This window comes from Bradyrhizobium sp. USDA 376, from assembly GCF_054063675.1.
Genome location: NZ_JBSSGN010000001.1, coordinates 3,385,522 through 3,496,722, shown reverse-complemented (window position 1 = coordinate 3,496,722; position 111,201 = coordinate 3,385,522). Strand labels below are relative to the sequence as shown.

The following is a 111,201-nucleotide window of genomic DNA, read 5'->3' as shown; positions in this document are numbered from 1 at the left end:
ACAGCACAAGCGAACGCGGACGCGTTCATGAAGCTTGCACCGGACTTTTACGGGTTCGTGCCAACCCCTTGGCTATGGAACCGATGTGCGAACCAAAGTGGTTCCCACGCAGTGTTTTACGTTATCCCGACTAAGACAGAGAATGCGTCAGCAACATGACTTAACGAGCGGCCTATTCCGCCGCCGCTTTCACTGGGGCGACATTGATCGCGAGCTTGCCGTAGCGATCCGTAAAAGCCTCGGTGTCGATCTCCTCGAGCTTGATCTCTCCGCTCATCACGCCTTGCTTCCAGGCAGCTTGTGCCGGATCGTTCTGAAACTCCGGCATCACCTCGCGACCGAACAGCTCCAGCGATTCGCAGATGTGCTCGTGGCTGTTCTTGCCAGCCTGGTTGAGCAGGATAACTTGATCGATATGCGAAGACTGGAAGCGCTTCAGCTTCTTTCGGATGGTCTCGGGCGAGCCGATCAGGCCGCCGCGCAGCGCGGCCTCCTGCGCTTCCGGGTTGTCGCGCTTCCACTTGTTGTACTCGTCCCACATGTTGACGGTGTAGGGCGCGGGACGCTGACGGTTCTGCGAGGCGCCGTAGAAGCGCAGCGCGAACTGAAAGAAGGTGGCGCCGTCGGCGCGCGCTCGCGCTTCTTCATCCGTCTTCGCGCACATGAAGAACGACACCAGCGCCATGTTCGGGTTGATCTCGTAGTCGGCCAATTTGTGCAGCCGCTTGGTCATTGCATTGTAGTAAGCGTGCACCCAGGCGTGCGCAGCATCGGCGCTGACGAACTGGAAGCCGAGTGCGCCAAAGCCATGACGGCCGGCGCGCTCGATGGTCGGCAGCTGCGAGCAGGCCATCCACAGCGGCGGATGCGGTTTCTGCACCGGCTTGGGCACGACGTTGCGCAAGGGGATGTCGAAATACTTGCCGTGATGCTCGGAGCCTGCATCCCTGAACATCGGGAAGATCGCGGCAACGGCCTCCTCGAACACCTCCTTCTTGGTCTCCATGTCGCGCCCGAACGGCGTGAGCTCGGTGATCGAAGCGCTCTCGCCCATGCCGAACTCGCAGCGGCCGTTACTGAGCAGATCGAGCACCGCGACGCGCTCGGCGACGCGCGCCGGGTGATTGGTGGTGAGCTGGAGGATGCCGTGGCCGAGCCTGATGTTCTTGGTGCGCTGGCTGGCGGCGGCGAGGAAGGATTCCGGCGAGGGCGAGTGCGAGTATTCCTCGAGGAAGTGATGCTCGACCACCCAGGCGTGGTCGTAGCCGAGCCTGTCGGCGAGTTCCATCTGCGAGAGGGCATTCTGGTAGAGGGCGAGCTCGTCACCGGCCACCCAGGGCCGCGGCAGCTGCAGCTCGTAGAAGATGCCGAACTTCATGACGCCTCTCCCGCTTATTTTTGTTGAGTTCATCTTAAAGTGTGAGGCGGAGCTGTCTACGGAGCGGCAATTCCGCCGTGCGGGAGAATGATTCCGAGCCTCTGGGTCGTCCCGGCGAAGGGAGCTTGATCCAGATCAAGGCCGTACCGGCCCAAATGCAGCAAAAGTGCTGCAAGGCAACGGCCCGGATGCCGTCCCGATGATTCCCATACCATCCCGAAGAGACCGAATATGTCGGCCCCTGACGACACGACTTCGCGCGTGCGCCGTAAGCGCATGGAGATTTTTGCGTTCCTGTTCCTGACCGCGGTCGTGATGCCCGTCCTCGCGGTCGGAACGGTCGGCTCCTACGGGCTCGGCGTCTGGATCTACCAGATGTTCGCCGGCCCTCCCGGTCCGCCAACCTCCGCGCATTGATCGTTCGAAAAGCGAAAGACAGCCATCATGGCCTCACTGAACAAAGCAACGCTCAACCGCCGCGCACTGATCACCGGCCGCGTGCTCAGCGCCGACCGCATCGTGCCGCCGCCGGGCGCCGAGATCGCCAGCGTCATCGTGCAGGCGCGCCCCGAGCGGCTCGCCGAGGTCGAAGCCGAGATCAAGGCGCTGCCCGGCTGCGAGATCCACGGCCGCGACCCGCGCGGCAAGCTCATCGTGGTCACCGAAGCGCCCGATGCCGGCAGCCTCGGCACCATGCTCAACACCATCCAGTCGCTGCGACACGTCTATTCCGCGGCGCTGGTCTTCCACGCCATCGAAACCGCCTGAGTCAGGAAGAGCCATCATGACATCGCCGAAGCTCGACCGCCGCCAGATGCTGAAGCTCGAGGCTGCCGCGATCGCCGCGGCCGCCGCCGGCCTTCCGGCGCCGGCGCTCGCCGCCAACCTCGCCGCCGAGCGCGAGGTGAGCGAAATGAAATGGGACAAGGCCGCCTGCCGCTTCTGCGGCACCGGCTGCTCCGTGATGGTCGCGACCAAGGACAACCGCGTCGTCGCCACGCACGGCGACATCAAGGCCGAGGTCAATCGCGGCCTCAACTGCGTCAAGGGCTACTTCCTTTCCAAGATCATGTACGGCCACGACCGCCTGACGCAGCCGATGCTGCGCAAGACGGGCGGCAAATACGACAAGAACGGCGACTTCACGCCTGTGTCCTGGACCGAAGCCTTCGACATCATGGAGTTGAAGTGGAAGGAGGCGATCAGGAAGCGCGGGCCGAACGGCGTCGCCATGTTCGGCTCCGGCCAGTGGACGATCTGGGAGGGCTATGCGGCGTCAAAGCTGTTCAAGGCCGGCTTCCGCACCAACAACATCGACCCCAATGCGCGGCACTGCATGGCCTCGGCCGTCGCCGGCATGATGCGCACCTTCGGCATCGACGAGCCGGCCGGCTGCTACGACGACATCGAGGCCACCGACGCCTTCGTGCTGTGGGGCTCCAACATGGCGGAGATGCACCCCATCCTGTGGACGCGCATCGCCGACCGCCGGCTGTCCGCGCCGCATGTCCGCGTCGCCGTGCTCTCGACGTTCGAGCACCGCTCGTTCGACCTTGCCGATATCGGCATGGTGTTTGTGCCGCAGACCGACCTCTACATCCTCAACGCCATCGCCAACCACATCATCAAGACCGGCCGCGTCAACAAGGATTTCGTTGCCGCGCATACCGTGTTCAAGCGTGGCCAGACTGACATCGGCTATGGCCTGCGGCCGGAGCACCCGCTGCAGAAGAAGGCGACGGGCGCTGCGAAAGCCAACGACTCCACCGACATGAGCTACGACGAATTCGTCAAGTTCGTCTCGGAGTACACGCTGGAGAAGGCGGCTCAGATGTCCGGCGTGCCGCTCAATCGCCTGGAAGCGCTCGCCGAGCTCTATGCCGATCCCAAGACCAAGGTGATCTCGTTCTGGACCATGGGCTTCAACCAGCACACCCGCGGCGTCTGGTGCAACAACCTCGTCTACAACATCCACCTCTTGACCGGAAAGATCTCCTCGCCCGGCAACAGCCCGTTCTCGCTGACGGGCCAACCGTCGGCCTGCGGCACCGCGCGCGAGGTCGGCACCTTCTCGCATCGCCTGCCCGCCGACATGGTCGTGACCAACAAGGCGCATCGCGACCACGCCGAGCACATCTGGCAGCTGCCCGAGGGCACCATTCCCGACAAGAACGGCGCGCACGCCGTGCTGCAGAGCCGGATGCTGAAGGACGGCCTGATCAACGCCTATTGGGTGCAGGTCAACAACAACCTGCAGGCCGGCCCCAACGTCAACGAGGAGACCTATCCGGGCTTCCGCAACCCCGACAATTTCATCGTGGTGTCGGATGCCTATCCGACCGTGACGGCGCTCGCCGCCGATCTGATCCTGCCGACCGCGATGTGGGTCGAGAAGGAAGGCGCTTACGGCAATGCCGAGCGGCGCACGCAGTTCTGGCACCAACTCGTCACCGCGCCAGGCGAGGCCAGGTCCGACCTCTGGCAGCTCATGGAGTTCTCCAAGCGCTTCAAGATCGAAGAGGTCTGGCCCGAGGAGCTGATCGCCAAGAAGCCGGAATATCGCGGCAAGACGCTGTTCGACGTGCTCTACAAGAACGGCCAGGTCGACAAATTTCCTGTTACGGAGATCGAGCAAGGCTATGGCAACGAGGAAGCCAAGGCGTTCGGCTTCTACGTTCAGAAGGGCCTGTTCGAGGAATATGCCCAGTTCGGCCGCGGCCATGGCCACGACCTCGCGCCGTTCGACACCTATCACAGGGAGCGCGGCCTGCGCTGGCCTGTCGTCAACGGCCAGGAGACGAAGTGGCGCTTCCGCGAGGGCAGCGACCCCTACGTCAAGCAGGGCACCGACGTGCAGTTCTACGGCTATCCCGACGGCAAGGCGCGCATCTTCGCGCTGCCCTTCGAGCCGGCGGCGGAATCGCCCGACAACGAATATCCCTACTGGCTCTCGACCGGCCGCGTGCTGGAGCACTGGCATTCCGGCACCATGACGCGCCGCGTGCCCGAACTCTACAAGGCGTTCCCCGAGGCCGTCTGCTTCATGCATCCGGACGACGCGCAGGACATGAAGCTGCGGCGCGGCGATGAGGTGAAAGTGGTCTCGCGCCGCGGCTTCATCCGCGCTCGCGTCGAGACGCGCGGCCGCGACCGGCCGCCGCGCGGCCTGGTGTTCGTGCCGTGGTTCGACGAATCCAAGCTGATCAACAAGGTGACGCTGGACGCCACCGATCCGATCTCGCTGCAGACCGATTTCAAGAAATGCGCCGTGCGCATCGAGCGGGTGAGCCTGTCATGATGAAACGATTTGGTATCGCCCTGCTCGCGGTCGCGATTGCCGCCGGCGCGAGCTCGCTGACCGCGCAGACGGTGACCTCGGGCCTGCGCGGTGCGGCGCCGCTCAATGACGAGGGCCCGGCACCGCCGATGCTGCCCAACCGCAACACGTCCGAGAAGGAGGTGCGCAACTATCCGGAGCAGCCGCCCGTCATCCCGCACACGATCGACGGCTATCAGATCGATCTCAACGGCAACAAATGCCTGTCCTGCCACGCGCGGGCGCGGACCGCGGAATCGCAGGCGCCGATGGTGTCGATCACGCATTTCATGGACCGTGACGGCCAGTTCCTGGCCTCCATCTCGCCGCGCCGCTTCTTCTGCACCGAATGCCACGTGCCGCAGAACACGGCCAATCCGCCCGTCAGCAACGACTTCACCGACATCGACACGCTGCTGTCGCGCGCAAGCCCCGGTGGCCGCCGATGACGACGACTGCTGACGAGCCAAAGGAGAAGCTGGAATCCAAGCGCGGCTTCATCGCGCGAAGCTGGGATTTTGCGCTCGAGCTCTGGGGCGTGCTGACCCGGCCGAGCTCGGTGTTCGCGCTCGGCACGCTGGTGCTGGCGGGCTTCGTGGCCGGCGTGATCTTCTGGGGCGGCTTCAACACCGCGCTGGAAATCACCAACACCGAAAAATTCTGCACCGGCTGCCACGAGATGAAGGACAACGTCTTCGCCGAGCTGAAGTCGACCATCCACTTCACCAACCGCTCCGGCGTGCGCGCGACCTGCCCGGACTGTCACGTGCCGCACAACTGGACCGACAAGATCGCGCGCAAGATGCAGGCCTCCAAGGAGGTCTGGGGCAAGATTTTTGGCACGATCGACACGCGCGAGAAATTCCTCGATCACCGGCTCGAGCTCGCCGCGCATGAATGGGCGCGTTTCAAGGCCAACGACTCCCTGGAATGCCGCAACTGCCACAGCGCCGATTCCATGGACATCACCAAGCAGTCGCCGCGGGCCTCGGTCGCGCACCAGCGCTTCCTGTTCACCAAGGAAAAGACCTGCATCGACTGCCACAAGGGCATCGCCCACCAGCTGCCCGACATGCGCGGCGTTCCCGGCTGGCAGTAGGGTTTGGCGAGGCCTGAGCAAGCGCCTCGTCCTTCGAGACGACCGCTTTGCGGTCTCCTCAGGATGAGGCTGAGCGGCATCTTCGCCTGCCGAAACTGCTGCCACACACTCCGCCCTCATCCTGAGGGCCCGCCAAAGGCGGGCGTCTCGAAGGATGGGCCGCAGGGATACGGCCTCCCCGCGCTTGAACCGGCGGGGCGAATGGTTAGTTTTGGGGGACGGCGAATCGCTTCGTTTCGCCCCTCCTCAAGACAGACATGGCCACCTTCACCCCGCATCAGGATGCCGCGCTAAAAGCCGTCGGCGACTGGCTCAAAGCAAAACCGGGACGGGGCGGCACGCCGCCCGTCTTCCGCCTGTTCGGCTTTGCCGGCACCGGCAAGACCACGCTGGCGCGGCATATCGCCGAGGGCGTCGACGGCGAGGTGAAATTCGCCGCCTTCACCGGCAAGGCGGCCCTCGTCATGCGCAACAAGGGCTGCGACGAGGCCTCCACCATCCATTCGCTGATCTACCGCGCCCGCGAATCCGGCGAGGAGCAGCCGAGCTTCGAATTGTGGGACGACGCGCCGGCCTCAAAAGCCAAGCTGATCGTGATCGACGAATGCTCGATGGTCGATGCCGAACTCGGCCGCGACCTTATGTCGTTCGATTGTCCGCTGCTGGTCTTGGGCGACCCCGCGCAGCTGCCGCCGATCCAGGGCGGCGGCTTCTTCACCAATTCCGAGCCCGACGCGATGCTGACCGAGGTGCATCGCCAGGCGCAGGACGATCCGATCGTGCGGATGTCGATGGACGTGCGCGAGGGCCGCGAGCTCGACATCGGCCGCTACGGCGAGAGCGAGGTGGTCTCGCGCAAGGAGCTCGATCCCGACCGTGTCATGGGCGCCGACCAGGTCCTGGTCGGGCGCAACAACACGCGACGCGCATACAACATGCGGGTGCGTCAGCGCCAGAACATCGAGGACCAGTTTCCGGTCGCCGGCGACAAGCTGGTGTGCCTGCGCAACAACCGCAAGAAGGGCCTGTTCAACGGCGGCCTGTGGCGCGTGAAGTCGCGCAACACCTCGCGCTCGAAATCGCGCATCCTCTCCATGCGGCTGTCGCCGGATGAGGATTTTGGACACAAGGTGACCAAGGTGTCCGTGCGCGCCGACTGTTTCGAGGGCGGCATCGAGCAGATCGCCTGGGAGCAGCGCAAGCCCTACGACGAGTTCGACTATGGCTACGTGCTGACCGTGCACAAGTCGCAGGGCTCGCAATGGGACGACGTCGTGCTGTTCGACGAGAGCTTTGCGTTTGGGGATAGCCGGGCGCGGTGGCTGTACACGGGGATTACGCGGGCGGCGAAGAGGTTGAGTATCGTCGTTTAAAACTCCGCTGCCGTAGGGTGGGCAAAGGCGCAGCGCGCCGTGCCCACGATCTCTCTCCATAACCAACAAAACGCGTGGGCACGCTTCGCTTTGCCCACCCTACGGCACCGTGAATGAGGCGCGGGTGTCGCGTCCCACAGTACCCCGTCATTCCGGGGCGGCTCGAAGAGCCGAACCCGGAATCTCGAGATTCTCAGGTGCGCAATTGCGCACCATAGTTCGATGCTTCGCATCGCCCCGGAATGACGAATTGGGTTGCTCCGCAACCCAATTCGTCACTTCCCCGCAACGAAATAGAAATCCTCGCGGCCCGGCGGCGAGCCGTAGGTGAAGGGCTGCTGCTCGTGCTTGGTCGCGGCCCAGACGTCGTCGCGGACGATGTCGAACAGCTTTCTGATCTCGACCTTCGGCTCCTTGATCTCGCGGGCGAGCGCGGTAGCGAACGGGCTGTTGGCGCTGCCGTCGCCGTCCATTGCGGTCTCGCCGTGCTTGGCGGCATAGACCACCATGAAACCGGCACCGGGCTCGATGTTGGAAAAGCCCTTGTCGACCAGCTTCAGCGACAATGTGCGCTGCATGGTCGGCGCGAACGGATTGTCACGGCAGGCATCGAGGACCACGAGACGCATCTTTCGCGCGGCGCCGACTGCGGCGATGACCTGCTCCAGCGCGACCGCTTGCGTTTCGGCGTCCCTGTCGGCGGCAAGCTTGGCATCGACGGGGACGAGATAGTTGACCCCGCCGATCTCGAAGCCGTGGCCTGCATAATAGACCACGGCCCAGTCGGCCTTCTCCGCCTCCTCCGCGAAGGCCTTCAGCGCGTCGAAGAACTTGTCGCGGGTGAGATCGCTGACGGATATCACGGTCTGGAAGCCGACATCGCGCAGCACGTTTGCGATTAATTTCGAGTCGCGCGGCGGATTGGGCAAGGCGTGCACGTTCGTGTAGGCGCCGTTGCCGATCACCAGCGCGACGCGGCGCCCGCCGGGCGCGCCCGCCGGCGCTTGCGGCGTCAGCGCGGCGAGCCGCTCCTGCGCGATCGCGCGGGCACGCGCGACGTCGATCTCGTCGAACCTCGTCAGCGAGTAGGCCGCCGCGCGATAGTCGGCTCTAGCCTGGGCGAGATCCTTCTTCCGCTCGTAGATCTGGCCGCGGCCTGAATGTGCCCGGACATTGTTCGGGTTGATCTGGATCGCCGTGTTGTAGTCCTTCAGCGCGGCATCGAGATCGCCCTTCATCATGCTGACGTCGGCGCGATTGTTGATCGCGTACACGTTCTTCGGCTGCCTCTCGATCAGGCCGTTGCAGTCGGCAAAGGCCTGCTCATACTTGCCCATCATGCCCCAGGTGATGCAGCGGTTGCTGGCGATCTGCGGCGCGGCCGGATCGATCTTCTCGGCCTCCGCAAAATCGGCGATCGCGCCATTGAAATCTTTCATCAGCGTGCGCACGCGGGCACGATTGGTCCAGCCGAGCAGGAATTTCGGCGTGTATTTGATCGACAGGTTGAAATCGTCGAGCGCGCTTTGCAGCGCGCCCCTGCGCAGCTGGATGACGCCGCGATTGTTGTAGGGGACACCGTAGGTCGGCCGCTTCTGGAGCGCGAGGTTGTAGTCGGCCATCGCGAGGTCGTCCTTGCCCGTGCGCTCATAGGCGAGGCCGCGCAGGTTGAGCGCAATGGCATAGTCCGGATCGAGGTCGACGGCCATGGACAGGGTCTCGATGGCTCGGACGTAGTCGCGCTTGTTGATCAGCGTGTTGCCACGCACCGACAGCGCGACGGCCTTGTCCTTGCCGGTCAGGCGATCGGCGTTGAGCAGATTGTCGCAGGCCGGTGCGCGGGCCTGCATGTCGGCCTGGCGGTCGCGGCAGATGGCGAGATCGTCGCTGACTTGATCTGCATAGGCGATCGCGACACAGGCAATCAGGGTGAGGAGGGTCAGGGAAACGACGCGCAGCATGTTGTCAGGTCAGCTCCAGCCACCACTTTTCCAGGTCGATCGTCGATGGCGCGGGTTCAGCGGAAAACCGCCTCACACTTTGCGCTAACGCGGCCCTTCGGATCAGGATCATGCTCTTAGCGCGGAGTTCCTCATCCCGCCAAGCCGGCTGTCTCAGGCCGCTTCTTTCACAGACTCGTGTCCGTATCGGCGTAACAATCGATCCCTGTCCCCGTATCTCCAGTGACTGAAATGCGGCCGGGCAGGCTGTTCGCCCGGTGCCAACCGACCTAGACTGTCCCCCCTTCCGAAAAGAGGCTCCGCCATGCGCCGTCCTGCCCTCCTGACCCTGCTCGCCGCCACCGCTGCCGCGACACTGGCCTTTGCCGTGCCGTCCCGGGCCGCCGAGGACGCGGTCGTGATCCCGGCCCCGGCCGTGGACGCAGCGCCCGCGAGCGACATCCAGACCGCCGTGGTCGCCGGCGGCTGCTTCTGGGGCGTGCAGGGCGTATTCCAGCACACCGCCGGCGTCGTCAACGCGGTCTCCGGCTATGCCGGCGGCACCAAGGCGACCGCCGACTACCAGACCGTCTCGAGCGGCCGGACCGGCCACGCGGAATCGGTCGAGATCAAGTACGACCCGAAGAAGATCTCTTACGGAAAGATCCTCCAGATCTACTTCTCGGTGGTGCACGACCCGACCCAGCTCAACCGCCAGGGCCCCGACGTCGGCACGCAATATCGCTCGGCGATCTTCACCACCTCCGACGAGCAGAAGAAGGTGGCGGAGGCCTATATCGCCCAGCTCAACGGCGCCAAGGTGTTCGGCAAGCCGATCGTGACCAAGGTCGGCGCGCTGGAGGCGTTCTATCCGGCGGAGGCCTACCACCAGGACTATCTGACCCTGCACCCGAACCAGCCCTACATCGCCTATAACGACCTGCCCAAGGTCGAGAACCTGAAAAAGCTGTTCGCGGATAATTACATCGAGAAGCCGACGCTGGTGAATGCCAGCAAGGCCACCAACTGATCGCGAGATCATCGAAAGCAAGATCACCGAAGAAACGGGAGACCCATGCCCGACATCAAGGCGAAAACCACCGACGACAAGATCATCAAGAGCGAAGAGCAGTGGCGGCGCGAGTTGACGCCGATGCAGTACGCGGTGCTGCGCGAGAAGGCGACCGAGCGTCCCTTCTCCGGCGAATATGAGCACGACCATCGCGCCGGCACCTATGTCTGCGCCGGCTGCGGCAATTTGCTGTTCGAGTCCGACGCCAAGTTCGATTCCGGCTGCGGCTGGCCGAGCTTCACCGCGCCTGCGGTCGAGAGCCATATCGACGAGGAGCGGGATGTCAGCCACGGCATGATCCGCACCGAGGTGCTCTGCTCCAAGTGCAGCGGCCATCTCGGCCACGTCTTCCCCGACGGCCCCGGCCCGACCGGCCTACGCTACTGCATCAACTCCGCGGCGCTGAAGCTCGAGCCCAAATAACCCAGCGCGCGCCCGGGTTCCCCCGTGGAACCCGGCGGCGCGATGTGCTTTTCTTCCCTGGCGGTGCGGCCGATGATCGCATTTCGGCGGCCGCCAGGGGAGGATGCCATGACGCTTGGGACCATCCTGATCATCCTGGTGATCATCTATCTCGTCGGCGGCCTGTCGGGCCGGTTCGGCGGCTACGGCTATGGCCTCGGCCATTCCGGCATGGGCATCGGCGGGGTCGTGCTGGCGGTGCTGATCGTGCTGCTGCTTCTTGGCAAAGTGTAAACCATATAAGCCATTGAAATAACTGAAATTATTGCGTCTGCGGGGCTGCCATGCATGGATTCATCATCTCGCATCGCGGGGGTCGCATTTTTGTCAAAACGGCCTATATTAGTGGACGAAAATGACATGTGCGGCGGGCCCGCTCGATCACGGCCGCTGCCCTCCCAAACCCCACGCGCTTAAAGCCCCAGAGAGATCACGAGGTCTTTGACCATGCGTCCACTGCGTCCGTTCAACTTCAACACTTCCGCCGAACTCTTCCCCGCTGCGATCCGCAAGAAGAAGCGCGCCGGCTTCACCTATCGCCGGTTCGGCACCGCGGCCGAAGCCGTGCAGTTCGCGATGGAGCAGTTGCCGACGGATTCGCTGAACGGCGCCTATCTCCAGGTCGAGGAAGCGCGCTTCGACCAGAACGGCATCCGCTCGCTCTATGAGAGCGAAGCCTTCCCGCTGCCGCGCCGCCCTAGGCCGGCCCCGGCCGCCGAGACCGACGCCGACGCGGCGTAAGTTTTCGCCAAGCCCCGATGTGCGCTGAAAGCGCGATGGCCGAAGGGTCGTCGCGCTTTTTGCGTTTCCTGCCTCTCGCGCTTTCTCTCTTTCCCCTCTCCCCATTCTTACGGCAGGGCAATCGCATACGACTTTTAGCAACGCCGCACCGCACGCCTCGTCCTTCGGAGACGACCGCTCCGCGGTCTCCTCAGGATGAGGCTAAGCAGCATTGGCGCCCGTTGAAATTGGTGCCGCGCACTCCGCCCTCATCCTGAGGGCCCGCCGCCGGCGGGCGTCTCGAAGGATGGGCTACGGGCGAGCTGGTCGCCACGCTTCTTGGTATGCGATAGCCCAGCCGCAAGCGGGGAGAGGCGAAGAAGCGCTAGATCCGTGGCTGCTTGTCGAGCCAGCGGCGCAAGAGGCGGACATTGCGCATGTTGGCGCGGAACATGACGTCGAAGGCATCGCCCGCGAACGGGACCATGCCGACCACGCCATCGACCGCGACATTGCCGAGCATGCGCGCGGTGATGTACCAGGGCGCGCCCAGCGCCCTCGCTTCGCGCACCAGCCACAGCGAGATCGCGGTCGTGATGATGTCGCCGACCACGGGGATCAGCCCGATCAGCCCGTCGATGCCGTAGCGGATGTTGGTGCCGGGCAGAATGAAGGCGACGTCAAGCAGCTTGGCGATGGCCTCGAGCCGCGCGATGCGTTGCTCGCGCGTGAGATTGCCGAACGGGTTGTCCTTGCCGAATTCAAAGCGAAACTCGCGAAAGCCCTGGTCGAGCGTCTCCGGGCGGATCTCATGCCCTTCCTGGTCGATGATCGGTCCGCGCGCTTCACTGCCCGTGCGCGAACGGCTTCCGGAACGGGACTTGCGGGGCACAAGAATGTCGTCGTCGGACATGGTCATAACCTGAGCGAAACGCGCCAACGCGGCGGAGGTTGCTGCACCGTGCCTGAACGCCGCGCGTTCAGGTCGGTGCCGCCGCGGATTGCGGCTCCTCGACATATCTATGCACGAGCCAGGAGGAAAACACCGACGGCACGAAGCCGACCATGCCGTACAGGATGAACTGCACCACGCCCGAATCCGGCCCGCGCGAGCTGTAGGTCAGCGAGGCCAGCACGAAGGCGAACAAGCCGACAAGGAGCATCCGCAAGACGGGGCCGATCCGGCGGATGTGGATTAGGATGTCGTCGACCGCGCCGATCATCAGCGAGGGCAGGAAGCCGAACAGATAGCTGTATTGCAGGGTCTTGAAGAACACCGCGAACAGCTTGCCGACCTCACCGAGACTGGTCTGGGTCCAATAGCCGGACTGATAGGTCGTGGTCAGCAGCAGCAGGAACCCGCCGACGAACGGTCCAACCAGCGCAAACACCAGATAGCGTTTCATCAAATTCCCTCACACATCGGCCCGTTATAGCAGCGCCGCGGGAACCTTGAACAGCGGGGCGGCGTCCGCCTCGAGGGGAACAAGTTGGCGAGGCGACAGTTCAGACAGGACCTAAATCATCCCTGTCGGACAGGAGCCGCCGATGTCCCGTAAATTTCTTCTGGCGACGATCACGCTGGTCGCCCTGAGCGGCCTGCCGGGCGCGCCCGCTTTCGCCCAAGGCCACATGGGCACGCCGCAGGAACAGAACGCCTGCTCGCGCGATGCGTCGCGGCTGTGCCGCAAGGAACTCGGCAATGACAGCGCAGTGCAGAGCTGTCTGCAGGCCAATCGGGCCAAGCTGTCGAGATCATGCAGCAAGGTGTTCGCCAGCCACGGCATGTGAGGATCGGAAACAGCCCTGTGAACGGAGAGTGAAGCCATGCTGCGCGACGAACAACTCTCGATCCTCAGGGACATCAGCCAGTCCGTTGCCTTCGCCGACGACCGCCAGGGCAAGATCGGCGAGCTGATCGCCGATGGCTATGTGATGAAGGACGGCGATCTGTTCGAGCTCACGGCGAAGGGCGTCACGGCGGTGGAGGAACATGCCGCTTCGCTCGGTGCTGATGATGCGGAACAGGCGAGCGCATCATCCGACCGGCTGATCTGATCGCGCCATCTCGCGTGCTGCGTGACGTGCGTGCAACAATTGCGAATTCATTTGCGATGACCATTGCAGGCCCGTGACAATGGCGCATACTTCGCTCGGGCGGCGCAGCACTTTCGATTCGACATCAAGTAATCGAGCGACCACATGCGGGATCAAGATCCCGGCGTGAAGGCTGTGACGTGCGGCAGATCAAGCCGCGTGCGGCGCCCCAAAACCAAGCGGCTCAAGCCCAGGGAACTCGGGGACCCATCCATCATGACACGCTATCAGACCATCGCTTCGCTGTTCGCCTTCTCCGCTGCCATCGCACTCCAGACATCGCCCGGCCTCGCCTTCTCCTCCGAAGCGCAGCAGATGTGCTCGGCCGATGCGATGCGGCTGTGCTCCAGTGAAATCCCTGATATCCCGCGCATCACCGCCTGCATGGTCAGGAACAAGGCCCAGGTCAGCCCCGGCTGCCGCGCCGTGATGGACCGCGAGCACGCCGCCGCCGCGGCAGCCCGCAAGCGGGAAGCTGCGGCGAAGTAGCTGGAGGTCATTCCGGGGCGCGCGAAGCGCGAGCCCGGAATCCATTCCTCTACGTCACGTGCTGCGCAATGGATTCCGGGCTCGTGCTTCGCACGCCCCGGAATGACAGCAGCAGCTTAGTCGCCCCACTGCGCGAAGGCGTCGTTGAAGGCGCGCTCGCCGGGGGCGCCCTTCTCGATGGCGATGATGGCGCGGCGCTGGTTGGCGTAGACCAGGGGCACGTCGAACCAGGAACGCTCCTTCAGGAGCTGCACGTTGCGGGCGCGGTCGGCGTCGACATTGGAGAGGCCGACCAGGAAGAAGCCGTCGGTGACCTTGACCGCGAGGCCCGCGAGCGGCGTGCCGCGCGCCTGCTCGTTCGACTTCATCAGGATGCCCGGCACGTTGGAGACGCTGCCGCCCGGAAAATCCGGCGGCAGGATGAAGGTCAGCTCCGCGGTGTGGCTCGCCGGCAGCGAGGAGTCGGTATTGCGGCGGAACGACATCGTCATCTTGAACTTGCGGTCGGGAATCTCGATCTCGGCGCGCACGGCGACGTCGGCCTTCTGGTTGCCCGACGCCTTGATCGGCTCGAGCCGCCACACCACCGAGCCGACATATTGCTTGCCCTTCGGATCGGACGGATCCTCGTCATAGAGCACGACCTTCTGCGCCACCGGCGCAACCGGCTGGTCGCTGGCCGAGGGCTGGCCGACGCGGTCGGGGATCTTCGGCTTGCTCTGCGGCTGCGACGGATCCTTCGGCGCTTCCACCACCTGGGTCGGCGAGGACTTGAACAGGTTGGTGGCGATCTGGAGCAGCGGCTTGCCCCAGAGGATGCCGGCGCCGATCAGGATCAGCACGATACCGACGGCGATCGCGCTCTTGAACGGGAACGCGGAGCCGCGGCGCTTGGGCTTCTTGGCGTCGCGGTCGAGGACGGGGATGTGCGGGCGCGGCGAAGGCGGCTGCGGCGTGTAGCGCTCGGCCTCCTCGATCGACTCGTCATAGGAATAGGGCGCGTCCTGCTCGCCGGCGCGGTTCTCCAGGCTCGGCTCGAGCCGGTCGAATTCCGGCGAGGGCGAGGGCACGTTGGCATAGGTGCGGCGCGCAGCGCGGTTGGCCTGTGCGGCCGCGCCGCCGAGATCGTTGGCGTCGGCCGTGATGTCGCGGAAGCCGCGCACGCCCGGGGCCGGCGGCAGCGCCGGCGGGGGACCGATATCAGGCGGACGGCGCCCACCGGCACGATCGCGGCCGGCCGGTGGCGGTGCCGGCGGCTCCGGCATCGGCGGCGGCGCGGAGGGACCCGGCTGGCGCGGCGCGTCGAAACGCGGCGCGCGCGGCGGACGCTGGGCGTCGCCCTGGTCATCGACGTTGAAGGACGGGCGGTCGGCCCGCGGCGGCGTCGGGGCCGGACGGGTGCGCGGCTGGGGTGGGGGCGGGCTCGCCTCGGTGGCACGGGTGCTGGCGCGGCGGAAGGCATCGCCGCTGCCGCTGCCGCCGGTGCGGCCGCCGCCGCCACCGGGGCGCGAGGCGTCGCGGGCGCGCTGGGCCGCCTCCGATTCGACCTTGCGGACGGCCTCTTCCAGCGACAGCCGTTCGCGGGTGATCTCGGATTCGGAGAGCGGCGGCTGCACGCTGCGCAGCTGCGCGATCAGCGCCGTGCGCGCCCGCTCATAGAGCGCGCGACGGCTTTCGCCGGGAGCGTTGGGGTCCAGGGCGGCAATAGCGCGGGCGATCAGCGGATAGTAATCAGCCATTTCTACTCAACTATGCGCGCGTCCCGGTAAGATATCGTTAAGCCTCAAACGGATTTTGCACCAGGATAGTATCCTCGCGTTCGGGGCTGGTGGAAAGCAGCGCGACCGGGCACCCCACCAATTCCTCGATCCGGCGGACATATTTGATGGCCTGGGCCGGCAGTTGGGCCCAAGACCGTGCATTGGCGGTCGGCTCCTTCCAGCCCTCGATGGTCTCGTAGATCGGCTCGACCCGGGCCTGGGCGCCCTCGCCGGCCGGGAAATGGTCGATCTCCACGCCGTCGAGCCTGTAGCCGGTGCAGACCTCGATCGAATCGAAGCCGTCGAGGATGTCGAGCTTGGTCAGCGCGAGGCCATTGATGCCGCAGGTGCGGACCGCCTGGCGGACCAGCACGGCGTCGAACCAGCCGCAGCGGCGGGGCCGCCCGGTGTTGGTGCCGAACTCGCGGCCGCGCTCGCCGATCTTGCGACCGATCTCGTTGTCCTGCTCGGTCGGGAACGGGCCCTGGCCGACGCGGGTCGTGTAGGCCTTGCACAGGCCGAGCACGTAGCCGACCGCGCCCGGCCCGAGGCCGGCGCCGGTCGCGGCCTGCGCCGCCACCGTGTTGGACGAGGTGACGTAGGGATAGGTGCCGTGGTCGACGTCGAGCAGCGCGCCCTGCGCGCCCTCGAACAGCATGCGCTTGCCGGCGCGCCGCTCGATGTCGAGCAGGCGCCACACCGTCTCGGCATAGGGCAGCAGCTGCGGCGCCATCGCCATCAGCTCTTTCAGGATCACCGCACTGTCGAATTCCGGCAGGTTGAGGCCGCGGCGCAGCGCGTTGTGGTGCGCCAGCAGGCGGTCGATCTTGTGCGGCAGCGTCTGATGATCGGCAAGATCCATCAGGCGGATGGCGCGGCGGCCGACCTTGTCCTCATAGGCCGGTCCAATGCCGCGGCGGGTGGTGCCGATCGCGGTCGCGGCGCTCGCGGATTCGCGGTGCGCATCGAGCTCGCGGTGCAGCGGCAGGATCAGCGTGACGTTTTCGGCGACGCGCAGGTTGTCGGGACTGACATCGACGCCCTGCGCCCTGAGCTTGGTGACCTCGTCGAGGAAGGCAGCGGGGTCGAACACCACGCCGTTGCCGATCACCGACAGCTTGCCCTCGCGCAGCACGCCGGAGGGCAGCAGCGCCAGCTTGTAGGTCTTGCCGTTGATGACCAGCGTATGGCCGGCGTTATGGCCGCCCTGGAAGCGGACGACGATGTCCGCCTGCTCCGACAACCAGTCGACGATCTTGCCCTTCCCTTCGTCGCCCCACTGGGCGCCGACGACGACAACGTTGGCCATTCGCGGGTAATCCCTGTTCAATCTGTCTCAAGGAGGCATGATCCTCGCGGAAAACCGGTGCCCACTTTTCCGGGATCATGCCTGATGCCCAGCCAATCCGCGGCCCAGGACCGCTCGCACGCAAGGCAGCCAACCGGATAAAGGAAGCGGCCCCTCTAGGCAAGCAAGAACGGGGCTTTTTCGAGGTCCAAAGGCCGGTCCAAGCCTTTGATATCCCCTTAAAATCTCGCAACCTTTGGGGCCGGCGCCAGGGCTTCGACCAAAGCCTGAGAAGCCGCCTTCGCCGCTGCATGGTCGCGATGCATCCGCCCCCCGTTGATGCAACCGCGATTTCCGTGTCTTTGAGCCAAGCCGGGCGATTGAAGCCGGCCCGGATATCGCCGGGCCGGGGTCCCGGCGCATGACGCGGGGCCATAACAACCACAATGTCCGCCACCGGCCAGACCACGAGCGCCGACGCATCCGGTCACAACTGGGTCGCCAACCAGCCTTATCTGCTGCTCAGCATCACCGCGCTGTGCTGGGCCGGCAACGCCATCGTCGGGCGGCTTGCCGCGGGCCATATCCCGCCGGTGACGCTGTCGTTCCTGCGCTGGCTGTTCGCCTTCCTGCTGGTGCTGCCGTTTGCCTGGAAGCATCTGGTGCAGGACTGGCCCGCGATCCGTGGGCGGCTCGGCCTGATGGTCACGCTCTCGATCACCGGCATCGGCGCCTTCAACACGCTGCAATATTGGGCGCTCGAGCACACGCAGGCGCTCAACACGCTGCTGCTGCAGTCGGCCGCGCCGCTGCTGGTGGCGCTGTGGTCGCTGGTCATTCTCGGCATCCGCCTCACCGCGGCGCAGGCCTTCGGCGTGCTGCTGTCGATGTGCGGCGTGCTGACCATCCTCCTGCATGGCGACTTCACCACGCTGTCGAACATCGAGTTCAACAAGGGCGATCTCATCTTCCTGCTCGCGCTGTTGATCTTCGCGCTCTATTCGGTGCTGAGCCTGAAGCGGCCGGCGATGCACGGCCTGTCGTTCCTCGCCTTCACCTTCGGTGCCGGCGCCGCATGCCTCATCCCGCTGGAGATCTGGGAGCTCTCCGCGCGTCCGGTGATGAAGCTGGATGCGCCGAACCTGCTCACTTTGTTCTATGTCGCGGTGTTCCCCTCGACCCTCGCCTATCTCTGCTTCAATCGCGGCGTGCGCCTGATCGGCGCCAACCGCGCCGCGCCGTTCTTCCATGTCGTGCCGGTGTTCGGCTCGATCATGGCGATGGCGTTTTTGGGCGAGCACCCGCAGGCCTTCCACTTCATCGGCTTCGCGCTGGTGCTGTCGGGTGTGTTCGCGGCGTCGAGGAAGCAGGCGGGCTAGTTCATTCCCTCTGCCCGCGGGAACGGCGAAGCACGCGCTGCATCACGAACGCGTCCAACATATTAGCCGCCGACGCCGCTCCTCGGCTCACGCGCGCATTGTAGCATTGCGGCCGCGTGGCTTGTGCCGCTACCGCAATCCGGCGCAAGCTCGTATCCGACACCCATGACGATTGCTTCGCCCGCGCCACCGGCCGCCAATCCGGCCAGCTGGCTCAACAACCAGCCTTATCTGCTGCTCAGCCTGAGCTCGCTGTTCTGGGCCGGCAACATCGTGCTCGCGCGCCATGTCGGCGCGCATGTGCCGCCGCTGACGATGACCACGATCCGCTGGTTCGGCGTGTTCCTGATCCTGTTGCCGTTCGCCTGGCCGCATCTGAAGCGCGACTGGCCCGCCTTGCGCAGGAGCCTGCCGCTGATGCTGTTCCTGTCGCTGGTGGGCTTCGCCTTCAACAACGCGATCTCGTACTGGGCGATGCAATACACCGAGGCGCTGAATGCGCTGCTGATCCAGTCGGCAGGTCCCCTGTTCGTGGCGCTGTGGTCGCTGGTGCTGTTCGGCGTGCGGCTGACCGGCGGGCAGCTCGCCGGCATCGCGATATCGCTGCTCGGCGTGCTGATCATCATCCTGCGCGGCGATCTCGCGGCGCTTGCAGGCATCAGCTTCAACCGGGGCGATCTCATGTTCGCCTACTCGCTGATCGCGTTCGGCCTCTACTCCGCCTACATCCCGCGCCGGCCCAAGGTCCACCAGCTGTCCTTTCTGTCCTTCACCACCTGCTGCGGCGCGATGATGCTGCTGCCCACCGCGATCTGGGAGGCAATGAGCGGCAACGTCATGCATTTCGATGCGCTGACGCTGGCGACGCTGGGCTACATCCTGATCTTCCCGTCGACGCTGGCTTATCTCTTCTTCAACCGCGGCGTCGCGCTGATCGGCCCGAACCGGGCCGCGCCGTTCTTCCATCTGGTGCCGGTGTTCGGCTCGGCGATGGCGATCCTGCTGCTCGGCGAGAAGCTGCAGCCGTTTCACCTGATCGGCTACGCCCTGGTGCTCGCCGGCGTCGTAATCGCCTCACGCCAGGGCGCGGCGGCGAAGTAATTCCGCGCGACGGACGTCGGCACTGTCGTATCCCGGACAAGATGCAGCGCGCAAGCGGTGCATCGCAGATGCCGGGACCCAGTTTGCCGCAACATGGGCCCCGGTTCAGCAGCGCATCACGCCGCGAAGGGCGGCGCGCTGCACTGCGCCCGGGGCACGAGCGCGAGATGACTCCTGTCTTCCGATTTTTGCGAGGACAAGCTAGGTTCCCCGCCAACGAAAAAGAGGGAACGACCAGACATGCTTTCAGCGTTGATTCGAAACCTGCGCATCATCGGCACGGCCACGCTCTGCCTCGCCGCCGCGACCGCCGCCCAGGCCGACAATTACCCCAGCCGCAACATCACGCTGGTGCTGCCGTTCGCAGCCGGCAGCGGCACCGACACCACGACGCGGCTGATCTCGCAGCATCTGTCGCAGGCGCTCGGCGTCGGCATCGTGATCGAGAACAAGGCCGGCGCCAACGGCATGATCGCGGCGACCTATGTCGCGCGCGCCGCACCGGACGGCTACACGCTGCTGGTGACGACCAACACCACGCATTCGGCCAATCCCTATCTGCTCAAGAGCCTCACTTACGATCCGGTCAAGGATTTCACCCCGATCGCCCGCACCGGCGACCTGCCCTTCATGCTGGTCGTTCACCCCGAGGTCCCCGCCAAGACCGTCGGTGAGCTGGTCGCCTACGGCAAGGCCAATCCGGGCAAGCTGAGCTACGCCTCGGGCTCGTCCTCGGCGATCGTGTCGGGTGCGACCTTCGCGCACAATGCCGGGCTCGACCTCTTGCACGTGCCCTACAAGAGCTCGCCGCCGGCGCTCAACGACGTCATGGGCGGCCGCGTCTCGATGATGTTCGTGGATATCCTGACCGGCCTGCCGCACGTCAACGGCAACGCGTTGCGCGCGCTCGCCGTCACCACCAAGGACCGCACCCCGCTGGTGCCGAACCTGCCCTCGATGCAGGAGGCCGGCGTGCCCGATTTCGACATCTCGTCGTGGCAGGGCTATTTCGGCCCCGCCGGCATGCCCAAGGAGATCGTGACGCGGCTCAACGCCGAGATCCGCAAGATCGTCGAGAAGCCGGAGATCAAGGCCCAGCTTGCGACGCTCGGCATGGACGCCTTCTCCGGCACGCCGGAGCAGCTCGGCACGTTCGTGAACGAGCAGCTGGTGCTGTGGGAGAAGCTGATCACCAACGCGAAGATCGAGAAGCAGTGAAAGCAGGATGGAAAGCTCTTGAGGCGACGCGCAAGCGCCTCATATGGCGTCACTCCGCTCGCTTGGCCACATGCCCTTGCGCACCCGCGACGCAGGGGTCGGGCCAGGCGTCGAGAAGATCTGCTCGACTTCGCGGCGCATCGTATCGTGGCATTCGCAGGCCGCGGCCGCGAGCCGCAGCCGGTCGACCTCGATTTGACCCCGTCGCTCGGATCTAATCGCTCCGGACGCACGCAGATTGCGCATCAGCAGCGTCACCGTCGTACGTCGGACACCGAGTATCTGCGACAATGCCTCCTGCGTGAGGGGGAGAACGTCATGATCGAGGCGGTCGCGAAGGTGGAGCAGCCAACGCACCATGCGGGCCTGGACCGGATGCAGCGCATTGCAGGCCAGCCCGAACTGAAACTGGACCAGCATCGCCTTAACGTGAGTCTGGACCGCGTGGCGGATCGCGGGGCTCTGATTGAAGGCGGCGTGAAAGCGTGTCGCGGGCATCCGCGAGGCGGTGCCCGCCGCGCGAACGACGGCGGTAATCGCCGAAGGCGACGATCCCAGCACGGAGAGACTCCCCACAGCCCCCTCGCGCCCGACCGCTGCGGTGGCAACCGTCTGCCCGTTCGCCATATCGATCATCAACGAGATGGCCCCGCTATGGGGGAAGATGACGTGGTCGACCCGATCACCCGCTCGCGACAGCACCGCGTCCTGATCGAGCGTGACCACCTCAAGCTCGGGCGCGAGTAGATCAAAGTCCGCCGGCGGCAGTGAGACCAAAAGGCGATTGCGAACTGCGCCGGAATGAATCACTGCGGCCGACTCGCTGGGAGGCATGCAGCGCCTTCGCCATTCGAGGCAGCGTGGAACGGCGGCCCTATCATTTGCTTGAAACTACCTTCTGTACGCACAACAACATGCAATTCACCCAGAGTCGCTTTTGCCCTCATCGTCGGCCTCGCGATACGCGCGCGAGCAATGCCGAACTCGATTTGGATGCAAGCGCGCGCGACAAGAAACAACTGCAAAATGCGTATGGGTAACACCGTAGTGCGGCGCAGAAGTTCCAATTTCCAGCATGCGGCAAAAGCTGCTGTCATCCCGAAAGGGAGTCGAATTGGCGCGCGGCACACATCGTAATCGTTCGACAATGCACGCAAGCGGGCATCGAAAAGCAGTGAGAGTCACAGGACGCAGTCATCGCCCGCCTTGTGCGCAATAGCGCGCTGGGGCGGGCGATCCAGTATTCCAGAGACAGCGAGGCTAGAGCCGAAAGGCCGCGGCGTACTGGATGCCCCGCCCCCCGTGCGCAATTGCGCGCCAGGCGGGGCATGACTGACGACAAACTCAGATAAACTCAAAAGAAAAAGGTGGGCACGACGCTTTCGCGTCTTTGCCCACCCTACGAATTCAGCAAGAATTTACGCCGCACGCACCTTGGCGAGAAAGCCGTCCACCGCGTTGCGCAACGCGCCGGACTGACTGTCCAGCTCGCGGGCGTTGGTGAGCACGTCGCCGGCGGCAGTGCCGGTCGCTTCCGCGGCCGAGGTGACGCTGCCGATATTGGCGTTGATCTCGCTCGAGCCGGCCGCGACCGACTGGATGTTGCGGGCGATCTCGCGGGTCGCTTCGCCCTGCTGCTCGATCGAGGCGGAAATGCCCGCGGTGATCTCGCTCATCTCGGCGATGGTCTGGGTGATGCCGCCGATCGCCGCGACCGCATCGCTGGTCGAGGTCTGCATCGCCGCGACCTGGGCCGAGATTTCCTCGGTCGCCTTGGCGGTCTGGTTGGCGAGCGCCTTGACCTCGGAGGCGACGACAGCGAAGCCGCGGCCGGACTCGCCGGCACGCGCCGCCTCGATGGTGGCGTTGAGCGCCAGGAGATTGGTCTGCGCCGCGATCGAGTGGATGAGCTTGACCACCTCGCCGATCTTCTCGGCGCCGGTGGAGAGCTCCTGCACCGTGGCGTTGGTACGCTCGGCATCGCTGACAGCGCGGCTCGCAACTTCCGTCGAGCGTGTCACCTGGCGGGAGATTTCCGCAACCGAGCTCGACAGCTCTTCGGCCGCCGCGGCAACCGTGCCGACGTTGCCGGAGGCCTTCGACGAAGCCGCGCCGACCGTTGCCGCACGCGAGGAGGCGTCGCTCGCGGTCGCGGTCATCGATTGCGCGGTGGTCTGCATGCCGGCTGCGGCCGAGGAGACCGAGCGGACGATGCCGTTGACGCTGCGCTCGAAGTCGCTGGCGATCTCTTCCATCGCGCTGCGACGTTCCGCCGCGGCGCGTTCCTTGGCATCGGCCTCAGTCTTCTCGAGGTCGCGGATGCGGACCGCGTTGTCCTTGAAGATCTGGACTGTCGCGGCCATCGCGCCGACCTCGTCGCCGCGGCCGACGCCGGGAATGTCGCCCTCGAGCTTGCCGTCGGCGAGGTCCTTCATGCGCATGCCGAGCAGCGCCAGCGGACGGCTGATGCTGCGACCGATCAACCAGGCGACGCTGCCGGCAACGATGACGATGCCGAGCATGGCAAGGCCGAGCAGCCAGTAGACCGGGCCCATCTTGGCATCGATATCTTCGAGATAGGCGCCGGTGCCGAGATACATGTCGAAACCGGGGACGGCGACCGCATAGCCGAGCTTGCGGATCGGCTTCTCCTGACCGGGCTTCATGTATTCATAGAAGAGAAGGATATCGCCATTGGCCTTGACGCCGTCCATGATCTCGCGAGACAGCTTGCGGCCGTTCGTCTCCACATCCATGCGGTTCTGGCCGATCACCTTCGGATCGGGCGCAAGCTGCGTGATGCCGTCATATGTGGTGCCGAACAGATAGCCGGAGCCCTTGTCGTAAGTCATCGCGTTGCCGTAGCGGCGCAGTTCCGCAAACGCGGCGTCCTTGGTCATCTCGCCGGCATTCACCCGCTTCATCAGCGTCGCGGCATAGTTGCGTGCCAGCTCGACGATCGCCTTGGTCTGGTCGATGCGCGCATTCACCATCTCGCGCTTCATCAGATAGCCGGCGAGAACTCCGGAGATGCAAAGGCCGAACAAGGTGACGCCGACAAGGATGCCAAGCTTGGGGGCGATCTTCAGGTTGCTCAACTTCACGGGATAGCTCCGGCAAAAAAGGGATACGGGCACGCGAGTGAATCGATCGAAATTGAATCAACTTTTAGGGAGGGACCCTTAGCAAGTTACTTACGCGCCTCCGTAGAAGCCCCGACAATGCCGGCAAAACTGGCAATATTCATCGCTCCGGACAACCGGCAATTGTACGCACCCGGCTCGATTTCGCGTAAAAGACGCAAAGGCCCGGGAGAAGGCCGGGTCACAACAAGAAACAAAATCGGGAGCAGGAAATGCCGAAATATAGGGTGGTGACGCCGAAGGGCGCGAGCTTCACGGTCGCGGGCAGCGATTATTCCTTTGAGCGCGAGGCGCTCGATCCGATCGATGCCGAGATCGTCGAAGCTCCCGCCAACGAGGCCGAGTTCATCGCCGCCGCGAAGGATGCCGACGCCATCTATGCCAAGGGCATCCCGATCACCAAGACCATCATCGACAGCCTGCAGAGCTGCAAGGTCATCACGCTCGGCTCGGTCGGCGTCGACAGCGTCGACGTGAAGGCCGCCACCGCCCGCGGCATTCCCGTCACCAACATTCCCGACACCTTCATCGAGGAGGTCGCCGACCACGCCATGATGCTGCTGCTCGCCGGCTTCCGCCGCCTGGTCGAGCAGGACCGCATGGTGCGTGAGGGCCGCTGGGCCGAGGGCCGGCCGGCCCTGCTCAAGATCCCGAGGCTGATGGGCCAGACGCTCGGCTTCATCTCGTTCGGCCGCGTCGCGCGTGCGGTTGCGAAACGCGCCGCGCCGTTCGGCCTGCGCATGATGGCCTACGATCCCTTCATCCAGGAGACGCTGATGTACGACCACGGCGTCATCCCCGCGACGCTGAACGAGGTGCTGTCGCAATCCGACTTCGTCTCGATGCATGCACCCGCGCGGCCCGAGGTGCATCACATGCTGACCGAGAAGCACTTCCGGCAGATGAAGAAGGGCTCGATCTTCATCAACACCGGTCGCGGCGCCACGGTGGACGAGGAGAGCCTGATCAAGGCGCTGCAGGAAGGCTGGATCGCGCACGCCGCCCTCGACGTGCTGGAGAAGGAGCCGCCCTCGCACAACAATCCTCTGCTCGGCATGGAGAACGTGACCCTAACCGCCCATGTCGCCTCGGCCTCGGCACGGTTCGACGAGGCGCGCAAGCGCCGCGTGGGCTACGAATTGTCACTGGTGCTTCAGGGCATGTGGCCGGTAAGCTGCGTCAATCCGTCGGTGCTGCAGAACACCGCGCTCCGCCGCTGGCAGCCCGTCAGCATGGATCGCGGGCCGAACAGCTAGGCGGCCGGCGCGACAAGCGCCGGAACCGGAAGACCCTTCACCGGCGATCAACGCCGGGAAGGGAACATATAGGGAGGTACTGATGAGGAACGACATCACACGTCGTGATGCCTTGGCGCTGGGCCTGTCCGCTGCAACGCTCGTGGCCACCGGTGCTGCAGCGCAAACATCCAATATCAAAGCTGCCGACGTTTCGGCACCCAAGCTCGAGATCGAGAAGGGCGCATCGCTGCGCATGCTGCGCCCGGTGCGCTTCGTCCAGGCCGACGAGGACGTGTTCCGCGCCAACGCGGCGAAGTTCACCAAGGACACCGGGGTCGAGGTCAAGGTCGACTTCGTCGGCTGGGAAGACATCAACCAGCAGACCGCGGTGACCTCGAACTCCGGCGCCGGCCCCGACATCATCATCGGCTTCTCCGACGCGCCTCATATCTACATCGACAAGCTGATCGAGCTCACCGACGTCGCCGACTATCTCGGCAAAAAATACGGCGGCTGGCAGAACCTTGCGAAGGCCTATGGCAAGAAGGCCAAGAGCGACACCTGGATCGGGCTCCCGTTCGGGGCTACTGCCGGTCCCCTGATCTACCGCAAATCGATCCTCAAATCCGTCGGGTTCGACATGGTGCCGGAAGACCATGCCGGGTTCCTGGACCTCTGCAAGAAGCTGCACCAGGCCGGCAAGCCCGCGGGCTTTGCGCTGGGCAACGCCGTAGGCGACGGCAACGGCTTCGCGGACTGGATGATGTGGTCGCACAATGCCGCACTGCTGGATGAGGAAGGCAATGTCACCATCAACAGCAAGGAAACCATCGCTGCGCTGAAATACGTCAAGGAGCTCTATCCGACCTTCATCGCCGGCACGCCGTCCTGGAACGACGTCAGCAACAACCGCGCCTATTCCTCGCAGGAAATCTCGCTGACGGCCAACGGCGTCTCGCTCTACTTCTCGCTGAAGAACGATCCGGCGACTGCTTCCATCGCCGAAGACTCCGAGCATCAGTTGCTGCCGAAGGGTCTTGCGCCGAGGTCGCCGATGTCGGGGCTGACGCTGAACGCCATGGTGTTCAAGCACAGCCCCTATCCCAACGCGGCCAAAGCCTTCCTGCAATTCATGCTGGAGAAGGACCAGTACGAGCCGTGGCTCAACGCCAACAGCGGTTACTGGTCGCAATCGCTCGCGGCCTATGCCGATGCAGCGGTGTGGAAGGGCGATCCCAAGGTTGCGATCTTCAAGAACACGATGAACAACATCTATTACGCCGGCTACAAGGGGCCAATCTCGACTGCCACCGGCGCTGTTCGCGCGGACTATGTGACGGTGCAAATGTTCGCCTCGGTCGCCACCGGCGCGGCCACGCCGGAAGCCGCGGCCGCGGAAGCCGAGCAGCGCTGCAAGCGGTACTTCCGGCGGCAGGGCCGGTGAGAAGCAAGCACGTCGGACGTCATTGTGCCGAGCAATGACAAGCCGTCATTCCGGGATGGTGCGCAAGCACCAGACCCGGAATCTCGAGATTCCGGGTTCGATGCTGCGCATCGCCCCGGAATGACCTTGGAGCCCTGAAAAGACAAAGAGTCCGATGTCCGTAACCACTCTTTCAACGCACAGCGTCGTGGCCCGGCAGCCGAACTGGATCGTGCGGCTGTTCGACTACAAGCCGTTCCTGATCGTGATGTGCCTTGCGCCGGCGCTCGGGCTGCTCGCGGTGTTCCTGACCTATCCGCTTGGCCTCGGCATCTGGCTCGCCTTCACCGACACCACGATCGGACGGCGCGGCATCTTCGTCGGCCTCGAGAATTTCCAGTATCTGCTCACCGACCCCTTGTGGTGGAACGCGGTGTTCTACAGCGTGTTCTACACGGGGATCGCGACCTTCGGGAAGTTCGCGCTCGGCTTCTGGCTCGCGCTGCTGCTCAACAACCATTTCCCGTTCAAGAGCCTGCTGCGCGCCATCGTGCTGCTGCCCTGGATCGTGCCGACGGTGCTCTCGGCGCTGGCGTTCTGGTGGATCTACGATCCGCAATTCTCGATCATCTCGTACCTCCTGGTCGACGTGCTGCACTGGAGGTCGAGCAATATCGACTTCCTCGGCTCGCCCTGGCCGGCGCGCTTCTCGCTGATCGCCGCCAATATCTGGCGCGGCATCCCCTTCGTCGCGATCTCGCTGCTGGCGGGCCTGCAGACCATCTCGCCCTCGCTCTACGAGGCCGCGATGCTCGACGGCGCCAGCGCCTGGCAGCGCTTCCGCTACATCACCTTCCCGATGATGATGCCGATCCTCGCCATCGTCATGACGTTCTCGATCATCTTCACCTTCACCGACTTCCAGCTCGTCTACGCCATCACCCGCGGCGGCCCCGTGAACTCGACCCACCTGCTCGCAACGCTGGCCTTCCAGCGCGGCATCGCCGGCGGCGAGCTCGGCGAAGGCGCCGCGATCGCAGTGTCGATGATCCCGTTCCTGGTGTTCGCGACGCTGTTCTCCTATTTCGGCCTGGCGCGCCGCAAATGGCAGCAGGGAGAGGCCAATGACTGACTCCTTCGCGCAACAGAGCACTGTCGCCAACGCGAAAGCGGCGCCCGACACCATGGCCTGGGATTCCGGGCTGCGGCGGCTGATGATGATCTATCTGCCGCTCGGCTGCTTCGTGCTGATCCTGCTGTTCCCGTTCTACTGGATGGCGATCACCTCGTTCAAGCCGAACGCGGAGCTGATGAACTTCCGGGATAACAACCCGTTCTGGATCTCCTCGCCGACGCTCGCCCACATCAAGCATCTTCTGTTCAACACCGCCTATCCGCACTGGCTGAAAACGACGATGCTGGTTGCGATCGGCTCGACCACGCTGTCGCTTATCGCGAGCACGCTGGCGGCCTATGCGATCGAACGCCTGCGCTTCCGCGGCAGTCCCTATGTCGGCCTCGGCATCTATCTCGCCTATCTCGTGCCGCCGTCGATCCTGTTCATTCCGCTCGCCACCGTCGTGGTGCAGTTCGGCCTGTTCGACTCGCCGATTGCCCTGATCCTGGTCTATCCGACCTTCCTGGTGCCGTTCTGCACCTGGCTCCTGATCGGCTACTTCAAGTCGATCCCCTACGAGCTCGAGGAATGTGCGCTGGTCGATGGCGCGACGCGGCTCCAGATCCTGCGCCGGATCACGCTGCCGCTGGCCGTGCCCGGCCTGATCTCGGCCGGCATCTTCTCCTTCACGCTGTCCTGGAACGAGTTCATCTACGCGCTCGCCTTCATCCAGAGCGGCGCCAACAAGACCGTGCCGGTCGCGATCCTGACCGAGCTCGTCACTGGCGACGTCTACCAATGGGGCGCGCTGATGGCGGGCTCGCTGCTCGGCTCGCTGCCGGTCGCGATCTTTTACTCGTTGTTCGTGGATTACTACGTGTCGTCACTGACAGGTGCGGTAAAGGAGTAGATCGCGACTGCGGCCTTTCGCCCGGTTTCACAAAACTGCAATATGCGATCCGCATAAGGCGTCGTCCGCTAACAGGAGACGCACATGCGCGCGACTTTTCTCAGCACCGTCGCAACGATCATTCTCACCGCGAGCACCGCGCTCGCCCAGAACGAGGGCGAATTTCCGGCCAAGCTCGCCGGGCACGTGGTGATGCCGGCTGCCACCTTCATCGACGCACCGGCCGATGCGCCCGCCGATCTCAAGACCTCGGGCAAGTACACCACCGGCAAGCGCGTCGACGCGCTCGGCACCGTCATGGGCAAGTCCTATGAGCGTCCGACCGGCGTGTCGCTGCCGTTCAAGGGCCAGCCGCTGCAGGGCCATTCCGGCATCAAGACCATGCCCGACGGCAGCTATTGGGTGATCACCGACAACGGCATGGGCGCGCGCGCCAACTCGCCGGATTCGATGCTGTACCTCAACCGCTACAAGATGGACTGGGCGAACGGCAAGATCGAGCGCCTGGAGACCATCTTCCTGCATGATCCCGACAGACGCGTGCCGTTCCGCATCGTGCATGAGGACACCCAGAAGCGTTACCTCACCGGCTCGGACTTCGACACCGAAGGCTTCCAGATCATCGGCGAGAATTTCTGGATTGGCGACGAGTTCGGCCCCTACATCCTGAAGGCCGACAAGACCGGAAAAATCCTCGGCGTGTTCGAGACGGTTGCCGACGGCAAGCCGGTGCGCTCGCCGGACAACTGGGCCGTCGCGACGCCGGGCGCGCCTGGCGCGACCTATACCAACGTCAACCTCCGCCGCTCCAAGGGCTATGAGGGCTTCGCCTCGTCGAAGGACGGCAAGTTCATCTACGGCCTGCTCGAGGGGCCGCTGTGGGATGCCGACAAGAAGGACTGGGAGAAAGTCGACGGCAAGGAAGCTTCCCGCATCCTCGAATTCGACGTCGCTGCGGAGAAGTTCACCGGCCGCTACTGGCAATATGTGTTCGAGCAGAACGGCAACGCCATCGGCGACTTCAACATGATCGACCAGACCTCCGGCCTCATCATCGAGCGCGACAATGGCGAAGGCACCGCCGACAAGGCCTGCCCGCAAGGCCAGCGCGGCGAGAACTGCTTCCCCGACATCGCCAAGTTCAAACGCGTCTACAAGATCGAGCTCTCCGACGCCAATGTCGGCAAGCCCGTGCGCAAGATCGGCTACATCGACCTGATGAAGATCCAGGACCCCGACAAGAAGGCGAAGAAGCCGCTCAATGACGGCGTCTACACCTTCCCGTTCTTCACCATCGAGAACGTCGATCGCGTCGACGACACCCACATCATCGTCGGCAACGACAACAATCTGCCGTTCTCCTCCAGCCGCGATCCCAACAAGGCCGATGACGACGAGTTCATGCTGCTCGAAGTCGCGGACTTCCTGAAGGCGAAGTAGTCTCTTCAGTCGCGACACACTCCGCCGTCGTCCCGGCGAAAGCCGGGACCCATAACCCCGAACCGGAGTCGTGGCGCGAGATGGTGATGACGAATCTTCGTCAAACCCGACCCTGTGGTTATGGGTCCCGGATCAGCGCTCCGCTTCGCTGCGCTTGTCCGGGACGACGGCTGGGTTTGTGGGGACGGCGGGCTACCGCACGATAAAGTCCACGGGAATCGTAAAGCCCATCGAGCTGTTCTTGATCTCCGGCGGGATCGGCGGGAATGGCGCGGCCTGGTGGATCATCGACTGTGCCTTCGCATCGAACGCGGCAACGCCGGACGGGCTGATGCGGCTGGACATGACCTGGCCGTTGCGGCCAATCGTGAAACTCACCCGGACCAGCCCGCGCTGACCGTTACCGCCGGGCGGATAGGCGTGAAAGCGCATCAGATGCGCGCGGACGCGCTGATTGTAGGTCGCAACCAGCGTCGCAACCTCGCCTGAGCTCATGGCGGATGCCATCGGCGCCTCGCGCTCGGCGCGCGGCGGCGCGCTGGTGCGCGGCGCGGGCGGCGCGTCCGACGGCTTCTTCGCCTCGCGGCGAACCACCTTGGGCTTCTCAGGCGCCGGCTTTTCGACCGGCACGATCTTCGCCGGTTCGGGCTTGGCAGGTGTCGGCTCAAGCTTCTGCTCCGGCGGCGCGACCACCTCCGGCTTTTCCTGCGGCGGCGTCGGCGCGATGGTCTCCTCGACGGCCTGCTGCTGCACCGGCTCCGGCGGCGAGGCGTCAGCCTCCTGCATCACCGGCCCCGGCGCGACCTCTTCCGGCGTCGCCTGCGGCGCCGAGGTCACCGGCGACATGTCGACCATGATGGCCGGCAGGCTGACGCCCTGCTCCGGTGGCGACTTGGTCCAGCTCATCGCCAGCGACGCGGCGGCCACATGCAACGCCACGATCACCGCGCCCGATACGCCCCAGCGCGCGGTTTCGCGCTCGCCAAGCGGCTCGTGCAGGGCAAAGGCGTTCGCGGCCATCAGCTGCGTCCGTCGAGGCCGACCAGAGCGACCTTGAGATAGCCGGCATTGCGGAGGGTGTTCATCACTTCCATCAGGTCGCCGTAGCTCACGGCCTTGTCGGCGCGCAGATAGATGCGCTCGTCCTTGCGGCCCTTGGTGGCGGCCTCAAGTGCCGTGGCGAGACTCTCACGGCCCATCGCGTCCTCGCCGACGGCAACGGTGAGATCCGGCTTCACCGTGACGAAGACCGGCTTGTCCGGTCGCGGCGCCGGCTCGGCTGCGGTCGCCGGAAGATCGACGCCGATGTCGACGGTGGCGAGTGGGGCTGCGACCATGAAGATGATCAGCAGCACCAGCATCACGTCGATGAACGGCGTGACGTTGATCTCGTGGGTGACGTCGAGATCGCCGGGGTCACCGCGCTTGAGCGGCGAACGTGCGCCGAGCTTCACAGCCATGGCCTACTCCGCCGCCCGAGCCAGGCGGAACTCCCTGTGGTCGCGTTGCCGGCTGACCAGCAGCATCAGCTGTGCCGAGACGTCGCCGAGCAGCGCGCGATAATTGGCGATGCCGCGGACAAGATGATTGTAGATCACGACCGCCGGAATCGCAGCGACGAGGCCGAGCGCGGTCGCAAGCAGCGCCTCCGCGATGCCGGGCGCGACCACCGCGAGGCTGGTGGTGTGGCTCTCGGAGATGCCGATGAACGAGTTCATGATGCCCCAGACGGTGCCGAACAGGCCGACGAAGGGCGCGGTGGCGCCGATGGTCGCGAGCACGCCGGTGCCGCGCGCGATCTGCCGCGACATCGCCGCCTCGACGCGCTCCAGCCGCAGCGCCACGCGCTCCTGAAGGCCGTCATCGATGATGCCGCCGGAGAGCTCCGCCTCCTTCGCGCAGGACTGGATGAGCTGGGCGACGGCATCGTGCGCATCGCCGGTCCGCTCCGCCGCCTCCGCCAGCTTCATTCGGCCTTCGAGCGCGCGCGTGCGCGCTACGACGAGCGCGCTCTTGCGGCGCAGCTCAATGCTCTTGGCGAGCCACACCGTCCACGTCACCAGCGAGGCAATGGCGAGCCCGACCATGACCGTCTTCACGACGATGTCGGCACCGAGAAACATGCCCCAGGGCGACAGATTGCGCGGCAACAGCGCCTCATCGATCGCGAAGGCCGGCGCGGGCGCAAGCGCCAGCGCGGTTGTTAGGATCACGTGCCGAAGCCTGGACTTGCTTTGCATCCTGATCTCCCGACAGAAAAGAAGCTACGCCACGATCCGGTTCGCGAGCTGCCGGAACCGCTCCAGCTGGTCGCTGCGCAGCGCGCGGGTCTCGTCGCGGCCGACGAACACCTTGAACATGATGCCGCCGTCGGCATTGACGAAGGCGATGAAGGCCGAGCTCTTGCCCATGAAGGGCCGCTCGACGAAGGCAACGGCCGCGCAACGCTCGTGGCGGAGATGGCCGTGCAGGCCCTTCGGCTGCATCAGGTTGAAATAGCCGCGGCCGATCTCGCCCGCGGGCACGGCCCCGGTGAACTCGAAGATCGCATCATCGGTGTGGACGATCAGCGTGACCTCGCCCCATTCCGCGATGTCCTGCATGGCGGCGGCGAAATGCTCGCCGCTGCCGATGCGCAGCATGGACGACGGCAGCGCCTCGATCACCGCGCGCGGCGTGACCTTGCGCTCGCGCGCGACGTCCTCGATTACCGCGCCGGGATTGTCGGCCATGTACGCCTTGAGATCGGCGAGATCGGTGTTCAGCATGTCCGGCTCCCTTTCGTGGTCAGCCGCGGTCTTAAGCGGCCGCGCTCGCCTTGCGCTCGGTCATGATGACCTCGAACCCCTCGAACCTGGGGTGGCCGAGATAGAGACTTTCGCCGGTCTTGTTGTCGGCACGCGCATGCGCGCGGCGGAATTCCTCCGAACGCGTCCAGGCCTCGAAGGCCGCCTTGTCGACCCACACCGTATGCGAGGAGTACAGCGTGTGGTCCTCGGCGACCGGTCCCTTGAGCAGATGGAATTCGACGAAACCGGCCATGCTGCCGAGACAGGATTCGCGGGTGCGCCAGACGGTCTCGAACGCGGCTTCCGAGCCGAGCTTCACCTGGAAACGATTCATGGCGATGAACATAAAGGTCTCTCCTTGTTATCAAGACGAATTGTTATCAAGACGAAAACGCGCCGAAGCCGCGCTGGAGCATCAGCGCGGCCCGGCGGAAGTTTATGGTGTTGCGGCGCCTTCCGGCTTACGCACCTCCGAAGTGGATCTTCATGCCGGCCTTGTAGACCCGGCCCGGTCCCGGGCTGGTCCACAGCACGTCGTTCTGCGACGTGCCGTCGGTCGAGCTGCCGGGAATGGCGTAAGGCCGGTAGTACTGGTTCAGGAGATTGTCGATCGAGGCCGAGAACACGATGTCCCTGGTCGCGTTGTAGGTCAGGTAGAGGTTGACCAGATCGTAGCCGGTCGACGGGATGTAGTTTGCGGGCACATCGTTGTTCGGACCGTACGAAGCCCACTGCGCCGACAGGATCAGGGTGCGATCGAGCAGGCGGACACCGCCGGTCGTGACGACCTTGGTCGGGGTGATGGTCGCGAGCCCGATATTGGTCTGGACGTTCTTGCCCTTGATGTAGTGACCAGCAACGCCGATGAACCAGTCGCCGGCATCGTACATGGTCTCCGCCTCGAAGCCCTCGATGCGGGCATTGGCGATGTTCTGGTACTGGTAGAACTGGCTGAACGAGCCGAAGCCGGTCGGGACCGGTGTCGAGGCGACGAGGTCGATGTAGTCGGAGACGTCGTTGCGGAAGAGATTGATCTTGCCGCGGAACGAGTCGTTTGCGCTGAAGATGTTGTCGTACTTCAGATTGAACCCGACTTCCTTGTTCTTGCCGACTTCGGGACGAAGGTTCGGATTGGGCAGGAAGCAGAACAGGCCGACGGTACCGTCTGGGCAAGGGAAGAAGGCCGGTCCGCCACCGGTCGCATGCGCGCCGGAGATGACGGTTTCAGTGATCGACGGAGCGCGGTAGCCTTCGGCATAGCTGACATAAGGCTGGAATCCGGCGACGGGCGTGACACCCAGGGTGATCTTGGGCGAGAAGCGATCTCCACCCGCGCTGGTCTTACCGGAGTCCAGATCATAGCGGTCATAACGGAGCGCGCTCACCGCCTCGAACCAGGTGTTGTAATTCTGCTTCAACTGAATGAAGCCGCCCGACACGGTGCGGATGCCGCTCGGCGTGGTGATGTTGGAGTTGCCGCGGCTATCGGTCGTGATCACGTCGTCCTGGAAGGCGTCGACACCCCAGGTGACGGCATTGCGCCAGTCGCCGACATTGAAGCGCGTGGTGTTGTTGACGTCGATGCCGTAGGTGTTGAGGACATAGCCGCGCTTGTCGCCGACGCAGCCGGAGATGTTGTTGCCGAAATTTCCCGTACCACAAAGGGCCGCGCCCGCGGTCGAATAGTGATAGGTCTTGGTCTGGTCGTTATCGACGCGATTGCCGTAGACCGACATGTGCCAGTCGAACAGGTTGTCGCTCGGCAGCGCATAGTTCCAGGTGATGGTGCCGGTGTAGTTCTTCGCATCGGAGGCGTAGACGGATGAGCCCTGATAGAGCGCACGCTGTGCCGCGGTTGCCACCGGACCGCGATTGAGCTGGCCGATGTCGTATTGATAGTCCTGGAACACCGCGCCGAACTTGACCTCGTGACCGAGAGCCGGCCGCACGGTGAGCTTCATCAGCCCGGCCTCGACCTGGTTGCCGGTGTTGCCGACCTCGGTGCCGTTGCCGTCCTTGTAATTGCCTTGCGTGCGGTAGACCGCGCCGCCGAAGATATCGACATCGGGCGTGGCGCGGACGCCGCCGAACACCGAGCCGAGGCCACGATTGTTGTTGGTGCCGTAGGAGCCGGAGAGATCGACGCCCCAGCGCTCGCCGGGACGCAGCACGTCGTTGATGTCCTTGGTGCGGAACGAGACCAGGCCGCCGATCGCGCCGGAGCCGTAGATGTTGGCGGTCGGGCCGCGCACCACGTCGACGCCGCCGATCAATTCAGGATCGAGGAAGAAGGAGCCGTTGGCGTTGTGGCCGGTGCGCTGGTAGTTCTGCCGCGCGCCGTCGACGACGACCGCGACGCGTCCGAAATCCTGCAGGCCGCGAATGTTGATGACCGTCGCGGGATCGTCGCCGCGCTCCTGGAACGACACGCCGGGCACCGCATAGAAGATACCCGACAACCGGTTCGGCTGAATCCCCTGGATCTGGTCGAGCGAAATGGAGCTGACGGGCGCAAGCGAGTCGATCGCGCGCTCCTTGGTCTTCGTGGCGGCAGCCGTGATCGTATCGAGCGCCTGGACGCCGACAACGACCTGCGCGCGCGCATCCCGCACGCCGGCGCTGGCCTGTTGCTGATCGGCTTGCGGCTTGGCCGGCTTGCGGCTGGCCCGTTTCGAGGACGCGTTTTCGGCCTGCGGCGATGCAGTCTGCGCGAGACCACTCTCCGTCATCACTGCCGCAATTGAAACCACCGACGCGCCCAAAATCAGGGCGCGCGAATACCTAGCCCCGTCAGCCATATCAGCCCCAGCCTGCACTTCACTTCAGTTTTGTTGTCTTCTGGCTGGCGTGCGCCGCACGACGCGGCGACTGGCTGGCTGATTTTCTCAAGAGGCGGACATGCCGTCCGCTGCCATATTTGGTTACGTGGCAACACTCTGACGGTCAATGACGCCAGGTTGCAGTTTATATCAATTGTAAATTGCTGCCGTTGGAATGCGCCTGATGCCGCCTATACAAGCAGGCGGCATCTGAATTTACGAAGGCGCATCACACCCAATATGTCGGCAACATCAGGAGATAACAGCGGCGACGCGGCAGGGCCGACACAAAGCCCTTCTGTAACAAGGAGAACTCTCACCATGCGGGGAAGCCGGATCGACAGCCGCGAGCTGTTCGCGCATGAGCGCGAGATCATCATCGCGCATGGCGAGGACAGCTATCGCCTCCGCCTGACCTCGCAAAACAAGCTGATCCTGACGAAGTGAACAGTCATGACATTTTGTCGCACCCTCGCAAACCTCCTGCTATCAGGCACGATCGCGTTCGCGTCCACCGCGCATGCCGCCGGCATCACGGTGCATGATGCGCGCAATCGCGACGTCACTGTTGCCGATTACGCGCGCACGGTCTCGATCGGCGGCGCGATCACCGAGATCCTCTATGCGCTCGGGCTGGAAAGCCGGCTGGTCGGCGTCGATACCACCAGCCTTTATCCGGCGGCGGCGCTGCATGACAAACCCAATGTCGGCTACATGCGGCAGATCTCGGCCGAAGGCGTGCTCGGCCTCAACCCGACGCTGATCCTGGCGATCCAGGGCTCCGGCCCGCGCGAGACCATGGACATCCTGGAGACGGCGAAGGTGCCGCTGGTGCTGGTGCCCGAGACCTTCTCCGAGGACGGATTGATCGAGAAGATCAAGCTCGTCGGTCACGCCATGGGCGTCGATTCCCGCGCCGAGTGTCTCAGCGCCGCGGTCGGCGCCGATCTCGCCCAGCTTCGCGCACTGCGTGCCAAGGTGACGAAGCCCGTGCGCGTGATGTTCGTGATGTCGCTCCAGAATGGACGTGCGATGGTCGCCGGCCACAAGACCGCCGCCGACGAGATCATCCAGCTCGCCGGCGCCGCCAACGCGGTCGACGATTACGACGGCTACAAGATCATCGGCGACGAGGCGATCGTGGCCGCAAAGCCCGAATTCGTGCTCTCGATCGAGCGTGGCAAGGATTCGCTGCAGGCTGACGCGGTCTACACGCATCCCGGCTTTGCGCTGACGCCGGTCGCGGCCAACAAGAGCTTCATCACCATGGACGGGCTTTATCTGCTCGGCTTCGGGCCGCGGACGGCGGCGGCGGCGCGCGATCTCTCGGTCAAGCTCTATCCGGCGCTGGCCGAGCGCGGCGCATTCACGTCGGCTCTGTCGGCGGCGAATTGCCGACAATGAGCGTGGCGGTCGGGACCGAGGCACGGAGCCTGCGGCGACATGCAGGACGACGGTCCGCATCGTTCGCGATTCCCCTTCTGCTTGCGGTGCTGTTCGCCACCGCCATCGTCGCCCTGACGGTCGGCGCCGCCGGCATCCCCCTCTCCCGGCTGCCTGCCGCACTCGGCTTCACCAGCAACACCACCGCCGATGCCATGACGGCGCGCGACCAGCTCGTGCTGTGGTCGATCCGCATCCCCCGCATCGTGGCGACGGCGATGGTCGGCGGCTTGCTCGCCGCGGCCGGCGCGATCATGCAGGGACTGTTCCGCAATCCGCTCGCCGATCCGGCCCTCGTCGGCGTCTCCAGCGGCGGCGCGCTCGCAGCAGCGAGCGCGATCGTCTTCACGGATTCACGCTTTGGCGAGGCGCTGCGCTTCCTCCAGACCGAGCTGTTGCCGCTCGCCGCCTTCGCGGGCTCGCTGGCGACGACCGCCATTCTCTACGGCATCTCCAGCCGCTCGGGACGGACCTCGATTGCGATCTTCCTGCTTGCCGGCGTCGCCATCACCGCAATCGCCAACGCGGGCATCGGGCTTCTCGTGTTCATCGCCGACGACCGCCAGCTGCGCGACATCACGTTCTGGCTGCTCGGCTCGATGAGCGGCGCGACCTGGACCAAGGCCGCCGTGCTCGCGCCAGTCCTTGTTATCGGACTCGCAACTTGCGCCTTCATCGCCCGCGGCCTCGATTTGCTGGTGCTCGGCGAGGCCGACGCGTTTCACGGCGGGGTCGATGTCGAGCGTCTCAAACGGGTCTCGATCGTCATGGTCTCGGCCATGACCGGCGTCGCCGTGTCGATCAGCGGCGTCATCGGCTTCGTGGGCATCGTGGTGCCGCATCTGCTCCGCCTTGTCATTGGACCGGCGCATCGGCTGCTGCTGCCCGCCTCGGTGCTGCTCGGCGCGATCCTGATGGTCGGCGCCGACACGCTGGCGCGCACCATCGTCGCGCCCGCGGAGATGCCGATCGGCATCCTGACCGCGGCGGTCGGCGCGCCTGTCTTCCTCGGCATCCTGCTGCGCCAGCGCGGGCTCGCCGCGCTATGAGCGCCGTGATCGAGGCACGCGGCCTGGTCAGGCGCGCCGGCCGCGCCACGCTGCTCGACGGCGTCGGCCTGACAGTTGAAGCCGGCGAAATGGTCGCCATCATCGGCCCGAACGGCGCCGGCAAGTCGACGCTGCTGCGGCTGCTCTCCGGCGATCTCCGTCCGAGCCAGGGCGAAGTACGGCTGAAGCAGCGCGACATCGGCAGCTACACCCCGCGCGAGCTTGCCGCGCGACGCGCCATGCTGTCCCAGCACATCAACGTCACTTTCCCCTTCACCGTCGCGGAGATAGTGCTGATGGGCGCCGGCGAGCGCAGCTTGCGTGAGGCCGGCCCGCTCGTCGACGCAGCGCTCGACGAGGTTGGGCTATCGCATTTCGGCGAGCGGCAATTGCCGACGCTGTCGGGTGGCGAGCAGCAGCGCGCCCATTTCGCCCGCGTGCTGGTGCAGCTCGCCTGCGGCGAGGCCGAGCATGGGCCGGGGCTTCTGCTGCTGGACGAGCCGACCTCGAGCCTCGACCTGCGCCACCAGATCGACCTCGTCGAAGCGGCGCGCCGCCGCGCTGGCAGCGGCACCGCCGTGATCGCGATCCTGCATGACCTCAATCTCGCGATCCGCTTCGCCGACCGGCTGATCGTGCTGAGCGGCGGCAAGCTCGCCGCCGACGGCCCGCGCGCAGAGGTCGTCACGCGCGAGAGGATCCGCGACATCTTTGAGATCGACGCCGTCGTCCACCAGGCCGACGGCGTGCCGTACGTGCTGCCGCAGTCGATGCGGGCGGCGCTGCCGCCGCGATGAAGGTGCGCTCCCTCCCCCGCTTGCGGGGGAGGGCTGGGGAGAGGGTGTCTCAACAACGAAGGCTCCCCCAGAGGAAAGAGCCCTCACCCCAACCCTCTCCCGCAAGCGGGAGAGGGGCGCACCTCCTTCGAGGCGACCTACCCCGCCGGCACGATCACCATGCCCTTGTCCTTCGGCCAGCGAATGCGCCAGGCGAAGTTGATGTCCTTGACTTCACCGGGCTTGGCGTCGAACGACCATTCCAGCACGCCGCGCTTGTCGCGGATGTTGCTTGCGGTCGGCGAGGTGGTGGAGGGTAACATCTCGACGACGATGTCCTCGTTCTCGCTGACCGGCAGCTGATCCTCGATCGCAACCTTGATCGGGAAGTCGTGACCGTTGCGAACGGTGGTCTTGAACGAACGCTCGTCGGTCTTCGACGTCGTGACCAAGAGGCCCGCCGAGCCTTCGTTGCGCTTCAGCACCGCGCGCTCGATCTTGACCTTGTCGTCGGCCCCGAAACCGAGCCGCACGATGTCGTCCTTGGCCGAGGCAGCGAGCTTGCCGCGGCCGACAAAGACGCCGTCGCGATAGATCGCGACCTTGCCCGGCAGCAGAGTGGTGTCGTCGGTCTGCTTGAAGCTGGCTTCGAGGAAGGCGGTGGGATCCATCACCGGCGCAGCGCGCACCGCAAGATCAGCCGGCACGCTCATCGACGCGATGCGCAGGCTCTTGGCCCCTTCGGCGGCGCCGAGGCTGACGCGGCCGGGAATCTTGAAGGTGGCCTGGAAGTCACCGATCTCGGCAACGGCCTGCTGCTCGTCCGCGCGCTCGCGCGACTCGGCCGCCTCGGCGACCTTGGCCATCGCCGGCGATTGCGCCTGGCGCGTCATCGGCGCGGGCCGCGCCAGATCGGAGGCCGCTCCGAGCGCCATCGGCTTCGGCACCTGCGGATATTGTGCGACCAGCGAGTTCAGCTCCGGCGCGCTGCCACCTCGGCTGATGCGGACCGTGGAGACGCCGAGCGTCACGTTCGACCAGTCCTCGCCGGTCGATTGCGTGATCTCGGCGCGGCGGACCAGCTCCAGCTGCGGCTTGCGATCCTTGGCGCCGGTGTCGAGCCGGGCATCGTAGAGCGGCAGCCAGCGCGCATTGCGCACATTGTAAGTGACCCGCAACGTCGCCTTGGTCGCGGCTGTCGCGGCAATGTCCATGCGGACCTCGAGCTTGCTCGGCGGCTTGGCCTTGCGCTCGACGTCGAGCTGGGCGATCTGTCGGTCGATCTCACGCATCTTGCGCGTAGCGTCACGGACGGCAGTATCGGCGCTCGCAATTTCGTCGCCGACTGCGGTAAAGGCCGTACGCCATTCGGCGATCGGCCGCGCCTCGCCCTTCTCGCCGATGCCGACGGGGGCGGCTTCCGCAAAATGCTCCGCAAACTTGCGCCGTGCGTTGGCCGAGTCGATCGCGCCCTGCAGATCGGCGCGCTGGTCGTTCAGCGCCTCGATACGCTTGTCCAGCTCGGGCAGATTGACCGGCGCAGCGCGCGGCGGGCGCGCATCGATTGTGCCGATGGTGAGCTTTGCGCCGCCCTCACCCTCGACCCGGATGGAGGAGCTATCGAGACCGAGCGGGAAGTCCTTGGCAACGAGCGTCGAGTCACCAGACGGCAAATCGACCGTGATGACGCGGGTGACGGTGGCTCCATCCGGGTAAACCGTGACGGTGTCGATCGCCGAACTGGCGTCCAGATCGGCCGCCCATGACGGCAACGCGAATGCCGCGGTCACCAGAACCAGGCTCGTCGTTGCCAAACATCTTGCGGTGATGCGCATAAAGTCCCTCCTGCCATATCGCCGCGCCGCCAGCCGGACGCGCGATCAAATGCCTCGCCAACATGGTTGGACGCGGCAGCGAAGGAACTGGTTCGATTGGGGTTTCCGTGGGGCGCCGCTGCGGCGGCACGATGGCCGCGGAACGCCCCGGAGGCCTCAGGCCTGAGTGGGCGCGCCCTGGCCGAAGATGCGGCGGAGCAGATCGGTCACGTTCTTGGCGCCGGCCTTCTTCAGGATGCTGGCGCGGTAACCTTCCACTGTCCGGGCGCTCAGATGCATGCGGCGGGCGATCTCCTTGTTGGTGAGGCCGGCGGCAAGATGCTCGAGCACGTCGCCTTCGCGCTCCGTCAGGGGCTCGCAGCCGGTCAGCCAGCGCTGCCGGCTCGCGCCGGGCTGCGCGACCTCGTCGATGGCTGCATCGATCCGGCCAACGATGTCGTGGGTGCGGAACGGCTTCTCGATGAAGTCGGCCGCGCCGCTCTTGATCGCGTCGACCGCCATGGCGATGCTGCCGTTCGCCGAGGTCACCAGGACCGGCGCCATGCAATTCTCCTCGCGCAGCCGCCTGAGCACGTCGAGGGCGGAGCGATCCGGCGGCATCTCCAGCAACACGCAAGCCGGCATCCGCGTCTTGGCTTCCGAGAGCAGAGAAGCTCCATCGGCGAAGCAGATCACGTCATAGGCGCTCTCTTGGAGCGCATTGGAAAGTTGTTCGCGGGAGGCGGCGTCAGCGTCGATGACGAATACCTCGCCCTTGGAAAGCATGTTTCCCGGCATAGTCCCGATCCAGCAATGTCTTGGTCAAATGGCCCGAGACGGCCGGGGGCCCCGTCGCGCCCGGCGTCATGCGCACGGCATTCACGCCCGTGCTTCGGTTTCCCTTATGTATGTTTCGTCTTGTTCCCGGATTTGACGGATCGGGACAGAAACTTTACATTTCGGGACATCTGCGGGAATGGCTGGCAGGAACGGTTCGCATGACCGACCTCATTCGCAGCGCAGGCTTGAGCTATTACCCGGAGGTCGCCCGGTCAGTCGGGCTCGACCCCAGGCAGATGATGCGCAAGGTCAGGCTGCCGCTGGCCGTGCTGGATAAGCCCGATACGCCGATAGCGGTGACCAGCCTGCGCCGTCTGCTCGAATTGTCGGCAGAGGCGTCGGGTGCTGAAGATTTCGGCTTACGGCTCGCCGAGCGCGGCGGGCTCACCAATTTCGGCGCGGTCGGCCTGATCGTGCGCGAACAGGCGACCGTCGGCGAAGCGATCAAAGCGTTCTCGCGCTTCATCCATGTCCATCACGACGGCATGAAGCTCGACGTCACCGGCGACAAGCAGACGGTGAAAGTCACGCTGCATTTGCGCGGCCGGCAGCCGACCGCGCCGCGGCAATCGATCGACATGGCGCTCGGCAGCGTCCACCGCATCATCCAGTCGCTGTTCGGCAGCGATTGGCGGGCGCAGGAAGTGCATCTGCACTATCCGTCGCCGCACGACCGCAAGCGCTATCGCGACTTTTTCGGCTGCCGCGTGACCTTCAATGCGGACGACGATGCGATCCTGCTGTCGGCGCACGACATGGAGCGTCGCATCCCGAGCGCGCATCCCTTGATCGCGAATTATCTGCGCAAGCGGATCGAGGCGATCGAGACCCGGCCGGCAAGCTGGGAGGAGAAGGTCGACGAAGTCGTGCGGATCCTGCTCGCCAGTGGCGATTGCACGGTCGAGCGCGTGGCCGAGCATCTCGCCTGTACCCGCCGCACCATCCACCGCCATCTCGCCGCGTCTGGCACCAGCTTCTCGGCCATCCTCGACGCCCAGCGCGCCGATCTCGTGATCCAGCTGATCGACGATCCCGACCGGCCGCTGGCCGATATCGCCGCGCAGCTCGGCTTCTCCGCGCAAAGCGCGATGGCGCGCTGGTTCCGCGGCCGCTTCGGCTGCACCATCACCGCATGGCGCAAGGGCGTACGGCCACTGGCAAAGCCGGCCGATATCCCCTCGGCGAGCGCAGCGTAGGCTCAGCGTGTCGGCGCCGGCACGCCCATAATGGCAAGGGCGCGCCGGGGGCTGCCGGCGAGCAGCGGGCCGAATGCGATCGCAAAGCCGAGGAAGGCAGCGACCCAGCCGAAGGCCGCGACATGCAGCAGCACGTCACCATGCGCCGGCACGACCACTGCGCAGACCCGCGCCAGCGCCGCGACGACGATCGCGACATAGATGGCTTGCGTCGCCGGTGAAGCGGTGAGCGCCTGCCCGGTGTGACCGAGGCTTGCGCGCGTCATCACCGCGAGCGTCATGGTCCCGGCCGCGCCGGCCATCCAGGCATGAATGCCGGCACTCGGCGGCAGTTCGCCGAAGGCTGCCAGGGCATTCAGGATGAAGCCGAACGGCACGAAGACGTAACCGACATGCAGGATCAGCAGCAGCCGCTCGCGCGTGGTGCGGTCGCCGGCCCAGCGTGCAAGCCGAACCAGATGCAGCACGCCGACCACCGCCATCGCGACGCCGGTGATCATGTTCAGCGGCGCCGCGATCCACGCGATCAGCGCCAGTGCGCTCGATCCGATCACCGCGCCGTCAAAACGTCCGAACGGCACCGGCAGGCGTCCGGGATTGAACTTGACCAGCCAGTTGCGGGTGAAGCTCGGAATGATACGGCCGCCGATCAGTGCGATCAGCAGCATCACGACACTGACGCCGACGCGGATGCTGAGTTCGGCCGCGCCTGCGTAATGCGCTTCGAGATGAAAGCCGATATTGCCGGCGAGCAGCATGAGCACCAGCACCACCACCGGCAGGTTGCGCCAGTTGCCGCCCGCGATGATCTCGCGCGTCGCAGCCGCAACGACCAGCGCCAGGAAGGCGGCATCGACGACAAGCGCAAACGCCCAGCCGATCTCGGCCGACAGCGTCACGGCAACGCGCCCGGCGAGCCAGACCACCAGCAGCGCGCCGAGCGAGGTCCCCTGGATCGGCAGCCGCCCGGTCCAGTTCGGGATCGCCGTGAACAGGAACCCGGTAATGACAGCCGGCAGGAAGCCATAGAGCATCTCGTGGACGTGCCAGTCGCGGGGCGCGAAGGCTGAGGTCACCGACAATTCACCATAGAACATCGGCAGCCAGGCCAGAATCGACAGCCCGGCCTGGATGGCGGCGAGCAGGAAAAAGGGCCGAAAACTGTTCGCGAACAGCGGCCAGCCCGCAAAATTTCGGGATCGGGCGCCAGCCATGGGGCAACTCCTGTCAATTCAGACTGTTGCCTGGAAAAATACTGCCGTCCCGGGCGGCCGGTTTTGCGCTATCGCAAATTGCAGGACGATTGCAGGTGCCATCACACTCCGGAGCGCCAAGGAGGCAGAATGGCCAAGGTCGACACATCGCTGGTTGCGCATTTGCCGCTGTTTGCCGGGGTCAAGCCGGAGGACCTGGACGAGATCCTGCGCGAGGCCCGTTCGGCGCGCTACCCGAAGAATACCGCCATTTTCGAACAGGGCGCGGACGCGCAGTCGTTCTTCCTGCTGCTGCACGGCCATGTCCGCGCGGCCAAGACCACACCGACCGGCGAGCAGATCGTGGTGCGCTATGTCTCGCCCGGCGAGACGTTCGGGCTCGCGATGGCGATCGGAGCCGCGCACTACCCGGCGACCGCGATGGCTGTCGACGACAGCGTGGTGCTGATCTGGCCGAATTCGGCCTGGCCGCGGCTGGTCGAGCGGTTTCCCTCGCTCGCCGCCAACACGCTGCAGACCGTCGGCGCGCGGCTGCAGGAGAGCCACACCCGCATCCTGGAAATGTCGACCCAGCAGGTCGAGCAGCGCATCGCCCATGCGCTGCTGCGCCTCGCCAAGCAGTCCGGCAAGAAGCTCGACCAGGGCATCGAGATCGACTTCCCGATCAGCCGCCAGGACATCGCGCAGATGACCGGCACCACGCTGCACACCGTGAGCCGCATCCTGAGCGGCTGGGAGAGCCAGGGCCTCGTCGAGAGCCGCCGTCAGCGCATCATCCTGCGTGAACCGCACAAGATCGTCGTGCTGGCGGAGCGGACTCCCGACAGCGGTGCGGCGTGAACGCCGCACTGCTGTCTGAAGATAGGGGTGAGGGCGCTTCCGCTCGCGGCAGAAGCCTTGCCCTCACCCGGGAATCCGCACGCGCCCGCGCGAACTCCGGATCGTCTCACGCCGGCACGCAGTCGCAGAGCGCGGCGAGGAATTTGTCGCGGTCGATGCCGTGCTCGCGGCAGGCATCGTCCACCGTGTGGAAGGTTGCGATCGGACAGCCGACACAGGCCATCCTGAAAGCAAGAAACACGCGGATCGTGTGCGGCGCCGTGCGCATGATGTCATCGACCAGATCGTCGGATCGAAAGGGCATGGACAACTCCGTTCCGAAGCGACGATAGCGGAGCGGGGTTGGGCTTCTTTGTTGGAGCGCAAGCTGGGCTGCTGCTTCGCCCCTCACAGTCGCATTTGAAGAAAAGCGTGACGAGAAGCTTGCCTGTGGCGCATCCTTCGAGACGCCCGCCTTTGGCGGGCCCTCAGGATGAGGGTTGAGTGCGTAGCTACAATCTCGACAGGCAAAACTGCCGCTGAGCCTCATCCTGAGGAGACCGCGGAGCGGTCGTCTCGAAGGACGAGGCGCTCGCTCAGGCCTCGCTACGATCATACGCGATAGCCCTGCCGCAAGCGGGAAGAGGTGAAAACTACACCGCCCGACTGTGCAACTGCTTGCCCGGATCCAGATGCGCGTCGAACGCGGCGGCGACGCTGCGGACCAGGAAGCGCGAGTCGGTCGCGACAGCGAGCCGGTCGCCGTCCAGCCTCACGACGCCGTCCGAGATCAGCGGCTTCAGACGCGACGCCGATTTGAGCATCGCGCCGGCCTCGACACCATGGCGCGCGCAGATGTCGCCGAGATCGGCACTGAACTCGCACATGATGCGCTCGATGATGTCGGCACGCAGCCGGTCGTCGTCGGTGAGCCCATAGCCCTTGGCGGTGGCGAGGCGGCCGCTGGTGATGTTTTGCGCGTAGGCGCCGATCTGCACCTCGTTCTGCACGTATCCCTGCGGCAGGTGCCCGATGGCGCTGGCGCCGAAACCGAGCAGAACCTCGCCCTTGTCGGTGGTATAGCCCTGGAAATTGCGCCGCAGCGTGCGCTCCTCGAAAGCCAAGGCCATGGCGTCGTCGGGCCGGGCGAAATGATCGAGCCCGATCTGCACGTAACCGGCCTCCTTCAGCGCATTGGCGATCGCGCAGGCCTGATCGTGACGCGCAAGACCGTCGGGCAGGACCGCCTCGTTGATCATGCGCTGGTGCTTCTTGAACGCCGGCACGTGCGCATAGCCGAACACCGAAAAGCGGTCGGGTGCGAGCTCGAGCGCGCGCCGCACGGTATCGAGGCACGAGGCGACGGTCTGATGCGGCAGCCCGTAGATCAGGTCGAAATTGATTCCTGCGATGCCCGCACCCCGAAGCATCTCGACGACGGACGCCGTCTGCTCAAAACTCTGCACGCGGTTGATCGCGCGCTGCACGACGGGGTCGAAACTCTGCACCCCCAGGCTGGCGCGGTTGACGCCGGAGAGCCGCATGGCCTCGACCATGTCGGCGGTCAGCGTCCTCGGGTCGATCTCGACCGCGATCTCGGCCGACGGCAGCACGAAGAACGCCCGGCGCATCGCCGCCATCAACTCGGCAAAAGCCTCCGGTGCCATGATCGTCGGCGTACCGCCGCCGAAATGGATGTGCTCGACCTTGATGCGGCGGCCGATGGTTTCCGCGACCTGCGCGATCTCGCTGCGCAGCGTCCGCTGGTAGGCCGCGATCAGCTCGTCGCGCCGCACGATCTGGGTATGGCAACCGCAATACCAGCACATCTCGCGGCAGAACGGCACGTGCAGATAGAGCGAGGCGCTGGCACCGGCAGGAAGCTCCGACAGCCACCGCGCGTAGGTATCGGCGCCGATGGCCGGCGAGAAGTGCGGCGCGGTCGGATAGCTCGTGTAGCGCGGCAACCTCTCTTCGCCGTAGCTCGCTGCGAGATCTAGTCTCATGTCTTACCCATTCGTAAATCGATGCCGCGGCGTGGCGCGGCAAATCCCGGATGGCATTAGATTACCCGTTTCCGGACGAGCAACCTTGCGCTCGCTCAAAGTCCGAGCGCCGGATTTGGCCGATGGTGACGTTCAATCATCACTCCCTTGGGAGATAGGCTATGGCGTCGTTCGCGCTCGATCTCGTTTTCTGGCTCGCCGGCATTCGCGGCCACATCCCGCGCTTCGACGATTTCCGTCCTGTTCCTGCCGCGCCTGCAGCCGGTGCAGGTCATCTCGCGCGCGTTCTGGCAATCATGGCCACCGTCTTTGCCGCATTGTCGCTCGCGGTCTGGGGCACGGTCTGGATGGCGATAAGCCTGCTCTGATCGAGCGCATACGTTCGCGACCGAATGCAACTGAACATGCGAACGATTTGCCGCTTGCGCGACTGACGGCGCGAGATCGTAGCCATCGTCGATGCGGCTTCGGCGGACCTCTTGAGGAATTTACCGGAGGCCAATCCGGCAGAAGCTTGTCGCAGCGCAAACACTCTTGCCGCAACAGGCGCACACTGCATCCGTCATCAAGACCATTTCAGATGAAGGATGCTTCCGATGTTCACCCGCAGAGCCGCATTGATCAGCGCCGCCGCGACCGCCCTGATGCTGGCGGCCCCCGCCCTGGCGGCCGAGGATCTCAAACTGCCGCGTCAAAAGGTCGAGCTGGTCGCCCCGCCCTTCGTGCATGCGCACGAGCAGGCGACCAAGCAGGGCCCCAAGATCATCGAGTTCAAGCTCACCATCGAGGAGAAGAAGGTCGTCATCGACGAGAAGGGCACTACCTTCCAGGCCATGACCTTCAACGGCTCGATGCCGGGCCCGCTGATGGTCGTGCATGAGGGCGACTACGTCGAGACGACGCTGGTCAATCCCGCCACCAACACCATGCCGCACAACATCGACTTCCATTCCGCAACCGGTGCGCTCGGCGGCGGCGCACTCACCCTGATCAATCCCGGCGAACAGGTCGTGCTGCGCTGGAAGGCGACCAAGACCGGCGTGTTCGTCTATCACTGCGCGCCGGGCGGCCCGATGATCCCCTGGCACGTCGTCTCCGGCATGAACGGTGCCGTGATGGTGCTGCCGCGCGAGGGACTGAACGACGGCAAGGGCCACGGGCTGAAGTACGACAAGGTCTACTATATCGGCGAACAGGACATGTACGTGCCGCGCGACGAGAAGGGCAATTTCAAGTCCTACGACTCGCCGGGCGAGGCCTTCACCGAAACCGAAGAGGTGATGAAGAAGCTCACGCCGACCCATGTCGTGTTCAACGGCAAGGCGGGCGCACTCACCGGCAAGAACGCGCTGACCGCCAATGTCGGCGAGAACGTGCTGATCGTGCACTCGCAGGCCAATCGCGACAGCCGTCCGCATTTGATCGGCGGTCATGGCGACTATGTCTGGGAGACCGGCAAGTTCGGCAATGCACCCGAGATCGGGCTCGAGACCTGGTTCATCCGCGGCGGCTCGGCGGGGGCTGCGCTGTACAAATTCCAGCAGCCCGGCATCTACGCCTATGTCACGCATAACCTGATCGAGGCCGCCGATCTCGGCGCCACCGCGCACTTCAAGGTCGAAGGCAAGTGGAACGACGATCTGATGATGCAGGTGAAGGCGCCTGCGGAAATCCCGGCCAACACCAACTAGTCGCGACAAGGGGCCGGTGATCCACCGGCCCCTTCTTCCTTTCGGGGGACGGCCAGTGATCACATTCAAGCTGAAACTGCTGCTCGCCTGCGCCGCCGGGCTCGCAGGGCCGATCGCGATGGCGCCCCTGGTCTCGGACATGAGGGTCCACGGCACGGCGGCGGAGCCCGCGATCGTCAGGGTCGCGCCGGGCAATTTCTCCTATCGCGAGGCCGGCGATTTCACGCGCGGCGGGCACCAGGCGGAAGCGCCGCTGCGCGCGATGCGCTTCGAAAAGCCGCTGCACATCATGCGGAATCAGGTCTCGTCATCCAACTATCAGATCTGCGTGCAGGACGGCGCCTGCCGCGCGCTCGATCGCGGCGTGGCGGTCGCCATCGATCGTCCCGCGGTGCAGGTGAACTGGCACGATGCCGAGGCCTATGCCGGCTGGCTCTCGCGCAAGACCGGCCAGCACTACCGCCTGCCCAGTGACGAGGAATGGGCGTTTGCGGCGGGCTCCAGATTCAAGGACGATGGTGCGCCGGTGGACCAGGACGATCCTTCGAAGCGCTGGATCAGCCGCTATGAACGCGAGTCCGAGCGCGACCCCTTCGACACTGCGGCCCATCCGTTCGGCAAGTTCGGCGCGAACGAGAACGGCATCGAAGATCTCGCCGGCAATGTCTGGGAATGGACCGCGACCTGCTTCGTGCGCTCGCGGACCGACGGCGCCGGTAATGCCGGCCGGCCGACCGTGAATTGCGGCGTGCGCGTCGCCGAAGGCGCGCACCGCGCCTATGTCACCGACTTCATCCGCGACGCCCGCGCCGGCGGCTGCGCGCAAGGCACGCCGCCCGCCAATCTCGGCTTCCGCCTGGTACGGGAGGAGCGGACATGGATGGCGAACGTGTCGGCGCGGTGGGGCAAGGTGTGGGCGGCGATGTCGTGATCGACTATCGTGGAAGCGCGCCCATGCCTCCCCAACGTCGTCCTGGCGAAGGCCAGGACCCATAGCCACCGAACAACGTTTGGCGAAGACTGGTCGTTCGGGACGATCACCGACCGCGATCGATGGACCTCGCGGTATGGGTTCTGGCCTTCGCCAGGACGACAGCGAGAACTTGGCTGCCGCCCGGCGCCCATAACCGGCTCACATCGTCCGCGCGAACATGCGAAAGCCCGGCGCGCCGATGATCGCTTCGAACGCAGGATCCCGCTTCTCTTCCGCAAACACAAAGCCGGCCTTGGCGTAGGCGCGCTCGGCCGCATCGTTGCCGATCAGGAACGATATCGTCGCCCGGTTAAATCCGGCCGCCCGTCCCTTCTCCAGCGCATGCGCGATCAGCGCCTGCACCAGCCCACGGCCGCGATAGGCCGGGTCGGTCGCGACATGCTCGATCATCCAGTCGCCCTCGCCGCCCTGGACCCAGCAGGCGCGCGTATAGGCGCCGCGCCCGCGGATGGCCTCCAGCTCCGGCGCGGCGGGCCCGGTCGCGGCCGCGACTTCCTCGATCGCACGCCAGGCCGCAGGTCCCGTACCGGCTGCGGGCAGCGCGCACAGCGCTGCGGCCGGTTTGCCATCGACCTCGGCGACCAGGAATTGCGAAACGTGCCACATCGAGACGGTGCGGGCGACCGTGATGCGCGCGATGAAGTCGCGGCACTGCGCTTCGGGCCAGCCAAGCGCGACGTCGAACCAGCCGCGCGAGCGATAGCCGCGCTGCGCCGAAAGGATGGTTTGAACGATGAAACCGGCGTCTTCGGGACGCGCAGACCGTATCGTCATGCGCGCCCCATGCTCGAAGCCTCAGGTATTCTTCAGCGCGACGCGGAATTCGGCTTCGGTCTTGGACTTGACCTCGTCGAGCGAGACGCCGTCGGCGAGCTCGATCAGGGCCATGCCGCCGTCGCCGTGCTTGTCGATGGTGAAGACGGCAAGATCGGTGACGACCATGTCGACCACGCGCTCGCCGGTCAGCGGCAGGTTGCACTGCTTCAGCAGCTTCGGGCCGTCCTTGGCCGAATGCTCCATCACCACGACCACGCGCTTGACGCCGGCGACGAGGTCCATCGCGCCGCCCATGCCCTTGACCATCTTGCCGGGGATCATCCAGTTGGCGAGGTCACCGTTCTGGGCCACCTGCATGGCGCCGAGGATCGAGAGGTCCATGTGGCCGCCGCGGATCATGCCGAAGGAATCCGCGCTCGAGAAATACGAGGTCGAGGGCAGCTCGCTCACGGTCTGCTTGCCGGCGTTGATCAGATCCGCGTCCACCTCGTCTTCATAGGGGAACGGGCCCATGCCGAGCATGCCGTTCTCGCTCTGCAGGGAGACGTCCATGCCGTCGGGGATGTAGTTCGAGACCAGCGTCGGGATGCCGATGCCGAGATTGACGTAATAGCCGTCACGCAATTCCTTTGCGGCGCGCGCAGCCATCTGTTCACGGGTCCAAGCCATTGTTGAGCTCCAGTCGATTCTTCAGTGGCGCATGATCTGATCGGAAAACCGGTTTCCACTTTTCCGGATCATGCGCTCGGGCGCGGGCGGGTGTTGCGGAATTCGATGCGCTTCTTGGCCGTGCCGACCTCGACGATGCGCTTCACGAAGATGCCGGGCGTGTGGATGTGGTCGGGATTGAGTTCACCGGCCGGAACCAGGTGCTCGACCTCGGCCACCGTGATCTTGGCGGCGGTCGCCATCATCGGGTTAAAGTTGCGCGCGGTCTTGCGGTAGATGAGGTTGCCGGCGGTATCGCCCTTCCAGGCGTGCACGATGGCGAGGTCGGCGAACAGGCCGCGCTCCATCAGGTACTTCTCGCCGTCGAACTCCTTCACTTCCTTGCCCTCGGCGATCAGCGTGCCGACGCCGGTCTTGGTGTAGAAGGCCGGGATGCCGGCGCCGCCGGCGCGGATGCGCTCGGCCAGCGTGCCCTGCGGGTTGAATTCGAGTTCCAGCTCGCCGGCGAGGAATTGCTGGGCGAACAGCTTGTTCTCGCCCACATAGGACGAGATCATCTTCTTGATCTGCCGGGTTTCCAGGAGGCGGCTGAGCCCGATGCCGTCGACGCCGGCATTGTTGGAGACGACCGTCAGCCCCTTGACGCCGGATTCGCGGATCGCGTCCGACAGCTCCTCGGCAATGCCGCAGAGGCCGAAGCCCCCCGACATGATCATCATGTTGTCTTTCAGAATGCCGGAGAGCGCCGACTTGGCGTCGGGATAGACCTTGTTCATACAGGAAACCTTCGGCTTGGAGGCGTCGCGCCTGATTGGCGGCGATTATTAGGCGAAATCCTCCAAAGCCGTCAATGATACGGGGTTCTCCGTTCCGCGGGGCGGTGGTAGAAGCTGCCCACGGCGTGGGCAGAGCCGCCCACGGCCTTGAAAGCGACAAGAAAACCCATCAAGTTGCGGCACTTAACGTAACAGGGCTTGTAAGCTAACAAGACTTGTAACCTGACCAAACTTGTAGCCTAACAAACCTTGGGCGTGGGGCGCGCAGGTTTCCCGGCCCGCCCTTCTGGACCCAACAACCAACCCGATCAGGACATGCCATTGACCATGGCCCAAGGAATGAAGCGCCTCGGGACGCCGATCGCGGCGCTGCTCGGCGTCGCGCTGATCGCCCTGATCGCAACCTCATGGCTCATCAACCGCGACGCGCTGCGCAAGGCGGTGGAAGCCCAGATCCGCGACGTCACCGGCCTGGAGCTCAATGTCGCAGGCAGCATCGACATTTCGGTGCTGCCGGCGAGCTACATCTCCTTCCATGACGTCGGCCTGAAGGGCGGCGGCACCAGCGATCCCGCGCTCCATGTCGACGTGCTCACCGCCAATCTGCGGCTGCTGCCGCTGCTGCTGCAGCGGTTCGAGATCGCCGACCTGACGCTGCTCAGGCCGCGTATCCATATCAGCCTCAAGCCGGATGGCGAGAGCAACTGGACGCCCTTCATCCAGACCATCGCCCGCACCATGAAGCCCGGGGCCGACAACCAGGTGTCGTTCTCCGAGATCAGGATCCAGGACGGCGTGCTCAATTACGAGGACGCCGCCACCCACGCCACCGAGAAGTTCGAGGACATCGACCTGTCGCTGGCCTGGCCCTCGATCTCGCGCTCGTTTGCCGCGACCGGACAGTTCGACTGGCGCGGCGAGCGCGTCGACGGCTCGATCAGCTTTTCCGATTTCGTCGCCGCCCTCTCCGGCGACCGGTCCGGCCTGAAGGCCCGGATCGCCAGCGCGCCGCTCAAGCTCGCCTTCGACGGCAGCGTCGCAAACCGCACCAGCCCGATGATGGAGGGCACCCTCACCATCGACAGTCCGTCCTTGCGCACCGCGCTGCGCTGGACCGGACAGCCGCAGCCGGCCAGCGGCGGCTTCGGCCGCTTCGCGCTGAAAGCGCGCGCCAACGTGGTGGGCGCCTCGATCGCGCTCACCAATGTCAATGTCGAGCTGGACGGCAACGCCGCCGAGGGCGTCATGACCTACGCCAATAACGGCCGGCAGACGCTGCAGGCGACGCTCGCGGCCGACGCGCTCGACTTCACGCCTTATATCTCGACCTTCCGCCTGCTCGCGAGCGGCGCCCGCGACTGGAACAGACAGCTGTTCGATCTCAACGGGCTCTCGACCACCGACCTCGACATGCGCCTGTCGGCGGCGCGGCTGACCGTCGGACCGACGAAGCTCGGCCGCACCGCGATCGGCGCCAATTTGCGCAACGGCACGCTGGCGCTCTCGGTCGGCGAGGCCCAGGTCTATGGCGGCATCGCCAAGGGCTCGTTCGGCATTGCCCGCTCCGACAGCGTCGCCGACATCAAGGCGCAATTCCAGTTCACAGATGTCGACCTGCAGGCCTGCGCCACCGAGCTGTTCGGCCTCAACAAGCTGTCCGGGCGCGGCAACATCAACGTTTCCCTCCTTGCCTCCGGCTCGAGCCCGTTCGGCCTCGTGCAGTCGCTCGACGGCAGTGCCACGGTCACCGGGCATGCCGGCGCGATCTCGGGCTTCAACGCCGAGCAGCTGCTGAAGCGGCTGGAGCGGCGGCCGCTGTCGGGCGGCGGCAATTTCCGCAGCGGCTCGACCCCTTACGACAACCTCACCATCGCGGTGAAATTCTCCGACGGCATTGCCACCGCCGAAGACATCCGCGTCGAAGGGCCGACGGCGAAGATCACGCTCACCGGCACCGCCTCGGTGCCGACGCGCGAATACGACATGAAGGGCGTGGCCAGCCTCAACAGTACGTCGGGCTTCGAATTGCCCTTCGTGGTGCAGGGGCCCTGGGATGATCCGCTGATCTTCCCCGATCCGGAAAGCCTGATCCGCCGCTCGCCGGCTTCCGCCCCGCTGCTCGACATGCTCAAGGACCGCAAGGGGAGCGATGCCGTGCGCTCCGCCATCGAGCGCATCACCGGCGGCGGAAAGCGTCCCGCACCGGCGGAATCGCCGACGGCGGAGAACGCCAAAGAGAACGCCAAGGAAAACGCCAAGTCGAACTAGTGCCACATCATTGAGCGCTGATCGGCCGGCAACGGCCGACCAGCGCGAATTGATCCGGGCGAATTGATGCGGCGATTGGATCGATGCGCACGTTAAGCATCTCCACTGGCGCAAGGCCCACGACATAGGTCTGACAAGATGCCGCTAGATCGGCTCACCGCCATGCGCTAGTGTTTTACACGACCGGTTAAAAACACCGGCCGTTTGAGGGAGAAAAACGTGAGATCCAAGGTTATTGGCGCAGTGTCACTGGCGGTCGCTGCGGTTGGGCTGTTCGCGGTCACTGCACCCGCCTTTGCGCAGCAGAAGACGATTACGGTCTGGTGGGGCAAGGGCTTCTATCGCTCCGAAGACGACGCGCTGATCGATACGATCAAGAAATTCGAAGCCAAGACCGGCATCAAGGTCGAATTGTCGCAATACGCGATCCAGGACATGATCCCGAAGACGGTTGCCGCGCTCGACGCCGGCACCGTGCCCGATGTGGCCTATTCCGATTCGTATGACGTGCAGGCACAGGGCAAGTGGGCCTATGAGGGCAAGCTCGAGGACCTCACCGACGTCATGGATCCGATCAAGGGCCGGTTCGTGCAGAACACGCTGGACGCCTCGATCCTCTATAACGACGTCACCAAGAAGAAGGCCTATTACGGCTTCCCGCTGAAGCAGCAGAGCATGCACGTCCAGATCTGGAACGACATGCTTGAGAAGGCCGGCTTCAAGCAGAGCGACATCCCGAACGACTGGACGGGCTATTGGACGTTCTGGTGCGACAAGGTGCAGCCGGCGATCCGCAAGGCCACCGGCCAGCGCATCTACGCCGTCGGCCAGCCGATGGGCGTGGAATCCACCGACGCCTTCCAGTCCTTCTACACCTTCATGGACGCCTACCACGTCAAGCTGGTCGACGACGACGGCAAGCTCCTGGTCGACGATCCCAAGGTTCGCGAGAACCTGATTCTGGCGATGAAGGACTACACCGACACCTATATCAAGGGCTGCACGCCGCCCTCCTCGACGACCTGGAAGGACCCGGACAACAACGTCGCCTTCCACAACAAGACCATCGTGATGACCCACAACTTCACGATCTCGATCGCGGCGAAGTGGTTCGAAGACTCGCAGAACCAGGCCCTGACCCAGGAGCAGCGCGACGCCGGCAAGAAGGCCTATGAGCAGGACATCGTCACGGCGTCCTTCCCGAAGGCGCCCGACGGCTCGACCATCCGCTACCGCTCCGACGTCAAGACCGGACTGATCTTCACCGCGGCCAAGAACAAGCCCGAGGCCAAGCAGTTCATCAGCTTCCTGCTTCAGGAAGAGAACGTCCGTCCCTATATCGAGGGCGCGCTCGGCCGCTGGTTCCCGGTGACGAAGGAAAGCCAGGAAAGCCCGTTCTGGCAGGCTGACAAGCACCGCAAGGCGGTCTACGCGCAGTTCAAGGGCGGCACCGCGGCGTTCGACTTCACCAAGAACTGGAAGTTCACGATCCTGAACAACGAGAACATCTGGGCCAAGGCGATGAACCGGGTCGTCAGCGAGAAGGTCCCGGTCGACAAGGCCGTGGACGAGATGATCGCCCGCATCAAGCAGGTCGCGGGCTAAGTGCTACCCTCCCTCTCCCCGTTCTTACGGAGAGAGGGTCGGGGTGAGGGGCTTTATCCGCGAGTTGCGCGCGTGGTGAGTCCTGTACCCCCTCACCCGGATCGCGCCGGACGATGCTTCGCATCGCCGGGGCGACGCAGCCGAAGCTCTGCTTCGGCGTTCTTTAGAACGGCCGCCGCAGGCGGCCTATGCCTCTCCCCGCAAGCGGGGAGAGGTTTTAGATTTGAGAAGAGTCCGAAAGAATGGCGATCACGCTCTCTGGCGATCAGGCACTCCCCGGCCCGCCCCTGTCGTCGCGGCTGACCCCGGCGCAGGTCTGGGGCATTATTCTGCTCGCGCCCTATCTGCTCGTTTTCCTTGCCTTCGTCGTCTATCCCGTCTGCTACGGGCTATGGCTGGCGCGCGCTCCGGCGAACTATGTCGCGCTGTACAACGATCCGATCTTTGCGCGTGCCGCAGTCAACACGCTGATCTTCCTGGTCATCGGCATCAACATCAAGATGCTGATCGCGCTGTTCCTGTCCGGCTTCTTCGCCATGCAGCGCACCTGGATCAAATGGCTCTCGGTGATCTTCATCCTGCCCTGGGCGGTGCCGTCAATCCCGACCATCCTGTCGGTGCGCTTCATGTTCAATCCCGAATGGGGCGTCATCAACCACCTCATCTTCTCGTTCACCGGCGATGACGGCCCGAACTGGCTGAACGACCCGACCGTGGCGCTCAGCATGGCGATCGGCGTTCACATCTGGAAGTCGCTGCCGTTCTGGACGCTGATCCTGATCACCGGACGCCTTGCGATCTCGCACGACCTGTTCGAGGCCGCCGAGGTGGACGGCGCGAGCTGGTGGCAGAAATTCCGCTACATCACCTGGCCGTCGATGCAGACGCTCTACGTGACCTGCACGCTGCTCTCGATGATCTGGACGCTGGGCGATTTCAACAGTGTCTACCTGCTCACCGGCGGTGGCCCGGCCGACCTCACGCACGTGCTGGCGACGCTCGGTATCCGCTATCTCCGGCTCGACCAGCTCTCGCTCGCGATGGCCTCCATCGTCTGCGCGATGCCGTTCGTCCTGCCGCTCGTGTACTTCATGATGAAACGGTTGTCGCGATGAAGCTTCCCTCTCTCCGTGACGTCGCGACGGAAGCGCGGCTGCTCCTGATCGGCATTCCCGTCTTCCTGTGGACGATGATCCCGATCTACCACATGTTCCTGTTCGCGATCTCGCCGAAGGAGGACGCGTTCTCGGGCAAGCTTTGGCCGGACCATCCGACGCTGCACAACTTCGAAATCGTGTTCAAGCAGCAGCATTACTTCCTGCGCGACTTCTACGTGCAGTTCTGGAATTCGACCCTGATCGCAGCGGCCGTCGGCGTGCTGACGCTGTTCATCGCCACGGCCGCGGCGTTCTCGATCTCGCGGCTGAAGGTGCCGGGCGGGCGCATGGTGTTGAACCTCGCGCTCTTCACCTATTTCATCCCCGCGGCGTTCCTCGCGGTGCCGATGTACCGCACCATGGGCAATTACGGCCTGCTCAACAATCACTGGTCGCTGATCCTGGCCATGGTGACGATCGCCAGCCCCTACGCGATCTGGGTGCTCAAGCAGGCCTCCGACAAGCTGCCGGTCGAGCTGGACGAAGCCGCGGTCATGGACGGCGCGACGACGCTGCAGATCTTCCGCCTGGTCTATCTGCCGCTGATGATGCCCTCGCTGGTCGCGATCGGCACCTATGCGGTGCTGCTCGCTTGGAACGAATATCTCTACGCGTTCCTGCTGCTCTCGAACGATCGTGAGATCACCCTCCCCGTCGCACTCGGCAACTTCCTCGCCGCCGACGACTCGCCGTGGGAGCTGCTGATGACCACCGGCTTCATCTACGCGCTGCCGCCGGCCGCGGTCTATTACGCCTTCCGCCGCTACATGGTGGGCGGGCTCACGGCAGGCGCGGTGAAGTCCTGACGCGACAGGACGCGCCGGGTCGCAGCAAGCATAGCGTTCGAGCGACAATGCGGGCAATTGCGGGTTGTCGACGCCTGCTCTAACCTCCGTGCCCCAATGTTACGGGGCACGGCATCATGCGCAGCAACGACGCGATCCATCTCGGCTTGATGCTGCTGGCGCTTGCGGCCGCCTATCTGGTGCCGTTCGAGCTGCTGCTGCTGGCCTATGTCGTGCTCGGCCCGGCGCATTATTTCACCGAGATCTCGTGGCTGCACGACCGCAGCTACTATCTGCCTCACCGCGGGATTGCGGTGGCTCTGGCCATCGTCGCCGTGGTCGCGGCGCTGATCGACAACGCCTCGTGGTTCGGCTTCGCGATGTGGGGCGCGCTGGTCGTCTGCGCCATGCTGGCGGCGACCGCCACGGCGATCGAGAGCATGCTCATGTTCATGGTGGCGATCGCCCTGTCCGTGATCATGTATTCGAGCGGATCGTCGCTCGCCGTCATCGGCATCCTGATTCCGACGCTCATCCACGTCTCGCTGTTCACGCTGATCTTCATGGTGCTCGGCGCCTATCGGTCCGGCAGCCGCGTGCAGGGCGCGCTGGTGGCGGTGTACCTCGTCGCAATCGCCACGATCCTGCTGCTGCCACCGGCCGCCGAAATCCGGATCGCGAGCTTTGCCCGCGTCGGACAGGATTATTTCGGCAATGTCGGCCCGGCCCTGGGCCGGCTGTTCGGCGTGCCCGGCCTCGTGCTCGATACCAGGCTGACCAGCCTGCTCGCCTTCGTCTACACCTATCACTACCTCAACTGGTTCATCAAAGCCGACGTGATCCGCTGGACCGCAGTGCCGAAGGCGCGGCTGGCGGCAATGGCCGCCGCCAGCGCGGCGTCCACTGCGCTCTATTTCTACAACTATGCGTTCGGCTTCACCTTCCTGCTGGCGCTCAGCTTGATCCACATCCTGCTCGAGTTTCCGCTCAACAGTCTCGCGCTGCGCCAGCTCGGCGCGGCAGTCCAGGACGCGACCCGGGCGCGGCTCGCCGCGCGAACGGCTACAGCGGCGCCGCGCTCTCGCCCTGTGAGCTCGACAGTTTCGAGGCGAGCGAGGCGATGACGATGACCACCGCGATCAGGGCGATCACCAGCGTGCAGATCGCGTTGATCTCGGGCTTCACCCCGAGCCGCACCTCCGAATAGATCCGGATCGGCAGCGTCGCCGAGCCGGGGCCGGTGGTGAAGCTCGCGATCACGAGATCGTCCAGCGACAACGTGAACGCCAGCATCCAGCCGGCAACGATCGCGGGCGCGATCAGCGGCAGCGTCACGGCGACGAACGCCCGCACCGGGTCGCAGCCGAGGTCCATCGCCGCCTCCTCCAGCGAGCGATCGAGCGAGCCGAGACGGGACTGTACGACCACCGCGACAAAGCACATGGTCAGCGTGGTGTGGGCGATCGTCACGGTCCAGAAGCCGCGCTCGGCGTTCAGCGCCACGAATAGCAGCAACAGCGACAATCCGGTGATCACCTCCGGCATCACCAGCGGCGCATAGAGCATGCCGGAGAACAGCGTGCGGCCGCGAAACCGCTCGCCGCGCGCCAGCGCCACCGCCGCGAGCGTGCCGAGCAGCGTGGCGATGGTCGCGGAGGAGACCGCGACCCGCAGGCTCATCCAGGCCGCCTCGATCATGGCGCGGTCGTTGAAGAATTCGCGATACCAGCGCAGCGACCAGCCGCCCCACACCGTCACCAGGCGCGAGGCATTGAAGGAGTAGAGCACGAGGATCAGGATCGGCAAGTAGAGGAATGCCAGCCCCAGCGCCAGCGAGGCGATGTTGAAGCGGGACAGGCGGGAGACCTTGCGCATCGCCCTACCTTCCCTGTTCGAGTTGCCGCTTCTGCAGCCGCTCGTACAGCAACAGCGGCACCAGAAGCACCACCAGCAGCACAATGGCCGCGGCGGAGGCAACCGGCCAGTCCTTGTTGGTGAAGAATTCGAGCCACAGGGTCTGGCCGATCATCAGCGAGTTGGAGCCGGCCAAGAGATCAGGGATCACGAACTCGCCGACGATGGGGATGAAGCACAGCAGCACGCCGGCACCGACGCCGGGCAGCGACAGCGGAAAGGTCACGAGCCAGAACACCTGCCAGGGCGGCGCGCCGAGATCGGAGGCCGCCTCCTCCAGCACCGGCTCCATCTTGGCGAGCGTGGCGTAGAGCGGCAGGATCATGAACGGCAGGTAGGAATAGACGATACCGATATACATCGCGGTGTCGGTGGAGAGCCACACCACGGGTTGGCTGACCAGATGCAACGCCAGCAGGATCTGGTTGAGCAGGCCGTCATGCTGGAGGATGTTGATCCAGGCATAGATGCGGATCAGGAACGAGGTCCAGAACGGCACGATCACCAGCACCATCGCCACCGCCTGCCAGCGCTTCGGCAATCGTGCCATGCCATAGGCGATGGGATAGCCGATCAGGAGCAGCAGCGCGGTCGCGGTGATCGCGACGGTAAGGCTGCGCACATAGGCAAACACGTAGATGTCGTCGGAGCCGAGCAGCCTGAAATTGTCGATCGAGAGCGCGGCAAAGGCGGCCTTCAGCGCATCCCATCCCACCGTCAAGTCGAACACGGGCTCGTAAGGCGGCTGCGCGATCGCGGTCTGCGACAGGCTGATCTTGAGCACGAAGGCGAACGGCACCAGGAAGAACAGCGCCATCCAGACATAGGGCGCAATCGCGGCAAAGCGTGCCGGACGCGCGAAGATGCGGCGGGAGCTCATGATTGCAGCACCACGCAATCGTCGGGCGTGAACCAGGCGACGACATGCTGGTTCAGGCTGTAGGCGTCGACGTCGATGCGCGCGCTGTTGGCGACTGACGCCTGCAGCAGCCCGCCCGTATCGAGCTTCACCTTGTAGGTGGTGGTGCCGCCGAGATAGCAGATGTCGGCGATGACACCATTGAGCCGGTTGATCGCCGTCTCGCGCCCCACCTCACTCACGGGACCGCGGCGCGAGAGCTTGACCTTCTCGGGGCGGATCGCGACCGAAAATCTTCCCGCGCCGACCGGCTCGCGCGGCTCGGCCACCACCAGCGCACCCGCGTCACGCGTGCCAACGACCAGGCGATGACCGTCGCGCAATTTGGATTCGCCGTCGAACAGATTGATGTCGCCGACGAACTCCGCGATCCAGCGCGAGCGCGGCGCCTCGTAGAGCTCGCGCGGGCTCGCGACCTGGGCGAGCTTGCCGGCCTTGATCACGCCGATCCGGCTCGCCATCGTCATCGCCTCCTCCTGGTCGTGGGTGACGATGATGAAGGTCATGCCGAGCCGCCGCTGCAGCTCCATCAGCTCGCCTTGCGTGCTCTCGCGCAGCTTCTTGTCGAGCGCTGCGAGCGGCTCGTCGAGCAGCAGGAGCTGCGGCCGGCGTGCCAGGGCGCGGGCGAGCGCCACGCGCTGGCGCTGGCCGCCGGACAACTGGTCAGGCTTGCGCTTCTCCAGGCCCTCGAGCTTCACCAGCGCGACCATTTCGGCCACGCGCGTGGCGATGTCGGCGCGCGCCATGCCGGCGCGCTTCAGGCCGAAGGCGATGTTGTCGCGCACCGACAGATGCGGAAACAGCGCGTAGTTCTGGAACATCATGTTGATCGGGCGCTGGTGCGGCAGCGCCTGCGCGATGTCCTTGCCGCCAAGCAGGATGCGCCCCTCGTCCGGCGCCTCGAAGCCGGCGAGCATGCGCAGCAGCGTGGTCTTGCCGCAGCCGCTGGGGCCCAGCAGCGCAAAGAATTCGCCGGCCCTGATGTCGAGCGAGACGCCATCGACGGCCCGGAACGTCCCGAACGCCTTGGCGACGCCCTCGATGCGCAGCAGCGGCTGCCCCGCGGCGGGAAATGCATCTCCGCCAGCCGCTTCAGCCGCAACATCCGTTCCGGGCAACTCTTCCGCCATGGTCCCTGCCAACCCCGATTCCGCCGCACGCTAGCGGCCGATCGTCCCTAGCTCAACCGGTTCGGGACCGATCATCGCAATTTGGCCTTCATGCGGGGCATCAAAGGGCGTATGATCACGATATGACCAAGCTGCTGGATCAAGCCCTGGAGATCGCGCGCAGTCTGCCCTCGGACGCGCAGGACGACATTGCCCGGATCGTACTCCAGCTCGCCGGCGCCGATGCAGCGCCTCCTGTCATCCTGTCGGATGATGAAAGATCGGCAATTGCCGCATCCAAGGCGGCGGCTAAACGGGGTGAATTCGCAACCGAGGCTCAAGTCCGAGCGACTTGGGCCAAACACGGCCTGTGAATATTCGCTACACGCTTCCGGCGCTCGCCGACCTCGATTCCATTCTGACTTACATTGCAGAAGCGTCTCCTCAGGGAGCAGCACGCGTCCAAAAGCGCATTCAGGACGTTATTGGTCTGCTGCTCGCACATCCCGAGATCGGATCATCATCCATGCTATCCGCCATGGGGCTCGCGATCCCGGAGGGATGCCGGGTGCGCGAGATCCCGACTAGCTCACATTCGCCATGAACGCAGCCAGCGCGTCGCGGTCCGCCGTCGGCATGGTCAAGCCGAGCTCGGAGCGGCGCCACAGAACGTCATCCGGAAAACGCGCCCATTCGTGGGTCATGAGATAGCGCACTTCGGCGCCAGTCAACTCGGGTCCGAACGCGGGGCCGAGCTCCTCGCGGCTCTTGGCCTCGCCGAGCACTGCGGGCAGCCGCGAGCCATAGGCCGCAACCAGGCGCTGAGCCTCTGGCTCCGACAGAAAGCGCCAGCGGTCGCGCGCAAGGTCGATCTCGGTGTCGAAACGATCCCAGGCGAAATCTCCACCAGGCAGCGCCGCGCCGGCGGTCCAGGGCGGCGACATCGGATAGAACGGGGTCAGCTTGGTCACCGCCCGCTCCGCGCGGAGACGCGAGGTGGTGACATCGCCGCCGAACATCGTGAGCATCGGGGCCCGGCGCCGGCGCGCATGAAACAGCGTCGTGCCCTCGCGCCCGCGCGTGGACGCCAGCGCCAGGTTGACGCCGGAGACCGTGCGGACCACGTCGGTCGGGCCGACGCGCTCGCGGAAATAGCGGCTGGCGGCCTCGCAGAGATAGCTGACGTCGGCGCCCGGTATCGCGACGATGGCGGGGTCGCCGGTGAAAGCATGCGTGACCGTGCCGATCAGCGTGAAGTCGCGCTCGAACGGCCGGGCGAAGATCAGCCGCCCGTCATTGTTCTGAAACACGTAGACATTTTCAGAATCGAACAGGCGCGGCACGACGATCTGGCTCATCTGCATGGCCGCCATCGCCGGCTGCGGCTGCCGCAGTACGGTGTCCGCGACTATCGAGGTCCAGGCGCCGGTGGTGTTGGCCAGCGCCCGCGCCGTGACGATACGGCGATAGCCGCGATCGACCACGGCGAGCCGCCAGGTGTCGGTTCGATCGGCACGGACGCAGCGCGCTCCGGTCCGGATCGCTGCGCCACGTTCGGCGGCATCAAGCGCCGTGAGCACGACCAGGCGGGAATCGTCGACGACGCAGTCCCAATACTCGAACGCCATACCGAACGGACGTTTCAGTGCGTTGCCGACCGGATGATGCGTGATGTCGAGGGTCGCCGACGGCGGCAGGCCGCCCCGGTTCGTGAGGCCGTCATAAACATACAGGCCGGCGCGCAACAGCCATGGCGGACGCTCCTCGGAATGCGCCGGGATCACGAAGCGCATCGGCCGGACCAGGTGCGGCGCGATCCGGAGCCAGATCCGGCGCTCGGCGAGCGCCCGGCGCACCCGCCAGAAGCCGCGGCGCTCCAGCACCGACAGATCGCCATGGATCAGCCGCGGTGTCGCCGACGACGCGGCGCCGGCGAGATCACCCTGCTCGAACAGAATCACGCGCAGGCCGCGGCCAGCCGCATCGCGCGCGAGGCTGACACCGTTCAGGCCGCCGCCGATGATCGCAAGATCGTAATCCGCCATGAAACCGTCGACAGGGAGCGAAGCTCACCATCCCTAGAGCCATTTCCGTTCCGATGAAATCGGAACGGGCTCTAGATTTTCGTTTTGACGCGTTTTCTTGACGCGAACCGGTATCCACTTCGCTCGAAAACGCTCTAACCGGTCTTGAGCGCAAGCTCCACGGTTTCGGCGCGGCCGACGAGATCGGCATATTTGCCGATCGGCAGGGGCTTGCCGAGCAGATAGCCCTGCACGCCGTCGCAGCCCTCCTTGGCGAGGAAGGCAAGCTGTTCGAGCGTCTCGACGCCCTCCGCGATGATCGACATTTCGAGGCCGTGGCCGAGGTCGATCACGGCGCGCACGATTGCAGCCGATTGCGGGTTGCGGCCGAGATTGATGATGAAGGCGCGGTCGATCTTGATCTTGTCGAACGGGAACGCCTGGAGATAGCTCAGCGAGGAATAGCCGCTGCCGAAATCGTCCATCGAGATGCGCACGCCGAGCGCCTTCAGCCGGCGCAGCAGCGCAAGGCCCCGGTCGAAATCCTCGATCAGCACGCCCTCGGTGATCTCGAGCTCGAGCCGGCCGGGCGCAAGGCCCGTCTCGATCAGGATCGAATGGACGAGGCCGACCACGTCGCCGTGCATGAACTGCGCCGGCGACAGATTGACAGCGACCTGGAGCGGCTTCGGCCAGGACGCCGCCTCGCGGCAGGCTTCGCGCAGGATCCACTCGCCCATCTCGACGATCAGGCCGCTCTCCTCGGCGATCGGGATGAATTCGGCCGGTGAGACCTGGCCACGCACCGGATGCTGCCAGCGCGCCAGCGCCTCGAAGCCGATGATCTCGCTCTCGGCGACGCTGAGGCCCGCGGCTCCCTGCGGCTGGAAGGCGAGCGAGAGCTCGCCGTTCTTGATCGCCATCGAGAGGTCCTGGTGCAGCACGCGGCGATCGCGGATCTGCTGGTCCATCTCCGGCTGGTAGAGGCTGATGGTGCCGCGCGACTTCTGCTTGGCGCGGAACAGTGCCGCACCGGCGTTGGCGAGCAGCGAGGCGCCATCCGTGCCATTGTGCGGGAAGATCGCCATGCCGGTGGTGACGCCGGCACGGACCGGCCGGCCGTCGATCTGAAACTCCTGCGCGACGGCTTCGCCGATCTGTTGCGCCAGCGCGAGACCCGATTCCGGCTGCTTGCCGTCGATGATCAGGCCGAACTCGTCGCCGGACAGGCGCGCCACCACGCCGCCCCGCGCGGAGTCCTGGAGCCGCTGGGCCACCTCGATCAGGAGCTTGTCGCCGAGAGCATGGCCGAAGACGTCGTTGACCTCCTTGAGCCCGTCGAGGTCGACGCAGAGCACGGCGAACTCCTCGCCGGTGCCTTCGCAGGCCTCGATCATCTGGGTCAGCGCCTGCAGGAAGGCGGCGCGGTTCGGCAGATCGGTGAGGCCGTCGTGATAGGCCATGTGCGCCATGCGCGACTCGGTCTGCCGGCGGTCGGTGACGTCCTCGTGGGTCTTGATCAGATATTGCGGCTCGCCGGCATCGCTGAGCACCGTGGCGCGGCGCGTCAGGAACAGCCGCAGGCCGTCCTTGGTGGAGATCGGATGCTCCTCGGTGATCATCCCGCGCTTCTTGATCGCCGCCTCGTCGCGGGCGATGATCAGCTTGGCTTCCTTGGGATTGAAGATGTCGGACGCGGTCAGGCCCGTGGCTTCCTCGCGCCGGCGGTTGAGGATGGTCTCGGCACTGCGATTGGCGAGCAGATAGCGGCCATCCTTGACCTGCTCGACGATCAGCGCCACCGGGATATTGTCGACCACGAGCTCGAGGAACTTCTTGGTGCTTTCCAGCTCCTGCGACAGCGAGCGGCGGTCGGTGATGTCCTCGAACACCAGCAGCAGGAATTCCGGCTTGTTGCTCTCGTTGCGGACGACGATCCGGATCGAGGCCACCATGCGCCGCTCACCGCCGCGATCGACCTCGAACTCATTGCGGAACTGACCGTCCGGCGCCTCCAGCGCCGCCCGGTCGGCCGCCTCGATGCTCGCCGCCGAGCCCGGCGCAAACAGCTCCCGCGCATTCCTGCCGACGGCGTAGTCCCGCGACAGTCCCCAGAACCGCTCATAGGCGCTGTTCGCGAAGATGTAGCAACCGTCGTCGATGTTCTTCGCGGCTACACAGGCCGGCACATGGTCCAGCACCGATTCCAGGAATTGCTTGGTGGAAGCGAGTTGCCGCGACAGCTTGCGCTGGTCGCTGACGTCGAGATGAGTTGCGACCGATCCGCCGTTCGGCAGGATGAAATATTTCACCAGGATGGCCCGCCCGTCGGGCAGCTCGGTGATCAGGCCGTTGGGGCTTGCCGCCTTCTCGTAGAACTCGTTGTCGGAGACGCCGCCGAGCACTCCGCGCCTGCGCCTGAGCTCGAGCAGCTCATAGCCGTTCATATTGGCCCAGAGTTCCGAGCGCGTCAGGCCGTAGATATTGAGATAGCGGTCGTTGCAGAAGATGATGCGCCGCTCCGCATCGGTCATCACCACGCCCTGGTTGAGATTGTTCATGGCGGAGGAGACGAAGGCATTGCGCCGCAATTGCAACCGCCTCGTCCGGCGCAGCGCCGAATGGACCCACAGCGCGACGGTGGCCAGGAATGCGCAGACGACGATTCCCGCGATCAGGACTTCCCAGATCAGGTTGGGATCGAGCTGGCCGATGTAGCTCGGCGGGGCAAGGCCGTCCGAGAGCGCAAAGGCGCGCGCAGGCGCGACCGCGCCGGCCAGGCACACGACGGCCTGCACAGCAATCGGAAGCGTGCTGCCCACGTGCCAGTTCTTCTCAGCCATCAGCCACCCGCGATTTCAACGTCGGATTGTCTGGCCTCGCGGGTTTGGATCGGGTAAACGCCTGTACGCGCAACAGAAAAAATGTGACGCCAAACACGGCAATTGCCCTGACATGATAAATGCTTCCTTAACGGAAAACGGCCCCAGGCCCTCGTTCTCAGGTCGAATGCCACCGGCGCTCCCAGCGGACGTCCTGCACAACCATGGATAAGGTCGACTGCATCGTCATCGGGGCCGGCGTGGTCGGGCTTGCGGTGGCCCGGAAGCTCGCCCAGGCCGGGCGCGAGGTCATCGTGCTCGAGGAGGCCGAGGCCATCGGCACCATCACCTCCTCGCGCAACAGCGAGGTGATCCATGCCGGCATCTACTACCGCGCCGGGAGCTGGATGGCGCGCATGTGCGTCAGCGGCAAGCACGCGCTCTATCGCTACTGCGCCGAGCGCGACATCCCCCACAAGAATTGCGGCAAGCTGATCGTCGCGACCAATGCGAAGGAAACCGAGAAGCTGCAATCGATCAAGGCGCACGCCGAGGCCAATGGCGTGCTCGACATGCAGCTGCTCACGGGCGAGGCCGCACGCGCGCTGGAGCCTGCGCTGGCCTGTGACGCCGCGCTGCTCTCGCCCTCGACCGGCATCATCGACAGCCACGCCTACATGCTCTCACTGCGCGGCGAGGCCGAGGAAGCCGGCACCGCCTTCGCGTTTCACACGCCGCTGGTCCGCGCCAAGGCGGCGGCCGGCGTGATCGAGGTCGAGGCCGGCGGCGAGGCGCCGATGACGCTGCAATGCAGCCTCCTCGTCAACGCTGCGGGACTCTCGGCGACGACGGTCGCGCGCAACATCGAGGGCATGCCGCTGGACCGGATTCCGCCGGCGTATCTTGCGAAGGGAAACTACTTCAGCTGCAGCGCCAGGGCGCCGTTCTCGCGCCTGATCTATCCGGTGCCTGAGCCCGGCGGGCTAGGGGTGCATTTGACGCTGGATATGGCAGGGCAGGCGCGTTTCGGTCCAGATGTCGAGTGGATCGAGACGATCAACTACGAGGTCGATCCGTCGCGCGCAGAGCGCTTCTATCCGGCGATCCGCAAGTACTGGCCGACACTGCCCGACGGCGCGTTGATGCCGAGCTATTCGGGCATCCGCCCGAAGATCGTGCCGCCGGCAGTGGCCACGCAGGATTTCCTGATGCAGGGCCCGCGCGATCACGGCGTCGCAGGTCTGATCAACCTGTTCGGCATCGAATCGCCGGGACTGACATCGTCGCTCGCGATCGCCGATCACGTCACCGAGCTCGCAGAGATCTAGGCCACGCGCAACGATGATTGCGCGCGGTCTCGCACCTTGCAGCAGGGATAAGCGCAATGGCTCTCATCCCTGCCTGAAAGGGTACGAGCAACTCTACACTGTTACGGGGGTTACTAGTGGAGCGTATCGCCTTGCTTCAGACGCTCGATCTGGTCCTTGACCATCAACTTCCGGCGCTTCAACTCAACAATTTGCAGGTCGTCTGTTGAAAGGTGCACGAGAGCTTCGTGCAATTCGTTTTCGAGAAGTTTGTGTTTCCGCTCCAATTCAACAAGATGTGCCTGAATTGTCATTCGAAACCTCCTCGGTAGGGTTGAACCTCAGGATTCGATCCGGACGGCGAAGTCTACATCACCGATTCGTTCTGTCGATGGGTATCCGTCGTCGCGGCGTCATTTTTGAAAATACATATGTAATGAAGCGTGAGTACGGAACCGCGCAGGAAAAATCCATGATATCAATGCGCTTGCGCAGCGCCGCAGCGAACCGTTGAAATATCTTGCGGGAGATCGGTGCGCGACGGCCTGAGATCGCTTGCGGTCACGCCGCGCAAGGACGATAATTTCCACAAGGCATCCACAGCCTTGATCTCACGCCTATCGGTTTTTCGGCCACCGCAGACATGACCCATGAAGACGAGCGCGAACTCGAAGCCGAGCTCGCCCGGTTGCAGCAGGAACACCGAGATCTCGATGCCGCGATCGATGCACTGCATCAATCGCCTGCCCCCGACCTATTGCGGTTACAGCGGCTGAAGAAGCGCAAGCTGTTGTTGCGCGACCGCATCGCGTTCATCGAAGACCAGATCACGCCCGACATCATCGCCTGATCGCGTCCCGAGCTGCCGTGGCGGCTCCCCGTGACTGAATCCGCTTGACTCGAAAAGAACAAAATAGGAACATTCCTGTGCCCGACGCCCCAGGAAACGCCCAAGGGAAACGCCCAAGGAAAACTCACAAAGGACAACGCAAATGCCGGCACCCGCCCTCTTGGACAACAGTCACTATGAACAGGCCTGCGATCAGGCGATCGCGATGTGCGACGGCAATCTGCGCAGCACCATCAAGGCGCTGATCATGGCCAACGAGTATCTGGAGGCGGAACTGGAGGAATTGCAGGCGGCGATTTCCGCCGGCTGCATTCCCGAAACCACGCGCGGCAAGGTACGGAGCAAGAGCAGCGCCGCTTGACCGTCAACATTGGAGCAACGCCATGTCGGATGTGACCTACTACGTTGCAATGCCCTTTTTGATTGATGACGACGGATCACCCGTCGCAGGCGCGGCGGAGGAGTGTCAGTCCTCATCGGCAGCACTACGCCGCGCCGAGATTCTGGCGCGCGGTGCCGGCCATATCGGCGCGGTCGCCTTCAGCCGCAGCGGCGATCCCATGACCGGCGAATTCGGCGACGCGACACTGCTGCGCAAATTCGGCAACGTGCCGGAAGATCTCGCCACGCTGTAGGGAATTTTTGTTTGAGCATTCGGGTCCGGATCATGCTCTAGTTGCTGACGAGCCGGATCCGCGGCTCGTGCCGGCGGCGCGCCTTGCGCACATACATGGCGGCATCGGCCTCTTCCAGGGCGCGGCCTGCATCGGAGTGCGGACCGAGCAGGGCGACGCCGGCGGAGGCGCCCGCCATCACGTTCTGGCCTCGGAAGTCGAAGGACAATTCGTCGATCGCCTGCTCGAAAGTCGCAGCCTTCGCCTTGGCGTCGGTCTCGTTGAGATTCCACAACAGCAGCGCGAACTCGTCGCCGCCGAGCCGGCCGACCACGTCGGAGGCGCGGACCTGGCGCGTCAGCGTCGCGACAATCGCCTTGAGCACCTCGTCACCGGCGGCATGGCCGAAGGAATCGTTGATCGGCTTCAGCCGGTCGACATCGAGCACGATCAGCGCGCCGCTGGCGCGATACCGCTTCATGTAGGCAATGGCGCGCGTGAGCTCGCGCTCGAATCCGCGCCGGTTCGGAATCTCGAGCAGGAAGTCGGTGTCGGCGGCCGCCTCGAGTTCCGAGACCCGCAGCAGGGCCGCCTTGAGCTTGCTCTTGAGACCACGGATGGTCGCTTTGCTGTCGTCGGCATCCGGCGCGCTGCGCGAGGCCGGCTTGGCCGGGCGCTTCGAGACGGCTTTGGATCGGCCGGCGCTGGTCTTCCGGCCCGTTTTGGCCTTCGCAGCGCTCGCCCTTTTTGGTTTCTTCATGGGCATCCTGCTCAATGAAGGCTTGCGGGGATTCACCAAGACAGGATAGTGCATTCCCTTCTCCTTGCCACCGCCTTGCGAGCCGCCGGCCGGAACCGTTAATCTGGCCTATGTTTCTGTTTTCCCGAGCACAATTGACGTCATGACCGCGCCGATCGCCATCATCATGGGAAGCCAGTCGGATTGGGACACGATGCGGCATGCCGCCGAGACGCTCGATGCGCTCGGCGTCGCCGCCGAGACCCGCATCGTTTCGGCCCACCGTACCCCCGACCGGCTGTTTGCCTTCGCCAAGGGCGCCAAGGCGGCGGGCTACAAGGTCATCATCGCCGGGGCCGGCGGCGCTGCGCATCTGCCGGGCATGGCCGCGGCGCTGACGGAGCTCCCGGTGTTCGGCGTTCCCGTCGAATCCAAGGCACTCAAGGGCCTCGATTCGCTCTATTCGATCGTGCAGATGCCCGCGGGCATCCCGGTCGGCACCCTCGCCATCGGCAAGGCCGGCGCGATCAACGCGGCGCTGCTTGCAGCTGCCGTCCTGGCATTGTCCGATCCGGCCCTGTCCGACCGCCTCGCCGCCTGGCGCAAGGCACAGACCGACGCGGTTGCCGAGCGTCCGGAGGACAAGGCGTGACTGACGCAAAGCAGGTGAAGCTGAAGCCCGGCGACACCATCGGAATTCTCGGCGGCGGACAATTGGGACGGATGCTGGCGATGGCCGCGGCGCGGCTCGGCCTGCGCTGCCAGGTGTTCTCGCCCGATCCGGATTCGCCGGCCTTCGACGTCGTGCTGAACGCGACCTGCGCCGAATATGCCGACGTCGAAGCGCTGGAGCTGTTCGCGGGCGACGTCGACGTCATCACCTACGAATTCGAGAACGTGCCGGCGGCCGCCGCGATGGTGCTGGACGCGCGCCGCCCGGTGCTGCCCAATCGCAAGATCCTCGAGACCACCCAGGACCGGCTCGCCGAGAAGGATTTTGTGACGAAGCTCGGCATCGGCACTGCGGCCTATGCCGACGTCACTTCCGTCTCCTCGCTGCGCGAGGCGATCCTGAGGATCGGCCTCCCGGCGGTGCTGAAGACCCGCCGCTTCGGCTATGACGGCAAGGGCCAGGCCATCATCCGCGCGGGCGACGACATCGCCAAGGTGTGGACCAGCCTCGCCACCAAATCGGCAATCCTGGAGGCCTTCGTGCCGTACGAGCGCGAGATCTCGGTGATCGCCGCGCGCTCGGCCGCAGGTGAGGTCGAGTGTTTCGACGTGACCGAGAACGAGCACCGCGACCACATCCTGAAAGTGTCGCGCGCGCCCGCGGCGATCCCGGACGCACTCGCGCATGAGGCGCGCAACGTCGCGAGCAAGATTGCGACTGCGCTCGACTATGTCGGCGTGCTGGCGGTGGAGATGTTCGTGCTCGCCAACGGCACCGGACCGAAGGTGCTGGTCAACGAGATCGCCCCGCGCGTGCACAATTCCGGGCACTGGACGCTGGACGGCGCCTCCGTCTCGCAGTTCGAGCAGCACATCCGCGCCATTGCCGGCTGGCCGCTCGGCAAGCCGGTGCGCCACGGCGAGATCGTCACCATGACCAATCTGATCGGCGACGAGATCAACGACTACGACAAGTGGCTGACCGTCCCGGGCGCCACGGTGCACATCTACGGCAAGGGCACGCCGCGCCCCGGCCGCAAGATGGGCCACGTCACCGAAGTTTGGCCCGCCAAGGACAAGTGAACGGGACTGCAGCAGAGGCTGCAATCCCGCTTGGCAATCACGCCGTCTTCACACCCGCGACGACGCCGGTGGGCTCCTCGCTGAGCCAGCGATAGATCACCCCGCCGAGCGCACCGCCGATCAGCGGCGCAACCCAGAACATCCAGAGCTGCGACAGCGCCCAGCCGCCGACGAACAGCGCGGGGCCCGTGCTGCGCGCTGGATTCACCGACGTGTTGGTGACGGGAATGCTGACGAGATGGATCATCACAAGCGCAAGCCCGATCGCGAGCGGCGCGAAGCCCGCGGGCGCGCGGCCGTGGGTAGCGCCCATGATGATGAACAGGAACATCATGGTCATCACCACCTCAGTGAGGAAGCAGACCATCATGCTGTACTGACCGGGCGAATGCGCGTCATAGCCGTTGGACGCGAAGCCCTTGGTGACGTCGAAGCCGGGGGCTCCGCTGGCGATGACATAGAGCAGCGCGGCGGCAACGATCGCACCGCAGACCTGCGCGATCACGTAAGGCAGGATCTGGCCGGTCGGAAAGCGCCCGCCGGCGGCAAGGCCGACCGTGACGGCCGGATTGAGATGGCAGCCCGAGATGTGGCCGATCGCGTAGGCCATCGTGACGACGCTCAAGCCGAAAGCCAGGGACACGCCGACCAGACCGATTCCGACCTGCGGGAAGCCGGCCGCGATCACCGCGCTGCCACAACCTGCGAATGTGAGCCAGAAGGTGCCGATAGCCTCGGCAGCATATTTTTTCATATCCATTGTCGTCCCCTCATTTCAAAGATTCCGGAACAAAGCTCCGGTCGCGCCCCGCCCCGGGCGTCAAACCGCCCAAATCGGGGCCGCACAAAGGTATTTTCGCCGCATTTAATGGCCGAACTTGGCCCGAAAACCCGCTTGGCCGGTGGACATTCCAGGTTTTGTCTGATACATCCGCGCGCTCAAGGTTAAGGGTGCCGGGCTTTTTGCCATCCCCTTTGACTTACCAGAATTCAAATCCGATCCACTGAAGAGGATGCCGCGTGCAGGTTCTCGTTCGCGATAACAATGTCGATCAAGCCCTCAAGGCGCTGAAGAAGAAGATGCAGCGTGAGGGAATTTTCCGCGAGATGAAGCTCCGCGGTCACTACGAAAAGCCCTCCGAGAAAAAGGCCCGCGAAAAGGCCGAGGCCGTGCGCCGCGCGCGCAAGCTGGCCCGCAAGAAGCTGCAGCGTGAAGGCCTGCTGCCGATGAAGCCGAAGCCGGTGTTCGGCGCCGGCGCCGGTGGCGAGCGCGGTGGTCGTGGCGGCCCGGGCGCAGGTCCGCGCGGACCGCGCTGATCTTTCCGGATTTACCAGACTTCAGTTTTCGATGACGCGGGCCCAGAGCCCGCGTTATTATTTCGTAGCGGTGCCTTTCTGGGATGGGGCACTTACCGATGCGGCACTAGCGCGAGCGAACCGTAGATGGCCTCCCCTCTCCCCGAGCGCCGCTTGGCGCGACGACGCCTGATCTGGCGCCAGCCGCTCGCGCTGACTTTGATGGGGATTGCGCTGTGCGGCTGCTCCTTCGACCTGGGATCGCTGATGCCCGAGAAGGAGAAGCCGCAGGAGGCACCGAAGGCGGCGGCGACTGCCGAGAGCGCGGTCAGCGCCGGCAACGTCACCGAAGCCCAGGCCCACACCGCAAAGGCCCAGTCCCTCGCCAAGTCAGGCGAGACCGCGGCAGCGCTGGACGAGTTCAACCGCGCCGTCGGCCTCGATCCCTACAATGCGCAGGCGCTCTATGGCCGCGCGCTGATCTACCAGGGCAATAACCAGCACGATTTCGCCGTCGCCGATTTCAGCGCGGCGAGCGGGCTCAACCCGCAAAAGGCCGAGCCGCTGCTCGGCCGCGCGACCAGCTATCTGGCGATCGGCAAGGTCAAGGAAGCCGCGGCCGACCTGGATGAAGCCTCCGAGGCCGATCCGCACAATCCCCAGGTCTGGACCGCGCGCGGACAGGCCTATGAGCGGCTCGGCGACAGGGCCAAGGCGGCGGCGTCCTACAACAAGGCGGTTGCCCTGCGTCCACGCGACGATGCCGCCCGCAGCGGCCTCGCCCGCGTCGGCGGCTGACAGCGGTGCTCGAACTTCGGTTCTGATTGGATCAGAACCGAAGTTCTAGATTCTTGTTTTGACGCGTTTTCTTCACGCGAACCGGTGTCCACTTCGCTCGAAAACGCTCTAAGCCACCGCCTTAATCGGGGGTGGAGCTCTTCGGCAGGACGGAGTGGAACATCGACTTCATGCCCGACAGCATCTCGTCCGCGACGTTGGTCTTCTTCGGCCGTGGCATGGTCGCGCCGACGTCGGCACGCAGGTCGAGCGGCGGCGCGATCACCGGCACGGGAATGTCAGCCGGCGGCGTGATCCGATTCGGGTCGTCATTGCCGACCGAGGCCGTGTAGGACGGCTGCGAGCCGGCATTGCCATACGCCTCGGGTGAAGGCGTGGACACCGTGATCGGCGGCGGCAGCGGACGGACCGCGGACGGCTCCGTCGTGACGACACGGGGGGCCTCGGGGACGCGGGTGGCTTCGCGGACCGCGGGCTCGGGGGTCCGCTCGGCCGGCCTGGTCTCGGCGGCTTTGGCTTCGGCTGCCTTGGCTTCAGCAGCCTTGGCTTCGGCAGCTTTGCCCTCAGGCGACTTGCGAAGACGCTCGATGGCGGCGCGCGCCAGATCGTTGGCGTCGGGGGTCGCAGCCGGGGATGCAGCGGCCGGCGCGGAATTGGCCTCCACGACCGAGGCGGTGGCTGCCGGGGTCGACTTCGCGGCCGCCTTCTCGCGCGCCGCGGGGCGGCCGTGCGAGGCGGCGTCGGCGGGAGCGACGTCCGCAGCCTTGGTCTCGGGCTTGTCGGCAGGCTTCTCGGCCGCAGCCTTGTCCGTCACGCTCTTCTCGGAGACGCCTTTGGCTTTGACGCCAGGCGCGGGAAGGTTGGCGGTGTCCGTCGGCTTGGCGTCCTTACCGGCCTCGGCAGGCGCAACGACGGCCGCGGGGGTATCCGCCGCCGGCTTGGCGTTGATGTAGTGGTTAACGATGTAGGCCCCGATGATCGTCGCGAGCACCGAGGGGAAGATATCCATCGAGATTTTAGCGAGGTATTTCAGCATTTCTCGGCCACTCCCCGCGCGATCAGATGCGGGAACTTTGGGGCAATTGTAAGGGATCAACTGCGACGGATCGATGGCAAAGGGTAACGCCGGACTCCGGACTTACGCCTTCAGCTCGATCTCAAGGAACACGATCTCAGTTGAGGTTTCGTTAAGTACGTCGTGCTGGACGCCGGCCTTGCGAAAGTAGGATTTCCCAGCCGCAAGCTGCGCCTTGGAACGCTCCCCATTGGGCGCCACGATGGTCATTTCGCCGGCGACGACGGGAACAATCACATAGTCCATCCCATGGGTGTGGTGCCCGGTCGCGCTGCCCGGGGCGAGCCGCCATTCGGTCACCCGGACCTCTTCGTTGTCGATCTGGACGTCGGACTTGGCGGCAAGCATCGGAACTCTCCTCACAGCATGATCCGGAAAAGTGTGGAGCGGTTTTCCGGAAAGATCATGCCCATACAATAGCCTGAAGCGCGACTGCGCTTCAGGGCACGAAAACCATGAACACGTAGACGGCAAATACCACCATATGGACCAAGCCGAACAGGACATTGGTCCTGCCCGTGCCGAAGGTCAGCATGCTCAGGAAGAAGGTCAGCAGCAAAAGCACGCTGCCCTGGGCGCTGAGGCCGAGTTCGAGCTCCTTGTCGAGCGCGTAGGTGGCGACGCCGACCGCGGGGATGGTCAGGCCGATGGTCGCCAGCGAGGAGCCGAGCGCGAGATTGATGCTCTTCTGGAGATCGTTCTTGCGGGCCGCCGCGATGGCCGCGACGCCCTCCGGCATCAGGATCAGCAGCGCGACCAGAAGGCCGGCGAAGGCCGGTGGCGCGCCGATCCTGGCGCCGACGGCATCGACCACCAGCGAGAATTTCTTGGCCAGCAGCACGACCGCCAGCAGCGAGACCAGGAGCAGGCCCACGGTGAGCGCGAGCGCGCCGACCGACAGGTGCACCACCCCGCCTTCGCCCTCCGCCCGTTCATGGACGAAGTAATCCTTGTGCAGGACGGTCTGGGTGTAGAGGAACACCGCATAGAGCGCGAGCGTGACGACGTCGACGAAGCCGAGCTGAACGCTCGAATAGACCGGTCCCGGCGTGGTGGTCGTGTAGTTCGGCATGATCAATGTGATGGTCGCGAGCGCGAACAGGACGCTGAGATAGACGTTGGCGCCGGAGAGCTGAAAACCCTGCTCGCGATAGCGCAGGCCGCCGATGAAGATGCAGAGCCCGACAAGGCCGTTGCAGACGATCATGACCACGGCGAACACCGTGTCGCGCGCCAGTTCCGGCGCCGGCTTGTCGCCCAGCATGATCGTGGTGATCAGCGCCACCTCGATAATGGTCACCGAAAGCGTCAGCACCAGCGTGCCATAGGGTTCGCCGACCCGTTCGGCAATCACCTCGGCATGATGAACGGCGGCGAACACCGTTCCGAACAGGATGACCAGAAGGACGACGGCGAAGCCGAGCCCGGCCAGCGACAGCGTGAAGACGTAATCCGTCGCGCTGACGGCTACGAACAACAGCACGGCCAGCGCCGGGAAGATCCAGGCCGACCGGGGCATCGGACTATGCGCGCTCATCCACCGGCTCCAGTTGTGAAGCCGAGCAGTAGCAAATCGGCCGGCAGATTCAATGCCAGTGCAGGATCGGCGCGATCGGCAGGAAGGTCAGCAGCAGGAACAGCGGGATCAGCACGGCGCCGGCGCGCAAGAGATAGCCAAAGAAGCTCGGCATCTCGATGCCGTTCTCTCTGGCGATGCTGCTGACCATGAAGTTCGGCGCATTGCCGATATAGGTGAGCGCACCCATGTAGACCGCGCCCATGGAGATGGAGGCGAGCGTGCCCGACAGGACATGCATCAGCACTTGCGGATCGCCGCCGGCCAACTCGAAGAACAACAGATAGGTCGGCGCATTGTCGAGAAATGCCGACATCAGCCCGGTGCTCCAGAAATAGGCGGCCTCGCGCGGCGCGCCGTCCGGCGCCGTCACGGCCGACAACAGCCAGGCGAAGGCGCCGTGATGGCCGGCATTGAGCATGGCAATGACCGGAATGATGGCGACGAAGATGCCCGCGAACAGTTTTGCGACCTCGCGGATCGGCTCCCAGGTGAAGCCGTTGGCCTGCCTGTGCTCGTCCGGCGTCAGCCACACCGAGAGCGCCGCAATCGCCAGCAGCGTCACGTTGCGGGCGAGGTCTTCCAGCTCCAGCTTCGTTCCGAGAACGTCGAAGGCGATGCCGGGCTTCCACATCGCCGACACCAGCAGGCTGGCGACGATGGCTGCGATCAGCACCAGGTTGACGAGGCCGCGGATCCGCACCGGTTTCCCAGGCCCCGCCTCGCCGGGCGGCGGCTCGCTCCTGAAACGCCAGACGTCGACGGCGACGAAGATGACGAGCAGCAGTCCTGCAACGATCATCGTCTGCAGCCAGATGTTCCGCGTGGTCCAGAAGAAGTCGACGCCGTGCAGGAAGCCGACGAACAGCGGGGGATCGCCGAGCGGGCTCAGCGCGCCGCCGACATTGGCGACCAGGATGATGAAGAAGATGATCACATGAGCGTTGTGGCGCCGCGGCCGGTTGGCGCGGATCAGGGGGCGGATCAGGATCATCGCCGCCCCGGTGGTGCCGACGACGCTCGCCATCAGCGTGCCGAGCGCGAGGATGCCGGCATTCGCCGCCGGCGTGCCCTTGATGTCGCCCGTGATGAGGATGCCGCCGGCCACAACATAGAGCGAGAACAGCAGCACGATGAAGCCGAAATATTCGGCGAGCATGGCGTGGACCAGCGCGGCCAGCGTCGCCATGCTTCCGGCAAAGACCACGAGCGAGCCGAGCGCCAGCAGCGACCATGCCGCGGCGATCTTGCCGTAGTGATGGTGCCAGAATTTTGCGAACAGCAAAGGCCCGAGCGCGATCGACAGCAACAGGCCGGCAAAGGGCAGCGCATACGGCCAGCGCATCGCCGCGCCGTCGAGCGCGGTCGCCGCCCATGCGGGCTGCGGCAACAGCACCAGAGGCGCAGCGATGACCACGCAGCCCCGCCAGGTCGCAAGCCGTCTAGGAAGCAATGAAGCGCCTTGCCGTTTCGATCGCACCGAAAGCATCGAGATTGTCGTGTCCGCCGCCCGCAAAGCGAACGAACTGCTTCGGTTCATGCGCGAGCGCGAACAGACGCTCTCCGAACACGATCGAAATGACAAGGTCATTGGTGCCATGCATCACCAGGAGCGGCACCGTGACGCGCGTGATGCGCTCGTCGGAGTGAAACGGGTCGCGCATCAGCAGGCGCACCGGCACGAACCGGAACGACGAAGCTGCAATGTCGGCCGTCGACGTATAGGGGGCTTCCAGGATGAGCTTTCCAACACGCTGTTCCGAGGCGAGCGCGACCGCCACGCCCGTCCCGAGCGAAAAGCCCCAGGCGACGATTCGTTCCGGCGCATAGCGCGCGGTCGTGAAGGCGTAAGCGGCTGCAGCGTCGCGCAACAGACCTTCCTCGCTTGGCGCCCCGCTGGAGCCGGCGTAGCCGCGATAGGACAGCGCGACGAGGCCGGTACCGTCTGCGGTCATCGCCTTGAAGCGGCTGACAGGACCGGCGAGAAAATCACCATTGCCGGGAAAATACAGGATCACGGGACGGCCGGGCTTCGCCGGCACGTGCCAGACGATGACCTTCTCGCCATCGGAGGTGGTCAGGACATGCTCCTCCGCCTCGGGCAGTCCTGCGGCATCGGGTGCGGTGCGACCGACGGGCGGGATCGGAAACAGCATCTCGCGCTGCCGCACATACAGCACGACGAGACCGGCGAGATAGACGGCCACGAGCAGGATGATGGTCCATTTGACGATGGTGATCATTGCGCGGCCGGCCCCGATCCAGACTAGGGCTTGCGACGGCTCCGCAGCAATTTCATGACATCGGGCCGGAGGCTGGCCGGCATGTCGCGACAGCCGCACGCCGCCTTGTGGGCGGCGTGCCAGGCGATGCGCTGCTCGCGCGTCGCCTTCGGCGGCATGCGATGGAACCGGTGCCAATCCTTGTTGATGGCCACGGTCCCTCCCGCGTTACATCGCCTTGACGATGTTCTCGGTGACCTTCTTGGCGTCGCCGAGCAGCATCATGGTGTTGTCCCGGTAGAACAGCGGATTGTCGATGCCCGCGTAACCCGACGCCAGCGAGCGCTTGATGAACATCACCGTGCCGGCCTTCCAGACCTGGAGCACCGGCATGCCGTAGATCGGCGAGGTCTTGTCCTCTTCGGCCGCCGGGTTGGTGACGTCATTGGCGCCGATCACGAAGGCGATGTCGGCCTGCGCGAATTCGGAGTTGATGTCCTCGAGCTCGAACACCTCGTCATAGGGCACGTTGGCTTCGGCCAGCAGCACGTTCATGTGGCCGGGCATGCGGCCCGCGACCGGGTGAATGGCGTATTTCACCTCGACGCCTTCCTTCTTCAGGAGGTCCGCCATCTCGCGCAGCGCGTGCTGGGCCTGCGCCACCGCCATGCCGTAGCCGGGCACGATGATGACCTTGGAGGCGTTCTTCATGATGAAGGCCGCATCGTCAGCCGAGCCGAGCTTGGCGGGCTTCTGCTCGCCCGTACCGCCACCGGCCGCCGCGGTCTCGCCGCCGAAGCCGCCGAGGATGACCGAGATGAAGGACCGGTTCATCGCGTGGCACATGATGTAGGACAGGATCGCGCCCGACGAGCCGACCAGCGCGCCGGTGATGATCAGCGCGGAATTGCCGAGCGTGAAGCCGATGCCGGCCGCGGCCCACCCCGAATAGGAGTTCAGCATCGAGATCACGACCGGCATGTCGGCGCCGCCGATCGGGATGATCATGAGCACCCCGAGGGCCAGCGCCAGGATGACGATCAGCCAGAAGTCGAGCGCACTGCCGGTCATCACCAGCCCGACGATGAAGACGACGAGCAGAACGGCGAGCACGATGTTGATGACGTGGCGGAACGGCAGGATGATCGGCGCGCCGCTCATCCGTGCCGACAGCTTCAGGAACGCGATCACCGAGCCGGTGAAGGTCAGCGCACCGATGGCGACGCCGAGCGACATCTCGACCAGGCTCTGCGGATGGATGTTGCCGGGGGTGCCGATGTCGAAAGCCTCGGGCGCGTAGAACGCGCCGGCGGCGACCAGCACCGCGGCCATGCCGACCAGCGAGTGGAAGGCCGCGACGAGTTCCGGCATCGACGTCATCGGCACGCGGCGGGCGATGACAGCACCGATCGCACCACCGATCGCGATGCCGACGATGACGAGCACCCAGGCGAGGCCGTCTGCCGGCGGATGGTTGGCAAGCGTGGTGGCGACCGCGATCGCCATGCCGATCATGCCGAACAGATTGCCCTGGCGCGACGAAGCCGGGCTCGACAACCCGCGCAGCGACAGGATGAACAGCACTCCCGCCACGAGATACAGAAATGCAGAGAGGTTGGCGCTCATCTCAGGTCCCCATTGATCCCATCAGCCCGAGGTGGCCGCTTACTTCGACTTCTTCTTGTACATCGCCAGCATGCGCTGGGTGACAAGGAAGCCGCCGAAGATGTTGATGCAGGCAAAGATCAGCGCAACGAAGCCGAAGGCGCGCGCCCAGCCCGAGCCGCTCGAAACATTGGCGACGCCGCCGGCAAGCAGCGCGCCGACCACGATCACCGAGGAGATCGCGTTGGTCACGCTCATCAGCGGCGTGTGCAGCGCGGGCGTCACCGACCACACCACGAAATAGCCGACGAAGACGGCGAGAACGAAGATCGACAGCCGGAAGATGAAGGGGTCGACGACCTGTGCAGCATGCTCCATGGCGGATCTCCTTAAGCCTTCGGCTGGAAGTTCGGGTGGATGACGGCGCCATCCTTGGTCAGCGCGGTCGCCTTGACCAGTTCGTCGTCCCAGTTCACGGCGAGCTTCTTCTCTTTCTTGTCGACCATGGTCTCGATGAAGGAGAACAGATTGCGTGCGTAGAGGCTGGAGGCCGAGGCCGCGACGCGGCCGGCGACGTTGGTGTAGCCGACGATCTTGATACCATCGAGGTCGACGACCTCGCCGGCCTTGGCGCCTTCGACATTGCCGCCGCGCTCGACGGCGAGATCGACCAGCACCGAGCCCGGCTTCATTGACTTGACCATCTCGCCGGACACGAGCTTGGGCGCCGGCCGGCCCGGGATCAGCGCCGTGGTGATCACGATGTCCTGCTTCTTGATGTGCTCGGCGGTGAGCGCGGCCTGCTTGGCCTGGTATTCCCTGGACATTTCCTTGGCGTAGCCGCCGGCGGTCTGCGCGTTCTTGAACTCCTCGTCCTCGACGGCGAGAAATTTCGCACCGAGCGATTCCACCTGCTCCTTCGTCGCGGGCCGGACGTCGGTCGCAGTGACCACTGCGCCGAGGCGGCGCGCGGTCGCGATCGCCTGAAGGCCGGCAACGCCGACGCCCATCACGAACACCTTTGCGGCGGGCACGGTGCCGGCGGCGGTCATCATCATCGGAAAGGCGCGGCCGAAGGCCTCGGCACCCTCGATCACGGCGCGGTAGCCGGCGAGGTTGGCCTGCGAGGACAGCACGTCCATCACCTGCGCGCGGGTGATGCGCGGCATAAGTTCCATCGCGAAAGCGGAAATGCCGGCATCGGCCATCGTCTTCAGCGCGGTCTCGTTGCCGTAGGGATCCATGATGGCGATGACGAGCGCGCCGCGCTTGTACTGCGAAAGTTCCGACGCCTCGGGGCGCTTCACCTTGATGATGATGTCGGCGTCCTTCAGTGCATCGGCGCTGACGGTGGCCCCCACGGCGGTGAATTCGGAATCCGGCAGGCCCGACTTGAGGCCGGCGCCCGGCTCGACGGCGATCTCGGCGCCAAGCGCCTTGAACTTCTTCACCGTATCAGGCGAAGCGGCGACACGCGGCTCCGACGGATCGATTTCCTTGGCAACGGCAATCTTCATAGGCCCTCCGGCGGCGCGGGAAAAAGCGCGCACGCGAACTTAGCGTTACTCCCGCAACGTTGGATACCGGTTTTAGAACCGGCTTGAATGCAAATTTTATGGGCACCGACGACGCTGGCGGTGCGGCAGGCGATGGATCAGGTGAGGAAGATCGCCATCAGGATCACGATGAGCGCGACCGAGGCCGTGCCGTATTTCACCAGCTTGATGAAGCCCTCATAGGTCTGCTCGTGGGCAACGTAGTCGTTGCCGTCGGCAGTGGTGTACGCCACTTCGCTATGGTCAGCCATGAATTGTCCCCAGTCGAAAGTCGAATTCTCCGGCTGGGATACCTGAAAGATTTAGACAGGGCAACGGCACTCGGCAGCGGTTTTCCGCCAAATCAGGTCATTTGGAATCCAGATTGTCGCGGATCCAGCGCGTCAGGCCCTCCTCGCTGACTTCGCCGGCGGCAAGGGAGAGGATGATGGCTGCCGCCTCTGCCTCGGGCACAACGAAGTCGACGCCGTTGACACCAAGGAAAGTGTACAGCGCCAGCAGAGACGTGCGTTTGTTGCCGTCGACGAACGGATGGTTGCGCGCGATGCCGAAGGCGTACGCTGCCGCCAATTCAGCAAGATCGGCGTTCTCGTAAGACCATTTGTTTCTGGGCCGATCGAGCGCGGATTCGAGCATGCCTTCGTCCCGAAGGCCGCTTGCACCACCATGAATCGCGAGCTGTTCGTCGTGGATCGCAATAATGATCCGGCGCGTCAGCCAGAACGGCTCGCTCATTTAGCAAGCTCGGCGAGGGCGTTGTGATAACGCTTCATTCCTCGCCGCGCGATTTCCATCGCTTTTTCGAAGTCGGGATCATGTGGCGTCAACAAGACGCCACCGTCCGATTGCTCGACCGGAAACAGCTTGTCGCCCTCTTTGAGATTCAGGCGAGCTGCGAGCTCCTTCGGCAGGATAACGCCGATGGAATTGCCGATCTTGCGCACCTGAAGCACAGTGGAGTCGCTCTTCAGGTCCTTGGGGTCCGCATTCTCGTTCATGGCCGCACCTCGTTATACATCTGTATAACATCCGGCGCGCAGACGTTCAACAAATGTTTTACGGGTCGCCCACCGCCTCAGCCCATTGCCTCCAGCTCGTCGATCATCCCCGCGATGACCGAAAGACCGCCGTCCCAGAATTTGGGATCCTTGGCGTCCAGCCCGAACGGCCGTAGCAGCTCGGAATAATGCTTGGTTCCACCGGCAGCGAGCATGTCGAGATAGCGCTCGGCGAAGCCTTCGGCCGCGTTCTCATAGACGGCATAAAGCGAGTTCACGAGGCAATCGCCGAAGGCATAGGCGTAGACGTAGAACGGCGAATGGATGAAATGCGGGATGTACATCCAGTAGTTCTCGTAGCCCGCCTTGATCTCGATCGCGGGCCCCAGGCTCTCGCCCTGCACCGACAGCCAGATCTCGCCGAGCCGCGTCGCGGTGAGCTCGCCGTTCTTGCGCTCGGTGTGGACCGCGCGCTCGAAGGAATAGAACGCGATCTGCCGCACCACGGTGTTGATCATGTCCTCGACCTTGCCGGCAAGCAGCGCCTGGCGCTGCTTTGCGTTTTTGGTCTGGGCCAACAGCCGCTTGAAGGTGAGCATCTCACCGAACACGCTCGCGGTCTCCGCCAGCGTCAGCGGCGTCGGCGCCATCAGCGCGCCGTTCTTCGCGGCCAGCACCTGGTGCACGCCATGGCCGAGCTCATGGGCGAGCGTCATCACGTCGCGCGGCTTGCCCTGGTAGTTCATCAGCACGTAGGGGTGCGCCGACGGCGTGGTCGGATGCGAGAACGCGCCCGGCACCTTGCCCGGACGCACCGGCGCATCGATCCAGCGATCGGTGAAGAAGCGCTCGGCGATGTCGGCCATCTTGGGCGAGAAGCCGCGATAGGCCGTCAGCACCATGTTGCGCGCATCGGGCCAGCCGATGACGTCGGTCGCGGCAAAGGGCAGCGGCGCGTTGCGATCCCAATAGGCCAGACGCTTCTTGCCGAACCACTTCGCCTTCAGCGTGTAATAGCGATGCGACAGCTTTGGATAGGCGGCGCGGACCGAGGCGACCAGCGCATCCACCACCTCGCGCTCGACGCGGTTGTTCAGATGGCGGGAATCCGCGACGTCCTTGAAACCGCGCCAGCGGTCGGAGATATCCTTGTCCTTGGCGAGCGTGTTGGTGATCAGCGCGAAGGTGCGCTCATTGGCCTTGAAGGTCTTCGCCAGCGCCTCCGCTGCGCTCTTGCGCTTTAAGCCGTCACGGTCCTGCAACAAATTGAGCGTCGGCTCGATCGCGAGTTCCTTAACCCCGACCTTGAAGCGCAGGCTGGAGATGGTCTGGTCGAACAGGCGGTTGAAGGCGGAATAGCCGGTCTGCGCCTTCTCCAGGAAGAGCTGCTCGAGCTTGTCGTCGAGCTGGTACGGTTTCTCCTTGCGCAGATCCTCGATCCACGGACGGTAATATGCGAGCTCCGGGGCCTGCATCGCGCGGGTCAAAATATCGTCATCGACGCGGTTGAGCTCGAGCGCAAAGAACAGAAGATGCGTGGACGCCGCGGTCAGCCGTTCCGACACATCGCCGTAAAACTTTGAAATCTTGGGATCAACGCTGTCGCCGGCATGAACGAGACCGGCATAGGAGCCGAGGCGGCCGGCGAGATCGTCGATCGCCTCATAGCGTCGGACGGCTTCAGCGAGCCATTTTCCGCCATCTTCGTTTGCTGTCCCTGTCGCGAGCTTGCCCTTGTAGTCGGTCTCGAACGCGACGCAATCGGCATCCATCTTCTCGAGATCGCGCGCCACTTCCGGCGCATCGATCCCGGAATAGAGATCGGCGAGGTTCCACTCCGGAAGCCTGCCGGTCTTGCTCGCGGGCTTTGCGAGTGAAGTTTTGGAGGGCTTTGCCTTGGCGGCGGATTTCTTGGCGGCGGACGTCTTGGTGGCAGGCTTGCGGAGAGCGGGCTTTTTGAGAGCGGGCTTGGAGCGCGAATTCATTGTGTGGGAAACCTGTGTTCAACAAGCGCGACGGCGGGCGGGGGCATCAAGGTTTAAGAGTGCGTTAATCGGCTTCGGCCAGAGTGCCCCGATTCGAGACAGATAGTTGTAGCGTGCGGGGAACACCATGGCTGCCAGTATTTTGATCGCCGACGACGACGCTGTAGCCCGCCGGCTGGTCGAGAACATGGTGCAGAAATGCGGCTATGAAACGATCGTCGTGGAGTCCGGCGACGCCGCGATCGCCGCCCTCACCGCCCCCGACGCGCCTGCTATCGACGGCGTCATCCTCGATCTCGTTATGCCCGGCCTCGACGGCATGGGCGTGCTGGCGAAAATCCGCGAAGCGGGCCTCTCCGTCCCCGTCATCGTGCAGACCGCCCATGGCGGCATCGACAATGTGATCTCGGCAATGCGCGCAGGCGCCGCCGATTTCGTGGTCAAGCCGGTCGGCATGGAGCGACTCCAGGTCAGCTTGCGCAACGCGCTCAACACCTCCGCGCTCAAGGGCGAATTGCAGCGCATCCGTCACAGCCGCGAAGGACGGCTGACCTTCTCCGACATCATCACGCGCGCCGAGGCGATGGAGCCGGTGATGCGCGCGGCGCAGAAGGCGGCGAACTCGTCGATTCCCGTGCTGATCGAGGGCGAGTCCGGCGTCGGCAAGGAGATGTTCGCGCGCGCCATCCATGGCAGCGGCGAGCGCAAGGCAAAGCCCTTCGTCGCGGTCAATTGCGGCGCGATCCCCGACAACCTCGTCGAGTCCATCCTGTTCGGCCACGAGAAGGGTGCCTTCACCGGCGCCACCGAACGCCACACCGGCAAGTTCGTCGAGGCCCATGGCGGCACGCTGTTCCTGGACGAGGTCAGCGAGCTGCCGCTGACCGCGCAGGTCAAGCTGCTGCGCGCGCTCCAGGAAGGCGCGGTCGAGGCGGTCGGCGGCCGCAAACCCGTCAAGGTCGACGTCCGCATCGTCTCCGCGACCAACCGCAAGCTGCTGGAGCGGGTAAAGCAGGGCCACTTCCGGGAAGACCTGTTCTACCGTCTCCATGTGCTGCCGCTGACGATCCCCTCGCTCCGCGCCCGGCGTGAGGACATTCCGCATCTACTGCGGCACTTCCTCGCGCGCTTTGCCGCCGAGGAGAACCGTCCCATCACCGGCATCAGCGGCGAAGCCATGGCGCACCTCGCCCAGCTCGACTGGCCCGGCAACATCCGCCAGCTCGAGAACGCGGTCTACCGCGCGGTGGTGATGAGCGACGGCGACCAGCTCGGCCTCGCCGACTTCCCCATGCTCGCCGCGCAGCCGCATGCCGCAATGGACATCCCGACCGCACCGCTGATGCTGGAGCCGATCGCGGCGCCTTCGGTGGTATCGGGTAGCGAAATACCAATCGCACCGCTTCCCTTGGCGGGAAGCCTGTCGATGCTGACGCCGACCGGCGACGTCCGCCCGCTGGAGGACATGGAGAACGAGATCATCCGTTTTGCGATCTCGCACTATCGCGGACAGATGTCGGAAGTCGCCCGCCGCCTCAAAATCGGCCGGTCCACCCTCTACCGGAAACTCGACGAAGCCGGGGTTCCCGGCCATGGCGGGAAAAGCGGCGAGGAGACGCACTGAGCCTCATGCGAACGGGGGTTCGCGCGAGGCTGAGAAGCGACCGTAAGCCGTTCGCATGACGGCAAAATTCGACTGCGGCTTGAACCGTGACTTGGAAGTGACAGACAGAGGGAAAAGCGCGTGCCGCAAGCGCACAATCCGTTGCCAAGCGGCTCCCTTGAAGTCAGTTTGTCGTGAGTTGTCCCCGGTAGCGCTGGCTGCAAAATCGGGGCCTGTATATCGTCTGGCGTAGGGAATCGTTGCGTGCAGGCGTGCGACTTTCGAGAGGCCGGCGCGATTTAGCCGAAGCTCAATTAGGCGATAACGAAGCTGTTCCATGAGGGACAGTTCACCCGAGGGGTGTGACACAATGCGTGACTGTTTGAACCACCGTGCAGGCTTTGACCGTGTCTTGATGACGGTCGCGGCAACATTCCTCACGGTGTCGGCCGGCTCCGCGCTGGCGCAGGATCAAGCGCGCAGCAGCGCTGCCGAGCTCGCGATCGAAGCTGCGATCCCGCGCCCCGAGCCCGCCAACGTCCCACCCCCGACCGCTTCCGACATCAAGCCCGACACCACCGCCACGGTGCAGGATCCGGCGAAGGAAACTGCCAAGGAAACTACCAAGGAGCCGGTCAAGGCCGACGCCGCGCCCGCGCCCGACAAGGTCGAGACCAAGCCGTCCGACGTCGCCACCACGCCCGCGCCTGAGGCGCCGAAGAGCGAGACAGCGAAGACCGAGCCGGTAAAGACCGAACCCGCCAAGGCTGATACCCCCAAGGCCGACACCGCGACCGCCCCGTCGGCCGCGCCCGCAGCGCCTGCCACTGCAGCGGCTCCGGCCGCCGAGCCGGTCAAGGCCGCCAGCAACGTTCCCGCTCCCGATCAGCCCGTCGCCGACAAGCTCAAGGACATCATCGGCGCCAAGACCTCGCGCCATTTCGACCGCAAGAACGAGCGCGCGGCGATCGAGAAGTTCTACGGCGCGCGCGACTTCGCGCCGGTGTGGACGCAAGGCGGCAGCCTGACCGCTGCGGCCAAGGGCGTGATCGCACGGCTCAAGGATGCCGCCTCCGACGGTCTCAATGCCGCCGACTATCCGGTGCCGGATTTCGCCGCCGCCACGACCCCCGACGCGCTGGCCGACGCCGAGCTGAAGCTCACCGCCAGCATGTTCGACTATGCACGCCAGGCCCAGAGCGGCCGCATGCACTGGTCGCAGGTCAGCGGCGACATCCTCTATCCCGAGCATCCGGTCGATCCGAGCGAGGTGCTGACCAAGGTCACGACCGCGACAGATGCCTCCGCGGCGCTCGACAGCTACAACCCGCCGCACAAGCTCTACAAGGAGCTGAAGGCCAAGCTCGCGGAGCTCCGCGGCCAGGGCAGCGGCCCGGTGATCGAGATCGCCGATGGTCCGGCGCTGAAATACACCCCGGCCGGCAAGAAGCAGGCCGAGATCGTCGTGGACGATCCGCGCGTGCCGCAGCTGCGCGCCAAGCTCGGCATCGCCGAGAACGCCAGCGACACCCGCTATGACGCTGCGGTCGCCGAAGCCGTGCGCAAGTTCCAGAGCGGCGCCGAGATGAAGGCGACCGGCATCCTCGACGACAAGACGGTCAAGGCGCTCAACACCCCCAAGCGCGACAAGCAGATCGACACCGTGCTGGTGAACATGGAGCGCTGGCGCTGGCTGCCGCGCGACCTCGGCGTCCCCGCGCTGGGCGATGCCTATGTCATCCTGAATATTCCCGACTACACGCTGAAGGTGATGCAGCGCGGCCAGCAGATCTGGACCACCCGCGTCGTCACCGGCAAGCCGGGCCAGCACGCCACCCCGCTGTTGACCGAGACGATGAAGTACATCACGGTCAACCCGACCTGGAACGTGCCGCCGTCGATCGTCTACAACGAATATCTGCCGGCGCTTCAGCAGGACCCGACCGTACTCCAGCGCATGGGCCTCAAGCTCGAGCAGAACCGCGACGGCTCGGTGCACATCTCGCAGCCGCCGGGTGAAGCCAACGCGCTCGGCCGCATCCGCTTCAACTTCCCGAACAAGTTCCTGGTCTATCAGCACGACACGCCGGACAAGAACCTGTTCGCCCGGGAAGACCGCGCCTTCAGCCACGGCTGCATGCGCGTGCAGAACCCGGATCAGTACGCCTCCGTGCTGCTCAACATCGCCATGCCGAACGAGAAGTACACGCCCGAGCGCGTGCGCAGCATGTACGGCAAGAGCGAGATCGACCTGAAATTCCCGACGCCGATTCCGGTCAACATCACCTACCAGACCGCGTTCGTGGACGATGCCGGCAAGCTGCAATTCCGCAAGGACGTCTATGGCCGCGACGCGACCATGCTCAACATCCTGAAGAACGGCCGCGGCAAGGACCTCGAGAACATCGTCGCGCACTCGCAGCCGAGCTATTCGCGCCCGGCGACGACGCTGCCCTCGGGCGTTGCGGTGGCCAACAATGGCGGCGGCTTCGGCTCGTCGGGTCCGAACTTCTTCGAGCGGCTGTTCGGCGCTCCGACTCCGACCCCGCCGCCGGCTTCGGTCGGCCGCCGGCCGCAGCGGGTGTTCACCCGCTGAGGCCCGCCCGGCGCCTCACTTCCTGAAATTCTGCAATGAAATCAGCGCTCCCATCCCCAGGATGGGGGCGCTTAACGTTAACCATCCTCCGACCTGCCCTCAGGCAGCGGGCGTTTTTTTGCCACACTCAACCGTTTAGGTCCGTACACTGACTTGGTTTGGGGGCGGGAAGGTCAACCTCGAATTAACCTTCTTGCTTTAAGAAAGCGTTCACCCTCTTTCGCGCGCTTACGGGGTTGGCGGGAGAGTCCATTTGAACGCTCGTCGACTGGGTGGGCTCATACGTGCTGACTGGTCTTGCACGCCAATTTGCTGTGCTGTCGTTGTCCCATGCGGGAGTGAAGGCCGGATCCCGGATCGGCCTCGCTTCCGTATTGCTGCTGACTGCCGCCGGCTCAGTCCATAACGCCGCCGCGCTGAACGAGACCAAGACCCTTTCCTTCCACCACACCCATTCCGGCGAAGACCTCACCGTCACCTTCAAGCGTGACGGCCGCTATGACGAAGCCGCGCTGAAGCAGCTCAACCACTTCCTGCGCGACTGGCGCACCCAGGACGAGACGGTCATGGACCGTCGCCTCTTCGACATCCTCTGGGAAGTCTATCGCGACGTCGACGGCAAGCAGCCGATCCAGATCATCTCCTCCTACCGCTCCCCCGCCACCAACGCCATGCTCCGCCGCCGCTCCTCCGGCGTGGCGCGCTTCAGCCAGCACATGCTGGGCCATGCGATGGACTTCTACATTCCGGGCGTGCCACTGGAGCAGATCCGCTTCGCCGGCCTGCGCCTGCAGCGCGGCGGCGTCGGGTTCTACCCGACCTCGGGCTCGCCCTTCGTGCATCTGGACACCGGCAGCATCCGGCACTGGCCGCGCATGACGCATGACCAGCTCGCCCGCGTCTTCCCGGACGGAAAGACGGTGCACCTGCCGACCGACGGCACGCCGCTGAAGGGCTATGAGCTCGCCAAGGCCGAGATCGAGCGCCGCGGCAGCGGCGATGACGGCGCCAGCAAGCCGAACTTCTTCGCCGCCCTGTTCAAGAGCAAGTCGGCTCCGGCAGCGAGCAGCAGCGACGAGGATGACGAGGGCGCCCCGGCCCGGGCCGCGAAGTCGTCCGGGCCGACGGTGGTGGCCGCCGCAGCCAAGCCGGCCGATCCGGTGCCGACGCCGCGCGCCAAGCCGCAGATCGCAGCCACCCTCCAGCTCGCCTCGGCCGATGCACAGCTCGTTGCGCCTCCCAAGCCGAAGCCCGCGCCCGTGGCTGACAAGCCGGCGACCGGCAAGCCCGAGACCCCCGCGGACATCATCAACGCCCGCGGCTTCTGGGATGATGTCCCGGCCACGCCGCAGCAGGCGACGCCGGCGCAGGTTGCGGCGCTGAAGGCCCGCCAGGCGCTTGCCTCGGCGACCGATCCGCAACCAACCGCCAGCGTGTCCAGCGCAACGCTTCAGGCACTGGCCTACGCGCCTGCCGCCTCCCCGGTCGACCGCAACAATGTCGTCGCCGCCTCCGCGCCGATCCCGCGCTCCGCCCGTCCCGGCGCGCGCGGCGCTGCGGCCGCCACCGAGATCAACAGTGTGGTCGGCAAGAGCGTCGACGGCATGGTCGCGACCGCGACCCGCCTGTCCGCGGCCAAGAACGAGAGCATCTGGCTCAAGATCGTGATGCTGTCGCCGAGCGCCAGCCGTGCGATGTCGGTCACGCTGATGGGCGAGCTCGATACGGCGGCGCTACGCGGCTATTTCGTCAAGCCGCAGGCGGTGATCGCGATGGGCTTCACCGACGATCCGATGCCGGGCCTGTCCTGCGACAGTTTCTCGGGCTCGGCGACAGCCCGGCTCGAGACGACGTCCTTCGTCATGCGCACCGCCGCGCTGCGCTGACGTCTTCGGATATTCGCTGCCTCCAAAATCTCCGGTGTCGTCCTGGCGAATGCCCATGGGCGCTAAAATAGTTGCATTGCTTGATAGCGACGTTTTCGTCTTGGTGGTTCGTGTAGATGCCGTCCGAGCGTGGAGCGAAGTCTGCGCAGGCAAGCAATCGCGGGTTGGGGCATGATTGCTTGTCGGAGGGAGGCGACGAGTTGGCGGAGCAGACGCCAGGTCCCTGGACGGGTCAGGCGGCCTCGGCCAAGCGGGGAGAGTCCTCGAGTTCGTCGACGAGTGGCTCGAGCAGGAGAATGATCAGCAGATGAGCGAGGATGTGGGGCCTGGCGGACCGCTCGTCAGTTCCGGGAGGGCCCTTCAGGCCAATCAAACTCTTGAGCCGCTTGAAGCCGAGTTCAATGCGCCATCGCAGCCGATAGAGGGCAAGGACATCGCTCGTTGAGAAGTCCTCCGGTGCGAGCGAGGTCACCAGGATCACCCAATCTGCAGCGTCAAGTGTTTGCCTGGAGAGCTGGTGGGCCTCCCTTTTGGGCCGTTCGGCGCGCCTTGCGTCGTGCGACCGCGGCCGCTTGCGCCGGCTTCTTGACGGCAACCAGACGCAGAGCGAGCAGCGGTGCGCCAGACTTGCGTTTTATCCAGATCGGTCGATCGATCAGGCCACATGCCGAAGCCTTGCGCAGTTCGGCCGTCAGATCGACCAGACCACCTTTGGCATCAACCCAACGCGCGCTCTTCCAGCCGGACCGGATCACGAAGTCCGCGCCGGCATCGACGAGACGTGCCATGCGCTCCGGTTGCAGATAAGCGCGGTCGCCAAGACGGATTTCGCCGGCAATCACCGGTATCCGGTCCAGCGTCTCGCCCGCTCGCTGATCGGTCAGCTCGAAGTGACCAAAGCGCTCCTGCGGAAGATCGAACGCGCTGTGTATGCGCCACACCGCGTTCTTGTTCCTGCCGCTCGTCCCAGCCTTCGGGACCGTCGTGGCGTCAACAATGCGGATCAGGCGGCCGTGGCTCGCCTTCGGCGCACCGCTCGCCAGTGCTTGGCCTATCAACTTCGCCAGCCAATCTCCGCACTGACGCAACCGATACAACAGAGCCACGTTGGAGATATCGACAAGGCCCACCGACGTGGCCCATGCCGCCGTCAACCGCAGACCTCGCTCGCCAAGGCAATACGCCAGGATCAAGCGCAGCAAATCCACCGCATTGCTGATTTCCCGCGGGCGGACAAACGCCTTCGTCTCGCGCGCGCTAACGTTGAGCGCTTCGGCGCCGCCAAGCCGGGCGACAACACGCGCCCAGTCCTCGTTCACAAGCGATTCGTGTGCCATCCCAATTTGGAATCACAAGCCAATCCAATGCGCAAATCCTATTTTAGCGCCCATGGGCGAATGCCAGGACCCATACCGCGTGATCTCGGTGGAGCGCGCGATGGTAATACCGAACGACGAGTCTTCGCCCAACTGCTCCCTGGGGTAATGGGTCCTGGCTTTCGCCAGGACGACGGCGCTATTTTCGCGCCCGCCGATCCAGATGATAGGTCAGCGCCAGCGACAGACAGACCGTGAGCTCCCGCTTCGGCAATTTGCCCGCCACCGGCAGCAGCAACGCCCTGGTCTGCCGATACTCGAACTGATCCGGAAAGCGCTGGCGAAAGGTGTCGACCAGCGTCGTCCTGCAGTTGAACAGAATGGCGGCGTGATCGGAATCCTTCAGGCGGCCGAGCCTGATCGTTGAGCCGCTGCCGCTCGCTTCGGTGAGATAGGCGGGCTCGCCCCATTTCAGGGTTTCGCTGAGCCGACCGACCTCCTCATGCGCCGCGGCGGTCGCAAAGATCAGATCGCGCACCTGAAGGAGCCGCTTGCGCATCGGCGCCGGAAAGGCGTCGAAGGCCCGGCTCACCTCGCGCGGCAATATCGGCTCGATCACAGTCTCACTCTCGATGGATCGGCAATTGGTCCGCGCTGTACGCCAGATCAAGCCGGCAGGCCTGCCCGGAGAAGGCCTGCCTCATAGCGCTGACGATCTACGTCGCGCTTATAATGCTGGGTCGAAAGATGATTGGCCACTGAAAATGCCGGCTCACGCTTGAGCACTTCGGCGGCGTGCGCGCCAGCAGCCACGGCATTGCCCATCTGCGCGAAGATCCCGGCAAGAAACGCATGATGGGTGTGATCGGGGCGTGAGATCCTGGAGAGGGCTTCGGCGGCTTCGGCGTATTTCTCGGCACAGTAATAGGCGCGCCCGAGATGGCTCCAGAATCGTTCCGGATGATACGGGTTGAGCCGCATCGCCTTCTTGATCCAGTCGATGCCCTCTTCCGGCCTCCCCAGCCAAGTCAGCAGTTCGCCCTGCTGCACCACCACGAGGTCATAGTTCGGGTTGAGCGCGAGCGCGCGTTCCTGATGATAGGCGGCCTTGTCATGGTCGTCGCGGTTCAGATTGAGTGCCGCGAGGATACGATGGACGTCGCTGTCATTGTCGTCGAGGCCCAGCGCGGTTTCCAGCTCTGAAGCCACCTGCTCGAAGGTGGCGTCGCGATCCGCGCACCAGTTATAGACCCAGGTCTGGCCGAGGACGCACGCCTTCCACGCGTGCGCATGAGCATAGTTCGCGTCGAGTTCGAGCGCTCGCTCCAGCAGAAGTTGCGCCCGCGCATTGTCTTCGCGATTGGAGCGATGGTGCAAGACCTTCGCGGCCAGCACGCATTCATAGGCTGCCATGTTGTCCGTCGGCTTGCGGTTCGCCCGATCGTGCGTCGCCGCCTCGACACGGCCGGGCAACGTGGCGGCGATCGCCCGCGTCATCTCGTCCTGGATAGCGAAGATGTCCTTGAGCTCGCCGTCATAGCGCTCGGCCCAGATATGCCGATCCGTCTCCGCATCGATCAGCTGCACGGTGACGCGGACGCGATCCCCGGCCTTTCGCACGCTTCCCTCGATGACGTAATCGACCCCGAACTCGCGGCCGACATCCTGCACCTTGACCGACTTTCCCTTGTACACGAAGGTCGAGTTGCGCGAGATCACCAGCAGGTCGTGGAAGCGTGAAAGCTCCGTAATGATGTCCTCGGTCAAGCCGTCCGCAAAGAACTCCTGTTCCGGATCGCCGCTCATGTTGGCGAAGGGCAGCACGGCGATGGACGGCTTCTTCGACTTGCCGGTCGCCTTTGCAGCGGCCGTCGTGCCGGCTGGCGCGCTTGCCGGCGCATCCTCCAATCGAATCCGGTAGACGCGGATGGCGCGCGCGATGTTCTTGACGTTCTGCTCGCCGATGTCCTGGAATGCGACACCATCGAGACGCTCGCCCAGCTGGTCGCGCACCGCGCTGGAGATGCAGATGCCTCCAGGCTCGGCCAGTGCCTCCAACCGTGCCGCGACGTTGACACCGTCGCCGAAGATGTCGTTCTGATCGACGATCACGTCGCCCAGATTGATTCCGATGCGGAATTGTATCCATCGCGGCGGCGGGACATCGGCGTTGCGGCGCCCCATCCGGCTCTGAATTTCAGCAGCGCACAACACTGCGTCGACGACGCTATGGAATTCGACGAGCATGCCGTCGCCCGTCGTCTTGATGATGCGGCCGCGATTTTTGGCAATCGCCGGATCGATGAGCTCGATCCGGTGGGTCTTGAGGCGCGCGAGGGTGCCACCCTCGTCGACCTCCATCAGCCGACTAAAGCCGACCATGTCAGCCGCGAGGACCGCGGCGAGCCTGCGCTCTGGTCCAGGCACATCCATTGCTCGGTCCCTTCACCGAGCATTCTAGCAGACGAGCGGATTTTGCCCAAGCGCGGGCCCCCGCAAATTGCGGCCCGGCGAGGTACTCTTACGGGTGAGGCGCGGTCCTGTCGCCTTCAGAGCATCCCCAGCGCCTGCATGTAGGTCTCGAGGATGGTTTCGGCCTCGGCGCGCTCGTTCGGATCCTGCTTGCGCAGGCGCACGATGGTGCGCAGCGCCTTGACGTCGTAGCCGTTGCCCTTGCTCTCGGCATAGACGTCGCGGATGTCGTCGGAGATCGCCTTCTTCTCTTCCTCCAGCCGCTCGATGCGCTCGATGATGGATTTGAGCTGGTCCTTGGCAAATTTCGTCGCGGGCTCGTCGTCGCGGACGGCGGCGGAGGTGGCCATCTTGGTACTCCCAATGGAACTGGCAAAACGAGGTGACGCCGGCATCCTCACCGCGCGTGCTGGGTAGACCCTTAGGGTCGGCGCTCCCAGCGTTCAAGCAAGCATCGCGCTCGTCCACAGCGCGCCCACAGGAGATCACACGGTCATTCCGGGGCGCCCCAAGGGCGAACCCGGAATCTCGAGATTCTCGGGTGCGCGAGGGCGCACCCCAGTTCGATGCTTTGCATCGCCCCGGAATGACTGAACGAAATTGTTCAGTGCCCGTGGGGATGAACCTTCTTCATCGCCTCGATCTGCTCGGGCGTGGCCGTGCCCTGGTACTTCGCCTTCCAGGTCTCGTAGGGCATGCCGTAGACGGCCTCCCGGCTCTCGTCCTTGCTCAAGGCGACGCCCTGGGCGTCCGCGGCGTCCTTCAGCCAGTTGGACAGGCAGTTGCGGCAGAAGCCGGCCAGATTCATCAGGTCGATGTTCTGGACGTCCGTTCGGGTCCGCAAATGATCGACCAGGCGCCGGAAAGCGGCCGCCTCGAGCTCCGTTCTGGTTTTGTCGTCGATTGCCATACCTGAATTCCTTAAAGCTCCGGCCCCGATGGCGGTCACCCTTACGGGATCAGGTGGGGTCCTGTCACAGATTTTGCCATATCCCGGCGCAAACGGGCCAAGGCCCGGCCTTGGGGCAGTTCCCGGCCCTACGCCAAATCGTCAATGATCTGGTATAGCTTCCGCGACAATGACTGCCGAATCTCCCCGTTCCCCGCTTCGCCTGCTCGCCCGGTTGGTCCCGGTGCTGGCGGTCGCCCTGCTGTGCCTCTGGACCAGCCCGGCCTCCGCCGATTTCCGCCTCTGCAACAACACTTCGAGCCGGGTCGGCATCGCGCTCGGCTACAAGGATGCCGAGGGCTGGACCACCGAGGGCTGGTGGAACATCTCGTCCCGCTCCTGCGAGACGCTGCTGCGGGGCACGCTGGTCGCCCGCTACTACTACATCTACGCCATCGACTATGACCGCGGCGGCGAATGGTCGGGCCAGGCCTTCATGTGCTCGCGCGACAAGGAGTTCACCATCCGCGGCACCGAGGATTGCCTGGCACGCGGCTATGACCGCACCGGCTATTTCGAGGTCGATACCGGCGAGCAGCGCGCCTGGACGGTGCAGCTCACCGATGCCAACGAACAGCCGGCGCAGCAACGCGTGCCTGGCCTGCCCGGACCGGTTGGCCCGGGCGGCGTTCCGGGTTTGCCCAATAGCCCGCCCGGTGCTACGCCCCCGGGCTCGCCCGGCCTGCCACCCCCGTCTGGAAATAAGCCATGAGGCGTCTTCGCCGTATCAAGATTCTCGCGACCCTGGGACCTGCCTCTTCAGACCTCGCGATGATCCGCCGCCTGTTCGAGGCCGGCGCCGACCTGTTCCGCATCAACATGAGCCACACCCCGCATGACAAGATGCGGGAGCTGGTGGCGACGATCCGCAATGTCGAGAGCAGCTATGGCCGCCCGATCGGCATCCTGGTCGACCTCCAGGGCCCCAAGCTCCGGCTCGGCGCGTTCGCGGAAGGCTCAGTGCAGCTTCAGAACGGCCAGACCTTTACGCTCGATTCCGACAAGGCGCCGGGCGATGCCACCCGCGTCCACCTCCCGCATCCGGAGATCCTGGCCGCGCTCAGGCCCGGCCATGCGCTGCTGCTCGATGACGGCAAGGTGCGGCTGATCGCGGAGGAGACCTCCAAGGAGCACGCGGTGACGCGTGTCGTGGTCGGCGGCAAGATGAGCGACCGCAAGGGCGTCAGCCTGCCCGACACCGACCTGCCGGTCTCGGCGATGACGTCCAAGGACCGCGCCGACCTCGAGGCGGCCCTGGTCACCGGCGTCGACTGGATCGCGCTGTCCTTCGTGCAGCGCGCCGACGACGTGATCGAGGCCAAGAAGATGATCCGCGGCCGCGCCGCCGTTATGGCCAAGATCGAGAAGCCGCAGGCGATCGACCGCCTCGCCGACATCATCGAGGCCTCCGATGCGCTGATGGTGGCGCGCGGCGACCTCGGCGTCGAGCTGCCGCTGGAGCGCGTGCCGAGCCTGCAGAAGCAGATGACGCGGATGGCGCGCCGCGCCGGCAAGCCGGTGGTGATCGCGACCCAGATGCTGGAATCGATGATCCAGTCGCCGGTGCCGACCCGCGCCGAAGTCTCCGACGTCGCCACCGCCGTCTATGAAGGCGCCGACGCCATCATGCTGTCGGCGGAATCGGCGGCCGGCAAGTTCCCGGTCGAGGCGGTCTCGACCATGAATCGCATCGGCGAAGAGGTCGAGCGCGACCCGATCTATCGCTCGGTCCTCACCGCGCAGCGCCCTGCGCCGGAATCCACCGCTGGCGATGCCATCGCGGACGCCGCACGGCAGATCGCCGAGACGCTCGACCTGCCCGCCCTGATCTGCTGGACCAGCTCGGGCTCGACCGCGATACGCGTGGCGCGCGAGCGGCCGAAGCCGCCGATCGTGGCGATCACGCCGAACATCACCGCCGGCCGCCGGCTCGCCGTCGCCTGGGGCGTGCATTGCGTGGTGGCGGAAGACGCGCGCGACCAGGACGACATGGTGAGCCGCGCCGGCCAGATCGCCTTCCGGGACGGTTTCGTTCGCGCCGGCCAGCGCGTGATCATCGTCGCCGGCGTGCCGCTCGGCATCCCCGGCACCACCAACATGGTGCGCATCGCCTCGGTCGGCCCCGAGGGCGACGCCAACATCTAGGCCTCGCCAGCGCGGCCAAACAAAAGAGTCGGAAAACAACCCCATGCACAGTAGCCGGCCGGCCCGGCTGATATGCTGGGGTTTCACGAAAAGGCGCGCTCAGGCAATGACCTGAGCGCGATCAGGGCGCCACCCCGGTTGCGGCGCGATTTTACGCCCCGACCAGCGCCTTCGTCGTCGGCAGCAGCGTCTGCTGGACCACGAGACCGCGGGCGCGGGCGTCCATGACGCCGACGGCGCGCAGCGCCAGCAGCGTCACGGTCTGCACCGCATCGCGCATCTTGACGGGATCTTCGAGATTGTCGGGCGCGAGCGGGCCGACGAGAGCCTCATGCAGCGCCCCGAGCAGCGCGGTGGCCGCAAGGGCGGTGTCCTGCGCCGGCAAATGACCGGCACGCACGGCCGCGTCGATCCTTGCGGCAATCTCGCCGGCGATCTCGCGCCGGCTGGCGAGGCGCGAGGCGCTGACATCGACATCAACAGGCTCGGCCAGAATGCCCCAGGCCAGCCGCCGCTGCGACAGGGTATGGACCGCCACCGTGGTAACCGCGGCGGCCAGCGCCGAGGACGGCCCCGGCGCGGCGTCGGCCGCCCGGCGGATCGCCGCGAGCTCGTCACGGGAGACCTCGGCGATCAATTCGGAGATCAGCTCGGCCTTGGAGGGAAAATAGCGGTAGACCGTGCCGGCCGCGACATTGGCCCGGACCGCGACCGGCGCGATCTGCACCGCCGCCATCCCGCCTTCCGCCGCCGCCTCCCGCGCCGCCGCCAGTATCGCACTGCGCCGGGCCGCAAGGCGCTTAACCACTTGATGCGTCCGCCGATAAACCATGGCGCGCTTCCTGTCCCACACACGCCGTCCGCACACCCCGCGGCCGAACGCTTCGTCACGCAATTTGCTGCAAATCGCCCCGCAAGGACTGAACAACTATTCAGGGAGGATGACAAGATGCATTTGCGTAAAGCGTCACGCCAAAGCCGCAGGCGACAGATGCGCAAAGTGCGAGAGCCGGTTGATAAACGGCTAACCACGATTGTTACCGTCATCTTAAAGCAGGTCCGCGACCTTACCGCCGACTGCGATCCTAACGCGCGATGAGATTTGGATGAATCGTCATCGCGCTCCAGGTTGTTGTTTACGCATGATCTTTTCGGAAAACCGCTTCGCACTTTTCCGGATCATGCTTTAGCTCGGTGCAGCATGCTCGATTCGGACGCCCGAACCGCCTGGCGGCTCTTCCACCTGAACTGGCTTCCCATCATTGCCATGGGCAGCCTGCTGGCGCTTGGCCTCCCCGCGACCGGTCTGAGCCTCGAGCCCGTGGCCTACAGCATCACGGTGGCAATCGCGGCCATCCTGGTCGGCGTCGCCTGCGGTCACCGGATCGCCAAGGGCGAGCATGCCGATCCGAAGCTGGTGTTCTCGCTCGGCACGATCGGACAGGTCATTCTCACCTGCGCCATCGTCGGACCGTTGAGCTATGTCGCCGGCAAGCTGAACTGGCCGCTCCAGGACGACGCGCTGCTTGCGATCGACCGCGCGCTCGGCCTCGATCCCGAACCGATCGCGCGCTACATCAACGATCATCCCTGGCTGGCAGACGTCCTCGCCCGCGGCTATGGACTGATCAAATGGCCGCTGCTCGGCGTTCCGGTCGTGCTGACGCTGACGGCGCGCCATGTGCGGCTGCAGGTGTTCATGCTCGCGATGAGCTTCGCGCTCGCGGTCACCATCGCGATCTCCGCAATGGTGCCGGCGATCGGCACCTATTACGGGCTGCAATTGCCGGCCGCGCATTTCCCCGAGATCAACACCACGGTCTATGCCGGGCAGTTGCGAGACATCCTCGCGCTGCGCGACGGCAGCCTGCACGAGCTGCGGCTGTTCTTCCTCTCCGGCATCGTCTCGTTTCCGAGCTTTCACGCCGCATCCGCCGTGCTCTACATGTGGGCGCTGTGGCCGGTGCGCGGCATCGGCGGCATCGCGGCCGCGCTCAACCTGTTGATGATCGCGGCGACGCCGGCGATCGGCGCGCATTATCTCATCGACGTCGCCGGCGGCATCGCCCTCGCCGCAGCCTCGATCTGGGTGACGAAGTTCTGTGTTGAACGGCTCGGCCGTACGGCGCCCGTGTCCGCCGCGCCTGCGCTACCGCCGGTCTGGCAGCCCAGCCTCGCGGAATAGCAGGGCACTCGTCGCCGTCACAAGCACGCTGCCGTAGGGTGGGCAAAGGCGCACAGCGCCGTGCCCACCATTTTTCCGCAACGGCCATAGAAGTTGTGACTACGTTGACGCTTCCTCGTCATTGCGAGCGCAGCGAAGCAATCCAGAGTCTCTCCGCGGAGGCAGTCTGGATTGCTTCGCTGCGCTCGCAATGACGTTGGGGGTGCACTGTGCCACGTGCTCATGATGGTGGGCACGCTACGCTTTGCCCACCCTACGGGGGCTTCGAGCTCGGCGGCACTTTGCCTATCCTACGATCGCTAGCTTCAATTCCGTCATCCTGAGGTGCGAGCCATGGGGCGCAACGCGTCCCATGGAGAGCCTCGAAGGATGAACGGCCCCGATGCAGCCGGGCCGTCGCCCTTCGAGGCTTGTCCCGCGGCGCGCCGCGGGACGCGCACCTCAGGGTGACGGATCAAAAGAAAAGAGCCTCGTCGAAGACGAGGCTCTCGGAATTCCCAGGTCGTTCGGCCTTACTTGAGGCTGGACGAGATCGAGCCGAACTTGGTGTTCAGCGTGCTGCCGAGGTTGTTGACGACGGTGATGATCGCGAGCGCGATGCCGGCGGCGATCAGGCCGTATTCGATCGCGGTGGCGCCGGATTCATCCTTCACGAAACGCGCAACGAGGTTCTTCATAGAGTGCTCCCAAAAGTACACAAGGCTACAACTGGTCCGGTCTCTTCGGCTTCCCAGCGCCGCCCGACCATGGAACCGAGCCTAGGGACAAAGAATTGCGCCGCAGTTAATTCGACTGCGGAAACAAACTGCGGTTTGCGAGTATTCGCCGATGGTAAATCGAATTTGAAAACAATCCGTTAAATTGTAACGACGTCACATCCTCGCAGCGCCGGTTTACCCGAAGTTATGACCGCCGTGGTCCAATGCCGCTCGCCAATCCGACAAGAACAAACAGGACGACGAGGCGGCATGTCCCTTTCCTTTGCCAACAGCATCGCAGTACAGAACCGCGCGCGAGCGCTGGTGCCGCTCTGCGTCGGAGCGGGCGCCTATCTCTTCTTTCTCTGTGTCGGCGATACGCTGCTTCAGGACTCCGACTCGTTCTGGCAGATCAAGATCGGGCAATGGATTCTCGACCACCACGCCTTGCCCTACACCGACTTCTATTCCTTCACGCGGCCCGGGACGCCCTGGGTTTCGACCTCATGGTTGTCGCAGGTCGCGTTCGCGCTCTCCTATGCGCAATGGGGCTGGGCCGGCCCGGTGTTCCTCACTGCGGTCGCGGTCGCATTGTCGGCGGCGATCCTCGTCTATCTGCTCGACGCGCATCTGGAGATGCCGCGCTCGGTGCTGTTCGCGATGCTCGCGGTCGTGCTGTCGCTGCATCACATCCTGGCGCGGCCGCACATGCTGGCGCTGCCGGTGATGATCGCATGGGTCGGCATGCTGATGGCGGCAGCCGATCGCAAGGGCACGCCGTCATGGTATTGGCTGCCGCTGATGTCGCTGTGGGCGAACCTGCATGGCGGCTTCGTGCTGGGTCTCGCCCTGATCGGCCCGATGTCGTTCGTGGCGCTCTGGGGCCTTGAGTCGAATAAGCAGGTCCGGCTGCTGCTGCGCTGGTTCCTGTTCGGTGTTGCCGCACTGGCCGCGAGCTGCGTCACGCCCTATGGCTGGCGCACGCTGCTGGGGGCGACCAACATCCTCAATCTCGGCGAGCTGTTGACGATCATTTCCGAATGGTCGCCGGCGAACTTCGCATCCTTCACCGCGTTCGAAGGCGCGCTGCTCGGCCTGATCGCGCTCGGGCTCTATCGCGGCCTGACGCTGTCGCCGCCGCGCATCCTGCTGATCCTGCTGCTGACCTGGATGGCGCTCAGCCATGTCCGGAGCATCGAGGCCTTTGCCTTCCTGGTGCCGCTGGTGCTGGCCAAGCCGCTCAGCGAAAAATCGCCGCGGCAGCAACCCGATGCACAAACGGGCGAGAGCTGGCCCGCCCGCTACGTGACTGCAACGGGCGCGCTGATGATCGTGGCAGCAGCCTGGACCTCGACCTCGATCTTCATGTCGCATCACCGCTTCAAATTCACGATGGACCAGACGCCGGTCGCGGCCACCGACCTGCTCGAGAAGCGCGGGGCGCAGCGCATCTTCAACGCCTACAGATTCGGCGGCTATCTGATCGCGCGCGACATCCCGGTCTTCGTCGACGGCCGCGCCGAGCTCTATGGCGAGAGATTCGTGATGGACTTCTTCAAGGCGACAGAGGGCAAGAAGCCCGAGCTGCTTCCCCGCCTGCTCGACGAGTACAAGATCGACGCGACGCTATTGGTCGCCGATGCGCCGGGCCCCCAGATCCTCGATCACCTGAAGGGCTGGAAGCGGATCTATGCGGACGATATCGCGGTGATCCACGTGCGCGAGGACGCCACGGCGCGCTCACCATGACGATCGGGTTAGATCACCCGGGAGATCGCTCTGTCGCCGACGAAGCGTCCTTCGCAGTCGGCTCGCTCGCGTCCGCGGAAAACACGCAGAGCCGTTTCGTTCGATAGAGCGTGCCGCCGCTCCGCGCTTCCGGGCTCTCGCAAATATCGATGACATAGCCGATGCCGTTGCGCGACGCATAGGCCAGTCGCTCGTCCAGCGAATTCAGGCTGTCGACATCCATCAGCCTGCTTCGCCATGTCTGGTAATAGGACGGCATCCACATCGCGGTTCCGCCGCGCTTGTGATCGATCCAGACGCGACGGTGCGAGACGTATTCAAATACGCTGGCGCGATCGAGCGCCATGTCGGCGGTGCTCACCTCCGCGCGACCGTCAATTCCCGGCCTTCGTGGGGTGAGGAACATAGCGTTCAAGGGCGTGTTGCTGCGCGCCCATGCGCCGACCGCGCCCCACTCCTCGATTGCCTCGTTGCAGATCCGGTTGAAGTTCAGACTGGAACGGATCGCGAGCGGGTAAGCGAGGAAGACAGTCGCGGCGAGCACCAGATGGCCCATGGTGCGCTGATAGGATGAGACCGATCCCGATCCTGTCGTTCGAAGAACATACATCAAGACGGCGATGACGAAGGCAAGGCCCGCCCAGCCGTCGAAGCTCAGGAACAGCACGATGAGACAGGCGGGAAGGAAAGTCGCCTCCCTGTCTCGTCGCAACCACTTCGTCGCCAAGGCCGCGATCGCAAGGGCGGCCAGAAGATGTATGACAGTGCTCGATCGCAGGAAATGAAGGTTGAGGATGAACGGCGATCCCGTGGCGAAGGGAACGACGATGCCGATCAGATAGACCAGGATTGCGCCCGCATAGGCCACCCGCAATTCCGCGGCGGCCTGCCTCAGGAAGAATAGCGCGAGCGCTCCGACGACGGTGACGCCGAGGAGCCCCACAAGATCGCCTGCCGACGTCGAGTCGATCAGCACGTGACCGGGGAAGTACTGACGGAGGAAGTCGGCATAGTCGAAGCCGAACGGACGACCGAACTCCGGATTTGCCAGGAACCCGTGAAGCACCGCGAACGCAAGCGGCAGGCACAGGACGAGACCGATCAGCACGCGCAAAGAGATCTCACCGAATGTCGCCTTGCGCTGCGACAGGAAGTGTATCCCGATCAGCGCCAACGGCAGCACGAGCCAGACTGCAAAGAAGGCGTTGATGAAGAACGTGATCCCGAGGGCAACCGCCGCCGCGGTGAAGCGGCCCCGGGCGGCAAAGTAGATCGCCAGCAGGGCCACACCATTCGCCATCTCGGAATGGGTGAAGGTGTTGATGAAGAGGCCGCCGGAGCCGGCGTAGCTGTAGCCGTCAAGGAAGGCGACGAAGCAGAGGATCAGGCTGAAGACGATCCTGTCGCGCTGTTCCGTTACGCCCAGCAGCGAAGCACAGCATAGAAATCCGACAAAGCTGAGCAGCCGGGACAGGAAGAACAGAATGAGGAACAGCAACGGAACGTTGTCAAAATATCGTTCGACGCCACTCAGGATCAGCCAGACACCGGACGCAAAATAGCGCAGCGACTGGATGAACCGGTCGTCTGCGTATTGCGGCTCATTGTAGAGACCGGCAACGATCGGCAGATGGTAGAGGTTGTTGGTGAGACCGAGGACGAAACCCGTCCGCAATACCGACAGCGCCGACGCGAAGACGGCGACCGAAAATATCTCGACCCAGAAATTCGAGGCGCCGACCGCGCGATGGCGGCCGATCATGTCGGAGGTGACGTTGACGTCTGCCATTCGAGTGCTGGTGAAAGCGACCGCTGCGGATCAGCCTCGGTTGAGCGCCGTGCCTTCTATCCGTCCTGAAAGCGCCCGCCCGGCTCGCTTGCGCGGAGCGATGAAGACGGACAGCAGCAGAGCTAAACCACAAACGCTAATGGCGGATGAATCGACGTTCCGGAATTGGCACACCGGCTGATGGTAAATGCCGGACTAAGGCGCGCGACACGATCGCGCCGGTTCGGGACAGCGATCGTAGGGTGGGCAAAGCGCAAGCGTGCCCACCACGTCTCTCGCGACTGCCGAGAGATGGTGGGCACGGCGCAAGAGCGCCTTTGCCCACCCTACGTCTGGCTATCCGGATCGGCGATTTGCGGCTTTGCATTACCTGCAGGGATGGCGGCTGCCGTCGAAGCCCAGGTAGGTGCCCGTTGCCGGGTCGAAGGAACGATAGCGCTCGGCGCAAGACCGCGAGCCATCCGCGCGAGCCACGACGTTGTCCACGCCCTGCGCAGGAGCTGCACCGTCCGGCAATTCGAGGCCGATCCGGCCTGCCGGCGTGAGCGTGCCATTCAGATTGCGATTGGGGTTCTCGGCCTCGTACGTATCCGGATGGCTGCTTGCAAAGCCGGATTGCGCGGAAGCGGTGGTTGCGGTCAGGGCCGACAACAAAGCCACGGCAGCGAAAGTCTTGAATCCAGTCATGGTCGATCTCCATCATGGGCCGGTGCATCGTGCGGCCGGTGCGGCAGGAAGTGGATCGACATGGTGTGCCGGACAAGCCCGACGCGCCAGATACGCGCGGCCGGACGCAATCTCGCCGTTCAAATACAGAAAGAGTCGTTTGTTTGCAGAACGCGACGATGATCCATCTCCGCGAGGCAGCGCGCTCTGCCGTCTTCACGTCTCGGTGCTACACCGCCTCGAGACTGACGCGCCGGCGTCGCAATGCGCTAATATCCGACGATCGAACAGGGAGGCGCACATGATGTTTCGCAATCTCTTCGCCGCGCTTCTCGTCGCGGTCTCGATCGTGAATGCGCATGCGGCGCCGCGATGGCTGAACCTGCCGCCGACACCGACCTTGCCCAAGGCGGCGCAGAGCGGCCTTGCGCCGGTCAACGGCATCAAGGTCTGGTACGCCGTGTACGGCCGGGGTGAGCCCGTGCTGTTGCTGCATGGCGGTCTCGCCAACGCCAATTACTGGGGCCACCAGGTCCGCGCACTGCAACGGCATTATCAGGTCATCGTCATGGAGAGTCGCGGACACGGGCGCAGCAGCCGCAATCAGGAGCCCTATGGCTACGATCTGATGGCCTCGGACGTGATCGGACTGCTCGATCACTTAGAGATCAAGAAGGCGGCGATCGTGGGCTGGAGCGACGGCGCGATCATCGGCCTCGACATCGCCATGAAGCATCCGGAGCGGGTGAGCAGGCTGTTCGCCTTCGCGGCGAACTCGGACCCGTCGGGCGTTGCCGACATCGCCTCAAGCGAGGTCTTCAACGCCTACATCGCGCGGGCGGGCGAAGAGTACAAGCGCCTCTCGCCGACGCCGACGCAGTACAAGGGCTTCGTCGACGAGATCACCAAGATGTGGGAGAGCCAGCCGAAATGGACGGCTTCGGACCTCGCGGCGATCAAGGTGCCGACCTGGATCGTGGATGGCGACCACGACGAGGCGATCAAGCGCGAGAACACCGAGTTCATGGCGGCGAACATTCCGGGAGCCGGCCTCTTGATCCAGCCGGAGGTCAGCCACTTCTCGTTCCTGCAGGATCCGGCGCAGTTCAACGACGATGTGCTGCGTTTTCTGGAGCGGCGCGATACGCCGAAGGCTGCGGCGAAGTGAGATATCGTAGGGTGGGCAAAGCGACAGCGTGCCCACCATTTCGACCGTGCGTTCCGACAGATGGTGGGCACGGCGCAAGCGCGCCTTTGCCCACCCTACGAGGCCTGTGCCGGGTCGTTAGAGCGGAGCTGCATCAACGTCGTCATTGCGGGGGCTCCATCTATCACCGTCACCCTGAGGTGCGCGCTCTGCGGCGCATCGCGCCGCGGAGCGAGCCTCGAAGGGCGACGGCCCAGCTGCATCGGGGCCGCTCATCCTTCGAGGCTCCCCTTGGGACGCGCTGCGTCCCATGCCTCGCACCTCAGGATGACGGAGTTGCCAATCGGGATAGGGGGAAGCCTCGCGGCTCCGCCCCTCCCACACCACCGGACATACGGGTCCGTATCCGGCGGTTCAGCGGATTATGCGGGTCGCCGTGCCGCGACGGAAGCCAAGCCGAGTGAGGCAAAGAAGCCGTTTGGCAGAGCAATGGTGAGCGCGGGGCTGTTCGCGAGCCGCCAAGGGCCACGTGGGCTGCCGGCGGTTTGCGCCGCCAGATCCCGGCCGACGCCGCGGCGTCGCAACTCGGCAAAGCGAGCGGGTCCATACTTCCATTGCTTCCAGGCAACGGCGCGCAACCGTCGCCTGATCCACTGGTCAAGCACGCGCAACACCGACGGGGTTTGACAGAAGCCGAAGTAGCCGTGCCACCCAATCAGGTAGGTCGACAGTTCTTTGGCGATCTGCACGAGGCATCGACCACGCGTGCGTCGCGTGAGCTCCCGAACCTTCGCCTTGAAGCGGGCGAGTGCCTGCGGCGCGATGCGCCGCCGCGGTTCTTGCCCGCCGGTGAAGCTGAAGCCCAGGAACTTGCGAACACTCGGTTTGGCAACCGCGCTCTTCGCTTTGTTGATCTTGAGCTTGAGGCGCTTTTCGAGGAACCTCTCGACGCCAGCCAGCACCCGTTCGCCCGCCCGCTGACTGCGCACGTAGATGTTGCAGTCGTCGGCGTAACGCACGAAGCGGTGGCCGCGCTTCTCCAGTTCCTTGTCCAGCACATCCAGCATCAGGTTCGACAACAGCGGCGAGAGCGGACCGCCCTGCGGCGTGCCCTCTTCCGTCGGACTGACCAGCCCTCCTTCCAACACACCCGCATTCAGGAAGGCGCGGATGAGCTTCAGGATGCGCTTGTCAGCAACCCGCTTGGCAACCAGTCCCATCAGGATGTCGTGGTTGACCCGGTCAAAGAACTTCTCCAGGTCGATGTCCACCACGATGCTGTGGCCGGCCGCAATGTACGCCTGCGCCCGTTCCACCGCCCGATGTGCCGAGCGCCCCGGCCGAAAGCCGAAGCTCGTCTCGGCGAACGTCCTATCCCAATCCGCCTGCAGCACCTGCATCACCGCCTGCTGGATCAAGCGGTCGAGCACCGTCGGAATGCCGAGCGGCCGCAGGCCGCCCGACGCCTTCGGTATCTCCACCCGCCGCACCGGCTGTGGCTTGTAGGTGCCGTCAAGCAACTGGGCTCGGATCGCAGGCCAGTGCTCCTTCAGGTGGGCTGACAGCTCGCCGACGGTCATCCCGTCGACGCCCGCCGCGCCCTTGTTGCGCTTTACTTGCGCCAACGCTGCCTTCAGATTCTCACTCTCGACAACGTCTTCCATCGACGGTCCTGCGACCGCCGGGCGTTCGAGACAGACTTCCGCCGCACGCGCTTCAGGCTCTCGGGCGCCGGCGCTTCGGGCTTCACCCTCCGCTCCGGGGCTCAAGTTCAGCTCGACCTGATTCTTCTGCCGCATGGCTCGCACGAGATCGCCGCTCTACTGACCACTTCCACCGTTCAGGCCTTCAGCGGCGCGCTGCCGCCTACTACGCCCTCGGCTGACTTCTGCGCTGCGGTCAGGCCGTCTTGCGACGGTCTCAGTCTCGTTGCCGAGACACAGCGCAGACCTCCCGAGGTAAGACCGACCGCCTTCACCGCACGCCCGCCGAATTTACCACCCCGACCTTTGATGACCTTGGACTTCGCGATCAATTGCTCGCTCGTCCGGCCGGGTAGGCCTCGTTATCCGGTGTTTGTCCATCGGGCCGCGGCTTTGCTCCACGCTTTCTTCAGACCCCACCTCACGATGACGCCCTTGCGCTTCGCTAATCCTTCGCCGCCATCAGGCTGGATAGAGGACTTCCACCTCCAAGCTGTCGCTCATACTCGGCACACAACAAAAAACGCGGCGTTGCCGCCGCGTTTTTCGATTTTCTCTGCCGCTTCGCGATCAGGCCTGCGGCTGCGGCTCCAGGCCGGGATCCGGATCGGGCCGTGGGCGCGACTTGCCGGCCGGGGGCACGGCGGAGGCGCGCGGGGTGGTCGGCTCGAGCACGGACTCGCGGTTCGGCTTCTTGCCCTTGAGCAGATCGACAATCTCGTCGCCGGAGAGCGTCTCGAACTCGAGCAGGCCCTTGGCCAGGGCTTCGAGGTCGGAATGCTTCTCGGTGAGGATGCGGGTTGCTTCCTTGTAACCCTCCTCGACCAGGCGGCGGATCTCCGAGTCGATCTTCTGCACGGTCGCTTCAGACGCGTTCTGCGTGCGCGAGACCGACATGCCCAGGAACACCTCGTCCTGGTTCTCGCCGTAGGAGACGGTGCCGAGCTCTTCCGACAGGCCCCAGCGCGTCACCATCATGCGGGCGAGGCGCGTGGCCTGCTCGATGTCGGAGGCGGCACCCGAGGTCACCTTCTCGCGGCCGAAGATCAGCTCTTCGGCGACACGACCGCCCATCATGATGGCGAGGCGCGAGGTCATCTGCTCCAGCGACATCGACAGCTTGTCGCGCTCGGGCAGTTGCATGACCATGCCAAGCGCACGGCCGCGCGGGATGATGGTCGCCTTGTGGATCGGATCGGTCGCGGGCACGTTGAGGCCGACGATGGCGTGGCCACCCTCGTGATAGGCCGTCAAGAGCTTCTCTTCCTCGGTCATGACGAGCGACTTGCGCTCGGCGCCCATCATCACCTTGTCCTTGGCTTCCTCGAATTCGGCCTGCGTCACCATCCGTTTGTTGCGGCGGGCGGCGGTCAGGGCGGCCTCGTTGACGAGGTTCATCAGGTCGGCGCCGGAGAAGCCGGGGGTGCCGCGCGCGATGGTCTTGAGGTTGATATCGGGTGCCAGCGGCACCTTGCGAACGTGGACCTTCAGGATCTGCTCGCGGCCGACGACGTCGGGGTTCGGCACCACGACCTGGCGGTCGAAGCGGCCCGGACGCAGCAGCGCGGGATCGAGCACGTCGGGACGGTTGGTCGCGGCGATCAGGATGACGCCCTCGTTGGCCTCGAAGCCGTCCATCTCGACCAGCAGCTGGTTCAGCGTCTGCTCGCGCTCGTCATTGCCGCCGCCGAGACCGGCGCCACGGTGACGGCCGACCGCGTCGATTTCGTCGATGAAGATGATGCAGGGCGCGTTCTTCTTGGCCTGCTCGAACATGTCGCGGACGCGGCTGGCGCCGACGCCGACGAACATCTCGACGAAGTCAGAACCGGAGATGGTGAAGAACGGCACGTTGGCTTCGCCCGCGACCGCACGCGCGATCAGGGTCTTACCGGTACCGGGAGGGCCGACCAGCAGCACGCCGCGCGGAATGCGGCCGCCGAGGCGCTGGAACTTGCCGGGGTCGCGGAGGAATTCGACGATCTCCTGCAGGTCCTGCTTGGCCTCGTCGACGCCGGCGACGTCCTCGAAGGTGACGCGGCCATGCGCCTCGGTCAGCATCTTGGCGCGCGACTTGCCAAAGCCCATGGCCTTGCCGGCGCCGCCCTGCATCTGCCGCGACAGGAAGATCCAGACGCCGATCAGCGCGATGAAGGGCAGCCAGGAGACCAGCAGCGAGACGAACCAGGGCACGTTGTCGCCCGGCGGCTTCGCGGTGATCTGGACCTTGCTGTCATAGAGGCGCTTGACCAGCGTCGGGTCGTTCGGCGCATAGGTCTGGAAGCTGGAGCCGTTGGTGAAGGTGCCGTGGATGTCCGGCCCCTGGATCACGACGTCGCGCACATTGCCGCGGTCAACTTCGCTCAGCAGCTGGGAGAAGGCGATGTCCTGCGAGGAGGCGCGCTGACCCGGATTCTGGAAGAGCGTGAACAACGCCAACAGCAACAAGACAATGATGACCCAGAGGGCGAAGTTGCGCAGATTGGCGTTCATCGATCTTCCTTCGTGGTCGCGCGGATCGCGGCCCTGATCCTTCAGGAGTTACTCGACCCAGTTACTTGGGCAATTCGAGGAAATCCCCAAGGAATCCCCATCGTTAGACGCATACAATTTAGGTGCCGACCCGGTCGCTGCCAAGGGAACGAGATGGGACTATTTAGCCCATCTTAGAGCGATTCCCGCTGAAATAATGGCGCCCGAAGCGGGGTTTTTCCTGCCTGGTTAAGGTGTCCTGACGGCGTGCAGCGGAAGCGGCCGGTGTCATGATCCGCCCTCATCCGCCGTTCACGTCCCCTTTTGGGACCGCCGCGCCGGCGCAGGCGCGATGTGGATACGCCCGCCGGCAAGACTGATCAAGGCTCCCGCAAGGGTCTGCTTCAGGACCGGCCGGCCATTTGCGGCTGCGCGGCGGCCCGCGGCCAGAGCCTGATCGAGCACGGACAACAAAGTTTCGACCTTGCCGAGTTCCGCCGGCCCTTCGTGCCCAAGCGCATTGATGGCCCGCAGCAGGAGCCGCAGCCGGACCTCCTCCGGCAGGCCGGCGAAGGCGGTCCCGTCGAAACTTCGCGCGCCTGGCCCATGCGGCGCATCGTCGCGATCCCTTAAGCGGAGGAAGCGCTCGGCACCGTCAGTCAGCACCTCCACCGCCGCATTGGCGCGCGCGAACCTGCCCGCGAGCCGCGCCAGGTTCCTGGCGTCGCCGCCCTCGGCCGCGAGCTGCGGCAGCAGCGCCCGCAGCCGTGGCCGGGTGAAGGCGGTGTCGCGGTTGGTGGGATCATCGGCAAAGCCGATTCTGGCCCGCTTCAAGGTCGCGATCAGCTGCGACTTCGGAACGTCGAGCAGCGGACGCGCCAGCACGATGCCGTCGCGCGCCGAAAGGCGCGCCATCGCCGACAGCCCGGCCAGCCCGCTGCCGCGGACGAGGCGCATCAACAGGGTCTCGGCCTGGTCGTCGCGGGTATGAGCGGTCAGCACATGGCTCGCGCCGGCCTCGCGCGCGGCCTGCGCCAGCAGGCGGTACCGGGCCTGCCGCGCGGCCGCAGGCAGTCCCGCCTTCGGCTTGGCGCCGCGCCAGCGCAGGGTCCGGTGCGGCAGGCCGAGCTCGGCCGCGAGCCGCTTGACCTCGCGCGCCTCGCGCGCCGCCTCCGGCCGCAAGCCATGATCGACGGTGACGACGGTGAGAC

At 64.9% G+C, this 111,201-nt stretch carries 109 protein-coding genes (1 of these 109 only partly in view); 53 read left to right on the top strand and 56 right to left on the bottom strand.

The features are described from left to right. Positions 1 to 172 precede the first annotated feature (172 nt). A complete protein-coding gene (locus ACVJ19_RS16360) occupies positions 173 to 1,378 on the bottom strand; it encodes an LLM class flavin-dependent oxidoreductase (RefSeq protein WP_453950082.1) in 1,206 nt (401 codons plus the stop codon). 231 nt (positions 1,379 to 1,609) lie between these two features. Between ACVJ19_RS16360 and napE the strand changes: the two genes are divergently transcribed. From napE to ACVJ19_RS16330, 6 genes are all read left to right on the top strand, one after another. Further along, a complete protein-coding gene (napE, locus tag ACVJ19_RS16355) occupies positions 1,610 to 1,795 on the top strand; it encodes a periplasmic nitrate reductase, NapE protein (RefSeq protein WP_018641487.1) in 186 nt (61 codons plus the stop codon). 27 nt (positions 1,796 to 1,822) lie between these two features. Continuing rightward, complete coding sequence (locus tag ACVJ19_RS16350) at positions 1,823 to 2,146, top strand: chaperone NapD (protein ID WP_453950081.1); 324 nt, start codon at positions 1,823 to 1,825, stop codon at positions 2,144 to 2,146. 16 nt (positions 2,147 to 2,162) lie between these two features. After that, complete coding sequence (gene napA / locus ACVJ19_RS16345; protein ID WP_453950080.1) at positions 2,163 to 4,676, top strand: nitrate reductase catalytic subunit NapA; 2,514 nt, start codon at positions 2,163 to 2,165, stop codon at positions 4,674 to 4,676. Then, positions 4,673 to 5,143, top strand: coding sequence for a nitrate reductase cytochrome c-type subunit (locus ACVJ19_RS16340; protein ID WP_026311763.1), 471 nt, complete (start codon positions 4,673 to 4,675; stop codon positions 5,141 to 5,143). The genes napA and ACVJ19_RS16340 overlap by 4 nt, the downstream gene beginning before the upstream one ends. Then, on the top strand, positions 5,140 to 5,793 hold the full coding sequence (locus ACVJ19_RS16335) for a NapC/NirT family cytochrome c (protein WP_246820851.1): 654 nt from the start codon (positions 5,140 to 5,142) through the stop codon (positions 5,791 to 5,793). Before ACVJ19_RS16340 ends, ACVJ19_RS16335 begins: the two co-directional genes overlap by 4 nt. Before the next feature lie 257 nt (positions 5,794 to 6,050). Beyond that, positions 6,051 to 7,166 carry an ATP-dependent DNA helicase gene (locus tag ACVJ19_RS16330; protein WP_453950079.1) on the top strand — a complete coding sequence of 372 codons (1,116 nt, stop codon included), beginning with the start codon at positions 6,051 to 6,053 and terminating at the stop codon, positions 7,164 to 7,166. 275 nt (positions 7,167 to 7,441) lie between these two features. Here ACVJ19_RS16330 and ACVJ19_RS16325 read toward each other — a convergent pair whose 3' ends face one another. Beyond that, positions 7,442 to 9,127 (bottom strand): caspase family protein, encoded by a 1,686-nt coding sequence (locus ACVJ19_RS16325; RefSeq protein WP_453950078.1) that lies wholly within the window; start codon positions 9,125 to 9,127, stop codon positions 7,442 to 7,444. A 304-nt stretch (positions 9,128 to 9,431) separates the two neighbouring features. Between ACVJ19_RS16325 and msrA the strand changes: the two genes are divergently transcribed. The 4 genes from msrA to ACVJ19_RS16305 all read left to right on the top strand — a co-directional run bounded on the left by msrA (position 9,432) and on the right by ACVJ19_RS16305 (position 11,381). Next, positions 9,432 to 10,136, top strand: coding sequence for a peptide-methionine (S)-S-oxide reductase MsrA (gene msrA, locus ACVJ19_RS16320; protein WP_453950077.1), 705 nt, complete (start codon positions 9,432 to 9,434; stop codon positions 10,134 to 10,136). A gap of 45 nt (positions 10,137 to 10,181) precedes the next feature. After that, positions 10,182 to 10,601: a peptide-methionine (R)-S-oxide reductase MsrB gene (gene msrB, locus ACVJ19_RS16315; protein WP_453950076.1), complete on the top strand. Its 420-nt coding sequence runs from the start codon at positions 10,182 to 10,184 to the stop codon at positions 10,599 to 10,601. A 108-nt stretch (positions 10,602 to 10,709) separates the two neighbouring features. Then, positions 10,710 to 10,874 carry a DUF3309 family protein gene (locus ACVJ19_RS16310; protein WP_453950075.1) on the top strand — a complete coding sequence of 55 codons (165 nt, stop codon included), beginning with the start codon at positions 10,710 to 10,712 and terminating at the stop codon, positions 10,872 to 10,874. A gap of 213 nt (positions 10,875 to 11,087) precedes the next feature. After that, entirely contained in the window at positions 11,088 to 11,381 is a 294-nt protein-coding gene (locus ACVJ19_RS16305; RefSeq protein WP_014492502.1) for a hypothetical protein, read from the top strand. Positions 11,382 to 11,745: 364 nt separating this feature from the next. Here ACVJ19_RS16305 and ACVJ19_RS16300 read toward each other — a convergent pair whose 3' ends face one another. Together ACVJ19_RS16300 and ACVJ19_RS16295 are read right to left on the bottom strand one after the other, a co-directional pair. Further along, positions 11,746 to 12,279 (bottom strand): DUF4112 domain-containing protein, encoded by a 534-nt coding sequence (locus ACVJ19_RS16300; RefSeq protein WP_212345215.1) that lies wholly within the window; start codon positions 12,277 to 12,279, stop codon positions 11,746 to 11,748. Between the two features lie 61 nt (positions 12,280 to 12,340). Next, on the bottom strand, positions 12,341 to 12,766 hold the full coding sequence (locus tag ACVJ19_RS16295) for a DUF5413 family protein (protein WP_453950073.1): 426 nt from the start codon (positions 12,764 to 12,766) through the stop codon (positions 12,341 to 12,343). A 142-nt stretch (positions 12,767 to 12,908) separates the two neighbouring features. Between ACVJ19_RS16295 and ACVJ19_RS16290 the strand changes: the two genes are divergently transcribed. The 3 genes from ACVJ19_RS16290 to ACVJ19_RS16280 all read left to right on the top strand — a co-directional run bounded on the left by ACVJ19_RS16290 (position 12,909) and on the right by ACVJ19_RS16280 (position 13,946). After that, positions 12,909 to 13,151 carry a hypothetical protein gene (locus tag ACVJ19_RS16290; protein ID WP_453950071.1) on the top strand — a complete coding sequence of 81 codons (243 nt, stop codon included), beginning with the start codon at positions 12,909 to 12,911 and terminating at the stop codon, positions 13,149 to 13,151. Between the two features lie 36 nt (positions 13,152 to 13,187). Continuing rightward, the gene (locus ACVJ19_RS16285; protein WP_026311765.1) at positions 13,188 to 13,418 is read left to right on the top strand and encodes a hypothetical protein; all 231 of its coding nucleotides are present in this window, start codon (positions 13,188 to 13,190) and stop codon (positions 13,416 to 13,418) included. A 255-nt stretch (positions 13,419 to 13,673) separates the two neighbouring features. After that, positions 13,674 to 13,946, top strand: a complete 273-nt coding sequence (locus tag ACVJ19_RS16280; protein ID WP_453950070.1) for a hypothetical protein — start codon at positions 13,674 to 13,676, stop codon at positions 13,944 to 13,946. 116 nt (positions 13,947 to 14,062) lie between these two features. Here ACVJ19_RS16280 and ACVJ19_RS16275 read toward each other — a convergent pair whose 3' ends face one another. Both ACVJ19_RS16275 and ACVJ19_RS16270 read right to left on the bottom strand, forming a co-directional pair. After that, the gene (locus tag ACVJ19_RS16275) at positions 14,063 to 15,685 is read right to left on the bottom strand and encodes a hypothetical protein (protein ID WP_453950069.1); all 1,623 of its coding nucleotides are present in this window, start codon (positions 15,683 to 15,685) and stop codon (positions 14,063 to 14,065) included. A 37-nt stretch (positions 15,686 to 15,722) separates the two neighbouring features. Beyond that, positions 15,723 to 17,015, bottom strand: coding sequence for an adenylosuccinate synthase (locus tag ACVJ19_RS16270; RefSeq protein WP_453950068.1), 1,293 nt, complete (start codon positions 17,013 to 17,015; stop codon positions 15,723 to 15,725). A 425-nt stretch (positions 17,016 to 17,440) separates the two neighbouring features. Here ACVJ19_RS16270 and ACVJ19_RS16265 point away from each other — a divergent pair, with 425 nt between their 5' ends. From ACVJ19_RS16265 to ACVJ19_RS16255, 3 genes are all read left to right on the top strand, one after another. Beyond that, positions 17,441 to 18,373, top strand: coding sequence for a DMT family transporter (locus ACVJ19_RS16265; RefSeq protein WP_453950067.1), 933 nt, complete (start codon positions 17,441 to 17,443; stop codon positions 18,371 to 18,373). A gap of 165 nt (positions 18,374 to 18,538) precedes the next feature. Further along, complete coding sequence (locus ACVJ19_RS16260; RefSeq protein ID WP_453950066.1) at positions 18,539 to 19,474, top strand: DMT family transporter; 936 nt, start codon at positions 18,539 to 18,541, stop codon at positions 19,472 to 19,474. 240 nt (positions 19,475 to 19,714) lie between these two features. Next, a complete protein-coding gene (locus ACVJ19_RS16255) occupies positions 19,715 to 20,692 on the top strand; it encodes a Bug family tripartite tricarboxylate transporter substrate binding protein (RefSeq protein WP_453950065.1) in 978 nt (325 codons plus the stop codon). A 39-nt stretch (positions 20,693 to 20,731) separates the two neighbouring features. Here the strand turns inward: ACVJ19_RS16255 and ACVJ19_RS16250 are convergent, their stop codons facing one another. Both ACVJ19_RS16250 and ACVJ19_RS16245 read right to left on the bottom strand, forming a co-directional pair. Beyond that, positions 20,732 to 21,526 carry a Crp/Fnr family transcriptional regulator gene (locus ACVJ19_RS16250; RefSeq protein WP_456739397.1) on the bottom strand — a complete coding sequence of 265 codons (795 nt, stop codon included), beginning with the start codon at positions 21,524 to 21,526 and terminating at the stop codon, positions 20,732 to 20,734. A 584-nt stretch (positions 21,527 to 22,110) separates the two neighbouring features. Continuing rightward, positions 22,111 to 23,796, bottom strand: coding sequence for a methyl-accepting chemotaxis protein (locus ACVJ19_RS16245; RefSeq protein WP_453950063.1), 1,686 nt, complete (start codon positions 23,794 to 23,796; stop codon positions 22,111 to 22,113). Positions 23,797 to 24,047: 251 nt separating this feature from the next. On the opposite strand from ACVJ19_RS16245, the gene ACVJ19_RS16240 reads away from it, so the two are divergent. From ACVJ19_RS16240 to ACVJ19_RS16220, 5 genes are all read left to right on the top strand, one after another. Continuing rightward, positions 24,048 to 25,091 carry a C-terminal binding protein gene (locus tag ACVJ19_RS16240; RefSeq protein WP_453950062.1) on the top strand — a complete coding sequence of 348 codons (1,044 nt, stop codon included), beginning with the start codon at positions 24,048 to 24,050 and terminating at the stop codon, positions 25,089 to 25,091. A gap of 82 nt (positions 25,092 to 25,173) precedes the next feature. Continuing rightward, positions 25,174 to 26,517, top strand: coding sequence for an ABC transporter substrate-binding protein (locus ACVJ19_RS16235; protein WP_453950061.1), 1,344 nt, complete (start codon positions 25,174 to 25,176; stop codon positions 26,515 to 26,517). A gap of 154 nt (positions 26,518 to 26,671) precedes the next feature. Further along, entirely contained in the window at positions 26,672 to 27,628 is a 957-nt protein-coding gene (locus ACVJ19_RS16230; protein ID WP_453950060.1) for a carbohydrate ABC transporter permease, read from the top strand. Positions 27,629 to 27,680: 52 nt separating this feature from the next. After that, positions 27,681 to 28,523 carry a carbohydrate ABC transporter permease gene (locus ACVJ19_RS16225; RefSeq protein ID WP_453955147.1) on the top strand — a complete coding sequence of 281 codons (843 nt, stop codon included), beginning with the start codon at positions 27,681 to 27,683 and terminating at the stop codon, positions 28,521 to 28,523. Positions 28,524 to 28,607: 84 nt separating this feature from the next. After that, positions 28,608 to 29,963 (top strand): esterase-like activity of phytase family protein, encoded by a 1,356-nt coding sequence (locus ACVJ19_RS16220; protein WP_453950059.1) that lies wholly within the window; start codon positions 28,608 to 28,610, stop codon positions 29,961 to 29,963. Positions 29,964 to 30,155: 192 nt separating this feature from the next. Here ACVJ19_RS16220 and ACVJ19_RS16215 read toward each other — a convergent pair whose 3' ends face one another. From ACVJ19_RS16215 to ACVJ19_RS16190, 6 genes are all read right to left on the bottom strand, one after another. Continuing rightward, complete coding sequence (locus tag ACVJ19_RS16215; RefSeq protein WP_453950058.1) at positions 30,156 to 30,983, bottom strand: TonB family protein; 828 nt, start codon at positions 30,981 to 30,983, stop codon at positions 30,156 to 30,158. Continuing rightward, positions 30,983 to 31,423, bottom strand: a complete 441-nt coding sequence (exbD, locus tag ACVJ19_RS16210; RefSeq protein ID WP_453950057.1) for a TonB system transport protein ExbD — start codon at positions 31,421 to 31,423, stop codon at positions 30,983 to 30,985. The genes ACVJ19_RS16215 and exbD overlap by 1 nt, the downstream gene beginning before the upstream one ends. 3 nt (positions 31,424 to 31,426) lie before the next feature. Continuing rightward, positions 31,427 to 32,203, bottom strand: coding sequence for a tonB-system energizer ExbB (exbB, locus tag ACVJ19_RS16205; protein ID WP_453950056.1), 777 nt, complete (start codon positions 32,201 to 32,203; stop codon positions 31,427 to 31,429). A 24-nt stretch (positions 32,204 to 32,227) separates the two neighbouring features. Beyond that, a complete protein-coding gene (gene hutX / locus ACVJ19_RS16200) occupies positions 32,228 to 32,731 on the bottom strand; it encodes a heme utilization cystosolic carrier protein HutX (RefSeq protein WP_453950055.1) in 504 nt (167 codons plus the stop codon). Positions 32,732 to 32,762: 31 nt separating this feature from the next. After that, positions 32,763 to 33,098, bottom strand: coding sequence for an antibiotic biosynthesis monooxygenase family protein (locus tag ACVJ19_RS16195; RefSeq protein ID WP_453950054.1), 336 nt, complete (start codon positions 33,096 to 33,098; stop codon positions 32,763 to 32,765). A 115-nt stretch (positions 33,099 to 33,213) separates the two neighbouring features. Continuing rightward, positions 33,214 to 35,550 (bottom strand): TonB-dependent hemoglobin/transferrin/lactoferrin family receptor, encoded by a 2,337-nt coding sequence (locus ACVJ19_RS16190; RefSeq protein ID WP_453950053.1) that lies wholly within the window; start codon positions 35,548 to 35,550, stop codon positions 33,214 to 33,216. 261 nt (positions 35,551 to 35,811) lie between these two features. Between ACVJ19_RS16190 and ACVJ19_RS16185 the strand changes: the two genes are divergently transcribed. Genes ACVJ19_RS16185 through ACVJ19_RS16170 form a run of 4 tightly spaced genes read left to right on the top strand, consistent with a single transcriptional unit; the run spans position 35,812 to position 38,860 of the window. Then, positions 35,812 to 36,018, top strand: coding sequence for a hemin uptake protein HemP (locus ACVJ19_RS16185; protein WP_453955145.1), 207 nt, complete (start codon positions 35,812 to 35,814; stop codon positions 36,016 to 36,018). A gap of 6 nt (positions 36,019 to 36,024) precedes the next feature. Beyond that, entirely contained in the window at positions 36,025 to 36,975 is a 951-nt protein-coding gene (locus ACVJ19_RS16180) for a heme/hemin ABC transporter substrate-binding protein (protein WP_453950052.1), read from the top strand. Continuing rightward, complete coding sequence (locus ACVJ19_RS16175; RefSeq protein ID WP_453950051.1) at positions 36,972 to 38,063, top strand: FecCD family ABC transporter permease; 1,092 nt, start codon at positions 36,972 to 36,974, stop codon at positions 38,061 to 38,063. Before ACVJ19_RS16180 ends, ACVJ19_RS16175 begins: the two co-directional genes overlap by 4 nt. After that, entirely contained in the window at positions 38,060 to 38,860 is an 801-nt protein-coding gene (locus tag ACVJ19_RS16170; RefSeq protein WP_453950050.1) for a heme ABC transporter ATP-binding protein, read from the top strand. Before ACVJ19_RS16175 ends, ACVJ19_RS16170 begins: the two co-directional genes overlap by 4 nt. 137 nt (positions 38,861 to 38,997) lie before the next feature. Here the strand turns inward: ACVJ19_RS16170 and ACVJ19_RS16165 are convergent, their stop codons facing one another. Then, positions 38,998 to 40,674, bottom strand: a complete 1,677-nt coding sequence (locus ACVJ19_RS16165) for a mucoidy inhibitor MuiA family protein (protein WP_453950049.1) — start codon at positions 40,672 to 40,674, stop codon at positions 38,998 to 39,000. Positions 40,675 to 40,830: 156 nt separating this feature from the next. After that, positions 40,831 to 41,451, bottom strand: coding sequence for a response regulator transcription factor (locus ACVJ19_RS16160; RefSeq protein ID WP_453950048.1), 621 nt, complete (start codon positions 41,449 to 41,451; stop codon positions 40,831 to 40,833). Between the two features lie 200 nt (positions 41,452 to 41,651). On the opposite strand from ACVJ19_RS16160, the gene ACVJ19_RS16155 reads away from it, so the two are divergent. After that, complete coding sequence (locus ACVJ19_RS16155; RefSeq protein WP_453950047.1) at positions 41,652 to 42,689, top strand: AraC family transcriptional regulator; 1,038 nt, start codon at positions 41,652 to 41,654, stop codon at positions 42,687 to 42,689. 2 nt (positions 42,690 to 42,691) lie between these two features. Here ACVJ19_RS16155 and ACVJ19_RS16150 read toward each other — a convergent pair whose 3' ends face one another. Continuing rightward, a complete protein-coding gene (locus ACVJ19_RS16150) occupies positions 42,692 to 43,903 on the bottom strand; it encodes an NnrS family protein (RefSeq protein ID WP_453950046.1) in 1,212 nt (403 codons plus the stop codon). A gap of 129 nt (positions 43,904 to 44,032) precedes the next feature. Here ACVJ19_RS16150 and ACVJ19_RS16145 point away from each other — a divergent pair, with 129 nt between their 5' ends. Next, entirely contained in the window at positions 44,033 to 44,743 is a 711-nt protein-coding gene (locus ACVJ19_RS16145) for a Crp/Fnr family transcriptional regulator (protein ID WP_453950045.1), read from the top strand. 106 nt (positions 44,744 to 44,849) lie between these two features. On the opposite strand, the gene ACVJ19_RS16140 is transcribed toward ACVJ19_RS16145, so the two are convergent. Together ACVJ19_RS16140 and hemN are read right to left on the bottom strand one after the other, a co-directional pair. Then, the gene (locus ACVJ19_RS16140; protein WP_063701414.1) at positions 44,850 to 45,047 is read right to left on the bottom strand and encodes a DUF1858 domain-containing protein; all 198 of its coding nucleotides are present in this window, start codon (positions 45,045 to 45,047) and stop codon (positions 44,850 to 44,852) included. Positions 45,048 to 45,375: 328 nt separating this feature from the next. Then, complete coding sequence (gene hemN, locus ACVJ19_RS16135) at positions 45,376 to 46,728, bottom strand: oxygen-independent coproporphyrinogen III oxidase (RefSeq protein WP_453950044.1); 1,353 nt, start codon at positions 46,726 to 46,728, stop codon at positions 45,376 to 45,378. Between the two features lie 161 nt (positions 46,729 to 46,889). Here hemN and ACVJ19_RS16130 point away from each other — a divergent pair, with 161 nt between their 5' ends. The 3 genes from ACVJ19_RS16130 to ACVJ19_RS16120 all read left to right on the top strand — a co-directional run bounded on the left by ACVJ19_RS16130 (position 46,890) and on the right by ACVJ19_RS16120 (position 49,350). Then, a complete protein-coding gene (locus ACVJ19_RS16130) occupies positions 46,890 to 47,096 on the top strand; it encodes a hypothetical protein (protein WP_453950043.1) in 207 nt (68 codons plus the stop codon). A 228-nt stretch (positions 47,097 to 47,324) separates the two neighbouring features. After that, positions 47,325 to 48,419, top strand: a complete 1,095-nt coding sequence (gene nirK / locus ACVJ19_RS16125) for a copper-containing nitrite reductase (protein WP_453950042.1) — start codon at positions 47,325 to 47,327, stop codon at positions 48,417 to 48,419. A 55-nt stretch (positions 48,420 to 48,474) separates the two neighbouring features. Next, entirely contained in the window at positions 48,475 to 49,350 is an 876-nt protein-coding gene (locus ACVJ19_RS16120) for an SUMF1/EgtB/PvdO family nonheme iron enzyme (RefSeq protein ID WP_453950041.1), read from the top strand. A 201-nt stretch (positions 49,351 to 49,551) separates the two neighbouring features. On the opposite strand, the gene ACVJ19_RS16115 is transcribed toward ACVJ19_RS16120, so the two are convergent. The 3 genes from ACVJ19_RS16115 to ACVJ19_RS16105 form a co-directional block, all read right to left on the bottom strand. Then, complete coding sequence (locus tag ACVJ19_RS16115) at positions 49,552 to 50,187, bottom strand: GNAT family N-acetyltransferase (RefSeq protein WP_453950040.1); 636 nt, start codon at positions 50,185 to 50,187, stop codon at positions 49,552 to 49,554. Positions 50,188 to 50,208: 21 nt separating this feature from the next. Then, on the bottom strand, positions 50,209 to 50,859 hold the full coding sequence (locus ACVJ19_RS16110) for a 3-oxoacid CoA-transferase subunit B (protein ID WP_211407130.1): 651 nt from the start codon (positions 50,857 to 50,859) through the stop codon (positions 50,209 to 50,211). A gap of 68 nt (positions 50,860 to 50,927) precedes the next feature. Then, entirely contained in the window at positions 50,928 to 51,635 is a 708-nt protein-coding gene (locus ACVJ19_RS16105; protein ID WP_122405582.1) for a CoA transferase subunit A, read from the bottom strand. A gap of 327 nt (positions 51,636 to 51,962) precedes the next feature. On the opposite strand from ACVJ19_RS16105, the gene ACVJ19_RS16100 reads away from it, so the two are divergent. From ACVJ19_RS16100 to ACVJ19_RS16080, 5 genes are all read left to right on the top strand, one after another. Next, positions 51,963 to 53,903, top strand: a complete 1,941-nt coding sequence (locus ACVJ19_RS16100; protein WP_453955144.1) for an AsmA family protein — start codon at positions 51,963 to 51,965, stop codon at positions 53,901 to 53,903. A gap of 219 nt (positions 53,904 to 54,122) precedes the next feature. Next, on the top strand, positions 54,123 to 55,508 hold the full coding sequence (locus ACVJ19_RS16095; protein WP_453950039.1) for an ABC transporter substrate-binding protein: 1,386 nt from the start codon (positions 54,123 to 54,125) through the stop codon (positions 55,506 to 55,508). A 242-nt stretch (positions 55,509 to 55,750) separates the two neighbouring features. Continuing rightward, positions 55,751 to 56,623, top strand: coding sequence for a carbohydrate ABC transporter permease (locus tag ACVJ19_RS16090; RefSeq protein ID WP_453950038.1), 873 nt, complete (start codon positions 55,751 to 55,753; stop codon positions 56,621 to 56,623). Next, positions 56,620 to 57,471 (top strand): carbohydrate ABC transporter permease, encoded by an 852-nt coding sequence (locus ACVJ19_RS16085; protein ID WP_018641536.1) that lies wholly within the window; start codon positions 56,620 to 56,622, stop codon positions 57,469 to 57,471. The genes ACVJ19_RS16090 and ACVJ19_RS16085 overlap by 4 nt, the downstream gene beginning before the upstream one ends. A 116-nt stretch (positions 57,472 to 57,587) precedes the next feature. After that, positions 57,588 to 58,574 (top strand): hypothetical protein, encoded by a 987-nt coding sequence (locus ACVJ19_RS16080; protein ID WP_453950036.1) that lies wholly within the window; start codon positions 57,588 to 57,590, stop codon positions 58,572 to 58,574. Here the strand turns inward: ACVJ19_RS16080 and ACVJ19_RS16075 are convergent. From ACVJ19_RS16075 to ACVJ19_RS16065, 3 genes are read right to left on the bottom strand one after another with little or no spacing between them, the layout of a single operon-like run. Beyond that, on the bottom strand, positions 58,513 to 59,325 hold the full coding sequence (locus ACVJ19_RS16075; protein ID WP_453950034.1) for an ABC transporter permease: 813 nt from the start codon (positions 59,323 to 59,325) through the stop codon (positions 58,513 to 58,515). The two genes, ACVJ19_RS16080 and ACVJ19_RS16075, sit on opposite strands and share 62 nt — an antisense overlap. Before the next feature lie 4 nt (positions 59,326 to 59,329). Further along, positions 59,330 to 60,244, bottom strand: coding sequence for an ABC transporter permease (locus tag ACVJ19_RS16070; RefSeq protein ID WP_453950033.1), 915 nt, complete (start codon positions 60,242 to 60,244; stop codon positions 59,330 to 59,332). Further along, positions 60,241 to 61,413 carry an ABC transporter ATP-binding protein gene (locus ACVJ19_RS16065; protein WP_453955143.1) on the bottom strand — a complete coding sequence of 391 codons (1,173 nt, stop codon included), beginning with the start codon at positions 61,411 to 61,413 and terminating at the stop codon, positions 60,241 to 60,243. Before ACVJ19_RS16065 ends, ACVJ19_RS16070 begins: the two co-directional genes overlap by 4 nt. Before the next feature lie 122 nt (positions 61,414 to 61,535). Between ACVJ19_RS16065 and ACVJ19_RS16060 the strand changes: the two genes are divergently transcribed. Together ACVJ19_RS16060 and ACVJ19_RS16055 are read left to right on the top strand one after the other, a co-directional pair. Beyond that, positions 61,536 to 61,766, top strand: coding sequence for a hypothetical protein (locus tag ACVJ19_RS16060; RefSeq protein ID WP_453950032.1), 231 nt, complete (start codon positions 61,536 to 61,538; stop codon positions 61,764 to 61,766). Then, positions 61,763 to 61,996 (top strand): type II toxin-antitoxin system RelE/ParE family toxin, encoded by a 234-nt coding sequence (locus tag ACVJ19_RS16055; protein WP_453950030.1) that lies wholly within the window; start codon positions 61,763 to 61,765, stop codon positions 61,994 to 61,996. Before ACVJ19_RS16060 ends, ACVJ19_RS16055 begins: the two co-directional genes overlap by 4 nt. Here the strand turns inward: ACVJ19_RS16055 and ACVJ19_RS16050 are convergent. Together ACVJ19_RS16050 and ACVJ19_RS16045 are read right to left on the bottom strand one after the other, a co-directional pair. After that, positions 61,977 to 63,437 (bottom strand): glycerol-3-phosphate dehydrogenase, encoded by a 1,461-nt coding sequence (locus ACVJ19_RS16050; protein ID WP_453950029.1) that lies wholly within the window; start codon positions 63,435 to 63,437, stop codon positions 61,977 to 61,979. The two genes, ACVJ19_RS16055 and ACVJ19_RS16050, sit on opposite strands and share 20 nt — an antisense overlap. Before the next feature lie 134 nt (positions 63,438 to 63,571). Next, complete coding sequence (locus tag ACVJ19_RS16045) at positions 63,572 to 66,259, bottom strand: sensor domain-containing protein (protein ID WP_453950028.1); 2,688 nt, start codon at positions 66,257 to 66,259, stop codon at positions 63,572 to 63,574. Between the two features lie 203 nt (positions 66,260 to 66,462). Between ACVJ19_RS16045 and ACVJ19_RS16040 the strand changes: the two genes are divergently transcribed. Next, a complete protein-coding gene (locus ACVJ19_RS16040) occupies positions 66,463 to 67,566 on the top strand; it encodes an NAD(P)/FAD-dependent oxidoreductase (RefSeq protein ID WP_453950027.1) in 1,104 nt (367 codons plus the stop codon). A gap of 113 nt (positions 67,567 to 67,679) precedes the next feature. On the opposite strand, the gene ACVJ19_RS16035 is transcribed toward ACVJ19_RS16040, so the two are convergent. Next, the gene (locus ACVJ19_RS16035) at positions 67,680 to 67,859 is read right to left on the bottom strand and encodes a YdcH family protein (RefSeq protein ID WP_025034152.1); all 180 of its coding nucleotides are present in this window, start codon (positions 67,857 to 67,859) and stop codon (positions 67,680 to 67,682) included. 329 nt (positions 67,860 to 68,188) lie between these two features. On the opposite strand from ACVJ19_RS16035, the gene ACVJ19_RS16030 reads away from it, so the two are divergent. The 3 genes from ACVJ19_RS16030 (at position 68,189) to ACVJ19_RS16020 (ending at position 69,030) form a co-directional block, all read left to right on the top strand. Then, positions 68,189 to 68,395, top strand: coding sequence for a YdcH family protein (locus ACVJ19_RS16030; protein WP_027545541.1), 207 nt, complete (start codon positions 68,189 to 68,191; stop codon positions 68,393 to 68,395). 142 nt (positions 68,396 to 68,537) lie between these two features. Further along, positions 68,538 to 68,756: a hypothetical protein gene (locus ACVJ19_RS16025; RefSeq protein WP_453950026.1), complete on the top strand. Its 219-nt coding sequence runs from the start codon at positions 68,538 to 68,540 to the stop codon at positions 68,754 to 68,756. A gap of 22 nt (positions 68,757 to 68,778) precedes the next feature. Continuing rightward, the gene (locus ACVJ19_RS16020) at positions 68,779 to 69,030 is read left to right on the top strand and encodes a hypothetical protein (RefSeq protein WP_453950025.1); all 252 of its coding nucleotides are present in this window, start codon (positions 68,779 to 68,781) and stop codon (positions 69,028 to 69,030) included. A 37-nt stretch (positions 69,031 to 69,067) separates the two neighbouring features. On the opposite strand, the gene ACVJ19_RS16015 is transcribed toward ACVJ19_RS16020, so the two are convergent. Further along, a complete protein-coding gene (locus tag ACVJ19_RS16015) occupies positions 69,068 to 69,769 on the bottom strand; it encodes a diguanylate cyclase domain-containing protein (protein ID WP_453950024.1) in 702 nt (233 codons plus the stop codon). A gap of 142 nt (positions 69,770 to 69,911) precedes the next feature. On the opposite strand from ACVJ19_RS16015, the gene purE reads away from it, so the two are divergent. Both purE and ACVJ19_RS16005 read left to right on the top strand, forming a co-directional pair. Then, on the top strand, positions 69,912 to 70,400 hold the full coding sequence (gene purE, locus ACVJ19_RS16010; protein WP_453950023.1) for a 5-(carboxyamino)imidazole ribonucleotide mutase: 489 nt from the start codon (positions 69,912 to 69,914) through the stop codon (positions 70,398 to 70,400). Next, positions 70,397 to 71,503 (top strand): 5-(carboxyamino)imidazole ribonucleotide synthase, encoded by a 1,107-nt coding sequence (locus ACVJ19_RS16005; RefSeq protein WP_453950022.1) that lies wholly within the window; start codon positions 70,397 to 70,399, stop codon positions 71,501 to 71,503. The genes purE and ACVJ19_RS16005 overlap by 4 nt, the downstream gene beginning before the upstream one ends. 37 nt (positions 71,504 to 71,540) lie before the next feature. Here ACVJ19_RS16005 and aqpZ read toward each other — a convergent pair whose 3' ends face one another. After that, positions 71,541 to 72,263 carry an aquaporin Z gene (aqpZ, locus tag ACVJ19_RS16000; protein ID WP_453950021.1) on the bottom strand — a complete coding sequence of 241 codons (723 nt, stop codon included), beginning with the start codon at positions 72,261 to 72,263 and terminating at the stop codon, positions 71,541 to 71,543. A gap of 260 nt (positions 72,264 to 72,523) precedes the next feature. Between aqpZ and rpsU the strand changes: the two genes are divergently transcribed. Together rpsU and ACVJ19_RS15990 are read left to right on the top strand one after the other, a co-directional pair. Then, positions 72,524 to 72,820: a 30S ribosomal protein S21 gene (gene rpsU, locus ACVJ19_RS15995; protein WP_011089854.1), complete on the top strand. Its 297-nt coding sequence runs from the start codon at positions 72,524 to 72,526 to the stop codon at positions 72,818 to 72,820. Between the two features lie 126 nt (positions 72,821 to 72,946). Next, complete coding sequence (locus ACVJ19_RS15990) at positions 72,947 to 73,597, top strand: tetratricopeptide repeat protein (protein ID WP_453950020.1); 651 nt, start codon at positions 72,947 to 72,949, stop codon at positions 73,595 to 73,597. A gap of 121 nt (positions 73,598 to 73,718) precedes the next feature. Here ACVJ19_RS15990 and ACVJ19_RS15985 read toward each other — a convergent pair whose 3' ends face one another. From ACVJ19_RS15985 to ACVJ19_RS15925, 13 genes are all read right to left on the bottom strand, one after another. After that, on the bottom strand, positions 73,719 to 74,633 hold the full coding sequence (locus tag ACVJ19_RS15985; protein ID WP_453950019.1) for a hypothetical protein: 915 nt from the start codon (positions 74,631 to 74,633) through the stop codon (positions 73,719 to 73,721). 102 nt (positions 74,634 to 74,735) lie between these two features. Beyond that, on the bottom strand, positions 74,736 to 75,020 hold the full coding sequence (locus ACVJ19_RS15980; protein WP_018641556.1) for a cupin domain-containing protein: 285 nt from the start codon (positions 75,018 to 75,020) through the stop codon (positions 74,736 to 74,738). Positions 75,021 to 75,111: 91 nt separating this feature from the next. After that, on the bottom strand, positions 75,112 to 76,209 hold the full coding sequence (locus ACVJ19_RS15975) for a calcium:proton antiporter (protein ID WP_453950018.1): 1,098 nt from the start codon (positions 76,207 to 76,209) through the stop codon (positions 75,112 to 75,114). Between the two features lie 49 nt (positions 76,210 to 76,258). Next, on the bottom strand, positions 76,259 to 77,737 hold the full coding sequence (locus ACVJ19_RS15970) for a sodium:proton antiporter (RefSeq protein ID WP_453950017.1): 1,479 nt from the start codon (positions 77,735 to 77,737) through the stop codon (positions 76,259 to 76,261). After that, positions 77,691 to 78,488, bottom strand: a complete 798-nt coding sequence (locus ACVJ19_RS15965) for an alpha/beta hydrolase (RefSeq protein ID WP_453955142.1) — start codon at positions 78,486 to 78,488, stop codon at positions 77,691 to 77,693. The genes ACVJ19_RS15970 and ACVJ19_RS15965 overlap by 47 nt, the downstream gene beginning before the upstream one ends. A 26-nt stretch (positions 78,489 to 78,514) precedes the next feature. Next, entirely contained in the window at positions 78,515 to 78,685 is a 171-nt protein-coding gene (locus ACVJ19_RS15960; protein WP_453950016.1) for a hypothetical protein, read from the bottom strand. Between the two features lie 13 nt (positions 78,686 to 78,698). After that, a complete protein-coding gene (locus ACVJ19_RS15955; RefSeq protein ID WP_453950015.1) occupies positions 78,699 to 80,096 on the bottom strand; it encodes an NAD(P)(+) transhydrogenase (Re/Si-specific) subunit beta in 1,398 nt (465 codons plus the stop codon). A 39-nt stretch (positions 80,097 to 80,135) separates the two neighbouring features. Then, the gene (locus ACVJ19_RS15950) at positions 80,136 to 80,453 is read right to left on the bottom strand and encodes a proton-translocating transhydrogenase family protein (RefSeq protein ID WP_014492434.1); all 318 of its coding nucleotides are present in this window, start codon (positions 80,451 to 80,453) and stop codon (positions 80,136 to 80,138) included. 11 nt (positions 80,454 to 80,464) lie between these two features. Next, positions 80,465 to 81,592, bottom strand: coding sequence for a Re/Si-specific NAD(P)(+) transhydrogenase subunit alpha (locus tag ACVJ19_RS15945; RefSeq protein WP_453950014.1), 1,128 nt, complete (start codon positions 81,590 to 81,592; stop codon positions 80,465 to 80,467). Between the two features lie 137 nt (positions 81,593 to 81,729). Beyond that, entirely contained in the window at positions 81,730 to 81,882 is a 153-nt protein-coding gene (locus ACVJ19_RS15940) for an aa3-type cytochrome c oxidase subunit IV (protein WP_008136857.1), read from the bottom strand. A 97-nt stretch (positions 81,883 to 81,979) separates the two neighbouring features. Next, entirely contained in the window at positions 81,980 to 82,366 is a 387-nt protein-coding gene (locus tag ACVJ19_RS15935; RefSeq protein WP_453950013.1) for a type II toxin-antitoxin system death-on-curing family toxin, read from the bottom strand. After that, a complete protein-coding gene (locus ACVJ19_RS15930; protein WP_275519186.1) occupies positions 82,363 to 82,629 on the bottom strand; it encodes an AbrB/MazE/SpoVT family DNA-binding domain-containing protein in 267 nt (88 codons plus the stop codon). Before ACVJ19_RS15930 ends, ACVJ19_RS15935 begins: the two co-directional genes overlap by 4 nt. Before the next feature lie 77 nt (positions 82,630 to 82,706). Beyond that, positions 82,707 to 84,614: a M3 family oligoendopeptidase gene (locus ACVJ19_RS15925; RefSeq protein ID WP_453950012.1), complete on the bottom strand. Its 1,908-nt coding sequence runs from the start codon at positions 84,612 to 84,614 to the stop codon at positions 82,707 to 82,709. A gap of 127 nt (positions 84,615 to 84,741) precedes the next feature. On the opposite strand from ACVJ19_RS15925, the gene ACVJ19_RS15920 reads away from it, so the two are divergent. The 3 genes from ACVJ19_RS15920 (at position 84,742) to ACVJ19_RS15910 (ending at position 90,699) form a co-directional block, all read left to right on the top strand. Next, positions 84,742 to 86,238 (top strand): sigma-54-dependent transcriptional regulator, encoded by a 1,497-nt coding sequence (locus ACVJ19_RS15920; protein ID WP_453950011.1) that lies wholly within the window; start codon positions 84,742 to 84,744, stop codon positions 86,236 to 86,238. Positions 86,239 to 86,587: 349 nt separating this feature from the next. Then, positions 86,588 to 88,813, top strand: a complete 2,226-nt coding sequence (locus ACVJ19_RS15915; protein ID WP_453950010.1) for a L,D-transpeptidase scaffold domain-containing protein — start codon at positions 86,588 to 86,590, stop codon at positions 88,811 to 88,813. Between the two features lie 272 nt (positions 88,814 to 89,085). Then, a complete protein-coding gene (locus tag ACVJ19_RS15910) occupies positions 89,086 to 90,699 on the top strand; it encodes a DUF882 domain-containing protein (RefSeq protein WP_453950009.1) in 1,614 nt (537 codons plus the stop codon). A gap of 232 nt (positions 90,700 to 90,931) precedes the next feature. Here the strand turns inward: ACVJ19_RS15910 and ACVJ19_RS15905 are convergent, their stop codons facing one another. The 6 genes from ACVJ19_RS15905 to ACVJ19_RS15880 all read right to left on the bottom strand — a co-directional run bounded on the left by ACVJ19_RS15905 (position 90,932) and on the right by ACVJ19_RS15880 (position 95,397). Then, on the bottom strand, positions 90,932 to 91,294 hold the full coding sequence (locus ACVJ19_RS15905; protein WP_456739396.1) for a transposase: 363 nt from the start codon (positions 91,292 to 91,294) through the stop codon (positions 90,932 to 90,934). Beyond that, positions 91,194 to 92,036 carry a transposase gene (locus ACVJ19_RS15900; RefSeq protein ID WP_456739395.1) on the bottom strand — a complete coding sequence of 281 codons (843 nt, stop codon included), beginning with the start codon at positions 92,034 to 92,036 and terminating at the stop codon, positions 91,194 to 91,196. Before ACVJ19_RS15900 ends, ACVJ19_RS15905 begins: the two co-directional genes overlap by 101 nt. 178 nt (positions 92,037 to 92,214) lie before the next feature. Next, complete coding sequence (locus ACVJ19_RS15895; RefSeq protein WP_453950008.1) at positions 92,215 to 92,634, bottom strand: DUF1801 domain-containing protein; 420 nt, start codon at positions 92,632 to 92,634, stop codon at positions 92,215 to 92,217. Positions 92,635 to 92,681: 47 nt separating this feature from the next. Beyond that, positions 92,682 to 94,448 carry an adenylate/guanylate cyclase domain-containing protein gene (locus ACVJ19_RS15890; protein WP_453950007.1) on the bottom strand — a complete coding sequence of 589 codons (1,767 nt, stop codon included), beginning with the start codon at positions 94,446 to 94,448 and terminating at the stop codon, positions 92,682 to 92,684. Positions 94,449 to 94,564: 116 nt separating this feature from the next. Beyond that, complete coding sequence (locus ACVJ19_RS15885) at positions 94,565 to 94,837, bottom strand: DUF2312 domain-containing protein (RefSeq protein WP_018641571.1); 273 nt, start codon at positions 94,835 to 94,837, stop codon at positions 94,565 to 94,567. 254 nt (positions 94,838 to 95,091) lie between these two features. Further along, positions 95,092 to 95,397: a DUF1244 domain-containing protein gene (locus ACVJ19_RS15880; RefSeq protein WP_453950006.1), complete on the bottom strand. Its 306-nt coding sequence runs from the start codon at positions 95,395 to 95,397 to the stop codon at positions 95,092 to 95,094. Positions 95,398 to 95,566: 169 nt separating this feature from the next. Here ACVJ19_RS15880 and ACVJ19_RS15875 point away from each other — a divergent pair, with 169 nt between their 5' ends. Next, on the top strand, positions 95,567 to 96,148 hold the full coding sequence (locus ACVJ19_RS15875; protein WP_453950005.1) for a DUF1036 domain-containing protein: 582 nt from the start codon (positions 95,567 to 95,569) through the stop codon (positions 96,146 to 96,148). Further along, positions 96,145 to 97,581, top strand: coding sequence for a pyruvate kinase (gene pyk, locus ACVJ19_RS15870; protein ID WP_453950004.1), 1,437 nt, complete (start codon positions 96,145 to 96,147; stop codon positions 97,579 to 97,581). The genes ACVJ19_RS15875 and pyk overlap by 4 nt, the downstream gene beginning before the upstream one ends. Positions 97,582 to 97,732: 151 nt before the next feature. On the opposite strand, the gene ACVJ19_RS15865 is transcribed toward pyk, so the two are convergent. Next, positions 97,733 to 98,413 (bottom strand): TetR/AcrR family transcriptional regulator, encoded by a 681-nt coding sequence (locus ACVJ19_RS15865; protein WP_026311776.1) that lies wholly within the window; start codon positions 98,411 to 98,413, stop codon positions 97,733 to 97,735. Positions 98,414 to 98,782: 369 nt separating this feature from the next. On the opposite strand from ACVJ19_RS15865, the gene ACVJ19_RS15860 reads away from it, so the two are divergent. Beyond that, on the top strand, positions 98,783 to 99,766 hold the full coding sequence (locus ACVJ19_RS15860) for a phosphatase PAP2 family protein (protein WP_453950003.1): 984 nt from the start codon (positions 98,783 to 98,785) through the stop codon (positions 99,764 to 99,766). Positions 99,767 to 100,278: 512 nt separating this feature from the next. Here the strand turns inward: ACVJ19_RS15860 and ACVJ19_RS15855 are convergent. After that, positions 100,279 to 100,443, bottom strand: a complete 165-nt coding sequence (locus ACVJ19_RS15855; RefSeq protein WP_018641576.1) for a Flp family type IVb pilin — start codon at positions 100,441 to 100,443, stop codon at positions 100,279 to 100,281. Positions 100,444 to 100,734: 291 nt separating this feature from the next. Between ACVJ19_RS15855 and ACVJ19_RS15850 the strand changes: the two genes are divergently transcribed. Beyond that, on the top strand, positions 100,735 to 102,213 hold the full coding sequence (locus ACVJ19_RS15850) for a hypothetical protein (RefSeq protein WP_453950002.1): 1,479 nt from the start codon (positions 100,735 to 100,737) through the stop codon (positions 102,211 to 102,213). A gap of 13 nt (positions 102,214 to 102,226) precedes the next feature. On the opposite strand, the gene ACVJ19_RS15845 is transcribed toward ACVJ19_RS15850, so the two are convergent. After that, positions 102,227 to 104,002, bottom strand: coding sequence for a hypothetical protein (locus ACVJ19_RS15845; protein WP_453950001.1), 1,776 nt, complete (start codon positions 104,000 to 104,002; stop codon positions 102,227 to 102,229). Between the two features lie 366 nt (positions 104,003 to 104,368). Then, positions 104,369 to 104,689, bottom strand: a complete 321-nt coding sequence (locus ACVJ19_RS15840) for a BA14K family protein (protein ID WP_453950000.1) — start codon at positions 104,687 to 104,689, stop codon at positions 104,369 to 104,371. 280 nt (positions 104,690 to 104,969) lie between these two features. Here ACVJ19_RS15840 and ACVJ19_RS15835 point away from each other — a divergent pair, with 280 nt between their 5' ends. Further along, complete coding sequence (locus ACVJ19_RS15835; RefSeq protein ID WP_453949999.1) at positions 104,970 to 105,836, top strand: alpha/beta fold hydrolase; 867 nt, start codon at positions 104,970 to 104,972, stop codon at positions 105,834 to 105,836. Between the two features lie 401 nt (positions 105,837 to 106,237). Here ACVJ19_RS15835 and ltrA read toward each other — a convergent pair whose 3' ends face one another. From ltrA to tilS, 3 genes are all read right to left on the bottom strand, one after another. After that, the gene (gene ltrA, locus ACVJ19_RS15830; RefSeq protein ID WP_028144467.1) at positions 106,238 to 107,614 is read right to left on the bottom strand and encodes a group II intron reverse transcriptase/maturase; all 1,377 of its coding nucleotides are present in this window, start codon (positions 107,612 to 107,614) and stop codon (positions 106,238 to 106,240) included. 474 nt (positions 107,615 to 108,088) lie between these two features. Further along, positions 108,089 to 110,011: an ATP-dependent zinc metalloprotease FtsH gene (gene ftsH / locus ACVJ19_RS15825; protein WP_453949998.1), complete on the bottom strand. Its 1,923-nt coding sequence runs from the start codon at positions 110,009 to 110,011 to the stop codon at positions 108,089 to 108,091. A 291-nt stretch (positions 110,012 to 110,302) separates the two neighbouring features. After that, positions 110,303 to 111,201, bottom strand: the 3' portion of a protein-coding gene (tilS, locus tag ACVJ19_RS15820) for a tRNA lysidine(34) synthetase TilS (RefSeq protein ID WP_453949997.1). The gene runs 166 nt beyond the window's last position; only the last 899 of its 1,065 coding nucleotides appear in the window; the start codon falls outside the window, past its right edge; the stop codon is at positions 110,303 to 110,305.

Bases quoted from the DNA above. Each gene is read 5' to 3' on its own strand.
- ACVJ19_RS16360 (WP_453950082.1), bottom strand. From the start codon at position 1,378: ATGAAGTTCGGCATCTTCTACGAGCTGCAGCTGCCGCGGCCCTGGGTG.
- napE (WP_018641487.1), top strand. From the start codon at position 1,610: ATGTCGGCCCCTGACGACACGACTTCGCGCGTGCGCCGTAAGCGCATG.
- ACVJ19_RS16350 (WP_453950081.1), top strand. From the start codon at position 1,823: ATGGCCTCACTGAACAAAGCAACGCTCAACCGCCGCGCACTGATCACC.
- napA (WP_453950080.1), top strand. From the start codon at position 2,163: ATGACATCGCCGAAGCTCGACCGCCGCCAGATGCTGAAGCTCGAGGCT.
- ACVJ19_RS16340 (WP_026311763.1), top strand. From the start codon at position 4,673: ATGATGAAACGATTTGGTATCGCCCTGCTCGCGGTCGCGATTGCCGCC.
- ACVJ19_RS16335 (WP_246820851.1), top strand. From the start codon at position 5,140: ATGACGACGACTGCTGACGAGCCAAAGGAGAAGCTGGAATCCAAGCGC.
- ACVJ19_RS16330 (WP_453950079.1), top strand. From the start codon at position 6,051: ATGGCCACCTTCACCCCGCATCAGGATGCCGCGCTAAAAGCCGTCGGC.
- ACVJ19_RS16325 (WP_453950078.1), bottom strand. From the start codon at position 9,127: ATGCTGCGCGTCGTTTCCCTGACCCTCCTCACCCTGATTGCCTGTGTC.
- msrA (WP_453950077.1), top strand. From the start codon at position 9,432: ATGCGCCGTCCTGCCCTCCTGACCCTGCTCGCCGCCACCGCTGCCGCG.
- msrB (WP_453950076.1), top strand. From the start codon at position 10,182: ATGCCCGACATCAAGGCGAAAACCACCGACGACAAGATCATCAAGAGC.
- ACVJ19_RS16310 (WP_453950075.1), top strand. From the start codon at position 10,710: ATGACGCTTGGGACCATCCTGATCATCCTGGTGATCATCTATCTCGTC.
- ACVJ19_RS16305 (WP_014492502.1), top strand. From the start codon at position 11,088: ATGCGTCCACTGCGTCCGTTCAACTTCAACACTTCCGCCGAACTCTTC.
- ACVJ19_RS16300 (WP_212345215.1), bottom strand. From the start codon at position 12,279: ATGACCATGTCCGACGACGACATTCTTGTGCCCCGCAAGTCCCGTTCC.
- ACVJ19_RS16295 (WP_453950073.1), bottom strand. From the start codon at position 12,766: ATGAAACGCTATCTGGTGTTTGCGCTGGTTGGACCGTTCGTCGGCGGG.
- ACVJ19_RS16290 (WP_453950071.1), top strand. From the start codon at position 12,909: ATGTCCCGTAAATTTCTTCTGGCGACGATCACGCTGGTCGCCCTGAGC.
- ACVJ19_RS16285 (WP_026311765.1), top strand. From the start codon at position 13,188: ATGCTGCGCGACGAACAACTCTCGATCCTCAGGGACATCAGCCAGTCC.
- ACVJ19_RS16280 (WP_453950070.1), top strand. From the start codon at position 13,674: ATGACACGCTATCAGACCATCGCTTCGCTGTTCGCCTTCTCCGCTGCC.
- ACVJ19_RS16275 (WP_453950069.1), bottom strand. From the start codon at position 15,685: ATGGCTGATTACTATCCGCTGATCGCCCGCGCTATTGCCGCCCTGGAC.
- ACVJ19_RS16270 (WP_453950068.1), bottom strand. From the start codon at position 17,015: ATGGCCAACGTTGTCGTCGTCGGCGCCCAGTGGGGCGACGAAGGGAAG.
- ACVJ19_RS16265 (WP_453950067.1), top strand. From the start codon at position 17,441: ATGTCCGCCACCGGCCAGACCACGAGCGCCGACGCATCCGGTCACAAC.
- ACVJ19_RS16260 (WP_453950066.1), top strand. From the start codon at position 18,539: ATGACGATTGCTTCGCCCGCGCCACCGGCCGCCAATCCGGCCAGCTGG.
- ACVJ19_RS16255 (WP_453950065.1), top strand. From the start codon at position 19,715: ATGCTTTCAGCGTTGATTCGAAACCTGCGCATCATCGGCACGGCCACG.
- ACVJ19_RS16250 (WP_456739397.1), bottom strand. From the start codon at position 21,526: ATGCCTCCCAGCGAGTCGGCCGCAGTGATTCATTCCGGCGCAGTTCGC.
- ACVJ19_RS16240 (WP_453950062.1), top strand. From the start codon at position 24,048: ATGCCGAAATATAGGGTGGTGACGCCGAAGGGCGCGAGCTTCACGGTC.
- ACVJ19_RS16235 (WP_453950061.1), top strand. From the start codon at position 25,174: ATGAGGAACGACATCACACGTCGTGATGCCTTGGCGCTGGGCCTGTCC.
- ACVJ19_RS16230 (WP_453950060.1), top strand. From the start codon at position 26,672: ATGTCCGTAACCACTCTTTCAACGCACAGCGTCGTGGCCCGGCAGCCG.
- ACVJ19_RS16225 (WP_453955147.1), top strand. From the start codon at position 27,681: ATGGCCTGGGATTCCGGGCTGCGGCGGCTGATGATGATCTATCTGCCG.
- ACVJ19_RS16220 (WP_453950059.1), top strand. From the start codon at position 28,608: ATGCGCGCGACTTTTCTCAGCACCGTCGCAACGATCATTCTCACCGCG.
- ACVJ19_RS16215 (WP_453950058.1), bottom strand. From the start codon at position 30,983: ATGGCCGCGAACGCCTTTGCCCTGCACGAGCCGCTTGGCGAGCGCGAA.
- exbD (WP_453950057.1), bottom strand. From the start codon at position 31,423: ATGGCTGTGAAGCTCGGCGCACGTTCGCCGCTCAAGCGCGGTGACCCC.
- exbB (WP_453950056.1), bottom strand. From the start codon at position 32,203: ATGCAAAGCAAGTCCAGGCTTCGGCACGTGATCCTAACAACCGCGCTG.
- hutX (WP_453950055.1), bottom strand. From the start codon at position 32,731: ATGCTGAACACCGATCTCGCCGATCTCAAGGCGTACATGGCCGACAAT.
- ACVJ19_RS16195 (WP_453950054.1), bottom strand. From the start codon at position 33,098: ATGTTCATCGCCATGAATCGTTTCCAGGTGAAGCTCGGCTCGGAAGCC.
- ACVJ19_RS16190 (WP_453950053.1), bottom strand. From the start codon at position 35,550: ATGGCTGACGGGGCTAGGTATTCGCGCGCCCTGATTTTGGGCGCGTCG.
- ACVJ19_RS16185 (WP_453955145.1), top strand. From the start codon at position 35,812: ATGTCGGCAACATCAGGAGATAACAGCGGCGACGCGGCAGGGCCGACA.
- ACVJ19_RS16180 (WP_453950052.1), top strand. From the start codon at position 36,025: ATGACATTTTGTCGCACCCTCGCAAACCTCCTGCTATCAGGCACGATC.
- ACVJ19_RS16175 (WP_453950051.1), top strand. From the start codon at position 36,972: ATGAGCGTGGCGGTCGGGACCGAGGCACGGAGCCTGCGGCGACATGCA.
- ACVJ19_RS16170 (WP_453950050.1), top strand. From the start codon at position 38,060: ATGAGCGCCGTGATCGAGGCACGCGGCCTGGTCAGGCGCGCCGGCCGC.
- ACVJ19_RS16165 (WP_453950049.1), bottom strand. From the start codon at position 40,674: ATGCGCATCACCGCAAGATGTTTGGCAACGACGAGCCTGGTTCTGGTG.
- ACVJ19_RS16160 (WP_453950048.1), bottom strand. From the start codon at position 41,451: ATGCCGGGAAACATGCTTTCCAAGGGCGAGGTATTCGTCATCGACGCT.
- ACVJ19_RS16155 (WP_453950047.1), top strand. From the start codon at position 41,652: ATGACCGACCTCATTCGCAGCGCAGGCTTGAGCTATTACCCGGAGGTC.
- ACVJ19_RS16150 (WP_453950046.1), bottom strand. From the start codon at position 43,903: ATGGCTGGCGCCCGATCCCGAAATTTTGCGGGCTGGCCGCTGTTCGCG.
- ACVJ19_RS16145 (WP_453950045.1), top strand. From the start codon at position 44,033: ATGGCCAAGGTCGACACATCGCTGGTTGCGCATTTGCCGCTGTTTGCC.
- ACVJ19_RS16140 (WP_063701414.1), bottom strand. From the start codon at position 45,047: ATGCCCTTTCGATCCGACGATCTGGTCGATGACATCATGCGCACGGCG.
- hemN (WP_453950044.1), bottom strand. From the start codon at position 46,728: ATGAGACTAGATCTCGCAGCGAGCTACGGCGAAGAGAGGTTGCCGCGC.
- ACVJ19_RS16130 (WP_453950043.1), top strand. From the start codon at position 46,890: ATGGCGTCGTTCGCGCTCGATCTCGTTTTCTGGCTCGCCGGCATTCGC.
- nirK (WP_453950042.1), top strand. From the start codon at position 47,325: ATGTTCACCCGCAGAGCCGCATTGATCAGCGCCGCCGCGACCGCCCTG.
- ACVJ19_RS16115 (WP_453950040.1), bottom strand. From the start codon at position 50,187: ATGACGATACGGTCTGCGCGTCCCGAAGACGCCGGTTTCATCGTTCAA.
- ACVJ19_RS16110 (WP_211407130.1), bottom strand. From the start codon at position 50,859: ATGGCTTGGACCCGTGAACAGATGGCTGCGCGCGCCGCAAAGGAATTG.
- ACVJ19_RS16105 (WP_122405582.1), bottom strand. From the start codon at position 51,635: ATGAACAAGGTCTATCCCGACGCCAAGTCGGCGCTCTCCGGCATTCTG.
- ACVJ19_RS16100 (WP_453955144.1), top strand. From the start codon at position 51,963: ATGGCCCAAGGAATGAAGCGCCTCGGGACGCCGATCGCGGCGCTGCTC.
- ACVJ19_RS16090 (WP_453950038.1), top strand. From the start codon at position 55,751: ATGGCGATCACGCTCTCTGGCGATCAGGCACTCCCCGGCCCGCCCCTG.
- ACVJ19_RS16085 (WP_018641536.1), top strand. From the start codon at position 56,620: ATGAAGCTTCCCTCTCTCCGTGACGTCGCGACGGAAGCGCGGCTGCTC.
- ACVJ19_RS16080 (WP_453950036.1), top strand. From the start codon at position 57,588: ATGCGCAGCAACGACGCGATCCATCTCGGCTTGATGCTGCTGGCGCTT.
- ACVJ19_RS16075 (WP_453950034.1), bottom strand. From the start codon at position 59,325: ATGCGCAAGGTCTCCCGCCTGTCCCGCTTCAACATCGCCTCGCTGGCG.
- ACVJ19_RS16070 (WP_453950033.1), bottom strand. From the start codon at position 60,244: ATGAGCTCCCGCCGCATCTTCGCGCGTCCGGCACGCTTTGCCGCGATT.
- ACVJ19_RS16065 (WP_453955143.1), bottom strand. From the start codon at position 61,413: ATGGCGGAAGAGTTGCCCGGAACGGATGTTGCGGCTGAAGCGGCTGGC.
- ACVJ19_RS16060 (WP_453950032.1), top strand. From the start codon at position 61,536: ATGACCAAGCTGCTGGATCAAGCCCTGGAGATCGCGCGCAGTCTGCCC.
- ACVJ19_RS16050 (WP_453950029.1), bottom strand. From the start codon at position 63,437: ATGGCGGATTACGATCTTGCGATCATCGGCGGCGGCCTGAACGGTGTC.
- ACVJ19_RS16045 (WP_453950028.1), bottom strand. From the start codon at position 66,259: ATGGCTGAGAAGAACTGGCACGTGGGCAGCACGCTTCCGATTGCTGTG.
- ACVJ19_RS16040 (WP_453950027.1), top strand. From the start codon at position 66,463: ATGGATAAGGTCGACTGCATCGTCATCGGGGCCGGCGTGGTCGGGCTT.
- ACVJ19_RS16035 (WP_025034152.1), bottom strand. From the start codon at position 67,859: ATGACAATTCAGGCACATCTTGTTGAATTGGAGCGGAAACACAAACTT.
- ACVJ19_RS16030 (WP_027545541.1), top strand. From the start codon at position 68,189: ATGACCCATGAAGACGAGCGCGAACTCGAAGCCGAGCTCGCCCGGTTG.
- ACVJ19_RS16025 (WP_453950026.1), top strand. From the start codon at position 68,538: ATGCCGGCACCCGCCCTCTTGGACAACAGTCACTATGAACAGGCCTGC.
- ACVJ19_RS16020 (WP_453950025.1), top strand. From the start codon at position 68,779: ATGTCGGATGTGACCTACTACGTTGCAATGCCCTTTTTGATTGATGAC.
- ACVJ19_RS16015 (WP_453950024.1), bottom strand. From the start codon at position 69,769: ATGAAGAAACCAAAAAGGGCGAGCGCTGCGAAGGCCAAAACGGGCCGG.
- purE (WP_453950023.1), top strand. From the start codon at position 69,912: ATGACCGCGCCGATCGCCATCATCATGGGAAGCCAGTCGGATTGGGAC.
- aqpZ (WP_453950021.1), bottom strand. From the start codon at position 72,263: ATGGATATGAAAAAATATGCTGCCGAGGCTATCGGCACCTTCTGGCTC.
- ACVJ19_RS15990 (WP_453950020.1), top strand. From the start codon at position 72,947: ATGGCCTCCCCTCTCCCCGAGCGCCGCTTGGCGCGACGACGCCTGATC.
- ACVJ19_RS15985 (WP_453950019.1), bottom strand. From the start codon at position 74,633: ATGCTGAAATACCTCGCTAAAATCTCGATGGATATCTTCCCCTCGGTG.
- ACVJ19_RS15980 (WP_018641556.1), bottom strand. From the start codon at position 75,020: ATGCTTGCCGCCAAGTCCGACGTCCAGATCGACAACGAAGAGGTCCGG.
- ACVJ19_RS15975 (WP_453950018.1), bottom strand. From the start codon at position 76,209: ATGAGCGCGCATAGTCCGATGCCCCGGTCGGCCTGGATCTTCCCGGCG.
- ACVJ19_RS15970 (WP_453950017.1), bottom strand. From the start codon at position 77,737: ATGCTTTCGGTGCGATCGAAACGGCAAGGCGCTTCATTGCTTCCTAGA.
- ACVJ19_RS15955 (WP_453950015.1), bottom strand. From the start codon at position 80,096: ATGAGCGCCAACCTCTCTGCATTTCTGTATCTCGTGGCGGGAGTGCTG.
- ACVJ19_RS15950 (WP_014492434.1), bottom strand. From the start codon at position 80,453: ATGGAGCATGCTGCACAGGTCGTCGACCCCTTCATCTTCCGGCTGTCG.
- ACVJ19_RS15945 (WP_453950014.1), bottom strand. From the start codon at position 81,592: ATGAAGATTGCCGTTGCCAAGGAAATCGATCCGTCGGAGCCGCGTGTC.
- ACVJ19_RS15940 (WP_008136857.1), bottom strand. From the start codon at position 81,882: ATGGCTGACCATAGCGAAGTGGCGTACACCACTGCCGACGGCAACGAC.
- ACVJ19_RS15935 (WP_453950013.1), bottom strand. From the start codon at position 82,366: ATGAGCGAGCCGTTCTGGCTGACGCGCCGGATCATTATTGCGATCCAC.
- ACVJ19_RS15930 (WP_275519186.1), bottom strand. From the start codon at position 82,629: ATGAACGAGAATGCGGACCCCAAGGACCTGAAGAGCGACTCCACTGTG.
- ACVJ19_RS15925 (WP_453950012.1), bottom strand. From the start codon at position 84,614: ATGAATTCGCGCTCCAAGCCCGCTCTCAAAAAGCCCGCTCTCCGCAAG.
- ACVJ19_RS15920 (WP_453950011.1), top strand. From the start codon at position 84,742: ATGGCTGCCAGTATTTTGATCGCCGACGACGACGCTGTAGCCCGCCGG.
- ACVJ19_RS15915 (WP_453950010.1), top strand. From the start codon at position 86,588: ATGCGTGACTGTTTGAACCACCGTGCAGGCTTTGACCGTGTCTTGATG.
- ACVJ19_RS15900 (WP_456739395.1), bottom strand. From the start codon at position 92,036: ATGGCACACGAATCGCTTGTGAACGAGGACTGGGCGCGTGTTGTCGCC.
- ACVJ19_RS15890 (WP_453950007.1), bottom strand. From the start codon at position 94,448: ATGGATGTGCCTGGACCAGAGCGCAGGCTCGCCGCGGTCCTCGCGGCT.
- ACVJ19_RS15885 (WP_018641571.1), bottom strand. From the start codon at position 94,837: ATGGCCACCTCCGCCGCCGTCCGCGACGACGAGCCCGCGACGAAATTT.
- ACVJ19_RS15880 (WP_453950006.1), bottom strand. From the start codon at position 95,397: ATGGCAATCGACGACAAAACCAGAACGGAGCTCGAGGCGGCCGCTTTC.
- ACVJ19_RS15875 (WP_453950005.1), top strand. From the start codon at position 95,567: ATGACTGCCGAATCTCCCCGTTCCCCGCTTCGCCTGCTCGCCCGGTTG.
- pyk (WP_453950004.1), top strand. From the start codon at position 96,145: ATGAGGCGTCTTCGCCGTATCAAGATTCTCGCGACCCTGGGACCTGCC.
- ACVJ19_RS15865 (WP_026311776.1), bottom strand. From the start codon at position 98,413: ATGGTTTATCGGCGGACGCATCAAGTGGTTAAGCGCCTTGCGGCCCGG.
- ACVJ19_RS15860 (WP_453950003.1), top strand. From the start codon at position 98,783: ATGCTCGATTCGGACGCCCGAACCGCCTGGCGGCTCTTCCACCTGAAC.
- ACVJ19_RS15855 (WP_018641576.1), bottom strand. From the start codon at position 100,443: ATGAAGAACCTCGTTGCGCGTTTCGTGAAGGATGAATCCGGCGCCACC.
- ACVJ19_RS15850 (WP_453950002.1), top strand. From the start codon at position 100,735: ATGTCCCTTTCCTTTGCCAACAGCATCGCAGTACAGAACCGCGCGCGA.
- ACVJ19_RS15845 (WP_453950001.1), bottom strand. From the start codon at position 104,002: ATGGCAGACGTCAACGTCACCTCCGACATGATCGGCCGCCATCGCGCG.
- ACVJ19_RS15840 (WP_453950000.1), bottom strand. From the start codon at position 104,689: ATGACTGGATTCAAGACTTTCGCTGCCGTGGCTTTGTTGTCGGCCCTG.
- ACVJ19_RS15835 (WP_453949999.1), top strand. From the start codon at position 104,970: ATGATGTTTCGCAATCTCTTCGCCGCGCTTCTCGTCGCGGTCTCGATC.
- ltrA (WP_028144467.1), bottom strand. From the start codon at position 107,614: ATGCGGCAGAAGAATCAGGTCGAGCTGAACTTGAGCCCCGGAGCGGAG.
- ftsH (WP_453949998.1), bottom strand. From the start codon at position 110,011: ATGAACGCCAATCTGCGCAACTTCGCCCTCTGGGTCATCATTGTCTTG.